Source organism: Floricoccus penangensis (assembly GCF_001832885.1).
In the GTDB taxonomy this organism is placed as follows: Bacteria; Bacillota; Bacilli; order Lactobacillales; family Streptococcaceae; genus Floricoccus; species Floricoccus penangensis.
Map to the genome: position 1 here is coordinate 57672 of NZ_MKIQ01000026.1, position 89704 is coordinate 147375.

Annotated in this window: 82 protein-coding genes, 1 other RNA gene and 2 riboswitches (1 of these 85 running past the window's edge); of the genes, 58 read left to right on the forward strand and 25 right to left on the reverse strand. The window is 33.9% G+C overall.

The genetic code is table 11. From position 1 onward, the window contains the following. Positions 1-555 carry the beginning of an ABC transporter ATP-binding protein/permease gene (locus BG262_RS04170; RefSeq protein WP_070787625.1) on the reverse strand. The gene continues 1443 nt to the left of window position 1, outside the view, so only the first 555 of its 1998 coding nucleotides appear in the window; the start codon lies at positions 553-555; its stop codon lies beyond the left edge, outside the window. A 262-nt stretch (positions 556-817) separates the two neighbouring features. Here BG262_RS04170 and recA point away from each other — a divergent pair, with 262 nt between their 5' ends. From recA to BG262_RS04235, 13 genes are all read left to right on the forward strand, one after another. Continuing rightward, complete coding sequence (gene recA, locus BG262_RS04175; protein WP_070787626.1) at positions 818-1990, forward strand: recombinase RecA; 1173 nt, start codon at positions 818-820, stop codon at positions 1988-1990. A gap of 103 nt (positions 1991-2093) precedes the next feature. Continuing rightward, positions 2094-2492, forward strand: a complete 399-nt coding sequence (spx, locus tag BG262_RS04180) for a transcriptional regulator Spx (protein WP_070787627.1) — start codon at positions 2094-2096, stop codon at positions 2490-2492. Between the two features lie 310 nt (positions 2493-2802). Continuing rightward, a complete protein-coding gene (locus BG262_RS04185) occupies positions 2803-3576 on the forward strand; it encodes a TatD family hydrolase (RefSeq protein ID WP_070787628.1) in 774 nt (257 codons plus the stop codon). Positions 3577-3603: 27 nt separating this feature from the next. Continuing rightward, entirely contained in the window at positions 3604-4185 is a 582-nt protein-coding gene (locus BG262_RS04190) for an NUDIX hydrolase (RefSeq protein ID WP_233278817.1), read from the forward strand. After that, complete coding sequence (gene rnmV, locus BG262_RS04195; protein WP_099098653.1) at positions 4178-4750, forward strand: ribonuclease M5; 573 nt, start codon at positions 4178-4180, stop codon at positions 4748-4750. Before BG262_RS04190 ends, rnmV begins: the two co-directional genes overlap by 8 nt. Then, positions 4747-5631: a 16S rRNA (adenine(1518)-N(6)/adenine(1519)-N(6))-dimethyltransferase RsmA gene (gene rsmA / locus BG262_RS04200; RefSeq protein WP_070787630.1), complete on the forward strand. Its 885-nt coding sequence runs from the start codon at positions 4747-4749 to the stop codon at positions 5629-5631. Before rnmV ends, rsmA begins: the two co-directional genes overlap by 4 nt. Before the next feature lie 121 nt (positions 5632-5752). Then, the gene (locus BG262_RS10360) at positions 5753-6805 is read left to right on the forward strand and encodes a hypothetical protein (protein ID WP_083312893.1); all 1053 of its coding nucleotides are present in this window, start codon (positions 5753-5755) and stop codon (positions 6803-6805) included. An 83-nt stretch (positions 6806-6888) separates the two neighbouring features. Beyond that, a complete protein-coding gene (gene rsgA / locus BG262_RS04210; RefSeq protein ID WP_070787631.1) occupies positions 6889-7770 on the forward strand; it encodes a ribosome small subunit-dependent GTPase A in 882 nt (293 codons plus the stop codon). Positions 7771-7773: 3 nt separating this feature from the next. After that, positions 7774-8430 carry a ribulose-phosphate 3-epimerase gene (gene rpe / locus BG262_RS04215; RefSeq protein ID WP_070787632.1) on the forward strand — a complete coding sequence of 219 codons (657 nt, stop codon included), beginning with the start codon at positions 7774-7776 and terminating at the stop codon, positions 8428-8430. Between the two features lie 45 nt (positions 8431-8475). Further along, positions 8476-9612 (forward strand): metallophosphoesterase, encoded by a 1137-nt coding sequence (locus BG262_RS04220; protein WP_070787633.1) that lies wholly within the window; start codon positions 8476-8478, stop codon positions 9610-9612. Further along, the gene (locus BG262_RS04225) at positions 9602-11794 is read left to right on the forward strand and encodes an ATP-binding protein (protein ID WP_070787634.1); all 2193 of its coding nucleotides are present in this window, start codon (positions 9602-9604) and stop codon (positions 11792-11794) included. Before BG262_RS04220 ends, BG262_RS04225 begins: the two co-directional genes overlap by 11 nt. Next, positions 11791-12747, forward strand: coding sequence for a 3'-5' exoribonuclease YhaM family protein (locus BG262_RS04230; protein WP_070787635.1), 957 nt, complete (start codon positions 11791-11793; stop codon positions 12745-12747). The genes BG262_RS04225 and BG262_RS04230 overlap by 4 nt, the downstream gene beginning before the upstream one ends. An 8-nt stretch (positions 12748-12755) precedes the next feature. Further along, on the forward strand, positions 12756-13331 hold the full coding sequence (locus tag BG262_RS04235) for a DNA-3-methyladenine glycosylase I (protein ID WP_070787636.1): 576 nt from the start codon (positions 12756-12758) through the stop codon (positions 13329-13331). Positions 13332-13356: 25 nt separating this feature from the next. On the opposite strand, the gene BG262_RS04240 is transcribed toward BG262_RS04235, so the two are convergent. The 11 genes from BG262_RS04240 to BG262_RS04290 form a co-directional block, all read right to left on the reverse strand. After that, the gene (locus BG262_RS04240) at positions 13357-13881 is read right to left on the reverse strand and encodes a GNAT family N-acetyltransferase (RefSeq protein ID WP_070787637.1); all 525 of its coding nucleotides are present in this window, start codon (positions 13879-13881) and stop codon (positions 13357-13359) included. 97 nt (positions 13882-13978) lie between these two features. Continuing rightward, on the reverse strand, positions 13979-16375 hold the full coding sequence (locus BG262_RS04245; protein WP_070787638.1) for a glycogen/starch/alpha-glucan phosphorylase: 2397 nt from the start codon (positions 16373-16375) through the stop codon (positions 13979-13981). 14 nt (positions 16376-16389) lie between these two features. Further along, positions 16390-17823, reverse strand: a complete 1434-nt coding sequence (gene glgA, locus BG262_RS04250; RefSeq protein WP_070787639.1) for a glycogen synthase GlgA — start codon at positions 17821-17823, stop codon at positions 16390-16392. Next, positions 17820-18962 (reverse strand): glucose-1-phosphate adenylyltransferase subunit GlgD, encoded by a 1143-nt coding sequence (glgD, locus tag BG262_RS04255; RefSeq protein WP_070787640.1) that lies wholly within the window; start codon positions 18960-18962, stop codon positions 17820-17822. The genes glgA and glgD overlap by 4 nt, the downstream gene beginning before the upstream one ends. Next, the gene (locus BG262_RS04260) at positions 18952-20094 is read right to left on the reverse strand and encodes a glucose-1-phosphate adenylyltransferase (protein ID WP_070787699.1); all 1143 of its coding nucleotides are present in this window, start codon (positions 20092-20094) and stop codon (positions 18952-18954) included. The genes glgD and BG262_RS04260 overlap by 11 nt, the downstream gene beginning before the upstream one ends. Positions 20095-20119: 25 nt before the next feature. After that, positions 20120-21994, reverse strand: coding sequence for a 1,4-alpha-glucan branching protein GlgB (gene glgB / locus BG262_RS04265; RefSeq protein ID WP_070787700.1), 1875 nt, complete (start codon positions 21992-21994; stop codon positions 20120-20122). A 121-nt stretch (positions 21995-22115) separates the two neighbouring features. After that, positions 22116-23936, reverse strand: coding sequence for a glycoside hydrolase family 13 protein (locus BG262_RS04270; protein WP_070787641.1), 1821 nt, complete (start codon positions 23934-23936; stop codon positions 22116-22118). A gap of 187 nt (positions 23937-24123) precedes the next feature. Continuing rightward, positions 24124-24792: an amino acid ABC transporter permease gene (locus BG262_RS04275; protein WP_099098720.1), complete on the reverse strand. Its 669-nt coding sequence runs from the start codon at positions 24790-24792 to the stop codon at positions 24124-24126. Positions 24793-24816: 24 nt separating this feature from the next. Continuing rightward, on the reverse strand, positions 24817-25497 hold the full coding sequence (locus BG262_RS04280) for an amino acid ABC transporter permease (RefSeq protein ID WP_070787642.1): 681 nt from the start codon (positions 25495-25497) through the stop codon (positions 24817-24819). Between the two features lie 312 nt (positions 25498-25809). Next, positions 25810-26637: a transporter substrate-binding domain-containing protein gene (locus BG262_RS04285; protein WP_070787643.1), complete on the reverse strand. Its 828-nt coding sequence runs from the start codon at positions 26635-26637 to the stop codon at positions 25810-25812. A gap of 47 nt (positions 26638-26684) precedes the next feature. Then, positions 26685-27425: an amino acid ABC transporter ATP-binding protein gene (locus tag BG262_RS04290; RefSeq protein ID WP_070787644.1), complete on the reverse strand. Its 741-nt coding sequence runs from the start codon at positions 27423-27425 to the stop codon at positions 26685-26687. A gap of 200 nt (positions 27426-27625) precedes the next feature. Between BG262_RS04290 and yycF the strand changes: the two genes are divergently transcribed. From yycF to BG262_RS04385, 19 genes are all read left to right on the forward strand, one after another. Further along, complete coding sequence (gene yycF, locus BG262_RS04295; protein WP_070787645.1) at positions 27626-28354, forward strand: response regulator YycF; 729 nt, start codon at positions 27626-27628, stop codon at positions 28352-28354. Positions 28355-28368: 14 nt separating this feature from the next. Beyond that, positions 28369-29784, forward strand: coding sequence for an ATP-binding protein (locus BG262_RS04300; protein WP_070787646.1), 1416 nt, complete (start codon positions 28369-28371; stop codon positions 29782-29784). Positions 29785-29815: 31 nt separating this feature from the next. Then, on the forward strand, positions 29816-30619 hold the full coding sequence (locus BG262_RS04305; RefSeq protein ID WP_070787647.1) for an MBL fold metallo-hydrolase: 804 nt from the start codon (positions 29816-29818) through the stop codon (positions 30617-30619). Positions 30620-30691: 72 nt separating this feature from the next. Further along, a complete protein-coding gene (gene rnc / locus BG262_RS04310) occupies positions 30692-31420 on the forward strand; it encodes a ribonuclease III (RefSeq protein ID WP_070787702.1) in 729 nt (242 codons plus the stop codon). Beyond that, positions 31420-34965: a chromosome segregation protein SMC gene (gene smc / locus BG262_RS04315; RefSeq protein ID WP_070787648.1), complete on the forward strand. Its 3546-nt coding sequence runs from the start codon at positions 31420-31422 to the stop codon at positions 34963-34965. Before rnc ends, smc begins: the two co-directional genes overlap by 1 nt. Further along, a complete protein-coding gene (locus BG262_RS04320; RefSeq protein ID WP_070787649.1) occupies positions 34962-35759 on the forward strand; it encodes a Cof-type HAD-IIB family hydrolase in 798 nt (265 codons plus the stop codon). Before smc ends, BG262_RS04320 begins: the two co-directional genes overlap by 4 nt. 67 nt (positions 35760-35826) lie before the next feature. Next, on the forward strand, positions 35827-37209 hold the full coding sequence (gene ftsY, locus BG262_RS04325; protein WP_083312896.1) for a signal recognition particle-docking protein FtsY: 1383 nt from the start codon (positions 35827-35829) through the stop codon (positions 37207-37209). 173 nt (positions 37210-37382) lie between these two features. Continuing rightward, positions 37383-39155: an oleate hydratase gene (locus BG262_RS04330; RefSeq protein WP_070787650.1), complete on the forward strand. Its 1773-nt coding sequence runs from the start codon at positions 37383-37385 to the stop codon at positions 39153-39155. 238 nt (positions 39156-39393) lie between these two features. After that, a complete protein-coding gene (locus BG262_RS04335) occupies positions 39394-39990 on the forward strand; it encodes an ATP-dependent Clp protease proteolytic subunit (protein WP_070787651.1) in 597 nt (198 codons plus the stop codon). Between the two features lie 235 nt (positions 39991-40225). Beyond that, positions 40226-42895 (forward strand): cation-translocating P-type ATPase, encoded by a 2670-nt coding sequence (locus tag BG262_RS04340; protein WP_070787652.1) that lies wholly within the window; start codon positions 40226-40228, stop codon positions 42893-42895. A gap of 171 nt (positions 42896-43066) precedes the next feature. Continuing rightward, the gene (gene rpmB, locus BG262_RS04345) at positions 43067-43255 is read left to right on the forward strand and encodes a 50S ribosomal protein L28 (protein ID WP_070787653.1); all 189 of its coding nucleotides are present in this window, start codon (positions 43067-43069) and stop codon (positions 43253-43255) included. A 111-nt stretch (positions 43256-43366) separates the two neighbouring features. Then, on the forward strand, positions 43367-43729 hold the full coding sequence (locus BG262_RS04350; protein ID WP_070787654.1) for an Asp23/Gls24 family envelope stress response protein: 363 nt from the start codon (positions 43367-43369) through the stop codon (positions 43727-43729). 1 nt (position 43730) lies between these two features. Continuing rightward, positions 43731-45401, forward strand: a complete 1671-nt coding sequence (locus BG262_RS04355; RefSeq protein WP_070787655.1) for a DAK2 domain-containing protein — start codon at positions 43731-43733, stop codon at positions 45399-45401. Positions 45402-45470: 69 nt separating this feature from the next. Then, positions 45471-47486 (forward strand): ATP-dependent DNA helicase RecG, encoded by a 2016-nt coding sequence (gene recG, locus BG262_RS04360; protein WP_070787656.1) that lies wholly within the window; start codon positions 45471-45473, stop codon positions 47484-47486. A 1072-nt stretch (positions 47487-48558) separates the two neighbouring features. Next, entirely contained in the window at positions 48559-49023 is a 465-nt protein-coding gene (locus tag BG262_RS04365) for a CtsR family transcriptional regulator (protein ID WP_070787657.1), read from the forward strand. Next, on the forward strand, positions 49013-51481 hold the full coding sequence (locus tag BG262_RS04370; protein WP_070787658.1) for an ATP-dependent Clp protease ATP-binding subunit: 2469 nt from the start codon (positions 49013-49015) through the stop codon (positions 51479-51481). Before BG262_RS04365 ends, BG262_RS04370 begins: the two co-directional genes overlap by 11 nt. 88 nt (positions 51482-51569) lie before the next feature. Next, on the forward strand, positions 51570-52325 hold the full coding sequence (gene pnuC / locus BG262_RS04375) for a nicotinamide riboside transporter PnuC (protein WP_158006642.1): 756 nt from the start codon (positions 51570-51572) through the stop codon (positions 52323-52325). Between the two features lie 4 nt (positions 52326-52329). Beyond that, positions 52330-53475 carry a nicotinamide-nucleotide adenylyltransferase gene (locus BG262_RS04380; protein ID WP_070787660.1) on the forward strand — a complete coding sequence of 382 codons (1146 nt, stop codon included), beginning with the start codon at positions 52330-52332 and terminating at the stop codon, positions 53473-53475. A 76-nt stretch (positions 53476-53551) separates the two neighbouring features. Then, positions 53552-53767: a YdbC family protein gene (locus BG262_RS04385; RefSeq protein ID WP_070787661.1), complete on the forward strand. Its 216-nt coding sequence runs from the start codon at positions 53552-53554 to the stop codon at positions 53765-53767. Here the strand turns inward: BG262_RS04385 and BG262_RS10365 are convergent, their stop codons facing one another. The 9 genes from BG262_RS10365 to thiT form a co-directional block, all read right to left on the reverse strand. Continuing rightward, positions 53768-54118 (reverse strand): DUF3397 family protein, encoded by a 351-nt coding sequence (locus tag BG262_RS10365; protein WP_083312897.1) that lies wholly within the window; start codon positions 54116-54118, stop codon positions 53768-53770. A gap of 129 nt (positions 54119-54247) precedes the next feature. Next, on the reverse strand, positions 54248-54952 hold the full coding sequence (locus BG262_RS04390) for a CPBP family intramembrane glutamic endopeptidase (RefSeq protein WP_070787662.1): 705 nt from the start codon (positions 54950-54952) through the stop codon (positions 54248-54250). 12 nt (positions 54953-54964) lie between these two features. After that, on the reverse strand, positions 54965-55285 hold the full coding sequence (locus BG262_RS04395; protein WP_070787663.1) for a PadR family transcriptional regulator: 321 nt from the start codon (positions 55283-55285) through the stop codon (positions 54965-54967). A 6-nt stretch (positions 55286-55291) separates the two neighbouring features. Beyond that, the gene (locus BG262_RS04400; RefSeq protein WP_070787664.1) at positions 55292-55831 is read right to left on the reverse strand and encodes a DUF2812 domain-containing protein; all 540 of its coding nucleotides are present in this window, start codon (positions 55829-55831) and stop codon (positions 55292-55294) included. A gap of 7 nt (positions 55832-55838) precedes the next feature. Further along, on the reverse strand, positions 55839-56390 hold the full coding sequence (locus BG262_RS04405; RefSeq protein ID WP_070787665.1) for a DUF2812 domain-containing protein: 552 nt from the start codon (positions 56388-56390) through the stop codon (positions 55839-55841). A gap of 20 nt (positions 56391-56410) precedes the next feature. Further along, positions 56411-56935: a DUF2812 domain-containing protein gene (locus tag BG262_RS04410; RefSeq protein ID WP_070787666.1), complete on the reverse strand. Its 525-nt coding sequence runs from the start codon at positions 56933-56935 to the stop codon at positions 56411-56413. A 367-nt stretch (positions 56936-57302) separates the two neighbouring features. Beyond that, positions 57303-57773, reverse strand: a complete 471-nt coding sequence (locus tag BG262_RS04415) for an aminoacyl-tRNA deacylase (protein WP_070787667.1) — start codon at positions 57771-57773, stop codon at positions 57303-57305. Between the two features lie 12 nt (positions 57774-57785). Beyond that, entirely contained in the window at positions 57786-58670 is an 885-nt protein-coding gene (locus tag BG262_RS04420) for a DUF368 domain-containing protein (RefSeq protein ID WP_158006643.1), read from the reverse strand. 29 nt (positions 58671-58699) lie between these two features. Continuing rightward, a complete protein-coding gene (gene thiT / locus BG262_RS04425) occupies positions 58700-59239 on the reverse strand; it encodes an energy-coupled thiamine transporter ThiT (RefSeq protein ID WP_070787669.1) in 540 nt (179 codons plus the stop codon). Positions 59240-59282: 43 nt separating this feature from the next. Further along, positions 59283-59383, reverse strand: a riboswitch (TPP riboswitch). A gap of 24 nt (positions 59384-59407) precedes the next feature. On the opposite strand from thiT, the gene BG262_RS04430 reads away from it, so the two are divergent. The 9 genes from BG262_RS04430 (at position 59408) to ffs (ending at position 66252) form a co-directional block, all read left to right on the forward strand. Then, positions 59408-59656 carry a hypothetical protein gene (locus BG262_RS04430; RefSeq protein WP_070787670.1) on the forward strand — a complete coding sequence of 83 codons (249 nt, stop codon included), beginning with the start codon at positions 59408-59410 and terminating at the stop codon, positions 59654-59656. A gap of 188 nt (positions 59657-59844) precedes the next feature. Then, positions 59845-60690 (forward strand): MetQ/NlpA family ABC transporter substrate-binding protein, encoded by an 846-nt coding sequence (locus BG262_RS04435; RefSeq protein WP_070787671.1) that lies wholly within the window; start codon positions 59845-59847, stop codon positions 60688-60690. A gap of 173 nt (positions 60691-60863) precedes the next feature. Continuing rightward, positions 60864-61712 (forward strand): MetQ/NlpA family ABC transporter substrate-binding protein, encoded by an 849-nt coding sequence (locus BG262_RS04440; RefSeq protein ID WP_070787672.1) that lies wholly within the window; start codon positions 60864-60866, stop codon positions 61710-61712. Between the two features lie 167 nt (positions 61713-61879). Beyond that, positions 61880-62716, forward strand: coding sequence for a MetQ/NlpA family ABC transporter substrate-binding protein (locus BG262_RS04445; protein WP_070787673.1), 837 nt, complete (start codon positions 61880-61882; stop codon positions 62714-62716). Between the two features lie 64 nt (positions 62717-62780). Beyond that, positions 62781-63797 (forward strand): methionine ABC transporter ATP-binding protein, encoded by a 1017-nt coding sequence (locus tag BG262_RS04450; RefSeq protein WP_070787674.1) that lies wholly within the window; start codon positions 62781-62783, stop codon positions 63795-63797. Next, the gene (locus BG262_RS04455; protein WP_070787675.1) at positions 63794-64477 is read left to right on the forward strand and encodes a methionine ABC transporter permease; all 684 of its coding nucleotides are present in this window, start codon (positions 63794-63796) and stop codon (positions 64475-64477) included. Before BG262_RS04450 ends, BG262_RS04455 begins: the two co-directional genes overlap by 4 nt. Before the next feature lie 412 nt (positions 64478-64889). Continuing rightward, positions 64890-65672 (forward strand): MBL fold metallo-hydrolase, encoded by a 783-nt coding sequence (locus tag BG262_RS04460; RefSeq protein WP_070787676.1) that lies wholly within the window; start codon positions 64890-64892, stop codon positions 65670-65672. After that, positions 65662-66144, forward strand: a complete 483-nt coding sequence (gene tadA / locus BG262_RS04465; protein WP_070787677.1) for a tRNA adenosine(34) deaminase TadA — start codon at positions 65662-65664, stop codon at positions 66142-66144. Before BG262_RS04460 ends, tadA begins: the two co-directional genes overlap by 11 nt. A gap of 10 nt (positions 66145-66154) precedes the next feature. Next, an RNA gene (gene ffs / locus BG262_RS04470) (signal recognition particle sRNA small type) lies at positions 66155-66252 on the forward strand. A 48-nt stretch (positions 66253-66300) separates the two neighbouring features. On the opposite strand, the gene BG262_RS04475 is transcribed toward ffs, so the two are convergent. After that, on the reverse strand, positions 66301-66753 hold the full coding sequence (locus BG262_RS04475) for a YueI family protein (RefSeq protein WP_070787704.1): 453 nt from the start codon (positions 66751-66753) through the stop codon (positions 66301-66303). A 77-nt stretch (positions 66754-66830) separates the two neighbouring features. Between BG262_RS04475 and BG262_RS04480 the strand changes: the two genes are divergently transcribed. From BG262_RS04480 to rpsA, 6 genes are all read left to right on the forward strand, one after another. Continuing rightward, the gene (locus BG262_RS04480; RefSeq protein ID WP_070787678.1) at positions 66831-67391 is read left to right on the forward strand and encodes a GNAT family N-acetyltransferase; all 561 of its coding nucleotides are present in this window, start codon (positions 66831-66833) and stop codon (positions 67389-67391) included. Next, a complete protein-coding gene (locus BG262_RS04485; RefSeq protein WP_070787679.1) occupies positions 67384-68667 on the forward strand; it encodes a DRTGG domain-containing protein in 1284 nt (427 codons plus the stop codon). The genes BG262_RS04480 and BG262_RS04485 overlap by 8 nt, the downstream gene beginning before the upstream one ends. Positions 68668-68721: 54 nt before the next feature. Further along, the gene (locus BG262_RS04490; protein WP_070787680.1) at positions 68722-69660 is read left to right on the forward strand and encodes a DHH family phosphoesterase; all 939 of its coding nucleotides are present in this window, start codon (positions 68722-68724) and stop codon (positions 69658-69660) included. A gap of 77 nt (positions 69661-69737) precedes the next feature. Further along, positions 69738-70997 carry a UDP-N-acetylglucosamine 1-carboxyvinyltransferase gene (gene murA / locus BG262_RS04495; protein WP_070787681.1) on the forward strand — a complete coding sequence of 420 codons (1260 nt, stop codon included), beginning with the start codon at positions 69738-69740 and terminating at the stop codon, positions 70995-70997. Positions 70998-71115: 118 nt separating this feature from the next. After that, complete coding sequence (locus BG262_RS04500; protein ID WP_070787682.1) at positions 71116-71379, forward strand: type B 50S ribosomal protein L31; 264 nt, start codon at positions 71116-71118, stop codon at positions 71377-71379. Between the two features lie 279 nt (positions 71380-71658). Continuing rightward, positions 71659-72885 carry a 30S ribosomal protein S1 gene (gene rpsA / locus BG262_RS04505; RefSeq protein WP_070787683.1) on the forward strand — a complete coding sequence of 409 codons (1227 nt, stop codon included), beginning with the start codon at positions 71659-71661 and terminating at the stop codon, positions 72883-72885. A gap of 99 nt (positions 72886-72984) precedes the next feature. On the opposite strand, the gene BG262_RS04510 is transcribed toward rpsA, so the two are convergent. Continuing rightward, positions 72985-73419, reverse strand: coding sequence for a universal stress protein (locus tag BG262_RS04510; RefSeq protein WP_070787684.1), 435 nt, complete (start codon positions 73417-73419; stop codon positions 72985-72987). Positions 73420-73593: 174 nt separating this feature from the next. On the opposite strand from BG262_RS04510, the gene BG262_RS04515 reads away from it, so the two are divergent. The 4 genes from BG262_RS04515 (at position 73594) to thiI (ending at position 78655) form a co-directional block, all read left to right on the forward strand. Continuing rightward, positions 73594-73896 (forward strand): hypothetical protein, encoded by a 303-nt coding sequence (locus BG262_RS04515; protein ID WP_070787685.1) that lies wholly within the window; start codon positions 73594-73596, stop codon positions 73894-73896. 36 nt (positions 73897-73932) lie between these two features. Then, positions 73933-75990 carry a cation:proton antiporter gene (locus tag BG262_RS04520; RefSeq protein WP_070787686.1) on the forward strand — a complete coding sequence of 686 codons (2058 nt, stop codon included), beginning with the start codon at positions 73933-73935 and terminating at the stop codon, positions 75988-75990. 152 nt (positions 75991-76142) lie between these two features. Next, positions 76143-77285 (forward strand): cysteine desulfurase family protein, encoded by a 1143-nt coding sequence (locus BG262_RS04525; protein WP_070787687.1) that lies wholly within the window; start codon positions 76143-76145, stop codon positions 77283-77285. 155 nt (positions 77286-77440) lie between these two features. Beyond that, complete coding sequence (gene thiI / locus BG262_RS04530; RefSeq protein WP_070787688.1) at positions 77441-78655, forward strand: tRNA uracil 4-sulfurtransferase ThiI; 1215 nt, start codon at positions 77441-77443, stop codon at positions 78653-78655. A gap of 206 nt (positions 78656-78861) precedes the next feature. On the opposite strand, the gene BG262_RS04535 is transcribed toward thiI, so the two are convergent. Then, the gene (locus tag BG262_RS04535; RefSeq protein ID WP_070787689.1) at positions 78862-81243 is read right to left on the reverse strand and encodes a transglycosylase domain-containing protein; all 2382 of its coding nucleotides are present in this window, start codon (positions 81241-81243) and stop codon (positions 78862-78864) included. Positions 81244-81424: 181 nt separating this feature from the next. Here BG262_RS04535 and tyrS point away from each other — a divergent pair, with 181 nt between their 5' ends. Beyond that, a complete protein-coding gene (gene tyrS / locus BG262_RS04540; RefSeq protein WP_070787690.1) occupies positions 81425-82678 on the forward strand; it encodes a tyrosine--tRNA ligase in 1254 nt (417 codons plus the stop codon). 109 nt (positions 82679-82787) lie between these two features. Here tyrS and def read toward each other — a convergent pair whose 3' ends face one another. Next, positions 82788-83381 (reverse strand): peptide deformylase, encoded by a 594-nt coding sequence (gene def / locus BG262_RS04545; protein ID WP_070787705.1) that lies wholly within the window; start codon positions 83379-83381, stop codon positions 82788-82790. A 264-nt stretch (positions 83382-83645) separates the two neighbouring features. Here def and rpsO point away from each other — a divergent pair, with 264 nt between their 5' ends. The 6 genes from rpsO (at position 83646) to BG262_RS04575 (ending at position 89531) form a co-directional block, all read left to right on the forward strand. Continuing rightward, complete coding sequence (rpsO, locus tag BG262_RS04550; RefSeq protein ID WP_070787691.1) at positions 83646-83915, forward strand: 30S ribosomal protein S15; 270 nt, start codon at positions 83646-83648, stop codon at positions 83913-83915. A 147-nt stretch (positions 83916-84062) separates the two neighbouring features. Next, entirely contained in the window at positions 84063-84551 is a 489-nt protein-coding gene (locus BG262_RS04555) for a GNAT family N-acetyltransferase (protein WP_070787706.1), read from the forward strand. After that, entirely contained in the window at positions 84552-85487 is a 936-nt protein-coding gene (locus BG262_RS04560) for a class I SAM-dependent methyltransferase (RefSeq protein ID WP_070787692.1), read from the forward strand. It begins immediately after the preceding gene. Between the two features lie 62 nt (positions 85488-85549). Further along, positions 85550-86740 carry an acetate kinase gene (locus BG262_RS04565; protein WP_070787693.1) on the forward strand — a complete coding sequence of 397 codons (1191 nt, stop codon included), beginning with the start codon at positions 85550-85552 and terminating at the stop codon, positions 86738-86740. Positions 86741-86837: 97 nt separating this feature from the next. Further along, entirely contained in the window at positions 86838-88622 is a 1785-nt protein-coding gene (locus BG262_RS04570) for a glycerophosphoryl diester phosphodiesterase membrane domain-containing protein (protein WP_070787694.1), read from the forward strand. Between the two features lie 172 nt (positions 88623-88794). Next, positions 88795-88894: riboswitch (THF riboswitch) on the forward strand. A 64-nt stretch (positions 88895-88958) separates the two neighbouring features. Continuing rightward, on the forward strand, positions 88959-89531 hold the full coding sequence (locus BG262_RS04575) for a folate family ECF transporter S component (RefSeq protein WP_070787695.1): 573 nt from the start codon (positions 88959-88961) through the stop codon (positions 89529-89531). The last annotated feature ends 173 nt before the right edge of the window (positions 89532-89704 follow it).

The window sequence follows — 89704 nt, forward strand, 5'->3', positions numbered from 1 at the left end:
AATTTTAAGGACTTCTTTTGTATTTTGACTATCAAGTGCTCCAGTCGGCTCATCTGCGATGATGATTTCAGGGTCATTTGCTAATGCTCTAGCAATTGCAACACGTTGTTTTTGTCCACCAGAGAGTTGATTTGGGTTCTTCTTTCGGTGCTCAAAAAGTCCAACTTGCTTTAATAATTCTTCAGCTTTTTTAATCTGTTGATTATGATTCAAATCAGTCATTTTAAGACTCAAAAGGACGTTATCTAAAACTGATAAGTAATTTACGAGATTAAAACTTTGGAAGATAAAGCCAACTGTGCTTCGGCGGTAATCGTCCATAGCTTTTTCTGTTTTAGAACGTTGGTCTTCATTGTTTACGATGACTTCACCTTCAAACTCTTTATCAAGTCCACCAATGATATTCATCAAGGTAGATTTACCACCACCAGATTCACCTAGTATACTTGCAAATTCACCCCGTTCAAAAGAAAGATTTAATCCTTTTAGGACGGGAAACTCTTCTTTGCCAAGATAGTATGATTTGCGAATGTTTTTTAATTCTAATATTGGCATATCTTCTCCTTTATAAAATTTACATAATTCATTAATTAATACCTTGTTAATTATATACTTTTTGCGAAAAATCGCCTAAGACCTAAGCCCTATTTTGTAAAAATAGTAAGAAAAATAATAAAAAATAAAGTTATTTTTTCGTATATATATATAGATTAAGTGATAAAGATAGAAATACAAAATGAAAACCGCATTCTATTAAAATAAGAGTAAAAATGTTATAATTAAAGGGACTTCGAACAATAAGAAATGGAGACAAATATTGGCAAAAGTAAAGAAAAAAACAGAAGAAATAACTAAAAAATACGGTGAAGAAAGAGAAAAAGCATTAAATGATGCTATGAAAATCATCGAGAAAGATTTTGGTAAAGGTGCTTTGATGCGTCTTGGGGATAAGGCTGAACAAAAAGTACAAGTTATGAGTTCAGGTAGCTTAGCTCTTGACCTAGCTCTAGGTGCTGGTGGGTATCCTAAAGGAAGAATCATCGAAATCTATGGACCTGAATCATCAGGTAAGACAACAGTAGCTCTTCATGCTGTTGCTCAGGCTCAAAAAGAAGGTGGAATTGCAGCCTTTATTGATGCTGAACATGCATTAGATCCAGCTTATGCTCAAGCTCTAGGTGTAAATATTGACGAACTTCTACTATCACAACCAGATAGTGGAGAACAAGGTCTTGAAATAGCTGGTAAACTAATCGATAGTGGAGCCATTGATTTAGTAGTAATCGACTCAGTAGCTGCTCTTGTGCCTCGTGCTGAAATTGACGGGGATATAGGTGATAGCCACGTTGGTTTGCAGGCCCGCATGATGAGTCAAGCTATGCGTAAACTTTCAGCAAGTATCAATAAAACAAAAACAATTGCTATTTTTATTAACCAACTTCGTGAAAAAGTTGGGGTTATGTTCGGTAATCCAGAAACAACACCCGGTGGACGCGCACTTAAATTCTACGCATCAGTTCGTTTAGATGTCCGTGGAAATACTCAAATCAAGGGTACTGGCGATGATAAAGATCAAAATGTTGGTAAAGAAACTAAGATTAAAGTTGTAAAAAATAAGGTTGCACCACCATTTAAGGTAGCAGAAGTTGAAATAATGTATGGAGAAGGTATCTCGCAAACTGGTGAACTTCTTAAAATTGCTTCAGATCTTGATATCGTTCAAAAATCTGGTGCTTGGTACTCGTATAATGGTGAAAGAATCGGCCAAGGTTCAGAAAAAGCAAAACTTTATTTGAAAGAACATCCGGAAGTATTTGAAGAAATTGATCATGCAGTTCGTGTTTATTATGGATTAATTGCAGCTGATGAATCTGAGAAAGTAGAGTCTTCAAAAGATAAAAAAGATATAAAAGATATAAAAGATATAAAAGATACAGAACCTGAGAACATTGAATTAGAGCTTGAAGGCGAAATTGAAATTGAAGAGTAATAGAAAAATCTCAAACTACATTTTGAATAAACCCTTGTAATAAAGGTGTCAAATGGTATAATTACCACATGATAGTAGTTCCTTTTCGATAGGAGGATGTTCTATGCTTACAATTTATACTGCGCCATCATGCACAAGTTGCAAAAAGGCTAAAGACTGGTTTTTAAGACATCAAATTTCTTACAATGAAAGAAATATGATTAGTAGTCCTTTGACAGAAACTGAAGTAATAAGCATTTTAGCAATGACTGAAGATGGTGTTTATGGGGTGATTTCAACACGTAACCGTTTTGTTAAACAGTTAAATATTGATTTTGAGGAATTGAGCTTTAGTGAAATGGTAAGAATTATTTCGGAGAATCCACAGATATTACGTCGTCCGATTATTAAAGATGATCGAAGATTAAATATTGGATACAACGAAGAAGAAATTCGTACTTTTTTACCAAGAGCTGTACGCACAATTGAGAACAGAGATGCTCGTCTAAGGAGTGTCATCTAATAATCCGTAATTGAAAAGAAACAAGAAGAAGGTGCATGAAAATGCACCTTTTTTTTAACTATTTATAAATAATCTTAAATCTATTTGTTATTGTTGATTAAAATAGAAATACCTTCATTTTACTACGTTGTCGATTATACTAATAAGCAAGCTTATTAGTATAAATCGCAATGATGTATTAGTCTATTTTTAAGTGACTATAGAAGAGTGGGCATATTATATTTAAGGGAATAGGGTAAGGTTCATAAATGTGCTATAATTGAATTAATTATAGCTTAAAAGCATTGATTTTGATAAAGAGGTACTTATAATGATTTTTGATACACATACACACTTGAATGTAGAAGACTTTGCAGGAATTGAAGATGAAGAGCTTGCCTTAGCTAAAGAACATGATGTTACGGAAATGGCAATTGTCGGATTTGACTATCCAACAATTGAGCAATCTTTAGCCTTATCTGATAAATATGAAAATCTATATAGTATAATTGGTTGGCATCCGACAGAGGCAGGGGATTATAATCAAGAAGTAGAAGATTATCTACTAAAAAATATGTCTAATCCCAAAGTTATCGGTTGGGGAGAAATTGGTCTTGATTATCACTGGATGACTTCACCTAAGGAAGTGCAAGAAGCAGTTTTTAGACGTCAGATTGCATTATCAAAAGAAGTTGACCTGCCTTTTATTGTCCATACTCGCGATGCGCTTGAAGATACATATGAGATCATTAAGTCAGAAGGTGTCGGTCCTCGTGGTGGTATAATGCACAGTTTTTCAGGAAATTATGAGGAAGCAAAAGAATTCATGGATCTTGGAATGTATATTTCTTTTTCCGGAGTCGTTACTTTTAAGAAAACGATTGAACTTCAAGAAGCAGCTCAAAAACTTCCACTAGATAAAATACTAGTGGAAACTGATGCACCTTATCTTGCTCCTATGCCCTATCGTGGTAAACAAAATCATTCAGCCTACACAAAGTACGTCGTGGAGAAAATCGCTGATCTACGTGGAATGACTTATGAGGAAGTAGCCAAACAAACTCAAGAAAATGCTCATAAACTTTTCGGACTGGAGAAAAAGTAGATGGATAAAGGGAAAATGCTCTATGACTTGCAACGGCTAAATGCTATCGCAGATGCAGGACTTCACTACGGAAAAGATGTTTTTGATTTAGAAAGGTATGGCGAACTCAAAGAAGTTACAGCTGCCCTACTTGAAAATCTTGAATTAGTAGATAGATCTGAACTTGCTGAACTTAAGAAACCTTTGGGTAAATACCCGACACCATCTGTTGATGTGCGAGCTTTCGTCGTAAAAGATGATAAAATACTCCTCGTAAAAGATATGCGTGGCGGCGAGTGGGCACTCCCTGGTGGCTATGCTGAGGTCGGTACCTCTTTGGAGAAAAATGTATTGAAGGAACTATCTGAAGAAGCTGGAATGTCTGGGTCTATTAATCGTTTACTAGCAATTTTTGATACTAACAAGTATAATCCTCAGTTGACTCAGTACTATAAGGCAATTTTTTTAGTGGATGAATTGTCCTTTGATTTTAAGGAGAACAGTGAAACGGATGAATTTGGATATTTCTCTATGGAAGAATTGCCTAAACTATCCAATTTGCGTAATAGCCAGGAGCAATTGGAAATCTGTTTTGATTTGTATAAGAGTGGTGATATATTAATTGATTGAAGAAAATAAAGAAAAAATAAAGATATCTGAAGTTATAGTAGTTGAAGGTAAGGATGATACAAGTCGTCTTAAACAATTTTTTGAAGTTGATACTTTTGAGACTAAAGGTTCTGCTTTGACAGAAGAAGATATTGAAAAAATAGAAATGTTGGAAGAACTTCGTGGAGTAATTATCTTTACTGACCCTGACTTTTCAGGTGAAAAGATAAGAAAACGTATTGTTCAAGCAATTCCAAATGTAAAGCAAGCATTTTTAAAGCAAGATGAAGCAAGACCTAAATCAAAAACTAAAGGTCAGTCTTTGGGTGTTGAGCATGCAAGTTATGAGGACTTAAAAGAAGCTCTCAAAGATGCCAGACAAGGTAACTTAGAATTTCCTCAGATACCAACTAATGTTTTGAGTGAACTCGGCTTAATTATGTCAAGCGATGGCAAAAAACGTAGAGAGTACCTTGGTGAAAAATTGAGAATTGGTTATGTTAATGCCAAACAACTACCAAAGAGACTAGCGCTTTTTGCTATAACTGAAGAAGAAGTAAGAAATATTATGGAGAATTATAAATGAGTAACATTGCAGACTATCACAACACCAGAGCTATTTTAGAGCGCCATGGTTTCTCTTTCAAAAAAAGTTTAGGACAAAACTTCCTAACTGATCCCAATATTCTAGAAAAGATTACAGCAACTGCTGACTTATCTGATCAAGTTAATGTAATTGAAATTGGTCCTGGTATTGGGGCATTAACAGAGTTTTTAGCAAGAAATGCTGCTGAAGTCATGGCATTTGAAATAGATGACCGTCTGATTCCAATTTTGGATGAAACATTAGCAGATTATGATAATGTACAGGTCGTGAATGAAGACATATTGAAAACAGACCTACAAAGTCAGATTAAGAAATTCAAAAATCCTGAACTACCAATTAAGGTAGTAGCAAATCTTCCATACTACATTACAACTCCAATTCTTATGCATTTGATTGAAAGTAAAATTCCATTCGCTGAATTTGTAGTTATGATGCAAAAAGAAGTGGCAGATAGAATTAGTGCTGAACCAAATACTAAATCATACGGAAGTCTTTCAATTGCCGTTCAATATTTCATGGATGCATCAGTAGCATTTATTGTACCTCGTACTGTATTTGTTCCAGCACCAAATGTAGACAGTGCAATTCTTAAGATGGTAAGACGCGATCACCCCCTTGTTGAAGTTAGTGATGAAGATTTCTTCTTCAAAATGAGTAAAATGGCGTTCCTTCATCGTAGAAAAACGTTATGGAATAATTTATTAGCACAATTTGGTAAGGCAGATGAAACGAAAGTTAAATTAGCAAAAGCACTTGAAGAAGCAGAAATTTCTCCAACAATCCGTGGAGAAGCTCTTTCAATTCCAGAATTTGCAAAATTATCAGAAGCTCTTTATAGAAATATGGTTGAAGAGGTATAGAATAATTTAAAATACGACTATCCGGTCGTTTTTTTTTACATATAATAACATCATATTTCGACAATCCTATGATATAATTGATATATATTTAATTGTATAACAATATTAAAGGGGTATTGGAATGAAAAAATTATTAAAAATTTTTAGTTCTTGGAGTAAGAAAAAGAAATTCGCTGTTTTATTTGGTATATTTATTGTTTTAGGAGCATTTTTAAGTGGATTTAGCAAATCATTAATTGATTTTGAAGAAAGTAAAATCAGAGCAAATCAAGATGGGGTTTATTTTGTTGCGGGAAATGCTGATAAAAATGCAACTGTTCAATTTGATGGAGAAATTATAAGCCTAAATTTAGATAATGGTGGAAAATTTGAACAATTAATAACTCCCCAAAAATCACCAACTGAAAAAATTCAAGAAGTTAAAGTCATTGCAAAATATAAAGGTAAAGAGACTGAGAGAACATTAGAAGTTGATAACAGCAGTTATTTTGAATATCAAGAAAAGCTTAAAGAGGAAAAGAGGAAAGAGGCTCAGAGGCAAAAAGAGGCCGAAGATGATGCTATAAGCAAGTTAAAAGAGGTAGAAGCAAATCCAACTAGGAATAATCTAGAGATTGCTAAGTCTTTTGTTAGAAAGATACCTCAAGAAAATTCTGATATAACAGATAGATTAAATAAAGCGACTAAGGAAGTTGAAGATAGAGAAAAGGAATATAAGGCAAAGGTAGATGATGCCAACTCTAAATTATCACTTGCTGAAAAAAATCCTACTAAGGATACAATAGCTGCCGCTGATAGTGCAATAAATTCATTATCAGAAGATAGTAAGGAAAATTATTCAACAAGGCTTTCAAATGTGAAAGAAAAATATGCAAAGCAAGAAAAAGATAATGCAGATAAAGCAGCAAAAGAAAAAGCCCAAGCAGAGCAGGCAGCGAAGACTCAAGCAGAAGCAGATAAAAAAGTTCAGGCAGAAGCAGATAAGCATGCAGCCCAAGAACAAGCGGCTCAAGCACCACAAGCACTTGTTGATAATAATAATTCAGCAACGGTTTACATTACTCCTACTGGTAAAAGATATCATACACATCCACATGGAAATGGTAGCTTTTCTTCAACTACTATAGAAAATGCAGAGGCACAAGGATATACACCATGTGAAAAATGCTATTAATATTTAAAGCTACAGCCACTATTCTGTGGCTTTTTTCTTTCATCATTAATGAATGATAGCTCATAATCGTGTATAATATAGATATGAATAAAAAAGGAAGAATTATTAAATCACTTGCTGGTTTTTACTATATTGAAAACCAAGGTGAGATTGAAAGAACACGCGCGCGTGGAAATTTTAGAAAACGAGACATCAAACCTGTTGTAGGTGATTTTGCTGAATACACAGCTGATGAAGATAGTGAAGGTTATATTTTGAGCATTGAGGAAAGAAAAAATTTCCTTGTTCGTCCGCCGATTGCTAACATTGACCAAGCCGTAGTTGTAATGAGTGCAGTAGAGCCTGATTTTTCTCTGAACCTTTTAGATAGATTTTTGGTTCTTTTGGAGCACAAATACATCAAACCGCTTATTTATATCAGTAAGCTTGATTTACTGGAAGACACATCATATTTTGAGCAAGTTCAAAAAGACTATAAAAAAATTGGCTATTACATTTTTTTCAAACCAGAAGATTTACTTGAACATTTTAAGGACAAAGTAACGGTCTTTATGGGTCAAACGGGAGCTGGGAAGTCAACTCTTTTAAACAAGATTGCGCCAGGCCTTACCATCGAAACACAAGAAATTTCTGACAAGCTTGGGCGTGGTCGCCATACGACTCGTCATGTTGAACTTTTCCCTATCGCAGGAGGATGGATTGCTGATACACCAGGGTTCTCTTCGATTGATTACGAAGTAAAGGATGCACCAGACTTAAATGAGGCTTTCATTGATATCCTTCACTATAGTCATGACTGTAAGTTTAGAGAATGCACTCATACACACGAGCCAGGATGCGCTGTTAAACTTGCGGTCGAAGACGGGGATATCCTAGATAGTCGTTACCAAGATTATCTGCAACTGTTGTCAGAGGTTCAAAACAAGCGAGAAACATACGCTAAAAATAGAAGTAAGAAAGGTTAAAACATGAAAATTGCACCATCTATCTTAAGTGCCGATTTTGGCCATTTTGCCCGTGACGCAAAAGTAATTGAAGAATCAGGAGCTGAATACATTCATATTGATATAATGGATGGTCACTTTGTTGATAATTTGACTTTCGGAGCAGGTGTTGTTAAGGCTATTAGAAAATCGAGCAAATTAGTTCTAGACTGTCATTTGATGGTAGAAAACCCTGAAAAATATGTTGATGAATTCGCTGAAGCTGGAGCTGATATCATGTCAATTCATGTTGAGGCAACAAATCACATTCATGGTGCCTTGCAGAAAATTAAGAATTCTGGAATGAAGGCAAGTGTTGTTATTAACCCAGGAACTCCTGTGGATGCTATTAAACCAGTACTTTCTATGGTTGACCAAGTATTGGTAATGACAGTTAACCCAGGCTTTGGTGGTCAAAAATTCATACCAGAATGTCTGGATAAAGTAGCAGAATTAAGTGCCATAAAAAGTGCTAAGAAGTATTCTTATGATATTGAAGTTGATGGTGGAGTCGACGATAAGACTATTAAGGCATGTCGTAATGCTGGAGCAAATGTCTTTGTCGCAGGAAGCTATGTCTTCAATGGAGATGTTGCTGAGAGAGTAGAAAAATTAAAATCATCATTAGCGGTAGAACTTTAAGCAAATACCGTATATAGTTTTAAGAACTATATTTAGAAAGTTATTATGAAGTTTTTGCATGTTGCAGATTTGCATTTAGATAGAGAATTTGAAGGCTTGAAACAAAAAGTAGTCTATAAACCATATAAAATATTAGAAGAGATTACTGATTTTTCAATTGAAGAATCAGTAGATTTTCTTGTACTTGCAGGTGATAATTTTCATCAGTCTAAGCCTAGTATTAAGATGCAAAATTATTTCATACAGGAGTTGAAAAAGTTAGAGACAGCTGGGATTACAGTCTTCTTAATCTTTGGTAATCATGATTATTATCGCCAAAATACATATTGGTTTGATTTCCCAAAGAATGTTCAAGTCTTTTACAGTCAAGATATTGAAACTAAGTATTTTCAAACAGGTAATGGAGAGAAGATTGCAGTATCTGCTTTTTCTTATCTTGAACCTCATATCAGTCAAAATAAGATTAAGGAATACCCCAAACGAGATTATTCAGTTGATTATCATATCGGAATCTTTCATGGAGAACTTGGTGGTAGTTCATATGCACCAACGACCATAACTGATATAAATATCAAAAACTATGATTACTGGGCTTTGGGTCATATACATCTTCAATCTAATATAGCTGATAATATTATCTATCCAGGTACTCCAATAGGTAGAAATCGTAAAGAAATTACTAGTCAGGTAGCTCTTGTTGAACTAACAGATACAGGTATGAAGTTGGAGTTAGTAGACTTATCTCCAACTCATTGGAAAAATGAAACAATAGATTTATCTGGTTTATCCACACTTAGTCAAGTTATGTTTGAAATTCGTCAGCACCTTGAAGATGAAAGCAATTTTTATAGCCTATACTTTTCAAATTATCAAGATATTAAGGAACAATTGAAAGAAGCACTAACAAGCGGAGAACTTGTGGATAGTTTACGAGCCGAAGGCAAGGTGATAGTTAAAACAAGATTATTACCATTGGAAGATTCAAACTCAAAACATGAAAAAATTGATTTACCTTTAGATGCCCTTTCGCATCTTGATTTTTATAAGCTGGCAGAAAATTTACCAAGAAATATTGAAATTCAAAAGATTATTTCTGAGGATTTTTTAGATGAGTTAGAGTCAGATTTATCAAATTTTATAGATGAAAACTTCAATTTCCAAGGAGGTTCTCATGAAAATTAAGAGAATTGAAATCGAAGGATTCGGAAAACTCGTTAATCAAAGTTATGATTTTTCTCAGTTTACGGTTGTCTTAGGAAATAATGAGGCAGGTAAATCAACACTTTTAGCCTTCATCAAATATATGATTTTTGGTTTTGAAAACAGGACTAAATCTAACCGAGATTTCTATCCACAGAATAGTAAAATTTATGGTGGAAAACTTTTATTAGAGCTTGATGGGGAAGAGATTTGGCTTGAACGTATAAAAACGAAGAAATCTGGAAATCCAACATTCAAAGCAGGGTATTCTAGTGGTGCTGAAATATCTGAGGATGAATGGCTTGAGTTAATAAGTCCTATGTCAGTAAATCTATTTGACCAGATTTACTCTGTAACTCAGGAAAACTTACAAATAAATCGAGAAAAAGATTACGATGCTGAGAGCTTAGATGCTCAGTGGAGAATGGCTTTAACGACTGGTACAGTTGCTTTATATGATAAAGAGCAGGACCTTATCAAAGAAAAAAATAGTATTTATACTAGTCCTAAGGCAATGTCTAAGCCTTTAAACATACAGCTAGCTTCACTTGAAGAGATTAAAAGGAAGATAGCTGATAAAGAAGCAGAAGAAATTGAACTTGCTCCCTTGATTAAGGAAAGTGAAGAACGTGCCACAGAGATTACACGTATTCGTTCATTGATAAATCAATTAGAAAAAGATAGACAAGATTTAGAGCATAAGCTTAATTATGAAGAGAATTATTATCAATATTTAGATTTATCATCTGAACTTAAGCAGGCTGAACCAATTCCAGACCAAGCAGAATATGATGATCTCTTAGCTCAATATGAAATTTTTAATTCATTACAATCAGAAATTTCATATTTAGAAAAAAAAGTTGATTCTAATATTGAGCAACTTCACTTACTTGATAAGCCAAGAAACAACTTTTTATTAGAAGAAGATACTAGAGATAACTTAAGTCAAATACAGGATATTTATCCACAAGCATTAGAAGAAGAAAAATATATTAACCAAATTAGTAACAAAAGGGATAATTCATGGAAATTTTTCTTACTCGCCGTGATTATTTTAACTGCTTCAAGTTTAATAATGCTATCAGATGAATATCGCATATATGCTTATCTTGCCCTTGCATTGGAAGTCATTACTGCAGTTATCGTTTACATTTACTCAAAAACATCTAGCAATACACAGGATATAGCGGATACTAATGCTTTGAATGATTTCTTTAATCTTACTTCATATTTTCGTGAGTGGTATCAGCTACCTAATGATGTGAGGGGGCAATATCAGATTATTAAATCAATAGAAACAGAGCTTCAAAACCTCTATTTATCTTTTGAGCGTTATGATAATTTAGAAAATGAAGCAGATTTATCCCAACTATATGCAAACTTAGATGATTTACTTTTTAATTATCCACATGTGGATAATGTTCCAAATATGATTAGGATTTGGCAATCAACTGAACAAAAGATTGACTATCAAAAAAGACAATATAATGCCTTATCTAGGATTTTTGATTTATCAGAAGATGATGAAATTAATTTTGATGAAATTGCGATACAGGTTGAAGAGATTGAAAGTCAAATAGCTGTCCTCAATGAAAAGCTTAATTCTTTGATTGATGATAATAGTATAATTTCTGTCAGAATTGAACAGAAGAAAAGTGATGGCAGCTTGGGAGAATTGCAAATGAATTTGGAGCTGGGTCGAACGGAACTTTCTGAAACAATCAAAGAGTATATGATAAAGGCTACTCAAATTGATCTTATCAAGAATGCTACTGCCAGTCTTTCGACTCACAGTTTACCTGATATTTTACAGGTTGCTGAGGAATATTTATCACTTTTGACGGATGGCTACTGGAACCAGATTGATTTAGATAGTGATTTATTAATGCTTACCAATACTGACGGGGTAAGTCTTAGATTACTTGATTTATCTACTGGAACAAGGGACCAACTTCAACTAGCAGTCAGGTTAGCATTCATTAAAGCCAAGAATTTGAATTTCCCTATTTTCTTGGATGATAGCTCTTTGAGGTATGATAAGGATCGAAGGGGTAATTTGTTGAGTATTCTAAGGGATGTTGCAAGAGAAGACCAAGTCATTATTTTTACTAGTGACAGGGCATTTGATAGAGAAGAAAAAGAAAAGGAAGTAATAAGACTATGAGTCAATTAAAAGATTTAGCTGTAGGAGATCGTTTCGAGGGTTTTTATTTAATAAAATCAGCAGAAGTTAGAAAAACTCGTGCTGGTAAGGATTATATTGCAATGACTTTCCAAGACAGAACTGGTACAATTTCTGGAAATTTATGGGATGCTCAAGCCCATAATGTTGAAGAATTTATTGCAGGAAAAGTTGTTTACATGCGTGCTGTTAAGGAACTCTACAATGGTATGCCTCAAGTAAATCAAATTTTCTTACGTTTACCTGAAAATACTGAACCTAATAATCCAGCAGATTTTAAAGAAAAACCACCTGTTTCTGCAGATGAGTTAAGGGAATATGTGCAAAAGGTTATCTTTAAGATTGAAAATGGTATTTGGAATAGGATTGTTCGTCATATCTTTAAAAAATATGATAAAGAATTTTTCCAATTTCCAGCTGCTAAAGTTAATCATCATGCATTTGAAACTGGACTTGCCTTCCATACAGTGACAATGGTACAGCTTGCTGAAAGAATTACTGAAGTTTACCCAAGATTAAATGCAAGTTTAATGTATGCTGGTATTTTGCTTCATGACATGGCTAAAACAATTGAGTTAAGCGGACCGGTAAATACTTCATATACGCTTGCTGGTAATTTAATTGGACATATTGTTTTAATTGATGAGGAAGTATCAAAAGCAGTAGCTGAACTTGGTATTGATGAAAATGATGAAGATGTGATTTTATTACGTCATGTTTTGCTAAGCCATCATGGTCAGCTTGAATATGGTAGTCCTGTTCGTCCGCATATTATGGAAGCTGAAATTATTCATATGATTGATAACCTAGATGCTAGTATGATGATGATGATGACAGCATTAAATCAAGTAGGACCAGGAGAAATGACACCTCGCATTTTTGCACTTGATAATAGAAATTTTTATCGTCCAAACTTTGATAAAAAGAAAGACTAGTTAATTATATGAAGAAGAGATGTGCGTGGACTGGGAAAACTGAAAATATGATTGAATATCATGATAAGGTTTGGGGAGTTCCAGTCCATGATGATCAAGCACTTTTTGCAAAACTATCGCTTGATTTAATGCAAGCAGGCCTATCTTGGATGACCATTCTTAATAAGACTGAAAATTTTTATGCAGCGTTTGATGACTTTGATTATAAAAAGATTGCTAAGTATGATGATCTAAAACGTCAAGAATTACTTTCTGATGCAGGGATTGTTCGTAACCGTTTGAAAGTTGATGCAATAATTAATAATGCCAATCGTATTTCCGAAATTCAAGAAGAGTTTAGTTCATTTGATTCATATCTTTGGGGATTTGTGGATAATAAACCAATAATACGTTATCCACATGTGGATGGTTTCTTAGCTAATAATGAATTATCGGATAGAATATCAAAAGATTTGAAGAAACGCGGTTTTAAATTTGTAGGTACAACCATAATTTATGCCTTTCTACAGGCAGTAGGTATTATTGAAGATCATGAAGAAACTTGCTTTAGAAAAGAAGAATTGAATAACAATAAAAATGATTAAGCACATACTTAATCATTTTTATTGTTTAGAATTCTAGATAGAAGTAAATATCAGTTTTTCCTTCTTGTTGAGTAAATTTATAGTTCATATTATCTATTCCACCAATTTTAAAACCATTATTAAGGTAGAAGCGACATGCTGCCAGGTTATTATCTTGTCCGATAGTATTTATTCCTTTATATCCTCTATTTTTAATTTCTCCTACAGCAGAAGTGAGTAGTAAGGAAGCAATACCTTGTTTACGATATTCTTTGTTTACCTTTAAGTCCATTAAATACATGAATTTATTCCAAGTATCTTCAAAAATGGCGAATCCTATACATTTCTCTCCATCAAAGGCTGCAAGGGCAAAACCTCTATTATCAATATTTTCTAAAGAATAGTTTTCATCTGGGAATTTCATAGACCAAGATTTTTCGAAAATTTCTTCTTGATAAGACCATGTTTCGTCTTTAAATGTTGGAATCAGCTTGCCAAATATGTGAAAATCTTCATTGGGTAGCTGAAGACTTTCTTTATTTTCATTATTTATTCTAATAATTTTTATCATAATTTATCATATTGCTTAAAAACCCACTAGGATATCTAGTGGATTAATTTTCGTGTTTTAGGTTACTATGCCCATATCATTTTTGATTTTAAGATTTTTAATTGTGTTTAATATTCCAGATTTCTTCCGCATAAAGTCTAATAGTATCATCAGCACTAAATCTGCCAGAATTTGCAATATTGTTTAGAGCCATTTGAGACCATCTAATTTTATCGCGATAGATATCATTGATATATTTTTGAGCATTAACATATGATTCAAAATCTTCTAATAAGAAGTATTCATCATTATGGCGAATTAATGCATCATAGATTTCTTGACCTTCTGATTGTGAGTTTAGAATTGTACCGTCTATAAATGTATTAACAACACGATTAATAGTTGGATTTTCCTCATATAGTTTACGTGCATTATAGTCATGTTTTTCATAATGATCATAAACTTCATCAGTATTCATACCAAAGATTACGATGTTATCATCACCGACAGCATCTTTAATTTCAATGTTTGCTCCATCAAGTGTTGCAAGAGTGATAGCACCATTCATCATGAATTTCATGTTTGAAGTACCACTAGCTTCCTTACCTGCTGTAGATATTTGTTCAGAAACATCTGAGGCTGGAATAATTAACTCTGCAAGAGTTACATTATAGTTAGGTAGGAAAACAACTTTCAGTTTGTCTTGAAGACTTTCATCATTATTAACTAAGTTAGCAACTTCGTTAATTAGTTTAATTACAGACTTTGCAAAGCGATATCCAGGAGCGGCTTTCGCACCGAAGATAAATACTCGTGGAACCATGTCAATATCTGGATTATCTTTAATATCCCAATATAGTTTAATGATGTGTAAAAGATTTAATAATTGACGTTTATAGGCATGAAGTCTTTTAACTTGGACATCAAAGATAGCATCAGGATTGAGTTCAATACCTTGAGTTTCTTTAACGTATGCAGCAAGTTTTTTCTTATTTTCTTTTTTAACTTCGTAAAACTCGTTTAGTACTTTTTCATCAGTGATGAATTTTTCTAAGTTTTTAAGTTGGTGAATATCAGAGCGCCATTCTTTACCGATTAGCTTATCGATTTCATCCGACATAAGTGGATTAGAGATTTGTGACCAACGACGTACGATAATTCCATTTGTCTTATTATTGAATTTTTCTGGATAAATTTGGTAGAAGTCGTTAAGTACATCAGAGATGAGTAAGTCAGTATGGAGTTTAGCAACACCGTTTACTGAATGACCACCGATGATTGAAAGGTTAGCCATATGAATTTTTTCATTACGAATAATTCTTGTGTTTTCAATGATTTTGCCAGGGAACTTTCCTGAAACTTCTTCAACATAACGACTATCAATTTCATTTACGATTTGATAGATACGAGGAAGGATTTCTTTAAATAGATTGCAATCCCATTTTTCAAGTGCTTCCGCTAATATAGTATGATTTGTATAACTCATAACTTTAACTGTAGAATTCCAAGCATCTTCCCAGACAACACCATAATCATCCATTAGAATGCGCATGAATTCTGGTACCGCTAGTGCAGGGTGAGTATCATTGATATGCACTGCAACTAATTCATGGATATCTTTTAGGTCTTTCCCAGTTTTAAGATAGTTCTTAATGATAGTTTGAAGTCCTGCAGAAACCATGAAATACTCTTGAATTAGACGAAGGGACTTTCCTTCATAAGATGAATCATCTGGATAGAGGATATTTGTAATATCTTCTATTTTACGTCGATCTTCAATAGTACGGTATTTATCTTCTTCTGATTCAGGAATTTCTACATCCCATAAACGAAGGTTGTTCACCACACCGTTTTGGAAACCAATTTGTGCAATATCATAAGGTACAGCACGTAAAATTGTAGGATCTTCATAGAAAGGTTCGAAATTTCCTTCTTTATTTGGATAAAGGTATACTTTGCCATAGATTTTTACTTCTACTGCAGAGTGTGGTTTTTTTGTTTCCCAGACATTTCCGTCAGTTCCAAGCCAAGCATCAGGAAGTTCAATTTGGTAGCCATCAACAATCTTTTGTTTAAATAAACCGTATTTATAGCGAATACCATTACCAAAACCTGGTGCCCCAATTGTAGCAAGTGAATCCATGAAGGCAGCAGCAAGACGCCCTAGTCCACCATTACCTAAAGCCATATCTTTTTCAGCGTTTACTACATCTGAAAAGTCTACGTCAACATCCTTGAAAGCATCTTCAACTAAATCAAGTATTCCAAGATTTAGTAAATTAGTTTCAAGCATACGGCCTGGTAAAAACTCAATTGAGAAGTAGTAGGCAGTTTTTACATCTTCTTCAACTAAATCATGTCTTCTTTCAAGCCAAGGTGTTGAGATATACTTTTTAATTAAATGTGCAAGTGCTAAAAAGCGTTCCTCATCAGTAGATTCATTGATCTTAACAATAAAATCTCTATGCAATTGATCTTTGAAATCTCTGATAAACTGTTCTTTTGTAAGTTCCATGTTACTCCTTTGTTTTAATTTAGTTCCCAATATAAATTTAAATATTCAAGGCTAGCAGTATCCCAAGAGAAGTCTTGTTCCATTGCATTTTTTTGAAGTTTCTTCCAAGCCTCTTGGTCTCTATTATACAATAAATTGGCAGAAGCGAGCACGTCTTTTAGCCAATAACTATCAAAACTCTTGAAACCAAATCCTGTACCCTCACCAGTTAGTGGGTTGTAAGGGCTTACTGTATCTTTAAGGCCACCAATTTCATGAACAAGTGGTAAGTTTCCGTAACGCATAGCCATCATTTGTGATAGACCACATGGTTCAAATGCACTAGGCATTAAGAATAAATCACTTCCACCATATATTCTTTGTGCAAGTTCTAGGTTAAAGTTGATAATTGTAGCAACTTGATCAGGATAGTTTTCGGCAAACCAAGAGAAGCCTTCTTCAAATTCTTTGTATCCTGTTCCTAAAATGACAAATTGGATATCCCAATTCAAGATTTCTTTCATTTGTTCTAGGACTAAATGAAAACCTTTTTGATAAGTAAGTCGACTAACAATACCAACTAGCATTACGTCTTCACGAACAGGAAGTCCAACTTGTTTTTGAAGTTCCGATTTATTAATAGTTTTATCTTTAACTGTTTTTAAAGAATAATTTTTAAATAGGAATTCATCTTTTGCAGGATCGAAAATCTCAGTATCAATCCCATTTACAATTCCAGAAAGCTTACTACTCTGAGCACGAAGAATTGAATCGAGACCTTTACCAAATTCTGGTGTTTGAATTTCTTTAGCATATGTTGGAGAAACAGTTGTTATTTTATTAGCATAAATCAAGCCAGATTTAAGCCAATTGAAACAACCATCTTGCTGAAAAGTTCCATCATTATATTTATCCATACTTAGGTTGAAAAGTTCACCTAAAGTAGCTGGATCATATTGCCCTTGAAATTCAATGTTATGAATGGTTAATAGTGTATTTATATATGGATAGCCGTCAATCCAAGCATATTTTTCTCTTAGGAGAACGGGAATCATTGCTGTATGATAATCATTTACGTGAATAACATCTGGAATAAATTCAAGTTGCGGAAGAATTTCAAGAACAGCTTGCTGGAAGAAGGCAAATCTTTCTCCATCATCATAGAAACCATAAACACCATCACGATTGAAGTAGTATTCGTTATCAATGAAGTAGAAGTGTACGTTTTCAAAATATATATGTTTTACACCAGCATACATGTGTCTCCATCCAACATCGACATATGTATAAAATAGATCTTCAGCCTGGTCCTTAAAGTGTTGTGGTATTCCCTTGTAATAAGGTAATATAACTCTGGCATCAACATCCTTTTTTTTGTTGAGACTCTTAGGCAATGCACCTAGAACATCTCCAAGACCACCAGTTTTTATAAAAGGGGCAGCTTCTGCCCCAACTAACAATATTTTCATCCTTTAATATCCTCTGTAATTTTATCTGATTTTCCAATAATAACAGGTTTTTCAGGTGTACCTTTGATAGTGACATTATCAGCAATTTCTGCACTTTTATCAATAATTGCATATTCAATATTGACGTTTTTTCCAATTTTTACTTTAGGGAAGAGAATTGAATCTTTTACTACTGATTCGTCATCAACTAAACAATTCCTAGAGATAATTGAATGAAGAACACTTCCATTGATAATAGAGCCAGATGCAAATTGTGAGTTTTCAACACGAGAGTTTTCTGAGTAGTAAGTTGCTTCCTCATTTTTTACTTTTGTATAAACTTTTTGACTTCCAAAAAGGAGAGAATTGAATTTGTGAGGATCAAGCATATCCATATTAGCATCATAATATGTCTTCACATCATGGATATTAGCGAGATAACCAGTGTATTCATAAGCTAGAGCATCAGTTTCGGAAACTTGATTACTTAAAAGGTAACGAAGTTTACGAGGTTCAGCTTTAGCCTGTTCTTGTTCCATCAATTCAATTAACCAGTCAGTACTTACTACATAAGTTCCAGCTGACATGGTAGCATCACTATTCGTGTGTTTACTTGGATCAAATTGAGAAGCTCCAACTACAGTATCTGTGTCATCGATTTCTAATATTTGGTTAGCAGATGATAGTTTTTCATTAGCCATTCTTTTATAAACAACAGTCATTTTTCTTTTATTTGCTGTATGAACATGGATTACTTGACTAAGATTGATATTGCAAAGAATGTCGCAGGTTGAGAATATAGTGTAGTCGCTACCTGTTCTCTTTAAATAAGTTAATAGCTTTTCATAGTAATCATCATCTGCATAAACATCATTAAAGTCTTTATTATAAAAGCCGATAAAAAGGTGGCTAAGAAGGCTATTTAATCCCCATTCGCGACCATTTCTTATATGGTCAAGTACACTGTTAACCTTATCTTCATGGAATATAGCATACACGTTATGAATATCAGCATTAATGAGATTAGATAATTGAAAGTCAATTAATCTATATTTTCCATCAAAAGGAAGTGTAGCTAGTGGGCGATTAGCTGTTAATTCATCCATCTCATGATAACCAACAGCATTTCCTAAAATTGCGCAATATTTATCAATCTTCATCTTTTGGTACTCCTATGACTTCTTTATATCCAATAACTTGAATATCTTCTTCACCAATAATCTCAGTATCTGCTCCAATAACAGCATTAGAACCTATAATAGCTCGTTTAATTACAGCATTTTCATTTATAATAGCCCCTGGCATTATAAATGAATCCTCTACAACTGCACCCTCTTTAACTTGTACATTTGTTGATAATATTGAATGAGTAACCTTTCCTGAAACAACACAACCATCAACTACAAGTGAATCTTTAACTGATGCTTTTGAAGTGATGAAATTTGGTGGAGCAATTTCATTTTTTGAGTAAATTTTCCATTGACGATTTCTTGAATCTAATTCATTTTCAGGTGATATATATTCCATATTTGCTTCATGAAGGGAGTCAATTGTACCCACATCCTTCCAATACCCTTCAAATTCGTAGGCATAAACTCTTTCGCCAGAATCAAGGAAAGCCGGAATGACATTTTGTCCGAAGTCACTCATATCAACACCGTTTTTTGCACCGTTTATGAGAGTTTCGCGAAGCTCTCTCCAATTGAAGATATAGATCCCCATAGATGCTTTTGTTGATTTTGGATGCTCTGGTTTTTCATCGAATTCTACAATTCTATTAGAAGAATCAGTGTTCATAATACCAAAGCGACTCGCCTCTTTAAGAGGAACATCAATTACAGCAACAGTAAGACTCGCTAGATTGTCTTTATGAGAATTTAACATTTCGTCATAATCCATCTTATAAATATGATCTCCTGAGAGAATTAAGACATATTCAGGATTAATATGATCAATATAGTCCATATTTTGGTAAATGGCATGACTAGTTCCTTCAAACCATTTATTCCCTTCAGTTGCACTATATGGTTGAAGAATTGAGACGCCAGAATTTATTCCATCAAGCCCCCATGCTGACCCATTTCCAATATGTTCATTTAAAGCTAAAGGCTGATATTGAGTTATTACTCCAACATTTTTAATTCCAGAATTTGCACAGTTTGAGAGTGCAAAATCAATAATACGGTATCGCCCACCAAATGGAACAGCAGGTTTAGCTATAGATTGAGTTAATTTACCAAGTCTAGTTCCTTGTCCCCCGGCTAAAATCAATGCGAGCATATCTTTACTCATTTGCATTACCTTTTTCTTAGTTATACTAAGATTTACCTTTCTTCTTTTTATCCTTAATTTTCAATTTCCAAAGTGAAGCACCAAGTGGCGGTAGTGTGAATGACAATGTATTTTTATAATGTTTCCAGTTACCTTCTCTGGTTTTGGTATCCTGATTTAATTTATCAAGATTTCCACCAAATTCTTTAAGTTCTGAGTTGAAGATTTCAGTATAAAGACCAGCATCGGGAACTCCAACAGTGAAATTAACGCGCTCAACTGGTGTCATATTAAAGACACACAATAGATAATTTTCCTCGTCTTTACGGAGGAAAGAAAAGATACTTTGATCACTATTATCCGCATCAATAATTTCAATACCAGAATAATCGTGATCAATTTTCCATAGAGGACTATGACCTTTGTAAAACTCATTCAAGCTTTTAGAATAGTGTTGCATTTTATGATTAAGATCATCATTTAAGCTATCCCACTCTAAACCTTGATTGTATTTCCATTCTAGGAACTGGCCGAATTCACTACCCATGAATAATAATTTTTTTCCAGGGTGACACATCTGGTATGCATATAGATTCCTAAGACCTGAAAATTGTTGTTCGCGATTTCCCCACATTTTATGCATCATACTCTTTTTACCATGTACGACTTCATCATGTGAGAAGGGTAAAATGAAATTCTCACTCATGGCATACATGAAACTAAAAGTTAGTAATCCATAATTATATTTACGAAATATCGGATCCATTTCGTAGAATCTTAAGATGTCATTCATCCAACCCATGTTCCATTTATAATCAAATCCAAGAGTATCTTCTGAAATTGGACCTGTTACCTTAATTTTCGTCTCAGAATCTTCCGCTATCATCAGAACATTAGGATGTTTTTCTTTGACAACAGCATTAAGTTTTCTTAAGAAGTGATATCCATCTAAGTTAATATTTGTTCCTTCGTGATTTGGTTCCCACGGACCTTCATCATAATCAAGGTAGACCATATTACTAACAGCATCTACACGTATCCCGTCAATATGATAATATTCTAACCAAAAGAGAGCAGAAGAAATTAAGAATGATTGCACTTGTGGTTTGCCTAAATCAAAATTTAAGGCTCCCCAGCGATAGTTGTTTGCTCTAGTTTCGTTGTAATATTCAAATGTAGGCGTTCCGTCGTAGTATGCTAAACTATCATCGTTAATGCAGAAGTGTCCAGGAACCCAGTCAACAATAACCCCTATATTATTTAAATGGCATTCTTCAACAAAGTCTCTTAATTCTTCAGGCCTTCCATAGGTATTTTCTAAAGCGAAATATCCTATTAATTGATATCCCCAAGACATATCTAAGGGGTGAGCCATGAGCGGCATGAACTCTACATGCGTATAATTCATTTCAATTAGATAAGGAATAAGAGTTTCTTTTAATTCTTTAAAAGTGTAAGGTGTGCCATCGTTATGATTTTTCCAACTATAGGGATGGACTTCATAAATATTAATAGGTTCTTTAAAATAATTGCTTTTATTTCTCCTGTTAATCCACTTGTCATCCTTCCAATTTTTTTCAGGAATATCATAAATAACGGAAGCAGTACCTGGTCTTTTTTCTAAACCGATAGAAAATGGATCAATTTTCATAATGATTTCGCCGTTACTACGGGTAACCTGAAATTTGTATAAATCGCCAATATTAGGTAAGTCAGTTGTGATTTCCCATACTTGACTATCAATTTTAGTCATAGGTATAGAATTTTCAGCCCAGTTGGTAAAGTCACCAACCAAATCAACATTTTGGGCATTTGGAGCCCAGACTCGAAATGTATGTCCGTTCTTTGTTTTATGATGACCGAAGTAATCTTGTGCCTTAAAGTTTTCACCTGTCATGAAACTTTCGGATTGCTTATTCAGAGTAGTTCTCCCTTCTAAAGTAATATAATTCACATATTTTATGAAAACGTTTACTTTTTACTATTAGTATACACTTTTATTGTGTTGTAATCAATGTTTTTTTAAAAAAACAAGAGCGTCATTAAATAACGTTCTTGCTTAAAAGTATAGAAGATTGTGGTTCGATTTTCACACCAGAAAAAAGGCTTAGAATCCTATCTGGTATTGGTTTTGAGAAGTGAATTGATTGGTCGTTTAAAATATCAATACTATTAGAAGCATTGATGACATGCACAGATATTTTTTCGTTATTATAACGAATTATTCCAAAACTTTTATTTGTGTAAAAAGAAAGTAAAAGGCCATTAGAAAGTTCCTTATTTTCCTTGCGTATTCTAATCCATTTTTTGAAGTCATCATGGACTTTATCGTTAATATTTTCCCACGGGAAAAAAGAACGATTATCCGGATCAGGTCCACCACTAGTGAGTGCCTCATCTCCATAATATATACAAGGAACACCAGGGAGTGTCATCAACATTTGTAGTGCGAGATAAAGTTTATTTGTATCTTCTCCAAGCATTGTTAAAGCACGAGCAGTATCATGTGTACCGATATTGTTGAAATTATTTAAGAAAATATCAAATGGATAGTTTTCCTGTAGATTAGTAAGTTGATAATAAGCAGTTTGAGCTGAGATATCTTTGTTTAAGAAATCTAGAATTAGACTACGAAATGGGTAATTCATAACTGAGTGCATTGAATTACCTAGTATATATTTACGCTTTTCTTCATAAGCAATCTTACGACTTGCATCTTCCCACACTTCACCAATTAAAACTTTGTCATTATAGTTATTCAAGGTTTTGCGGATTCCAGCAATAAAAGAATCTGGAAGTTCATCAGCGACATCAAGACGCCAACCATCAACACCAAACTTGGTCCATTTATTAACAACTGAATCATCTGCTTGATAGATATAGTTTTGGAACACAGGATTATGTTTATCGATTTCAGGTAAGTCCATAATTCCCCACCAAGATTCATAATCATGAGGGTATTCTTTGAATTTAAACCAATCAATGTGTGGACTTTTAGGATCACGATATGCGCCAACATTTTCACCAAAACGACCATCGTAGTTGAAATAGGTAGAGTTTCTACCCACATGAGAAAACACTCCGTCAAGAACAATCTGCATATTATTTTTATGAAGTTCTTTTATCAGATCGGTAAAGTCTTTCTCTGTTCCCAGTAAGGGGTCAATTTCCATATAGTCCGCAGTATCATAACGATGGACACTCGAAGCACTAAAAATTGGATTTAGATAGAGGGCAGTAATTCCCAAATCTTTCAAGTAAGGAATTTTCTCCCTAATACCACGCAGTGTTCCACCATAGTAGGTCCAACGTGCGATATCTCCACTAGGCTCTTTTACGTAAAAAGGTCGGTCAGTCGTCTTGCCATAGAAGAGGACATTATCAATTGGGTTTTCAATTTTTTCATTATCTGATTTAGCGTAGGAGTCAGGGAATATTTGATAAAAAACAGCATCTCTATACCAATCAGGTCCTTTATCTTCGCCATCAAAAATTGTCAAAGTAAAAGGAGATGTTTCATTTTTATGTGGATAGCACTGTCCTTCGCCAGTATGAGGTCTTTTTGCACCATAAAAGAAGAGGTAGGTACAGTCATTCTTATGTTCTCTTATTTGGAAAAAGTAACTATATACCCCAATTTTATCGAAATCAGTAAGCTCAATTGTATGTAAGTATTTAGTCGTGTTCGATGGGTTCATTGGAAAATATTTTTCAAAACCGTCTTCGCTTCGCAAAACGAAATCAACATCAACTGGGCTATCTGTTTCAACAATTATATTAAATTTATTAGTAGAATTTATTTTGTTTGCCCCAAAAGGGACTTTGTATTCTTCATCCCAGGGATTGAAGTAAAGGTTTGCCATTTAGTTATCTCCGATAGTTTTTATGAAAATGAAAGTACTTTTCATTGCTACTATTATATATCATTTGAAGTGAGTTTTCTATATATTTAGAAAATTGAAAGCGTATTTATAGGGAATGTAGTCATATGTTATATAGGAGAAAGTGCAAAAAATGATCAATCTAATGATTGACCATTTGGGAAATTATCTATTCTAAAGAGCTGGCCCAACTTCTAGATAGTCGTCTAGAAAATTGACTAATAATAAAGTTGATTACAAAGTAGATTACTGCAATTGTACCGTAAAGCATAAATACTTGCCCAGCTTGATAGTATTTCCCCATTAAGATTTGGGAGCTACCAAATAATTCTTGTAATGCTATCGCAGAATATAAGAAACTTGTATCTTTAATTACTGTTACGAATTGAGAAATTATTGCTGGGAGCATTTTTCTAATTGCCTGAGGCAAAATGATCAAAGTTAAAATTTGAAATTCAGAGAAGCCTTGTGATTTTCCAGCCTCTGTTTGTCCTTCAGGAACCCCGTTTAGACCACCACGAATAATTTCAGCTAAGGCGGCAGAAGTAAAAACTGTAAAGCTTGTAACTCCTGCTGGAACTGATTTCATCTTAAAGATTAAAAAGATAACGAAGATCCAGAGTAGGTTTGGTACGTTACGAACTATTTCTATATAGATGCTAGCAATAAGTTTGAGAATTTTACTTCGACCATTTCTCATAACTGCTAAGATGGTACCGAAGAATGTACTGAAAATAATTGCTAGTAATGAAATCCAAAGTGTAAGTTTTAACCCTTCGAAAATAAATCTCATATTTGGTGCAGTGAATACTTGTTGTGCTTGTTCGATTAATGACATTTTTCCCCTTTCTATTGACTATTATCAAATACTGTAAGAGTTTTTATTCTTTTCTTCAATATGGCGTCCATAAGATGCAATTGGGAAACATAGAATAAAGTATAGTGCACCCGCTGCTACAAATGCTGGAATATAGCTTAGATTTCCAGATGACCAGCTTTTGGCGGTGAACATTAAATCTGCTCCACCAATAAGTGCAATTGTAGATGTATTTTTAATTAAGTTAACCACTTGGTTTGTAAGGGGTGGGATAATCATTCTTACTGCTTGAGGAAGGATGATTAACTGCATTGCTTCTGTATAGGTGAAACCTTGTGATTCAGCAGCTTCAAGCTGTCCACGAGGAACTGCTTGGATACCACTACGAATAACTTCTGAAATATAAGCGCCGTGGTAAAGACCGACACATAGTACAGCAGTCCAGAAGGCACTGAGCATTAGGTGTTGGTTTAAGATCGGGAATCCGTAATAAACTACTACGAATTGAATAAGCAAGGGAATATTTTGGTAAAGTTCAACATATACAAGTGAGATACCTCTTAGTACTTTATTTTTACTTGAGGACATAGTTCCAAATATTATTCCAAGTGTAAGAGCAAGTATTAATGCACAGACAGCAATTCCAAGAGTGAAGAGGAATGCTTTTCCAAATATTCCAAAGTCACTAAAGAGTGCTTGCCAGCGTTCAAGAGCATATGGGCTCATAGGAACTCCTTTCTAAATCATAGTCGCTTAAGAATAGACTAATACATCGTTGCGATTTATACTAATAAGCTTGCTTATTTAAGTATAATCGACATCGTAGCAACGCGCAGTGACTCATCTCGATGAACGCTAGTTCTATCATTGATTCGTCGCCATTAGAAACTAATTGCTTTAGCAATTTAAGTTTTATGGACATCGTAGCGTAGCGCAGTGCCTCGTCTTGCGACTTACACTAATAAGCTTGCTTATTTAAGTGTAATCGACAATGTAGTAAACGAAGGTATTTCTATTTTAATCAACTATACATGTGAGTTATTTTTGTGATGCATCTTTCAAATTATATTTTTCGTATAATTTATTCATTGTTCCATCACTTTTCCATTTTGCGATAAGTTGATTGATATAATCATCAAGTTCGGTATTAGATTTTTTTGTCGCAACTCCATATTTCTGAGGTGCAAAACCAATATCAAGAATTTCGGTTTGATCATCAACATATCCAGATAAAATTGATTTATCTACAGCGAATGCATCTGTTCTTCCAGATGTTAGTGAAAGTTTTAATGATGGGTAATCAGATAACTCTGTGTATTGAAATTTAATTCCGTTTTCATCAGCCAATTTTTCTAAATTTGTTTTTGTACTAGATGACTGGGCTACACCGATATTTTTTCCATCAAGATCTTTAATATTCTTGAAATTATTTTTCTTTTTAACCAAAAAACCTGCTTCATCAGTGAAATATGGCTCTGTAAAGTTATATGTGAGCTTTCTTTCATCAGTAATTGTAAAAGTTGCGGCTACGATATCTATTTGGTTATTATCAAGTAAGGGACCACGAGTTTGAGCTGTTACTGGCGTGAATACAGCTTCTACACCAAGATCTTTAGCAATCAACTCTGCAAGCTCAATCTCCATTCCAGAAAATTTTCCAGTCTCTGGATCCTTGAAACCAAAATTAGGTACGTCTTGCTTAACCCCAACTTGTAATTTCTTACTTGATTTAATTTTATCTAAACCAGATTTTTCACTACCATTGCTGGCACTGTTTGTAGATGTTTTATTTCCGCTACAAGCAGTAAGTGTAATAAGGGCAACTAGGCTAGTGAAAAAGATTAGTGATTTTTTTAAATTTTTCATTATCTCTCCTTCTATCTTTATGATTAATTTAAGTTTTTTGTCTTAAATTAATGAGAAATAATTTGTCCAAGGAATTGCTTGGCACGTTCATCAGTCGGATTATCAAAGAAACCAGCAACATCAGTAGTATCTTGTAGAATCTCTCCATCAGCCATAAAGATGATACGGTCAGCTACATTACGAGCGAACCCCATTTCGTGAGTAACTACAAGCATATTCATTCCTTGCTTAGCGAGGTTTTGCATAACTTCAAGTACGTCACCAATTGTTTCTGGATCAAGTGCAGAAGTAGGTTCATCAAATAAAAGTAGTTTAGGGTGCATAGCAAGTCCACGAGCAATTGCGACACGTTGTTTTTGACCACCTGAAAGCATTCCAGGGTAGCTATCTTTTTTATCCCACATATTTACATATTGTAGATACTCTTCAGCTGTTTTTTCAGCTTCAGCTTTAGATATTTTTAGAACCTTAGTGGGTGCTAATGTAACATTTTCTAGCACAGTTTTGTGAGGATATAAATTAAAGTGTTGGAAAACCATCCCAACGTGCTTTCTAAGTTCTGCCAAGTCTTGATTACTTGCATTATCAACGTGACGACCGTCAACTATTAGTTCGCCAGAGTTAATTTTTTCTAGGGCGTTTATAGTACGAATTAGTGTTGATTTACCACTACCAGAAGGGCCTAAGAGAACAACCACTTGTCCTTCTTCAATTTCAAGATTAATGTTTTTTAGCGCATGGAAATCTCCAAAATACTTTTCAACATTTTTAAATTCAATAAGTGCCATAAAAAGTCCTTTCTTCTTGTTAGATTTTCTAACATTGATTTATTCTAGCAAAATATTTTTTTTTAGTCAAAGTAAAATTATGATTTGAATAAATTTTCTGATAATTTTTAAGTTGGTATATATCATTTGTGCCCATGCTTTGTAATATAGGAGGAAAAATTGTATAATAAGTATAAATTATAAATATGATGAGGTCTTGCATGAAAAAAATTCTTGTGGTTGATGATGAAAAACCAATTAGCGATATTGTAAAATTTAATTTAACCAAAGAAGGTTATGAAGTTGTAACAGCCTTTGATGGGGAAGAAGCACTTGAGCTTTTTGAATCAGAAAATCCTGATTTGATTTTGCTTGATTTAATGTTGCCAAAAATTGATGGACTAGAAGTTGCGCGTGAAATTAGAAAAACAAGCGATACGCCAATAATAATGGTTAGTGCAAAAGATAGCGAATTTGATAAGGTTATTGGTCTTGAACTAGGGGCTGATGATTATGTTACTAAACCATTTTCAAATCGTGAATTACTTGCTCGTGTCAAGGCTAACTTAAGACGTGCAAAAGCAGTTCAAACGGCTACTCCAGAGGATGACTCTAAGCAAGAAATTGTAGTCGGAGATTTAAAAATTGTTCCAGAAAAATATGTTGCTTACAAAAGAGACGAACCACTTGAATTAACACATAGAGAATTTGAGTTGCTCCATTATTTAGCACAACATATTGGAGAAGTAATGACACGTGAACATTTACTTCAAACTGTTTGGGGCTATGATTATTTTGGTGATGTTCGTACAGTAGATGTAACGGTTAGACGTTTACGTGAAAAAATCGAAGATACTCCAAGCAGACCTGAATATGTCGCTACTCGTCGTGGTGTTGGATATTATTTAAGTGAATCAAAGGATCTTTCAAAAAACGATAAGGAAAGTTAATATAAGTGAAGAAGATGAAGTTTTACAATTCTATTGTATTTAAGGCAACTGCGTTAGTCTTGCTTCTGTTTACAATCTTTATCATTTTTAACTATGACTTGTTGTCGCAAAACTTGATACTTTATAGAAGTTTTTTGGTATTTGCGCTTATTTGTTTAGTAATTACAATATTTACTACGCAGAGAGTTTCGGGTACAATCTTTAAAATTTCAAAACAGGTTGAGGATTATACTAATAATAACTATTCTGAAAGAAAAAATATTGTTGGAAATAACGAAACGACCTTACTATATGACAATGTTATTAAACTTGGTGAAGAGATTGAAAAGACTCAAGATACTCTTGAAAGCCAACATAATCGATTAAACGGAATCTTGACTTATATGACTGACGGCGTTATTGCAACTGACCGTCGTGGTAAAGTCGTAATGGCAAATGCAGCAGCACTTAGTATGCTGGATGAAACAGAAAAAAATATACTTTCAAGGCGCATCGTAGATGTCCTTGGACTAGCACAGAAATATAGTTTTAGAGACCTTTTAACACAGTCTCCCGAGATTATTGTCGATCGTGAAAATGAAATGGGTGAATACGTAAGTATACAGCTTCACTTTGCCTTATTTAGAAGGGATAGTGGCTTTATTTCGGGACTTGTTGTCGTTCTTCATGACGTAACCGAACAGGAGACAGCTGAAAGAGAGCGTCGTCTTTTTGTGGCAAACGTTTCTCATGAACTTAGAACACCACTAACAAGTGTGAAAAGTTACCTTGAAGCTTTGGATGAAGGAGCTTGGAAGGATCCAGATATTGCTCCTAACTTTATAAGCGTATCATTAGAAGAGACAAATAGAATGATTCGGATGATAAGTGATTTACTAACCTTATCAAGAATGGATAGGGAAGATATGATTGCTGACAAAGAAGTAGTTAACTTCGTAGCATTCCTTCACTTCCAATTGAATCGATTCGATCAAATGTCTGCTACTACAGGTCTTGATAAGACGATAAAAATTATTAGGAAAATTCCTTTCAATCCAATTTGGATTGAAATTGATACGGACAAGATGGGTCAAGTTATTGATAATATCATGAACAATGCCATCAAATATTCTCCAGAAGGTGGGAATATTACAGTATCATTAGAGGAAACAAGTAATCAGCTTTTACTTAAAATATCAGATGAGGGTATGGGTATTCCTAAAAAAGATCTACCTAAGGTATTTGATCGCTTCTATCGTGTGGATAAAGCGAGAAATAGGGAACAAGGTGGTACAGGTCTTGGACTTGCTATTGTACGTGATGTTATTAAGTTGCATGATGGTTATATTTGGGCTTCAAGTGACGGTGAAAGTGGTACTACAATTACTATCATCCTACCTTATAACCCAACTCTAACTCAAGAAGTTGAAGAAGAAGACGACTGGGAATAATATTCCCAGTTTTTAAAGCGAGGAAATAAAATTGGAAGAATCAGCATTTAAGTATAGTGTTTTGGCATCAGGTAGTAGTGGAAATGTTTTTTATCTTGAAAGTCCACAGAAAAAGATTTTAGTTGATGCGGGCCTATCAGGTAAAAAAATTGAAAATTTACTTTCACAAGTAGACAGAAATATTGCTGATATTGATGCCTTACTTATTACTCACGAACATAAGGATCACGTGGCAGGACTTGGAGTTTTAGCAAGGAAGTATAAATTTGATTTATATGCAAACCAAGAAACATGGAATGCTATTGGAGAGTCGTGTGGGAAGATTGCACCAGAGCAAAAAAATGTTTTCGAGATGGGGAAAACATTAACTTTTGGTGATCTAGATATTGAAAGCTTTGGTGTTAGCCACGATGCAGCAGCTCCACAATTTTATAAATTCATGAAGGATGGCAAAAGCTTTGTTATGCTTACTGATACGGGATATGTAAGTGATAGAATGATTGGGACTATTGAAAATGCAGATGCATATCTAATGGAGAGTAATCATGATATTGAGATTCTTCGAATGGGTGGATATCCGTGGAGGATAAAGCAGCGTATCCTTAGTGATCACGGACATTTATCTAATGAAGATGGAGCGAAAGCAGCAATTGATGTTATAGGGGCGAAGACTAAAAAAATATTTTTAGGCCACCGCAGTCAACAAAATAATATTAAAGAATTAGCACATATGACTATGGTTAACACACTTATGCAAAATGATATTGATGCTCGCAATGAAGTAATGGTATTTGATACATCTCATATTGAAGCGAGTCCTTTGTTTAATATTTAATCCATACTTACGATTGAAGAATTCAATCGTTTTTTTTGCTATAATACTAACAAGGAGAAAAAAATGAATAAAATTAATGAATTAAATAATGAATTAACTGAACACTTCTCAGTAAATTTTTCTGATTTAAAATTACTTGAGCAAGCATTTACTCATTCGAGTTATGCAAATGAACAACGTCTCCCAAAAGCTTCAAACAACGAAAGGTTGGAGTTTCTTGGAGATGCGGTTTTGGAATTAACGATTTCTGAATTCCTATTTAAGAAATATCCAGACCGCCCAGAAGGGGAACTATCAAAAATGCGTTCAAATATCGTCAGAACCGAAAGTTTAGCTAATTTTGCGCGAGTTTGTAATTTTGATAAATATATTTTACTTGGACATGGTGAAGAAAAAAGCGGTGGAAGAAGTCGTGATACAAATTTAGAAAATCTATTTGAATCATTTTTAGGTGCACTTCTACTGGATAAAGATTTTCATTCTGCTGAAGACTTTATATACAAGGTAATTATTCCAACAGTTCAAAGTGGAGAATTTGAAAAAGTTGTTGATTTTAAGACAAGTCTACAAGAAGCGCTTCAAATTAATGGAGATGTAAATATTAGTTATGAAGTTGTTAACGAGAGTGGACCAGCACATCAGAGAATTTTTGATGTAGAGGTTTATCTTGATGAAGAAAAAATTGGTCGTGGTTCAGGGAAATCAAAGAAAGCTGCTGAACAGGCTGCAGCAAAAAATGCTCTTGATAGTAATGATAATCTTGTTGTAGAAACAAGCATTTTACAACAGGGAGAAAATTAATGTTTCTGAAAAAAATAGAAATGATTGGTTTTAAATCATTTGCTGACCGAACAAAAATCCAATTTGACCAAGGGATAACTGCAATTGTTGGTCCAAATGGTTCTGGAAAGTCAAATGTAACTGAAAGTTTGCGTTGGGCACTGGGTGAACAATCTGCTAAAAGTTTACGTGGTGCAAAAATGCCAGATATTATTTTTGCTGGTACCCAAAATCGTAAGGCGCTTAACTTTGCAGAAGTAATTGTTACATTTGATAATGAAGATAAGTATCTAAATTCGGAAAAAGAAGTCTCTATAACTAGAAGACTATATCGTAATGGTGATAGTGAGTTTCTAATAAACGGGAAAAAAGTTCGTTTAAAAGATGTTCATGATCTCTTTACTGATACAGGTCTTGGACGTGATTCATTCTCTATAATTTCTCAAGGGAAAATAGAATCAATCTTCAATAGTAAGCCAGAAGAACGCCGAGCTATCTTTGAAGAAGCAGCAGGTGTACTAAAATATAAAGGACGTAAGAAAGAGACTGAAAGTAAGTTAAATGGTACCCAAGAAAATATAGATCGTTTAGATGATATTCTATATGAATTGAATACACAGCTCGTACCATTAAAAGCTCAAAGAGATACTGCTCTTAAATATCAAGGTTTAGAAGAAGAAAGGGTTAAGTTAGAACTTTCAGTAGTTGTGGCTCAAATTATCAAGGAAAAAATTTCCTATGATGAGCGTGAAGAATCACTAGAGAAGATTAAAAAAGAACTATCTGAGATTGCTGAAAAGCAAAAGAAATTTGAGTTAACGAATTCTTCGATTAAAGATAAGAGACAAAAACTTGAGTTTCAAAAAGAAGAACTTCAAACTGAAGTTGTCAGCCTCACACGGCTAAAATCTGATTATCAAGGGAAAATAGAACTTTTTGATAGTCAAAAGAACGCTTCTGACAAGTCTAAGGCTGAAATCGAAGAACGTCTTAAAACTGCAGAAATAGATGAAATTGACTATCAAGAAAAGCTTAAGGAAGTCCAAATATCTATTGAGGAAAATCAGTTACAGAAGTCTGTTCTTGAAAAGGAGCTTGTTGCTTTAGAAATTGAACAAGGAAAATACTCTGACAGTCCAGAAGTGATTATGGAACAGTTGAGAACAGATTATGTTGACCTAGTAAATAAGGAAGCAGAAATCACTAACCAGATTACAAGGAATAAGGCAGAGATTGATAATATTCTACGAACTACAAGAGAACAAAATGAAAATTCTCAACAGTTAGAAGAAAAATTTGCAGAAAATCAAAGGCTTCTTGAACAAAGTAAGACTGAAGTTGAAAAGAGCAAACTTGATGTTGAGGGATTGCTAGATGAATATAAGAAGATTGCTTCTGCTCAGTCCTTAGTAAGTCAAGAGTTTCAAAAAGCTCAAAATGAAATGTTTGATCAGCTTGATATCTTGAAGAATCAAAGAGCTAAGCTAACTAGTTTGGAAAATATTCAGGCAAATCACAGTAATTATTATCAAGGTGTAAAAGCGGTCTTGCAAAACGCAGATAATATTGGAGGAATCGTTGGTCCAGTTGCTGATCTTATTAGTTTTGATTCTCAATATGCTACTGCCATGGAGATAGCGCTTGGAGCTGGTGCTCAAAACGTTATTGTTGAGGATGAAAACTCAGCTCGTAAGGCGATAGATTATCTTAAGAAAAGTCGTCAAGGACGTGCAACATTCTTACCACTTACAAGTATTCGTGAGCGTGAACTCTCGCAAAACAATATTAATAAGCTTCAAGGTATGAATGGGTTTATTGATGTAGCTTTGAACTTAGTCGAGTTTGAACCAAGAATATTCAAGGCCCTTTCAAGTCTATTAGGTACAACTGCAATTGTGGATACGACTGAAAATGCCAGTCAGATTGCAAAAGCATTAAACTATTCAGTTCGTATCGTAACACTTGATGGAACTCTCCTTATGCCAGGTGGTTCTTATTCGGGTGGTGCAGGCAAGCGAAATTCAACGACTTTTACAGTTGCAGAAATAGATAATCTTAAAAAATCTCTTCCGCAGATGGAAGAAGCTTTAAAGACTGCTGAATTAAAAGTTCAAGAATTACAAAATAAACGTGATTCACTAACGGCAGAGCTTGAAAATATTCGCCAAGCAGGAGAAATGGCAAGACTTGCTAGTCAAGAGAAGCAAATTAAGCTTGAACAGTTACAAAAAGAAGAAGAAGATTTTAAAATTCAACTTTCTTTCATCTCAACAAGTAAGGATTCTCTGGAACTTGAAAGTTTAACCAATAAAAATAAAGAATTAGAACAAGAATTATCAGCCATTGCTATAAAAAAAGTTAAGATAGATGGTGACTTAAGTCAAATTCGTGAAAATCAAGCAGATCTTAAGTTAATTCAAGATAAATTACAAAACGATATTCAAGAAACGCGCCTGAAACTTTCAGAAGTGAGCAGTGAACTTAGATTCTCAGCAACAGAATTAAGTCGTCTAGAAAGAGAACTTGAAGATACACTTGCAGAAATTAAAGGATTGACTCTAAGTCTAACTGAGCCAAGTGATTTGAGTCTTGAAGAAAGAGACAACTTATCAAATAAACTTGTGGAGGTTGAAGAACGACTTGAATCTTGTAATCGTAAGATTATTCAGATCAAATTTGAATCAGAGGATTTACAAGCTCAGCTTGATGATTTAGAGGATGAAAATGCCGAAAATATTAATTTACGTCAAGTCGTTGGTGACAAGAGGACAAGACTTGAAATGGAGCTTGAACAATCTAAGAATTATCTTTTAAGCAGACAAAGTCTTTTGACTGATAATTACCATATGAGTTTTGAAGAAGCAAAAGACAAGTCGACTGATATTGAAGATCTTAAGCAATCTGAGATGAAATTACGTGACTTAGAAAAAGCTATTCGTGCTTTAGGCGTCGTCAACCTAGATGCTATAATTCAGTATGAGGAAGTAAGCACGCGGTATGATTTCCTTAATACACAAAAAGAAGATTTACTCCAGTCTAAGGAAATGCTCCTTACAACAATTTCTGATATGGATGAAGAAGTTAAGGTGCGTTTCAAAACAACTTTCGAAGCCATTCGTGAAAGCTTTAAAATGACATTCACTCAGATGTTTGGTGGCGGGAATGCTGATTTAGAGCTTACAAGTGACGATTTACTTGAAGCTGGTGTTGAGATAGCTGTTCAACCACCTGGTAAGAAACTAGCAAGCCTGAACCTGATGAGTGGTGGAGAAAAAGCGCTGACAGCATTAGCTTTATTATTTGCTATATTGCGTGTCAGGACAGTACCATTCGTTGTACTCGATGAAGTAGAGGCAGCACTTGATGAAGCTAACGTTAAACGTTTCGGTGACTATATGACACGATTTGATGGAGCCAGTCAGTTTATCGTTGTAACCCACAGAAAGGGTACAATGGCCGCAGCAGACGTAATGTATGGGGTTACCATGCAAGAGTCAGGGATTTCAAAGATAGTTTCAGTAAAACTTAAAGATATAGATGAGAAAGTACTTGAGGAGGAAAAATGATAAAATTATTAGCCTTAGACCTAGATGGAACTCTTTTAAATAGTAAAAAGAAAGTTTCGGAGGGAAATAAAAAAGCCCTTGAAGCAGCTAAAGAAAAAGGAGTTAAAATTGTAATAACAACAGGTCGTCCTCTAATGTCAATTGAGCACCTTCTGTCCGAATTGAATCTGGTAGATTCAGATGAATATAGTATCACTTTCAACGGTGGTTTAGTTCAAAAGAATACTGGTGAAATTTTGACTAAGGATTCACTTTCGGTAGACGAACTTAAAGAAATCCATGATGTTACATCAAGTCTTAACTTACCATTGTCAATTGTAAGTGATGACACAGTCTATCAGGTTGATGGATATACGGATTATCAAAAAATAAATCCAATTCTAAAATACGTTGAGCTTCCAATTGACCAACTCCCTAAAGACAGGATTTATAATAAGGCAATTTGTTGTAAAGAAGTAGATTTCTTAGATGAAAAAATTAAGGAATTACCTGCTGATCTACTTGAAAAATTTGAAGCATTCAAATCAAGAGACATCATTCTTGAATTTATGCCTAAAGGTGTTGTAAAATCTACTGGTCTAAATAAATTGATAAATATTTTGGGAATTGATCAGTCAGAAGTAATGGCTATCGGTGATGAAGAAAACGATTTGTCAATGATTGATTGGGCAGGCTATGGTATGGCAATGGCAAATGCAGTCCCTGTGGTCAAGGAAAGAGCAAACCATGTCATTCCACTAACAAATGATGAAGATGGAATTGCATGGGCAATTGAAAATTATATCTTGAAATAAGATTCTTTTCCCTATGGGAAAAATAAGACTATATAAGAAATAAAAATAGATTTCGGAGAAAAGTGATATGGGTTTATTTGATAGATTATTTGGTAAGAAAAAGAAAGAAGAAAATCAGGAAGAGCTTCAAGCACAACTTCAAGCTGAAGAAATTGCAAAGGAAATTAGTGAGACAGAAAAATCTGGAGAAGCAGTTCAAGTAATTGAAAATGTGGAAGAAGAACCTAAAGATGGTGAACCTGAAATAAAGGTTGAGAAATCTGAGGGAGACATTCCTACAGTTAGAGTAGAAGATATTATTGAAAAAAGTGATATCGAGGAAGAAACGGCACCACAAGTAACTGAAAAGGTGGATGTTTCTCAACCTGTGGAAGACGATACTGCAGTTGAAGAAGAACCGACAGTTGAAGAGTCAGTGGTTGAAGAAGAAAATATAGAAGAACCAGTAGCTGAAGAGCCAAAGCTTGAAGTAGAAAATATAGAAGAACTAGCGATTGAAGAAGTAGTACCGGTAAAAACTGAAAAAGAAGTTGAAGAAAAGTACGAAAAATCACTCAAGAAAACAAGTCGTTCGTTTGGAGATCGTCTGAATGCTCTGATGGCCAACTTTCGTGGTGTTGATGAGGAATTCTTTGAAGATGTTGAAGAAGCACTTATTCTTAGCGATGTAGGCTATGAATTATCTCTTGAAATTGCAGAAGAATTGCGTGAGGAAGTGCGTCTCAAGAATCCAAGAAAACGTCAAGATGTAAAGAATGTAATTATTGAAAAGTTAGCTGACACACTTGATGACAATGGATTAAATCACTCTCTTAACTTACAGGATGATGGACTTTCGGTATTTATCTTTGTAGGAGTAAATGGTGTCGGTAAAACAACTACAATTGGTAAACTTGCAAATCGTTACCGTCTAGAAGGTAAAAAAGTACTCCTTGCTGCGGCAGATACTTTTAGAGCAGGAGCGACAGATCAATTAGTTGAATGGGGGCGCCGTAGCCAAGTTCCTGTAGTAGTTGGTCGTGAAGGTGGTGATCCTGCAAGTGTTGTCTTTGATGCTGTAAAAAAAGCAAAGGATGAGGATTATGATGTTCTTTTAATTGATACTGCAGGAAGACTACAAAATAAGGATCATTTGATGAAGGAACTTGAAAAAATTATTCGTATCATCAAACGTGAGCTACCTGATGCGCCACATGAGACTTTATTAGCAGTAGATGCTACAACAGGCCAAAATGCCACACAACAAGCAAAACAATTTTCAGAGGTTGCTCCTTTAACTGGTATTATTTTGACTAAGTTAGATGGAAGTGCTAAAGGTGGTATTGTCTTTGCTATTGAAAATACTTTAAAGATTCCAGTTAAATTAGTTGGTCTTGGGGAAGGACTAGATGATTTGGAAGATTTCTCACCGGAAAACTTCGTTGTTGGGGTATTTTCTTCATTAATATAAAAACTTATAATATAGTGAACAATCCTAAGTATATAAGATAAATCAGGATTGTTTTTTTATTTTCTGTTATTTAATGTGTAATTGAAATAAAAAATTGAAAAAAATATTTTATATTTACGGTTATAAGGACTATAATGAAGCCATATCTTACATATATATGGGAGGAAAAAATAATGTACAGATCAAATGGAAATTATGAAGCTTTTGCAAAACCTAAAAAACCTGAAAATGTTGACAATAAATCAGCATATCTTATTGGTTCAGGGTTAGCTTCACTTGCAGCAGCAGCATTTATGGTGCGTGATGGTCAAATGAAGGGAGAAAATATTCATATTCTAGAAGAACTTCCACTTGCTGGGGGAAGTTTAGATGGTATATATAATCCAGATAGAGGTTTCATTATCCGTGGCGGTCGTGAAATGGAAAATCACTTTGAATGTCTTTGGGACTTATTCCGTTCAGTTCCCTCATTAGAAGTTGAAGATGCATCTGTTCTTGATGAATTTTATTGGCTAAATAAGGAAGATCCTAACTATTCAAAATGTCGTGTGATTGAAAACCGAGGCCAACGAATCCCAACTGATGGTAAATTTACTCTTAGTGATAAATCTGCAGAAGAAATGGCGAAACTATTTTTTACCAAAGAAGAAGATTTAAATGATAAAAGAATTACTGATGTATTTTCAGAAGAATTTTTTGAATCAAATTTCTGGATTTATTGGAGTACAATGTTTGCATTTGAAAAGTGGCATTCAGCAATGGAAATGCGTCGTTACATAATGCGTTTTATTCACCACATTGATGGACTTCCAGACTTATCTGCGCTTAAATTTACAAAGTACAATCAATATGAATCATTAGTTTTACCTCTTGTATCATACTTGAAATCTCATAACGTTCACTTCCAATATGATACTGCCGTTAAGAATATTTTAGTTGAACACATTAATGATGAAATTATTGCATCAACATTGGTAGTTGAGCAAGAAGGTAAAGAAAAAAATATTGATTTAACTTCTGATGACCTAGTATTTGTCACAAATGGTAGTATCACAGAAAGTACTACATATGGTGATAATGATACACCTGCTCCCGTAACTCATGATTCCGGTGCTAGTTGGTCATTGTGGGAACATTTGGCTGCTCAAGATAGTAAATTTGGAAAACCAGCTAAATTTTTTAAAAATATTCCTGATGAAAGCTGGCATGTTTCAGCTACTGCAACAACTTTAGATGATAAAGTTGCTCCTTATATTGAAAAAATTAGCAAGCGTGACCCGTATGCTGGTAAGGTAGTTACAGGAGGTATCGTAACTGCCAAGGATTCAGGTTGGGTGCTCAGCTATACTTTAAACCGACAACCACACTTTAAAAAACAACCTCATGATCAACTTGTTGTTTGGATTTATGGATTGCTTTCAGATGAACCAGGTGATTTCATTAAGAAGAAAATAACTGAATGTTCAGGAAATGAGATTGCTCAAGAATGGTTGTACCACATGGGAGTTCCAGTTGAAGAAATTCCTGATCTTGCTAAAAATTCAATCAATACAGTACCAGTATATATGCCTTACATAACTTCATACTTTATGCCACGCTCAGAAGGTGATCGTCCACAAGTCGTTCCTGAAGGCTCTAAAAATTTAGCATTTATTGGAAATTTTGCTGAAACTGAAAGAGATACGGTATTTACAACTGAATACTCTGTACGTACTGCTATGGAAGCCGTTTATACTCTTTTAAATGTTGATCGTGGTGTACCAGAAGTATTTGCGTCAGCCTTTGATATTCGCACATTATTGAAATCAACATATCGCTTGATGGATGGACAAAAACTAGAAGATATTAAAGTACCTTTCCCAGCTAAAATATTTGAAAAACAATTATGGAAGAAGGTTAAAGGAACTTATTTAGAAGAACTACTAAGAGACAGTGGTTTGATATAAGATGAAAGAGCACAATGTTGCTCTTTTCTTTTAAAGTGGTTCTTAGGTCTTATAGATAAGCGGAAAATATTTCTGTATAATTAATAATGAATCAATTTTAAAAAACTTAGCTTTTATAAGGTTAGACAATATATTTGACCTTAACTGACCAATATTGTAAAATTAAATAGTAGCCTTAAATTGATAAGGTAATCAAAGTTAACTTTTTAGAATAAACAAGTATTTTAAAGGAGATAAAATGAATTTAGTTCCAACAGTCATTGAACAATCAAGCCGCGGAGAACGCGCATATGACATCTATTCTCGTCTTTTGAAAGACCGCATTATTATGCTTACTGGAGAAGTTGAAGATAATATGGCAAATACAGTAATTGCCCAATTACTTTTCTTAGATGCTCAAGATAGTACTAAAGATATCTATCTTTATGTAAATACACCTGGTGGATCTGTAAGTGCAGGTCTTGCAATTGTTGATACAATGAACTTCATCAAGTCTGATGTCCAAACAATTGTTATGGGTATGGCAGCAAGTATGGGTACAATCATTGCTTCAAGTGGTACTAAGGGTAAACGTTTCATGTTACCACATGCTGAATATATGATTCACCAACCGATGGGTGGTACTGGTGGAGGTACTCAACAAACTGATATGGCCATCGCTGCTGAACATTTACTTAAAACACGTAATACTTTAGAAAAGATTCTTGCTGAAAATTCTGGTCAAACTCTTAAGAAGATTAATAAGGATGCTGAACGTGATAACTGGATGAGTGCCCAAGAAACTCTTGAATATGGCTTCATTGATGAAATCATGGAAAACAACAAATTGAAATAAAACTTAGATCTTATTTGATCCCCAAGACCAAATGAGATGGAAAAGGTGTGATTCCCTGGGGAATTGCACCTTTTTGTATTCTTTAGAACCAAAAATTTAAAAATATAGTTTAGAAAGCTTCATTCAAGGAGATTTCCAACTCTAAGCTGTCAATAGGCCTGAATTTCTGAAGAAGAAAATGCAGATAAATTAATGAAATCTTGAATGAGATACCTACTGAAAAGGAGAGATAGATATGAAGAAATGGTATAGTGAAAACTTAGATAAAGTCGTTAGTCAACTGGATACAAATGCAGAGGTAGGACTAACAGAAAATCAAGTAAAAGACAGACAAGAAAAATATGGTAAAAATATTTTTGAAGTAGAGCAGAAGACAAGTTTATTTAAAAGAATTTTACATCAATTAAGTGATGTATCGACAATTGTTTTGCTGGTGGCGACAGCCTTATCATTTTTACTAGCAATCAAGGAAAATGAAGGATTTATTGAACCGATAGTTATCCTAGCAGTCGTTATATTAAACGTTGTCCTTGCAATTACACAAGAAGGAAAGGCAGAAAAAGCATTAGATGCCTTAGCTGATATGAATGCACCAAATTGCTTGGTCTTGAGAGACGGTATGCGTATAAGTATTGAAGCAACCGAATTGGTTCCAGGAGATATTATCATTTTAGAAACTGGTAGTGTTGTTCCAAGTGATGCTAGACTTGTAGAAGCAACAGGTCTTTCCTGTGATGAAGCTGCTTTGACAGGTGAGAGCGAGCCGGTTGAAAAAGATGCAAGTTTAATTATTGATGGTACGGTAGCCGTTGGTGACCAAAAAAATATGGTGTTTTCAAGTACAGTAGTGACAGCGGGTCATGGTAAGGCGGTTGTTACTGATACTGGAATGAATACTCAAATGGGACAAATCGCTGGCCACTTAAATAATAGTGAGAATTTAAAAACTCCCCTTCAATTAAGATTAAATTCTTTAGGTAGAGTTATTTCGTGGATTGCTATCGGCTCAGCCTTCTTCTTGTTAGCTATAGGTCTACGTGGTGGTTCTAGTTTTGATGAAATGATTATGGTTGCGATTTCCCTTGCTGTTGCTGCCGTTCCTGAAACACTATCGTTGATTGTAACTCTGTCATTGACAAACGGAGTTCAAAAAATGGTTAGTAAGAATGCGTTAATTCGTAAATTGCCAGCAGTTGAGACACTAGGGAATACATCTGTTATTTGTTCAGATAAAACAGGTACTCTTACTCAAAATAAAATGACAATTCAAGAACTTTGGTTTAATAAGAATCAATCTGTTCTTGCAAAGTCAGAATTTAATGTTGAGGAAGAGAAAATGTTAAAACAACTAGCTTTAGCTAGTAATGCAAGTATTGAAACAAAAGAAGATGGTCAAATACAGTATATTGGTGATGCCACGGAACTTGCAATCATCAGTTTATTGAATGACAAGGGATTTGACAAAAAAGATCTTGAAAGCCAATATGAAAAAGTAGCTGAAATTCCTTTTTCGTCCCAAAGAAAAAGAATGACTGTGGTATATAAAGAAGATGATGGCTACCTAGTAATTACCAAGGGAGCACTTGACCGTATACCTATTGTGCGTGATGAAAAACAATGGGAAAAGATTTCCGAAGTTCATGACTCATATGCAGATAAGGCGCTTCGTGTCATTGCACTTGCAGTGAAAAAGGTTAAAGAGATTCCAGAAATGGATAATCTTGAAGCATTGGAAACTGATATGGAGTTTGTTGGTTTAATTGGTCTAATTGATCCACCACGCCCAGAAGTTAAAGAAGCGATTGCTAAGGCTAAAAAAGCAGGAATCACAACGGTAATGATTACGGGAGACCACGCAGCCACAGCAGCTGCTATTGCAAAAGAGATTGGTATTTTAACTGAAGGTAAGAAAGTTTTAACTGGTTCAGCTTTAGCAGAAATTTCAGATGTCGAGTTAAACGATACTGTTAGAAATTACGCAGTGTATGCAAGGGTTTCGCCAGAGGATAAAATTCGGATTGTTGAGGCCTGGCAGGCTCAAGGTGAGGTTGTTGCTATGACAGGTGATGGAGTAAATGATGCTCCAGCTCTGAAAGCTGCAGATGTTGGTATAGCCATGGGGCAAACTGGTACGGAGGTAGCAAAAAATGCCTCAGATATGATTTTAACCGATGATAACTTCTCAACAATTGTTGAAGCAGTTGAGGTTGGACGTAATGTTTACGAGAATATAAAAAAGACAATCCTCTTCCTTCTAGTATGTAACTTAAGTGAGATATTTATTATGCTCTTTGCTCAAATTGCAGGTTGGGGAATCGTTTTAACACCAGTAATGCTTCTGCTTATTAACTTACTAGGTGATGGTATTCCAGGCCTACAACTTGCTAACGAGCAATCTGATGAAGATATAATGGCTAAGAAACCTATTAAACGTGATGCAAGTATTTTTACACCAAGTATGCTCAATATGATTCTAAGACAGACTTTAGTGTGTGCGATTGTATCATTGATTGCCTTTTATGTTGGAGATAGGATGACTGTCGGAGGTCTTGGTCCAGATTTAGTTTTAGGGGAAACTATGGCATTCTTGACGGTGGGATGGACATCTATTTTACATATTTTTAATGTGCGTAGTAAAGATTCGATAAAAAATACATCTATTTCTGCTAATAAACCTTTAGTTTATAGTGCCTTTGCAATGATAGCAGTGTTTGCCTTATTAGTTTTAACACCCATAAGAGGGATCTTTGGTATGACTAGCATTGCACCAATTCATTGGTTAATAATTGTAGTTCTTTCAATTATTCCAACCATCATTTGTGAGCTTGCAAAAATTTATGATAACAATCCTAATGCAATTCACAGAAAGACTTATAATTACATTAAGAAAATTAAAAATAGCTAAAAGTAGTCTGTTTAGGACTGCTTTTACTTATTTTAATGTTTCTAACTTATGGAACTGAAATATTTCTTTTGCAATTTTTTATCGCAAAGTACTTGCAATGGAGCAAATTTATGATAAAATAGGCTAGTATGTTATCTATGATTAACGAAAAAATAAATAGGAGATATAAAGATGGCTAAAGTATGTTACTTTACAGGTCGTAAGACTGTATCAGGAAACAACCGTTCACACGCTATGAATAAAACTAAACGTCAAGTAAAACCTAACTTACAAAAAGTTACAGTTCTTATTGATGGAAAACCTAAAAAAGTTTGGGCTTCAGCTCGTGCACTTAAATCAGGTAAAGTTGAACGTATCTAATTATTATTGATTAATCAATAGAATAAAAAGTCCGTCGTGTTTAGTCACGGCTTTTTTATTTTTTGAAATTATGGTACACTTATTACGATTAAATTCTAAGGAGCAGAAAAAATGGCTGTTACTATTAATACAAAAAACGGTTATGTTGAAATTGATAATGACGTGATTTCAACAGTCGTAGGTGCAAGTACAACTGAGATTTTCGGTGTAGTTGGTATGACAAGCCAACGAGCTGTTAAAGATAGCTTCAAAGTCATTTTACGTCAAGAAAATTACTCAAAAGGTGTAGTCGTTTCGAATGATGAAACTGGAGTTATTGTTGATGTATATGTTGTTGTAAGCTATGGAGTTAAGATAAATGAAGTTGCAAAAAACATTCAAGAACGAGTTAAATTTAATTTAGAAAATCAACTAGGTATAGTTGCAAGTACAGTAAATGTTTTTGTGCAGGATGTGAAGGTGGTATCTGAGTAAAATGTCAAATATAAATGCAAGCTTATTTCAAGAAATGATTCAGGCGGCCAGTAGTCGCTTAAATAGTCAAGCAGAATATGTGAATTCTCTAAATGTTTTCCCAGTTCCTGATGGTGATACTGGTACAAATATGGGAATGACAATTACAAATGGTGCTAAAGAAGTTGCTGACAGACCTGCTTCAACAGTAGGTGAAGTGGCTCAAATCCTTTCAAAAGGTTTACTTATGGGTGCCCGTGGTAATAGTGGGGTTATTTTAAGTCAATTATTCCGTGGATTTGGACAAAAAGTTGCAGATCTTGACGAATTAGATGGTCATGATTTAGCTGCCGCTCTTCAAAATGGTGTTGAAGTTGCCTATAAAGCTGTTATGAAACCTGTTGAAGGAACGATTCTGACAGTTGCCCGCGGTGCTGCAACTTATGCACTTAAAAAAGCAAATGAAACTGATGATGCAATTGAAGTATTACGTGCCACTCTTGAGGGTGCAAAAGTTGCTCTTGCAAAGACACCAGACATGCTTCCAGTTCTTAAAGAAGTTGGTGTAGTTGATTCAGGTGGTCAAGGACTTACTTATATTTATGAAGGTTTTTTAGCTGCCGCAACTGGCGAATATATTGAAAGCGAAGATTTTACTGCAACTCCAGCTGTTATGGATGAAATGGTGAATGCTGAACATCATAAAGCAGTAGCAGGCCATGTAGCAACAGAAGATATCAAATATGGATATTGTACTGAAATCATGGTTGCATTAGGGAAAGGCCCAACTGCTAAAAAGGAATTTGACTATGATGAATTCCGTTCATACTTAAATGAAATTGGTGATTCATTACTAGTAGTAAATGATGATGAAATTGTTAAAGTTCATGTTCATACTGAAGATCCAGGACTTGTTATGCAAGAAGGTCTACAATATGGTAGCCTTGTAAAAGTAAAAGTTGATAATATGCGTAATCAACATGATGCTGTTCTTGAAAAAGAGGCAAGTGCTGAAGAAGCTAAAAATCAACCAGCAAAAGAATTTGGTGTAATTGCTATTGCTGCAGGTGATGGTCTAGCTACTATATTTAAAGATTTAGGTGTTGACTATGTTATATCTGGTGGTCAAACAATGAACCCATCAACTGAAGATATTGTTAAGGCAATTGAAGAAGTTAATGCTAAAAACTTCATCATTTTACCAAATAACAAAAACATCTTCATGGCAGCTGAGACGGCAGCAGATGTTGTTGAAGTACCAACAGTAGTTATTGAAACTAAGACAGTGCCTCAAGGATTTACATCAATGTTGAGTTTTGATCCAAGTAAATCATTGGAAGAAAACAAAGAACGTATGACTTCTGCACTTGATGATGTAGTTAGTGGACAAGTTACTCATGCTGTTCGTGATACAACTATTGATGGACTTGAAATTCATGAAGGTGATATTCTTGGAATGGTTGATAACAAAATCGTTGCTTCAACTCCAAGTATGTACGATTCAATCATGGCATCATTTGATAAAATGATTGATATTGAAAGTGAAATTGTTTCAATCTATGTTGGTGAAGATGGTGACAGAGACTTTATTGAAGGACTTGCAGAAGACCTTGAAGAAGGGAATCCTGAAATTGAGGTTGAACTTCATGAAGGTGGTCAACCGGTATATCCATACCTCTTTAGTGTTGAATAAAATTAAAATTTCAAAGAGACTTTTGGTCTCTTTTTCTATACAATTTTTCAATTGTGTTATACTTAAATTATGAAACTTACAGACTCGATTCAATACTTGAAGGGTGTAGGCCCCAAGTCATTGGAAAAATATCAAAAATTAGGAATATATACAATTGAAGATTTAATCTGCTATTTTCCTTTCAGATATGACGACTTTGCTAGTCGTTCAATCTTTGAATTGATGGACGGAGAAAGAGCTACTATTGTTGGAGAAGTTGTCACGCCAGCGAATGTTCAATTTTACGGTTTTAAAAAGAATCGTTTATCTTTCAAAATTAAACAGGAAGAAGCAGTTATTTCTGTCTCATTTTTTAACCAACCTTATTTAGCTGATAAGGTGGAAGTTGGTAAAACTATTGCTATATATGGTAAGTGGGATGCAAAAAAGACTGCCATTATGGGGATGAAAATTTTGCCTCAAGTAGACAATGGTTTTCAACCTGTATATCATGTTATGCAGGGAGTTAAGCAAAATAACTTAGTTGCTCTAATTAAAACTGCAATTGATGCTGGAGCAATTGATTTATTGGAAGAAAGTCTCCCACATTACTTAATTGAAAAATATAGACTTGTTGGTAGACGTGAAGCGGTACTCGGGATGCATTTTCCACTTGACGAAGAAGCTCATAAACAAGCTATGAGACGATTGAAATTTGAAGAGTTATTCTATTTTCAATTGAAATTACAGGCTCTCAGATTTAAAGAAAAAAAATTAACGGCGGGCATCCAGATATCGTATGATGAAAAGCTCGTTGATGCAAAGATAAATCAACTACCTTTTGAGCTAACAAATGCTCAAAATATGGCACTGACTGAAATTTTGACAGATATGAGTTCAGTTAGTCACATGAATCGTCTTTTGCAGGGAGATGTAGGATCCGGTAAAACAGCAGTCGCTTCAATAGGAATGTACGCAGCTTATACTGGTGGATATCAGTCAGCTATGATGGTTCCAACTGAAATTTTAGCTAATCAACACCTTGAAAGCTTGCAAACTCTTTTCCCAGAATTAAATGTTGGACTTTTGACTAGTGGGATGAAGCCAGCTCTTAAACGTCAGACTTTGGAAGACCTTGAAAAAGGAACTATTGATATGATTGTAGGTACCCATGCCCTTATTCAAGATAGTGTAAGCTACAATAATCTTGGTTTGGTTATTACTGACGAACAGCACCGTTTTGGGGTTAATCAGAGGAAAGTTTTAAGGGAAAAGGGAATTAACCCAGATGTTTTGATGATGACGGCAACTCCCATACCACGTACCCTCGCTATCACAGCCTTTGGAGATATGGATGTGTCAATCATTGATGAGCTTCCAGCGGGGCGCATCCCAATAACGACTAGATGGGTTAGGCATGAGCAACTTGAACAAGTCCTTCCCTGGATTAAAGAGGAACTTGATAAGAAGGCGCAAGTTTATTTCATCTCTCCTTTGATTGAAGAGAGCGAAGCACTTGATTTGAAAAATGCTCAGGATCTTTATCAAGAGTTAACGGATTATTTTGGTCAGGATGTAAATGTTGCACTTTTGCATGGTCGCATGAAGCCTGATGAAAAAGATTCAATAATGGATGATTTTAAGAACAAAAATTATGATGTTCTAGTATCTACTACAGTTATTGAGGTTGGTGTCAATGTTCCTAATGCTACAATAATGGTTATTATGGATGCTGATCGCTTTGGACTTAGTCAGCTTCATCAGTTACGTGGTCGTGTCGGTCGTGGAAGCAAGAAATCTTATGCAATACTCGTCGCCAATCCTAAAACTGACCAGGGTAAACAGCGCATGAAAATTATGACTGAAACCAATAATGGTTTTGTTTTGGCGGAGGAAGACTTAAAGATGAGAGGATCTGGAGAAATTTTTGGTACTCGTCAATCCGGTCTTCCAGAATTTGCTGTAGCCGATTTGGTAAATGACTATAACATTGTAGAAGTAGCACGCAAAGAAGCACAAAAAGTTTTTGAAGATAAAAATTGGGATACAAATCCTGACTATCAAATTTTGCGAAATAATTTGTCAGAAATTGATGTATTTGATTAATGTAGCGTGATATTTAGTGAAATTAGAGAATGGTAAAGAATCAATAATTGATAACAAAAAGATGAGGTTATAAAGGGCAATCTATCAAACTATTATTAAATGATTGCTGAAATTTCAAAAATAGGACTTAGGACTGATGAATTAATTTAAGAAAAAATATATTATATATACATAGACAGGTGATACACCTTCTATAAACAAACCAACGGGTGTGAAGCTCGTAAACTTTTTTCATAAATCGTTGATTCTATTGGTGTAATTTCAAGAACCACAGAGCAAACTTGTTATCAAGTTAGCAACTAGTTTTTACTCAAATTACAAGTAGGATTAACAAAACTCCTTAAATAAAAAACTCCTAGAAAAACCGAGCCTCCACTCGGTTTTTCGCTTTTTATTATATTCTAATAGATAATATATTTTAGTAAGATTTATTGTGATTTACAGATAAGTCGATGTCGATTCTACTAATGCAAGTAAAACTTGCAAGTAGAAGTCGCACTCGGTTTTTCGTTGTTTATTTGCTTCCATTTAGATAATATATTTTAGTAAGATTTAATGTGATTTGCAGATAAGTCGATGTCCGTAAAACTAGAGCAAGCAAGCTTGCAAGATTTAAGGCACTATTTTCTTCCTTATTAAGTTAGTACAATCTGATAATATGAATTGTCTTACTTATTGAATTTTTATAGATAAGTCGATGTCGATTCTACTAATGCAAGTAAAACTTGCAAGTAGAAGTCGCGCTCGGTTTTTCGTTGTCTATTATACTCTAATAGATAATATATTTTAGCCAGACTTATTATGATTTACAGATAAGTCGATGTCGATGAGACTTAATCAACTAAAGTTGATAGTTTCAGTCGCACTCGGTTTTTCGCTGTTTATTTCTTCTTTTAGATAGTAAAGTGTATATGGAATATACATTTTACTCATTAGTTAGACTCTTCCTAAAGAAGACCATTTTATCTTCTATTAACAATTGTTTCTTTAGCTTTTTTTAAGAAATTTGGTTATAATATATATTAAGGTCAAAATAGGTCAATGATTTTTGACGTTAAGAAAGGAGGATAAAATGAGTGCGAAAAATACATCAGACATGATTGAGGAGTACCTCAAAAAGCTTTTGGAAGCCACTGCAGAGATTGAAATAAAACGTTCAGAGCTCGCAGAAACTTTTGATGTAGTACCTAGTCAGATTAATTATGTCATAAAAACTCGTTTTACCTTACCTCGAGGTTATGAAGTTGAAAGTAAACGTGGTGGCGGAGGATATATTAAAATTGTTAAAATTAAATATTCTAACAAGCATGTTCTTTTGCAAGAATTAAATGAAAAAATACCACTTTTATTGAGTGAAAAAGTGGCTAAAGATATAGTGCAATTTCTTTTTGAAGAAGAGTTGATTTCATATCGAGAAGGAAATTTTGTACTAGCAATGTTGAGTGATTCAAACTTTGATTCGAAGGATTCAGACGCCTTTAGATCAGCAATGTTAAAATCGTTTTTACGAAGATTGGATAGAGAAGATGAAATATAATAATAAATTAAAATTTACTCCTACTGTCGAGGCGATACTATCTGAAGCAGAGCAAATTGCATTAGAGTATAAAACGACGGTAATTGGAAGTGGGCATTTGTTAGCGGCTTTTGCCGACTTTTATGATAATCATGGTTCAGCAAGTATCCACAATCAAGGTCTTGAAAAAGAAGATATCGATATTGAACTTGAAACTGCTAGTTTAGGTTTGCCAGAGCTTTCTAAAAAAACTACAACAAGTTTTTCACCAAGACTTGAAGAACTGCTTGGACTTTCTCAGTATTTAGCAAATGAAAATGGAAAAAATGAGATTGGCACAGACCACCTATTTTATATTTTGGTCTCAGACTCAGACTCATATGCTCATAGGATTTTGACTACACTTGGTGTCAATGTTAACAAACTATTGAAGGAATTTCTTGAGAAGACTCGTTTAGATATTCGTCCCATTATCAATCGTAAAGCAGTAACGCCAGCCTCTAAGAGACAGGTCGCAGGTGCTGTTGATCCAAATAGTAAGACGCCGACTTTAGACAGTGTGGCGCGTGATATGACCAAACTTGCCCGTGATGGTAAGATGGATCCGATGATAGGACGCGATAAAGAAGTAGAACGTGTACTGCAAATTTTAAGTCGTCGTACGAAAAACAACCCAGTTCTTGTTGGAGAACCAGGTGTTGGTAAGACTGCTATTGCGGAAGGCCTTGCAATCAAACTTGTGACAAATGATGTTCCAGAAGATTTGCAGAACAAACGCTTAATGTCGCTTGAAATTTCGGCAGTTCTTGCTGGTACTAAGTTCCGCGGCGAATTCGAAGATCGTATGACAGCAATCATCGATGAGGTAAGTAGTTCAGATGATGTTATCTTGTTTATTGATGAAATTCATACAATTATGAGTTCAGGCGGAGGAATGGATGGAACACTTGATGCATCTAATATTCTAAAACCAGCTCTTGCTCGTGGCGATTTACAATTAATAGGTTCAACAACATTCGATGAATACCAGAAGAAAATCGAGAAAGACTCAGCATTAGAAAGACGCCTAGCGCGTGTTGTGGTTGAAGAACCTAGTGCTGATGATACGGTTGCAATTCTTTCAGGCCTTAAGTCTAAGTATGAAGAGTATCATAGTTTAAAAATAGAAGATTCAGCGATTGATGCAGCAGTCAAGAACAGTGTACGTTACATGCCCAATCGTAAATTACCAGATAAGGCAATTGATCTTTTAGATGAAGCGTCTGCTCGTGTTAAGATTAATAATTTAGAACATGACGATACTTATCAAAAATCTCAAGAAGAGTTGAAAGATATTGATGAAAAAATTGATTTAGCATTTCTGAGTCATGAGTTATTAGAAATTAAAGAATTAAGAGAGCAAAAGTCTTTAATTGAGAAAAAACTTGATAAGCATTTATCACGTAAGAAAAAGACTAACGATACAAAAGTTACAGAACTTGATATCATTGAAGTTGTTAGTGATCTTTCAGGTGTTCCTGTTAGTCAAATGACACAATCAGAAGCAAGCCGTTTAGTAAGACTAGAATCTGAATTACACGAACGTGTGATTGGACAAGATGAAGCTATCGGAGCTGTTAGTCGTGCAATTCGTCGTTCAAGAAGTGGTGTAAGTGACCCAAGACGTCCTATTGGTTCATTTATGTTCTTAGGACCTACTGGTGTTGGTAAAACTGAACTTGCAAAAGCCTTAAGTGCCTCAGTATTTGGTAGTGAAGACAATCTTATTCGCGTTGACATGAGTGAATACATGGAAAAATTCTCTACTAGTCGTTTGATTGGAGCTCCCCCAGGATATGTAGGTTTTGATGAAGGTGGACAGCTTACGGAAAAAGTTCGTCAAAAACCTTATTCAGTAGTTCTTCTTGATGAGATTGAAAAAGCCCATCCAGATGTCTTTAATATCCTTCTACAAATTCTTGATGACGGTTTTGTTACGGATAGCAAGGGTCGTAAAATTGATTTTAGAAATACTATCATTATTATGACTAGTAATATTGGGGCTACTGCTCTTAGGGATGAAAAGACTGTCGGTTTTGGTGCTAAAGATTCAGCTGCTGACTACAAGGCTATGAAGTCACGCATTTTAGAAGAATTGAAGAAAGCATATAGACCTGAATTCTTAAATCGTGTTGACGAAACTTTAGTCTTCCACAATTTAACAGAAGGTGAAGTTCAAGATATTGTTAAATTAATGGCTAAATCAGTAATTGAACGTTTGAAGGAACAAAATATTAACTTAAAAGTTACACCTACAGCAGCAAAACATATTGCCAAAATAGGGTTTGATCCTGAATATGGTGCCCGTCCACTACGCCGTGCAATTCAAAGAGAATTTGAAGATAAACTAAGCGAGAAATTATTGGTAGGTGAGATTAAAGAAGGAGATACAGTAACTATTGGTATTTCCAATGATAAGATTAATTTCAAGGTTAAATAATAAATGTATTGAAATGAGGAAGTAGTGCTCAAAGCACTAGCCTCATTTTTTTGATATAATTAAGAAAATGTTTAGTATAAGGAGTCACATGGATATTTTTCTTAGAGGAATGAAAGAGGTATTTAATCCAAAACGTATTTGGGAGGAACTTAAAAGCCTTGACCTAAATGAAAAGCTATTGCTATCTTTCATGATTTTCTCAGTTTTTTTAGCCTTTATTTTTGATAAAAATGGCTCAGGTGGATTGCTCGGATTTGTTACGGGAGTTTTCACGATTGTGAATTTAATTTTGATTGCGCGTGGAAAGTTGACTAACTATTTATGGGGAATAGGTTCCTGTGTTTCTTGGCTAGCAGTAGCAGTAAATAATATGCTTATTGGCGATATTGTTTCGCAAACATTTCACTTGCTTATGCAATTTATAGGGATTTATGCTTGGCAAAAGGTAATGGAGCATGCCTCTACTACAGAAATTGAACCAAAAAAATTATCAAGAAAAGCAGCAGTCTTATCATTTGTAGGAGCAATTGTTCTTTACTTTGCCATGGTTTATTTTTCAATTAAAGCGGGTGGTAATTTAGTTTGGTTGAGCTCAGCTATTCTCCCAGCGTCAATTATTGCACAATTTTTGATGACCTATGGCTATAGTTCTCAGTGGATTTTTTGGCTAACAGTTAATATAATAAATATAATTATATGGAGTATACGCTTAGCAGAAGGTGGATCATCAGCCTTGTCAATGCTTGTACTTAATTCAATGATGTTTATTAACTCACTCTACGGTATTTATGTTTGGTACGCGATTAGAGATAAAATGAAAAGGATATTAAATAAAAAAGGTTAGATTTATGACTACTAATAATATTTCAAAAGGAAAATTAAAAGGACAAAAAATCGGAATATATTTCGGAACTTTTGCTCCTCTTCATATTGGACACCAACAACAGATATATAAAACAGCTGCCTTAAACGAAGGTGTTCTACTCGTAGCCTCGGGTTATGATGGGGATCGTGGAGATAAGATTGGTCTTAATTTAGAAAAAAGATACCGTTATTTACGTCAGGCCTTCAATGATGAAGCAGACATTAAAGTAGCGAAACTTGATGAAAACGGAATGCCACCAATGCCAGATGGATGGGATGTGTGGACTGAACGCTTATTAAGTTTGATTTACGAAAACACAATTCAGAAGAATCTCCATGTTACTTTCTATGTTGGTGAAGAGGAATATGTAACAGAGCTTTCAAAACGTTTTCCAATAGATGATGGTAATACTTACTCAGTAGAGAGAGCAGATCGCCATGATATTTTAATATCTTCAACTATGATTCGTGAAAACCCACAAGCTCATTGGAATGATATTAACCGTGTATTTCGTCGTCACTTTTCAAAAGTTGTTACCTTAATGGGTGGAGCATCAACCGGTAAATCAACTCTCGTTCGTCGTTTGGCACGTTCTATAAGTGCACCATTTTCGGAAGAGTATGCTCGTTATTATGAAGAAGTTTCAAATATTGATGATGATGAATTGCGTTTGGATGACTATGCACGCCTAATTTTAGGACAATATGATGCAAACTCAAATGAAATTTGTTCACCATCTAATAACGGAATTGTCTTTTTGGACACGGATGCTATAGTGACACGAGTTTATGCAAAACTATATTTATCAAAAGAAGAACAAGAAGATTTAGAACCACTTTTCCAAAGAACTATTAGACAGGAAAAAATGGATTTAATCTTAGTTATTCCGCCAATTACTAAATATGTTAATGACGGCTTTAGAAACATGGTTTGGGAAGAAAGTCGCTATGAATTCCATGAAGAATTGATGCGTCAACTTGATGAATTCGGTCTTATGAACAAGGTTGTTGTGCTTGATGATAAGGGAGATGGAGGACGTGATGAATATGGCTATCTTGCTCGCTATCATCATGCAATCGATGCCGTTAAAGAGTATACAGGAGTCGAGATTCAGCGCTTAGAATATTAAAAAAACGCCATTGGCGTTTTTAAGATGAAAAATTTAAATTATAAATACGTATATAAATATAAGGAAGGTATTAATTATGGCAGAATTAAAATTTGAAATTGAAGAATCATTGATTGTATTATCTGAAAATGAAAAGGGGTGGACTAAGGAGCTAAATCGTGTATCGTGGAACGGTGCACCTGCTAAGTACGATATCCGTTCATGGAGTCCAGATCATACAAAAATGGGTAAAGGAATTACTTTTACAAATGAAGAATTCCAAGTTCTATTACAAGAACTTGGAAATAAGTAATTATTTGATGAATGAAATAATTACCATTGCATAGAAAAATGCAAGGGCGATAAAGAAAGTTAAACGCCAGAATAGCTTAATAAAAGATCCTAGATCAAATCGACGTAATCTAAATAGTTGATTAAATAAAATAATTAATCCAACTATTGATATGATGATTAGAAAATAAGGAAGCGCGCTCATCTGCGTAAACTTTAGGGAAAAGAAGCGAATTCCAAATATAATAAAGAAGGTCGCTAAATCAGGAACCCTAAATTTTGAAAAGCTTCTAATGTGAAAGAAACGAAAGAATAAACTTACCAGCAATATTACTATTATTGGGTAAATTAAGGCGAATATTTTTAAAATCATAAATTAATTATAGCACGATAATATTTATTTTGGGATAGGTATTATCGTAAATTTATTTTAATATAAACAAGGCTTCCATTACTATTTGTAAGGGAAGCCTTGTTTGATATGTAGGTTAAATTTAAAATATCATACGATGTTAAAGTAGATCAAAGTTAATATAACAGCTCCAATAGAGTTGTTTAAAGCATGTACAAGAATTGAATCTGCTAAGTTCCATCTTCTTTTATATGCAAGATATAATGTTAGCCCCATTAAGAAATAGATTGTGAAACTTATGATATTATCAAAACCATGTATTAGTGCAAATCCTATTGAGCTAATTATTATCGTCAGAGTTTTATATTTATTTTGAAAGAATAGTGAGGTAAAGATTCCGCGGAAAATTAACTCCTCCATGAAAGGTGCAAATACAACAAGTGAAAGAATAAAAACGATAAAATATTCTAAAGATATGTTGTTTATCATATCAAATAAAATTTTGTCGTTACTACTACTACTATTGTGAAAAATAATAGAATTTGCTAATGATAAAACCCTAAATATAACTCTGAATGCTACTAGATATAATATGTCCATCAGAATATCCTTTTTGGAAAATGAATGAAGGCTCATTCCAGAGATATTTTTATAATAATTAAGGAGTAATCGTATTATTAAGGATATGAATGCGATTATCATAAATGCGATTATCCAATTTATATAAGATGGATAGTTTTTGCTTGCTGTAGATGCGATTAGAACAGTAGTCATAGGTAATGATGCTATGATTACGAGTACAAAAATTTTTATTAAATCAAATAAATTTTCGGATAATGTTTTTTCTTTTTTCATTTTTTTTCCTTATTAATATTCTTCAGTTACTTTTAGTCCATTGTCTAATAATTCCTGCAGTCTTTTGATTTCATCTTGAACAACTGTTTTTCCTTGGTCAGTTATTAAGTATTCTTTTTTACGCGAATTATCGGCTTCTTCGAGTTCAACAATCCATTCTTTATCAACTAGAGTATTTAAGGCTCCATAAAGTGTTCCTGCAGCAAGTTTAACCCTACCGCCTGACATCTCTTCAGTATTTTGCATTATTCCGTAGCCATGCAAGGGCTCATAAAGAGACAGTAAGATATAGTAGACAGCCTCAGTTAATACTATTTTTTTTAATTTAGCCATTTTCCCTCACTCACTAACTATATTTTCATTTTTTAATATTTTCTTTTTTTCATCAAGTTTGAAGTAACACAGTACCCACATTAAAATATCAACAATTGATAATATAAAAAGTAATTTATAATATTTTGTGCCACGAAATAGTAATGAGTATAGAAAAAGTAGTATTGAAAAGACTAATAATATTATAGAAAGTCTTATCAACTTATTTAAATAGTCAATCCTAGATTGGTTATCTGAGAAAAGTTCAAATTCTTCTTCATTATCAGTGTTTTCTTTTGCTAAATATACCCAATTTAAATATTGGCCAACTTTTTGGACATCAAATGATTGCAGAAAGTCTAGATATTCTTTATTTTTCTTTTTACCACCATTTAAATAGTCCAATCGATATGTATATTCATTAGGTTTTCCTTTGTAAAACTTATAATAAAAAGAAAATTTAACCTTCTCAAGTTGCCAACCCTGTGCGGACATATCATTTAACCATTTTTCTTCTTTATCAAAATTCCAAAAAAGAAATGTTTTAAATATTTTTTTCTCTGTCATCCTAACCTCACTCACTGATTATCTGTTCTTTTTCAATCTCTTTTTTGCTTTTATGAATTTTATAAATTCTGCTTAGTTGCATTATAACTAAAATACTAATTGCCAAAAATCCAAATGAGAACAATAGTTTTCTTGTAATCGTCCATGCTGGAAATTCTTTAATAGCTGGAATAAAAGTAAATAACATGATGCACGAAAATGCTAAAAAGGATGACCAAAGATATTTTTCTACTCTGTTTAGATAGTTAGTCTTTGATACATTATCAGAGAATAAGTCGAAATCCCCATCTGAGGCCTCTTTCTCTAAATATAATTTTTCGCTATTTCGTCCTATATATCTTATATTCATTTCTTTTAAAAAATCAATATATTTTTTTGTCTCTTTTTGATTTCTATCAGTAAAATATATTTTATATTGATATCTATCAGGTTGACAATCAGATAAATAATATTTAGTAGAAGAAATTCTTTTTAAGCGCCATCCTTCTTTTGCTAAATTATTCAAATATTCTTCTTCTTTAACAAAATCATTTGATTTTATGTAAACAGTTTTTTCCATCTTATAACCTCATTAGTCAATTAATTACTTTTTTCGAGAACATTTTTCTTTTTGTTGATTTTTGATAATCCACTTAACCATATAATTATCAAGATTATAAGTGCTGTGGAAATATAAGGAGCTAGCATTAATTCTGTATTTGATGATACTAAAAGAAGATTTAATATAAAACAAGAAATAGTCATTGTACTAGATTTTAGAAGTTTATTTAAAAAATTAATACGGTACTGCTTATCTGGAAAAAGTTCAAATACTTGATCACTAGAATTTTCATTTTCCATAGATAGATATAACAAATTATATGTTTGACCAACTTTTTCGATTCCAAAGGATTGGATAGAATTTAAGTATTCTTGATTTTTTTCTTTACTATTATCTAAATAGTCAATTTTATAGATATATGTATTTGGCTGACAACTCTTAAATGTATATTTTGTTCTTTTGATTTCTGTAAGTTGCCAACCCTGTGCGGACATATCATTTAGCCATTTTTCTTCTTCATCAAACTGCCAGAAGAGAAAAAATTTTTTAACTTTTTTTTCCATCTTATTTCCTCACCTAATTATTTCCCTTTTTTATTTATATCGGTATCCGATACAGTTAATATATCATCTTCCGATATAACTGTCAACGATATATTAAAAAAGTAAAAAAAAAAAGAAATCTGTTGATGGCAAATTTCTTTCATATCACTTGAGTTGGTAGAGACTTAAGTGATTTTGGCATAAAGTTTTTTAATTAAAAATACACGAAGAGCTAGTTATTAATTAGTTTAAAGCACATGTATTTTAGTAAACCTCTTAATTATTATAGGTTTACTAAAATAATATCACTTTACAGAATTTTTGCAATACTTTTTATAAAAAGAACAAAAAATAAGCACCTCTCTAAGTATTGAGAAGTGCTTATAAATTACTCTATTAAATCAGCAAACTCAGCATTAACAAAATTTGCTAATTCCTGAGGATTTATCTGGATACTTTTCCCAACTTCACCCGCAGATACAATCATGAATTCTTTATCTTGAGCTATTGTATCAATGAAAATTGGGAATTTCTTAGTTTGCCAGATTCCAACAGGGTTATTGGCTCCGTGAATATAACCAGTTGTTTTTTGAAGATCTTTAAGTGGTATCATGGCAACTTTTTTATTGCCACTAGCAGTTGCTAACTTTTTATAGGATAGGTGTTGAGTGATTGGAATGATTCCTATTACTGGTCCAGTATTATTTCCGATGAGTGCTAAGGTTTTATAGATGTCATCTTCTAATACATTATCTGGTTTTTCACCTTCTAATGCATTTATTTCCATGCCTATGTGAGCAATATCTGCCTTATATAGAATTTGTTCAACTAAGGTTTTTTTATGTTTTTTCTTAGCCATAAATAATTCTTTCTATTTGTATTTCTCTTCTAATCCACTCATCCAAAGGCCTAATAGAACTCCCAGTCCAAAAAGGATAAGTGAGATGATAAATGTTCCAAACCCAGCTCCTGTGTAAGAAATAGATTCAGCAGATCTAGGATTTGGTATTAGAATAAGTAGTGTACTTGCTAATACAATACCAATGATAAAGTGGTAGACGCGTGAATAGTAGTGTTCTAAGAGATACTCCATAAGTTTTGAAAATAGTAATATTGCAAGTATTCCACCAATAGTAATTGGAAGGAAGACGCCTAGAAGATCAAAATTCTTAAATCCAGCAAGCATAGGGCCGTACAAACCCAATATTAGAAGGAAGTTTGAAGGACTTAGCCCAGGGACTAGCACTCCAAGTGCGATAAGAGCTCCTGCTAAGATAAATGTAGCAAAGTTTGCAGGTAGTGTGCCAAACATATAAGGCATGAAATATAAGAATAAACCACCAGCAATAAAGCTACCTATTAACCAGGTTAAATCTGCTCTCGTATGTTGGCCGCCTTGCTTACTAGATGCTTCACGCCAAAGTGAAGGAATACTACCAACGATTGCCCCAGCAAATCCCCATAGGACAATGACCTGATAATTTGCTAAGAGATATTCAAGTGGAGCTGATAAAATACCGATTCCAAGTATTCCACCAATTCCAACAGGTAGGAAGTATAGGAAATTTTCTTTAAAGTTTTCGCGAATATGGGCAAGGAAATGAAGCATTCTATCATATAAGCCTAAAATCGCTGCAAGTACGCCTCCCGAGACTCCGGGTAATATAAATCCAAGGGCAATGATTACACCCTTAAACATTCTAATAAACCAATCTTTCATTTTGTTATATTTCTCTCTTTCTTGATAATAAAAAATAACCGTGAGGTATATCACGGTTAATTATATCATGGTTGCAAGATTTTTGGAAACTGGTTAACAATAAATGATACAACTATACTTGCAATTAATGCAGTTAGAAGGGCACTAGTACCATTAATAACTAAAGAGTAAGATACAGCTCCCCAACCTTTCCATGCATATTGACTCCAGAAAATTACACCAGCGACAAAGTGCCAGAAGAATCTTGCGAAAGTTGCAAAGAAGCTAGCTACAACTATCCAAAATGTTGTATTTGATTTCAATTTTGATCTGAAGATACCTGCTGTTCCTCCGAATACAAATGCTACTATATACTCAATAATTACTTGAGAAAGTGATAGATAGTATACTTGTCCGGTTACAAAATGTAAGAGTCCCCAAAGAAGTCCAGCTAATAATCCAGGACATAAACCACGTCTTAGACCAAATAATACAATGATGGTTTGGCCTAGACTGATATCAATCCAGCCAATGTTAACTTTCAACGCTGAAAGTACCATAGCAAGAGCAGCACAGATAGAGGCTTCTACAAGAATTCTCAAATCTAGTTTACCTTTTTGCGACATAAAAAAATCCTCCTAAATTTCACAAGGAAGATGTATTATCTATAAATATATAGTAACACATCCCTACGACGGTATTAACCGTATCAGGTTCTGAGGGTGAATCTCAACCAGAAGAATCAACTTCCAGTACCCCTTGCGTATCTTTATTTTAACATAGAAGGGAGCAAAATGAAAGTAGCCGTAATTGACCTTGATCTTTCAAAATCTCAAAAAGATGAACTTTTGAGTAAATCACGATATGGCAGTTGGTCAATTTTTAATGTAAAAAAATATACTTCATTTGGCATTGTACACAGTGTCCTATATATACTAAAACTATTTGGAATGAAACAGGTCAACCTTTACCAGTATCAACTTACGATTCAAAGGAAGGTGTATTTTATTCTTATCCTACAATCTTATCAAGAGAAGGAGTAGTTTCAAAAGTTGATTTTCCACTGATGAATGATTTAAACTATAAAGAGGAATTAAAAAAATCTATTAAGCGAATTCGTGAAAATAAGTCTACTATATAATTTACATATGTTGTCATAAAAAATTTTGAATGTTGAAATAATCTTTTTGATGGTATGATAAGTTTAATAAATTTTAAGGAGCACTTATTCATGAAAAAAAGTAAAATATTTACAGCTATAGTTGCTGCTACTGCATTGCTAACTCTAGCTGCTTGTGGTAATGGAAAATCATCTTCAAAAACTCAGGACAAGGCAAAGAGCTACAAGGTTGGAGTTGTATCAGATAGTGAGAAAGAAATCTGGAAGAGTGTGGCAGCAGATCTAAAGGAAAAAGATGGAATAGATCTTGAAATAAAAGAATTCAGTGACTATAATACGCCAAATGCAGCTCTTGTTGATGGAAGTATTGATTTAAATGCCTTCCAGCATATTGCATTTTTAGATGAGTATAATTCGAGTCATAAACAAGATATCGTCTCAATAGGATTTACATATGTCTCTCCATTAGGACTATATTCTAAGAAAGTTAAGGATTATAAAGATATCAAGGACGGCGATGAAATTGCTATTCAAAATGATGTAGTTAATTGTGGCCGTGCTTTGCAATTACTTAATGCGATAAATATCATTACTTTAAAGAGTGATGCACCAGCTTCACCAACTGTAAATGATATTGAGAAGTATAATGTAAAGATTAAGATTACAGAAGTTGATGCCTCTCAAACAGCAACATCACTACCAGATGTAGCAGCAGCAACCGTTAATACCAACTATGCTCTTGATGCAGGATTAAAACCTACTAAAGACGCGATTTACCTTGATACTGAACGTTTAAAAGAAGTTAATGATATTTATAAAAATATCATAGCTGTAAAGCCTGAAAATAAAGATAATCCAGACTTTAAAAAGATTGTTGAAGCATATCAGACTGATAAGACTGCCGAATTAATAAAGAAAAATTCTGACGGAAATGATATACCAGCTTGGACTAAATAAATTAGTATGTTAAAAAAGGAGGATGCGAAAATTCTCCTTTTTGTTTTGTTTGCTAAATTTCATTATATGAATATTAAAAGTGCCTATAAAAAAACTTTTGGCCTAGACAAAAAGTTACATGATAAGATGAGTGAGTAGTCAAAACTACAGAGAAAATTATTGGAGATATAATCATGAAAAAAAGTAAATTATTTACAGGAATTATTGCAGCTGCAACAATATTAACTTTGGTTGCATGTGGAAACAAGGCGAAAGCAGCAGCTTCGAATAAAGAAGGTGAAAAAGAACGTACATACACAATTGGTGTTGTTTCAGATACTGCCAAACTAACTTGGGATGAAGTTGCAAAGGTTGTTGAAAAAGATGGTATAAAAATTAAATTAAAGCAATTTAGTGATTACAATACACCTAATGATGCACTAGCAGATGGAAGTATTGATTTGAATGCTTTCCAACATATTGCATTTATGGAAAACTATAATAAAGAAAAGAAACAGGATTTGGTTTCTATTGGTTATACATTTGTTTCTCCCTTAGGCTTATATTCAAATAAAATTAAGGATTATAAAGATATTAAAAATGGAGATAAAATTGCCATTCCAAATGATGTGACAAATGGTGGACGTGCATTGCAATTATTAGATGCTATTCAAGTTATTAAATTAAAGGATGACGCACCTAAATCACCGTCAATCAAGGATATTGATAAATATATTAAAGATGTGAAGATTGAAGAACTAGATGCTTCTCAAACAGCAGCTACACTTCCAGATGTTACGGCTGCTGTTATAAATACAAATTATGCAGTTGATAGTGGCTTAAAGCCTAAAAAAGATGCTATATATCTTGATACTGATAATCTTTCTAAGGTAGGAGATATCTACAAAAATATTATTGCAGTTAAGGCAGAAAATAAAGACAATCCAGATTTTGCAAAAATTGTAAAAGCATACCAAACTGATAAAACAATCGAAATTTCAGATAAAGAGTCTGATGGTAATGATATACCTGCTTGGAAATAACAGGATTCTAAGTATTCAGAGATAGAAGATACGGATTAGTTGTTCGTATTTTTCTTTTGCCATAAAAAAAATTTAACCCCCTATAAATTATTTTTGCTGCCATATTGTAAATGCCGTGGTATTATATTCTTACATCGAAAAAAAGAGATATTAAGGAGATTTAATAAATGAAAAAGGGTAAATTAATAACAGGTCTATTTGCAGCAGTAGCCGTTCTATCGCTTGCAGCATGTGGGAGCAAAGATTCAAAAAAAGCCGATGGTGACAAAAAAACCTACACTGTTGGTGTAGTATCGGATTCGGCAAAAGAAGTTTGGGAACAAGTTGTAAAAGATGTTAAAGATGAAGGTATTGATTTAAAAATTAAACAATTTAGTGATTACAATACTCCAAATGATGCTTTAGCAGATGGAAGTATTGATTTAAATGCCTTCCAACATATTGCATTCTTAGAAAACTATAATAAAGAAAAAGGTAAAGATTTAACACAAATTGGATTTACACTAATCTCACCACTAGGTCTATACTCTGATAAATTGAAAGATTATAAAGATATCAAGGATGGAGACAAAATTGCCATTCCAAATGATGTGACAAATGGAGGACGTGCTCTTCAATTACTTAACTCTATTGATGTAATTAAGTTGAAATCAGATGCACCAGAGTCGCCAACGGTAAAAGATATTGATACTTATACAAAAAAAGTTGAAATTAAAGAACTAGATGCTTCTCAAATTCCAGCAGCATTACCAGACGTTGCAGCAGCTGTGATTAATACTAACTACGCTGTTGATGCTGGTCTTAAACCTAAAACAGATGCATTGTATTTAGATACTGATAACTTGGATAAAGTTGGAGATATCTACAAAAACGTTATCGCTGTAGATAGTAAAAATAAAGATAAAGAAGACTTCAAGAAAATTGTAAAAGCTTATCAAACTGATAAAATAGCAGAATTGATTTCTAAAACTTCAGGTGGAAATGATATTCCAGCTTGGAAATAATATAGTGTAAAGGAGTCTGAGCTCTCAGGCTCCTTTGGCTTTTAAATAATAAAGGTGATGGATAATGATTGATTTAAAAAATATAGTTGTAAAGTTTAAGCAAAAGGATAAGGAATTAGTTGCTGTTGACGACGTTTCAGTAAGAGTTGATAAAGGTGATATCTACGGGATCGTAGGATACTCTGGAGCAGGTAAATCAACTTTGGTTCGTGTTATAAACTTACTTCAAGTTCCAACAAGTGGAGAAGTAATTGTTGATGGAAAAAATTTAGAAAAACTTAGTAATAAGGAACTTAGAGAAGAACGAAAAAAAATAGGTATGATTTTTCAACATTTTAATTTGATGGAGAGTAGAACAATTTATCAAAATGTTGAGTTTCCTTTAAAAGGAAGTGGACTAACAAAGGAAGAAGAAAGAGTTAAAATTGAACGCCTTCTTGATTTGGTAGGGATTCTAGATAAAAAAGACTACTATCCATCTCAACTTTCTGGAGGTCAAAAACAGCGTGTAGCTATCGCTCGTGCATTAGCAAATGATCCGAAAATTTTACTATGTGATGAAGCAACTAGTGCTTTGGACCCTAAGACAACACTCTCAATTCTCGAATTACTTAGAGAAGTTAATGAAGCCCTAGGCATTACAATTGTTATAATCACGCACGAAATGCAGGTAGTAAAAGAAATTTGTAACAAGGTTGCCGTAATGGAAAAGGGGCGAGTTCTTGAAGATGGTTATGTAATTGATATTTTCAATGAGCCAAGAGAACTTTTGACACAAGATTTTATTAGAACAGCGACACATATTGAGCAAGCTGAAAAGAAAATTCTTACTTACAATAAGGATGCAGATATATTTGAACTTAAGTTTGCTGGAAATAATACTGTAAACCCCGTGATTATAGAATTATTTAAGAGATTTGGTATAACAGCTACAATTCTTTACGGAAATATTGAATACTTACAAGATACACCGTTTGGGACTTTATTAGTGAGCTTTGATAAACAGCCAGACTTAGCCGAAGTATCAGATTATCTTCTAAGTCAAAATGTTAAGATTGAAAAACTAGGAGGCAACAAATGATAGAAAAATATTTCCCGTATGCAAGCCAACTTCCTGATGAGTTTGTACAAGCCACTCTTGAAACAGTATATATGGTTGTTATTTCAGCCCTTATTGCAGGTGTTCTTGGTTTATTCTTAGGTATTGTTCTTATTCTTACAGGTAAAGATGGATTAAAAGAAAATAAACATGTTTATAATTTTTTGGATAAATTAGTTGATATTGGTCGTAGTATTCCCTTTATTATTTTATTAGCCGTTATTTTTCCATTTACTAGATTTGTAGTTGGAACAATCGTTGGGACCACTGCGGCTATACCACCATTAGTTGTGGCAACTGTCCCATTTTATGCTCGTCAGATTCAAAATGCATTATTGGAAGTCGATCCTGGAGTTATTGAAGCTGCGCGTGCTATGGGTGTTAGTGACCTCGGTATAGTCTTTCGTGTATACCTCAAAGAAGGTCTAGTTCCAATTATTCGAGCATCAAATTTCACAATGATTAGCTTGATAGGATTGACTACTATGGCCGGAGCAGTAGGTGGCGGTGGACTTGGACAGCTTGCAATATCTAAAGGATACCAAAGATATCACAATGATGTGACTTTTGCTGCCCTAATTATCCTATTAATCTTGGTATTTATTACTCAATTAATTGGAAATATTGCCATAAAATTGACAAGTAAAAATAAAAAAAGATAATTATATGTTGTGAAATATATTACAGTAAAAGCTTTAAATATTTCAATACTGTTTTTTAATTATTGAAAAAATAATTGTATTTGTATTACCAAAAAATTGAGAAAAGGTAAACAAAAATAAAAGCCGAAAACAATTGATATTTTAAGGTTTGTTTAAGGTTTAGACCATATACTAAGCGTAGCCCTTAAAAAGTCGTATATGCGACTTATCCTACTGATTTAATTATCAGTAAACTTTTCTTTTTCATAAAACTCCTTAAATACCCTCGGTTGCGACCGGGGGTATTTATTTTGTCTAGAAAATTATTAAATATAGGCATTTTCTTCCTACTATCTATATTATTTATTTTCTTTTAAATAAAGCAGAAAAAGTTTAAAATATAATTAAAGTAACATTAGAAAGCGAGAGTTTTATGAAATTAACTACTTTAGGATGCTGGGGAGGATATCCCTATAGAGATGCTGGAACTACAAGTTTTTTATTAACTAGCGAATCTGGTTTTAATTTATTAATTGATGCCGGAAGTCGTGCAGTAACTGAACTTGAACATGAACTTTCTCCCTTACAACTTGATGCTGTAATTATAAGCCATTATCATCAAGATCATATTGCTGATTTAGGAGTTTTACAGCAGTATCGCCAACTTTGGCCTAAAACTGATCCTGAGTGGGATTCTATGATTTTAGATATTTATGGGCACAATAGAGATGAAGTAAATTTTAAAAATTTAACATTAGCAAATGTTTCTAAAGGGTATGCTTATGATTATAAAAATGGACAAAAAGTTGGTCCGTTCGATATAACTTTTATTGAGACAGTACATCCCGTTATATGTTATGCCATGAGAATTGTTGAAAGAAAGACGGGGCAAACTCTAGTATTTACGGGAGATACAGGGTGGTTTGATGATTTGGTTCCATTTACTAAAGGAGCAGATATGTTCTTGGCAGATGTTTATTTATTTAAAGGTCAAGAAAAGCATTTTGCACATCTGACAAGCTTTGAAGCAGGTAAGATTGCTAGAGAAGCTGGTGTGAAAAAACTTGTCTTGACACACTTACCTCAACATGCACCAGCTCATATTAGTTCTGATAATTATTTAGAAAGCTTAAGAGAAGAAGCTCAGAATGAGGCTGGTACAATTCCAGTTGAGCTGGCTGAACCACATAAGAAATGGGATTTTAATGATTTCTGATATTCAAATTTTTACAGAAGATGAAAAAAAATATTTTATGCAAGAGGCACTAAAAGAGGCACAGAAGGCATATGAGAATGAGGAAGTTCCTATCGGAGCAGTGATTGTGAAAGATAAAGAAATTATTGCCCGAAGTTTTAACCAACGAGAGCTTCAACAAAGAGCAGTAGATCACGCTGAAGTTTGTGTTATTAATTTGGCAAATGAATATGTTGGAAATTGGAGACTGACAGATTGTGCGATGTTTGTAACTATTGAGCCTTGCGTAATGTGTGCAGGAGCTATTGGGCTTGCTCGTATTCCCCAGATTTATTTTGGTGCTACAAATGCTAAATTTGGTGCAGTTTCCTCGCTCTATCAAATTCTTGGAGATAGCAGGCTAAATCATCGTGTACAGGTTGAATCGGGGATCTTACAAGAGGAGTGTAGTAAAATAATGCAAATGTTTTTTAAGGCTAGACGAAAAAATTAGAGTATGTTATAATACTTTTTGGGGCAATATTTTGTTTATGAAGCGTGTCAGGACCTGACGGTAGCAGCACTAAGTAGGCAAGGTATGTGCCCTTTTTTGATTTTATTTGAAAATAAAAAAAAGCCAACTCATGTTAGCTTTTCTATTAATAGAGAGTTAGCCGAAGATTTTCTTCCACAAGCTTTCTTTTTTCTTTTTTATTGTTTCCCTTGTAGTAAGGATATCCTTGTACTGGTCATAAATATCACAATGATCAATGTTAACAGCTTTATCTGTATGTATTATTATTCCAAATACAGTAGATTCCAAAGGTTCAGCGACAATTGTGACTGCAGCATTATGGTCTTTTGCTTTTTTTACATAGACCATACTTATATCATCTGGTAATGTCCCATTGATTTTTACTGTGATATCGTCATACTTGCTTTGAATATCCTCAAGGATTTTATCAAACGATGAAAGAACCTCCTTCTTCATACAATCATCGTAGGTTATGATAAGAATGACTCTTTCGCGAAAGGTATTAAGATATTTTCTTTGTTCATCTGGGTTAAAGCGATGCTCGCCGTTTGCAGCCATATCAATTCTATTTTTTAAATTCGTTTCCATACCTGCATTATAACAAATATGGTAGAATAATACTAGAAACTGAGTTTTCTGTAGCATATAGAAGGGTACCAAATTATATGGACATACTAGTTAAACTTGCTGAGTATAACGCTATTGAAACACAAAGATTATTGTTGCGTCCTATTCAAATATCTGATGCAAATGATATGTTTAAATATTCCTCAGATGAAGAAAATTTAATATATATATTTCCACCGCATAGAACTATAGAAGAAACTAGATATTCCATTGCACATAATTTTATGGCACAACCATTAGGAAAATGGGCGATTGAATTCAAAGAAAATAGTCAAATGATTGGTACTATTGATTTCATAAAAGTTAATTTCAATGATAAGAAAGCAGAGATAGGATATGTTCTAAATAAAGTATATTGGGGTACAGGCTTTATGACAGAAGCAGTTAGGACATTGACTGATTTTTCTTTTAGAGAATTTGGACTTAAGAGTTTAGAAATAGTTGTTGATAAAAGAAATGTAGCTAGTTCTAAGGTTGCAGAAAACGTTGGGTTTAAAAAGATAAGGGAATATAAGTCGGCTAATAAATATACAAAAGAAATTGTTATTTTCACAAAATACAAAATAGAAAGATGGGAATATTTAAAGGAAAATGAGTAAACACCAAGAAATTATTGAATATATTGAAGACTTAGAGATTGGGAAAAAAGTCAGTGTTCGTGGATTGTCACAGAAACTCTCAGTAAGTGATGGAACTGCCTACCGAGCAATTAAGGAGGCTGAACGTAGAGGTTTGGTTGCAGTTGTTGACCGTGCAGGTACAATTCGTATCGCAACACGTGAACAAAGAATTATTGAACGATTAACATATGAAGAAATTGCTAAAATTTCAAATGCAGAGATTTTAGGTGGCCATGCTGGTATGGATCGTGAATTTAATAAATTCGCAATTGGTGCCATGACTGAAAAAAATATTAAAAAATATCTTTCTGTCGGTGGACTTTTGATTGTTGGAGATAGAACAGATATCCAACTTTTAGCCCTTGAAGAAGGAAATGCCGTACTTGTTACAGGTGGGGTACCTGTTGATAAGAAAGTATTGAAATTAGCAGATGAAGTTGAAATTCCAGTTATGCGTACAACTTTCGACACATTTACAGTTGCTAGTCGTATAAATCGCGCACTAAGTAATGAGCTAATTAAAAAAGATATAGTTACAGTTTCCGATGTTTATCAAACAAACGTACCTACTCTTAAAGAAGATAGTACAATTAAGGATTATAATGATTTGGTTAAAAAGACTAACGATAGTCGTTTTGCCGTAGTAAATCAGCATAAACTTGTTGTAGGTATTGTAAGCATGCGTGATGTGGCTGGTAAAACATTGAATACATCAATTGACAAGGTTATGACTCGCAATCCTGTTGTGGCTCCGCTTGATATGACAGTAGCTAGTGCTAGTCAAAAAATGATTTTTGATGGTTTTGAATTAATGCCAGTAGTAAACTCTGAAAAAATGTTTACTGGTGTTGTCAGTCGTGGAGATGTTCTGCGTAGCTTACAAGAATCACAAGAACAAAATCAATTTTCTCATACTATGAGTGATGATGTTGCAAATGCAATTCATGAGGTTCAAAGCTATTACACATTCACAGTTGATCCATTTATGATGAACTCTATGGGTAATATTTCAAATGGAGTGATGGTTGAAATTATTTCAAACATTGCTGGACGTGTGATGACAAAGACAAAGAATAAAAATATTTTAATTGACCAACTGAATATCTATTTTATGGATGCCGTAAGCATTGATGATGAGTTAGAAGTGTATCCAAAAGTAATTTCAGAAACAAGACGCGGTGCAGTTATTGACGTTGAGGTTTACTTAGATTATAAAATTATTAGTAAAGCTTTGATTACAGTACAAGTTCAATAGTATTTTTAGTAGCAGAAGAAAAAGTAGATAGTAGCAAAAAAGGGTGGTAGTTAAATGCAAGAAATGAAGACAGTTATAGATAAAATTAAAGAGTATGATACGATTATTATTCATCGTCACCAAAAACCAGATCCAGATGCTTTGGGAAGTCAAGTTGGACTTAAGGAATTAATTAAAGAAAATTTTCCTGATAAAAAAGTTTATGCGGTTGGTTATGATGAACCAAGTCTTACATATTTAACTACTATGGATCAAATTTCTGATGATACATACAAAGGTGCTCTTGTTATTGTTTGCGATACTGCAAATACTCCAAGAATTGACGATGCAAGATATAGTACTGGAGATTTTCTAATTAAGATTGATCACCATCCAAATGATGATGCTTATGGAGATTTTCTTTATGTTGATGATTCTGCGTCATCTGCAAGTGAAATTATCACGGAATTTGCTATGACTTTTGGCTTAAAACTTAATTCAGAAAGTGCACGTATGTTATACGCTGGTATTGTTGGTGATACTGGACGTTTCTTGTATCCAGCAACGACTTCAAGGACAATGTATTTAGCATCAATTTTGAGAGAACAAGATTTTGATTTTGCTAAACTTGGTCGCCAAATGGATAGTGTGGATTTGAATATTGCAAAACTTCAAGGGTATGTCTTTGAAAATATTGTAATTGATGAAAATGGAGCTGCCTATGTAACTCTTAGTCAAGAACTTCTGAAATCATACGGGGTTACAGAAAGTGAAGTAAGCTCTGTTGTTCCAACACCAGGTCGTGTAGCGAGTATTGAAGCTTGGGTTCTCTTTGTTGAACAACCTGAAGGATATTACAGAGTAAATCTAAGAAGTAAGACAACCGTTATTAATGAGATTGCTAAAAATCATCGTGGTGGAGGTCATATTTTTGCAAGCGGAGCAGTGAGCAAGAATATTGATGAAAACAAGGAAATTTACCAAGAATTACAAGCAGCTGTAGCTAATAAATAATTTATTGTGTAAAACGGTGAATATTTGTGTTAAAATAGCATCTGTTATAAAAAAATAATTTGTGAGATTGTATATAAATGAAAAAAATATTAATTAATGGCGGAAATCGAATAAAAGGTGAGGTTACAATATCAGGAGCAAAAAATAGCGTAGTGGCTCTAATTCCAGCTACGATTCTAGCAGATGATATTGTTGTTTTAGATGGTGTTCCTGATATTTCTGATGTTTCAAGTTTAATTGAAATAATGGAAATAATGGGAGCAAAGGTTAAGCGTGATGGTGAAACATTGACGATTGATCCTAGAACGGTTAAGAGTATGCCCCTTCCATATGGTAAGATTAATAGTCTTCGTGCTTCATATTATTTTAATGGAGCTTTACTTGGAAAGTTTGGTGAAGCTACTGTTGGTCTACCAGGAGGATGTGATCTTGGACCTCGCCCTATTGATCTTCATATAAAGGCATTTGAAGCACTTGGTGCAAAAATGACTTACAAAGAAAATGCAATGCACCTTACTACAGAAGGTGAAAAATTACAAGCAACAAATATCTTTATGGATATGGTTAGTGTTGGTGCGACAATAAATACAATGCTTGCAGCTGTAAAGGCTGAAGGTAGAACTATTATTGAGAATGCAGCAAGGGAACCAGAAATCATTGATGTTGCAACTCTTTTGAATAGTATGGGTGCTCAGATAAAAGGTGCTGGAACAGATGAAATCAGAATTGACGGAGTTTCAACACTTGGTGGGGCTAGGCATACAGTAATTCCTGACCGTATTGAAGCAGGTACCTACATTTCTCTTGCTGCTGCATTTGGCGATGGAGTAGTAGTTAATAATGTTATTTATGAACATCTCGAATCATTCATTTCTAAGTTAGAAGAAATGGGTGTTCGAATGACGATAAGAGAAGACTCAATTGAAATTCATAAATCTGAAGGTTTAAAAGCCGTTAACATTAAAACAGTTCCTTATCCTGGATTTGCAACAGACTTACAGCAACCTATCACTCCTCTTTTGTTAATGACCAATGGTCACGGGAAGATTATTGATACAATATATGAAAAGCGTGTGAATCATGTTGGCGAATTGATTAAAATGGGAGCTGATATGAAGGTTGATAATGATATAATTAGTTATCGTGCGCCTAACAGACTCCGTGGTGCTGAAGTTACAGCAACAGATCTTCGCGCAGGTGCGGCTTTGGTAAATGCAGGAATTATTGCTGAAGGGCAAACTAAAATTAATAATATTGAATTTATCTTAAGAGGTTATGATAATATTATTGAAAAAATGACTTCTCTTGGAGTAGATATAAAAATTATCGAAGAATAGAGCAAATTCTATTGCAAATTCTTTCTAATTTTGATAAACTATATTGTGCTTGACTACTGTGAGTGGTCTCACCAATCTCTGAATTGGCAAACAGTTCAGGGCAGAAAGGAAAATGACAATGAAAAAAGATATCCATCCTAATTATGGACCAGTAGTATTCATGGATACTACAACTGGTTACAAATTTTTGAGCGGTTCAACAAAATCTTCTAAAGAAACTGTTGAATGGGAAGACGGAAACACTTATCCACTAATTCGTGTTGAAATTTCTAGTGATTCACATCCATTCTACACAGGACGTCAAAAATTCACACAAGCAGACGGACGTGTCGATCGTTTCAACAAAAAATACGGTCTCAAAGACGCAAACGCTGCAGAATAATTTGTATTATTATGACAGACAAAGGGAACACCGAATGGTGTTTTTTTTGTAGTTTTAAATGTTAAAATTTAGAGCAAATATCAGTTCAGTGAAATGAATTACAAGTACATTATAAATAAAAGAATAATGAACACTATATTTTTTTATTAAATGTTTATTTGTGTTCTTTTTTTGCTTTTTTATTAATAAATACAATTTCTCTTTTATTTTTTCTCTTTATATGATAAAATCAATACAAGACTGTGTGTCAGTTAAGTCGTAGGAGGAAGAAATTTTATAATGAATGAATTTGAAGAACTATTAAACAGCGTCGGTGACGTAAAAGTTGGCGATATCGTAAAAGGTGAGATCCTTTCAGTTGACGGTGATCAAGCTTCTGTAGCTATCGTTGGAACTGGTGTTGAAGGCGTACTTACTTTACGTGAATTAACAAGTGAACGTGACGCTGATATAAATACTTTTGTAAAACCAGGTGATGAATTAGAACTTTTAGTTGTAAAACAAATCGTTGGTAAAGAGTCTGAAGGTGCAACTGTATTCTTACTTTCTAAGAAACGTTTAGATGCTCGTAAAGCATGGACTGCTCTTGAAGGTAAAGAAGGTGAAGTTGTAACCGTTAAAGTTCTAAGAAACGTTAAAGGTGGACTTTCAGTGGATTATCAAGGTGTACGTGGATTCATCCCAGCATCTATGATTGACACATATTTCGTTCGTGATACTGCAAAATTTGTAGGACAAGACGTTGAAGCTGAAATTATTGAAGTTAACGCTTCAGAAAACCGTTTCATCTTATCTCGTAAAGCAGTAGTTGAAAAATCAGCTGCAGCTGCTCGTAAAGAAGTTTTCGAAAAAATCGAAGAAGGTTCTGTAGTTGAAGGAACAGTTGCTCGTTTAACTGACTTCGGTGCATTTGTGGACCTTGGTGGTGTTGATGGACTTGTTCACGTTACTGAACTCGCTCATGGACGCGTAAGAAACCCTAAAGATGTTGTATCTGTTGGAGATAAAATCAACGTTAAAGTTCTTAAAGTTGATGAAGATGCTAACCGTATCTCATTATCACTTAAAGCTACAGCACCTGGACCTTGGACTGATATCGAAGAAAAAGCTGCTGTTGGAACAGTTCTTGATGGTACTGTAAAACGTTTAACTGATTTTGGTGCATTTGTTGAAATTTTCCCAGGTGTTGAAGGATTAGTTCACATCTCACAAATTTCACATACTCGTGTTGAAAATCCAAAAGACGTTCTTACTGCTGGACAAGAAGTTAAAGTTAAAGTTCTTGATGTTAAACCTGAAGAAGAACGCGTATCTCTTTCAATCAAAGCTTTAGAAGAAGCACCAGCTCGTGCTCCACGTGAAGATTCTGATAATGAAGGACGTAGCGAACGTAAACCACGTCGTAACAACAACAAACGTAAACCACAACGTGATTACGAATTACCAGAAACTCAAGAAGGATTCTCACTTGCTGATTTCTTAGGTGAAGATTTCAAACTTGACTAAAAAGTATTTATAAGAATGAAGATTGCGATCTTCATTTTTTTTATTTACTAAAAAATACATATAAAAAAACTGTTGAAGTCAACAGTTTTTTTATAAAAATTATCTTACAACTAGAACATCACAAGGAGCATTACGAATAATATATTCAGCAACACTACCGATGAGTAGACGTTCAATTGCAGTAAGACCAGTTGAACCAACCATAATTAAATCAACACCTTCTTCACGAGGAACAGTATCTGATAAAAGTACTTTTGGACTACCGAACTCAATTCTAGTTTTAGTATTTTCCACACCAGCATCATGAGCAATCTTTTCATATCTATCAACAAATTCTTTTGCAGATTTGAGAGTATCATCAGCAATAACGTTCTCAAAACCACTAATTCCTTGGAAGGCTCTTGAATCAATAATATTAACAATCACTAATTCAGCTTTATTTCTAATAGCAACTTGCACCGCTTTAGTAAAAGCTTTTTCAGCCTCATCACTACCATCAACACCAACCAGAATCTTCTTATACTCTTGTTCCATATTAGAACCTCCTTTTAACTATAATATTACCTTTAATTTATGTATAAGTAAAATATTATTAGTATTTTTAAAATTAAGTTATTAAAATGTATGTCTTGTATTTTTGGTGGTATAATAGTAGAATAACAGAATGAAATGTGGAATGTCCACCCTACATTATTTTTGGAGAAAAAAATGAGAAAAAATATTTCAGAAGAAGAATTCATGAAACGTTTGAATATGATGCGTGAAGTCTATCTTGAAAAACAAGAATTTAAAGAGAAATTAGCAAAACATCCTGAGTACAAGGAAAAATTCTATGAAAAATTTTCTTCTAATGAAGCAAAAAGAGCAAGAATGAAAAGAAAAATGGCTCAATTAGAATTTAAACGTTGCCAACGTATGATTGATAATAAATCTTGTACTGATATCGATGAAAAATTAGCAATGCAAAAAGCTCTTTTTAAACAAAAATATAAAGATTTAAACAATTTATAAATCCTAATAATTGATTAAATAATTAAGGAGAATTTAGTGGATCATCAACTAATATTTTTTATAATCGGTTTTTTATCTGCTTTAATAGCATCAAATATTATAAACCGAGTGTTTCCGAAAATCCCCTTACCTTTTATTCAAGTAGTATTAGGTATAATAATGGCAACCTTTGGAGCTGATCAAATATTAAAGTTTGATCCAGAGGTTTTTTTGGCATTTGGAATAGCACCCTTGCTTTTTAGGGAAGGCGAGGAAGCTAACGTTCCAAGTATTATGAAACACTGGCGAACAGTTGCAATTTTAGTTCTTCCAGTCGTGTTTATTACTGCCGTTGTCATGGGGTTTGCTGCCCATTCATTTTTCCCTACAATGCCTTTGGCTGCTTGTGTTGCGATTGGAGCAAGTTTAGGTCCAACTGATGCAGTTGCAGTCTCATCTTTAGCAAGTCGTTTTGACTTTCCGAAAAGGATAAAGAGTATTCTTTCTGGGGAAGGACTGCTTAACGATGCAAGTGGTATCATTGCCTTTCAGTTCGCGCTTCTTGCCTTAACAACAGGTAAATTTTCACTGGCAAATGCAAGTGTTCAGTTTGTAATATCTGCCCTAGGGGGAGCTCTTATCGGATACTTAGTATCATGGTTGAACAATACAATTCTTTCTTTAATGGAGGATGTTGCCGCTCAAGACGTAGTAGGTTACTTGCTTTTAGAACTTATGATGCCACTTTTAGCCTTTAGCCTATCAGAGTTGCTCCATGTATCTGGAATTATAGCAGTAGTAGTAGCTGGTGTTCTTCAAGCGGCGGGCTTTAAAAAAATTACATTATTTGATGCCCAAGTTAACCAAGTATCAAGTACCATTTGGGATACAATTGTATTCATGTTAAACGGTGTAGTCTTCATTTTTCTTGGAATTGAACTTGAAACAATAGCGCACCCTGTTTTGAAAAATGATTCATATGATAACTGGACACTCTTATTAATAGTGTTTGTACTTACGGTTGTTTTATTTGCTACTCGATTTGTTCTTTTAGCAATCTACTATAAGATTATAAGTATCAAAAGAAAGCAACCCTTTGAAAGATATAAAAGCGATTTAATGCTGTTAACTTTTGCAGGAGTTAAAGGTACAGTAAGTATCGCTACAATTATGTTAATTCCACATGCTGTCGCTCAAAAGTATAACATGATGATTTTTACAACGGCAGGAGTTACAATGTTAAGTTTCTTATCGGGAATCATAATTTTGCCTATGATTGCACCTAAAAAAGAAGGAAAAGCTAATTATTTTGGACAGATTGCGATACTAAACGATGTAGTGTTAGCCCTTCAAGATGATCTGGAAAAAACACGAGTAAAAGACGGTTATTATGCAACCATTGACAATTATACTCAAAGAATACAGAAGTTTATCTTGATGCAAGAAAGTGAAGAAGCAACTGAGGATTTCAATAATCTACAACTTATGATTTTACAAATCGAAGAAGATAGCTTAAACAGCGCCTATTCTAATGGTGATATCAGTATAAATACTTATCGCGTGTATCATCGTTACTTAAAAGAATTAGAGCGTTCAATTACTCACAGTTTGGTATCGTCATTGACTTTTGCAGTAACAATTCTTTTCAGAGCAGCACATATGGCCATTGTAGAATTCTTGCACCTTTTCCGTCGTAAAAAAGGTGTCACAAGAAAAACTCCGATTCTAACTGATGAGGATAAACAAGAACTTAAAGATTTATATCTTCAAAATACTGAGTTAGTCCTATCATCACTTTATAACTTGTATGACGTATACGATTCAAATTTGATTAATCTATTAGGATCTGATAGATTACGTTCTGCAGAGCTAGTTGCAGAGGGTGATTTTAAACGTCTCTTTGCCCACTATAGACCAAATAATATAGATGAAATGACGCGCGGTTATTATTTGGAGAGAAAATTAATTGCAGAATATGAAGCTCGAGGTGAGATTACCTCAGCTAAGGCGCGACAAATGCGTAAGAATGTTAATACTCTTGAAGATTACTCAATGAATGAGGAATATAGTAGCTTATTATATGATTTCCTTGAGTATCGTGGAGGAAGAAATTAATCAGTGCCAAGCACTGGTTTTTTTATACTTTTGTCAGAAAGTGTGTATAGAAAAAATTGACCAAAACACTATGAAAATGAACTATATTTTTGTTATACTTATGAGTGCTTGATTACAAGATTTAATATTATAAAAAAATAGAGGAGAAAGCTGTGATTTATTTTGATAATGCTGCAACAACTAAGCCTTATCCACAGGTTTTGAAAACCTATACAGACGTAGCTACAAGAATTTGGGGAAATCCAAGTAGTCTACATAGCTTAGGTAATACGGCCGATAAATTATTAGAACTAAGCCGTAAACAAATAGCTGAACTACTCAATGTTAATACAAATGAAATTTACTTTACTAGTGGTGGTACCGAGAGTGATAACTGGCTTTTAAAGGGAACAGCACTTGAAAAAGAAAAATTTGGTAAGCATATTATTGTCTCAGCTATTGAGCATCCAGCAATTAAAGAATCTGCTCATTGGCTTGAAAAACGTGGATTTAACGTTGATTATGCACCTGTTGATAAAAAAGGATTTATCAATGTTGATAAATTAGCTGACTTAATTGACGATGATACGACTGTTGTTTCTATAATGGCAGTAAATAATGAAGTCGGTAGTATACAACCGCTTAAAGAAATAGCTGAACTTTTATCAGATAAGCCAAATATTACCTTTCATGTTGATGCTGTTCAAGCGACAGGTAAGATTCCTGTAGAAAATTACTTATTTGACCGTGTAGATATGGCTAGTTTTTCAAGCCATAAGTTCCACGGGGTTCGAGGAGTAGGTCTTGCTTACATAAAGGAAGGTAAAAAAATTGAACCCTTACTTTCAGGAGGAGGGCAAGAAAATAATCTTCGTTCAACTACTGAGAATATTGCAGGTATTGCTGCAACTGCACGTGCCTTGCGATTGACTCTAGAAGATATGAGCGCAAAAAATCAACATTTGGCACGAATGAAAGAAGTAATTGTTAATCAGCTTAGAACATATGATGGCATTGAAATTTTTTCGGGGACTGAAAATTTTGTACCGAATATTATTACTTTCGGAATCAAAGGAGTTCGGGGTGAGGTTTTAGTTCATGCATTTGAAGAAAGAGAAATTTTTATTTCTACAACAAGTGCATGTAGTTCAAAAGCTGGATCTGCTGCCAGTACCTTGATTTCAATGAACGTTCGACCAGAAATTGCTACATCTGCTGTTCGTATTAGTTTGGATGAAGAAAATAGCATGGCTGAGGTAGAGCAGTTCTTGACAGTCCTTAACCATCTTTACGATAAATTCCAAAAGATTAGATAGGAAAGTACAATATGAGGAAGAAACCAAATTATAAGATTCTTGCTGTTTCACTGATATTGTTTCTTTTATCAATCAAGTGGAACCAATTATTCTTATTTGCTTCAGGATGTTTTCTGTTAGCATTTTTAAAACCAAGACAATAGAGGAAGAGATACGTGAAATATACAGAAATTATGGTTCGTTACGGCGAACTTTCAACAAAAGGGAAAAATCGTGGTAAGTTTATTGGTCGACTTGCTCGTAATATTAAGCAAGTTCTTGTTGATATGCCTGAGCTTTCAGTTGATGCTCAAAGAGATAGAACTCACATTATTTTAAATGGTGCTGATTACGAAGTTGTAGCAGAGCGTTTAACTAAAGTTTTTGGAATTCAAAATTTTTCACCTAGTATTAAGGTTGAGAAAAATATGGATGCTATCCGCACAGCTGTAGTTGAGCTTATGAATGATGTCTATACTGAGGGTATGACTTTTAAGATTACTGCTAAGCGAAGCGATCATGACTTTGAGCTTGATAGTACTGAACTTAACCAAGATCTTGGAGGTCTTGTTTTTGATAATATTGCCCATGCTAAGGTACAAATGAAGGCACCTGATTTAAATCTTCGTGTTGAAATTCGTCCAGATGCTGCTTATCTTTCTTATGAAACAATTAAAGGAGCTGGTGGACTACCTGTTGGGACTAGTGGTCGTGGTATGCTAATGCTTTCAGGTGGAATAGATTCTCCTGTTGCTGGCTATTTAGCTCTTAAGCGTGGAGTTGAAATTGAGGCAGTTCACTTTGCAAGTCCTCCTTACACAAGCCCAGGTGCTCTTCAAAAAGCGAAAGATTTAACTGAAAAGCTTACTTCTTTTGGTGGTAACATTAAGTTTATTGAAGTTCCATTTACAGAGATTCAGGAAGAAATTAAAAACAATGTACCACAAGCTTATTTGATGACGATTACTAGACGTTTTATGATGCGTATTACCGATGAAATTCGTAATCGCAGAGAGGCATCGATTATTATCAATGGTGAAAGTCTAGGACAAGTTGCAAGCCAAACTCTGGGTAGTATGGTTGTAATTAATGAGGTTACAAATACACCAATTATCCGTCCAGTTGTAACAATGGATAAATTAGAAATTATTGAAATTGCAGAAAAGATTGATACATTTGATATTTCTATCCAACCATATGAAGATTGTTGTACAATTTTTGCACCACCAAGTCCAAAGACAAATCCTAAATTAGAAAATGCTATTCAATATGAAAAACGTATGGATGTTGATGGATTAGTTGAACGTGCAGTAGAAGGAATTATGATTTCAACAATTGAAAAAGAAGGTAATAAAAACGAAGAAGATGCAGAGCTTGCGGATTTCTTATAAAATATTTATGTCTAAGTATACTTTCGAGTATGCTTTTTCTTTTGTAATACATTGGTAAAATGATATTTTTTACTAAAAACTTTGCTCAATAGCTTAATAGTTTAAGATTTATAGACGTTTAGTAAAATATATTTATGGCAAAATACCTATACAATGACTGAGAGAAGAGTCAATAAAAAACTCCAATTAATATTGGAGTTTTTGTATTATCTATTATTTCTATTGCTATACCCATTGAAGTTAACGATTTTACTCCACGCATCAGCATAGTTTGCATCGCTTCCACCAATTGCAAAACGATATTGAGTAATAGGTGCACCTTCGGATGTTGCCCAGTGACTTGTAGTTGTTTCACCACTTAGGGTTATTGTAATTGGTCCACCTTCAACCTTACCTGGTTTTTCACCTGTAGACGTTAAGACAGTACTCTTTGTTACACTTGGATCGAGTTCAAATTTCTGTCCATCTCCAAAGATACCAGCTTTAGAATTGTTAATAGCTGTAACAAGATTAGCCATATAGTTGGCTTGATTAACAACACCAGTTCCACTACCTAGAGGAGTATTATCATCATGACCAATCCATCCTCCTAGTGTCACAGTTGGACTTGAAAGTAAGAGCCAAGCATCTGTGTAATCTTCACTAGTACCGGTTTTACCTGTCCAATCAATAGATGATACTAAATTGGGATTTGCACTAGACAGATAGTCAATAAATTTAGTGGTTTCTTTCGAACGAATGGGACCACGTAATAATTCATTCATTATACTTGCAGTAGCTTTTGAGAATACTTTAGTCGGATTAGACTTCCATTCATATATAACTTTACCACTATCATCAGAAATCTTTTGAACCACATGTTGTTTTTGATATTCACCATGGTTTGCTAGAGTTTGATAACCGTTGGTTTGTTGGACTACTGATTGGTCAATTCCTCCCCCAATAGGTAAGCTTTCGATACTATAATCTTCGACTTTGTACCCCATTTTTTCCATATATGGTTGAGAAGGCTTATTTTCTTTAAGCATTGTCTGATATAGCCAGTAGGCAGGTATATTTGTAGAAGCATTTAAAGCTGCTTGAACCGTCTGCATTTGATTAGTACCAGGATCACCTACGTGCATTATTGGTTGACCGCTTGAATAGGTTGCAGGATAGTCGCTTAATCGGCTTGCACTTCCGATAATTCCTTGATCAATAGCAGGTGCATAAGCTAATATTGGTTTAATACTAGAGCCAGGACTTCTTTTAGTATCAAAAGCGTGGTTATTTTGGTTTTCCTGATAGTTACGTCCACCAATAAAGCCTAGTACTGCACCGGTTTTATTGTCCATTAGTACGTTGCCAACTTGAACCTGACCTGTTCCATCATCTAAGGAACCACCGAAATTTGCAACGGCAGTCTGCATAGCGTTATAAATTCCTTGGTCAACAGTCGATTGAACAGTATATCCACCTTGTTGTAATTTTTGTAAAGCTAGTTTGCGGTATTCTTCTTTAGTAGAGTCATTTTTTTGATCACTTTCAGAGACTTTGTCTTCTTTTATTAAGTAGTCGTAGATATGATCAACAGCTTCGTCAATAATAGTGTAGTAGAGATAGTCATGACTGATTGTATCAGGTGCACTTGAAGGAATAAAATCTTTCTTTAGATCGTATGCCTTATATTCGTCATACTCCTTCTTATTGATGTAACCACTACGGTACATATTGAAAAGGACAGTATCTTTACGTTCGAGACCATAGGATAAATTGTCTGGAGATTTGAGGCTTGCATCTGCAGCATAAGGACTGTAAGTAATTGGACTCTGTGGAAGACCGGCAATGAAGGCGGCTTGAGGCACATTTACTTCAGAAGCGTTCTTTCCAAAAATTCCTTTTGCTGCTTCCTGTACACCTGCTATATTTTGCCCTTTATTGTTACGACCAAAAGGTGAAACATTAAGATAATCAGTTAAAATTTGATCTTTAGAAAAATCTTTTTCAACAGCACGAGCATAAACAAATTCAGAAGCTTTACGTTGAAATGTAGGGCTATCTCCTAAAATTTGTTGTTTTATTAACTGTTGAGTTATAGTAGAACCACCACTTGAACTTCCAAGACCAACGACCTCTCCCAAGGTTGCACGAAGTATTGCTTTAGGGACAACACCATTATGATTATTGAAATTTTCGTCCTCAGTTGAAATAATAGCATTTTTGATATTTTGAGAAATATCCTTGCTATCAACTTTAGTCCTAATAAGATCAGACGATACTGGGGAAATTAAATTATTGTTATTGTATACTAGCGAAGAAGTACCATGGATATTATTGATTTTCTTACCAAGTTCCTCCTTGCTTGGTACTTTTACATCATCAACTAAACTAGCAAAATATCCAGCCCCTAATCCACCAGCAAATAAGATTACTAATAGCAGGACAACTAAGAGAGTATATATAACACCTCTAGTAGACATAAATGCAATGCTAAAGAAATCTTTAGTTTTTTGCCACCATTCTTCTCCATTGACATTGCCTTTATTTTTGGTCAAGTCTTTTCTTTGAGAAGATGTATTTTGATTTTTTTCATTATTCTTATCACTCATACCGCAATTATACCAAAAATGTTAGTAATCGGCTAACTAGTTAGAATAAAATAATCGAAAATTTATAACAAAAGTTGTAGATTTTTGCTATAATTAGAATATTAATTTTAAAAAATACTCTTGAGCTTTAAAATACATTGTATTTAATTAATAGAGTATAAAAAAACAAGGAGGTTATAGCATGGAAATTTTTGATGAATTAGTCGAACGTGGCTTAGTTTTTCAAACTACTGATGAAGACGCTTTAAGAAAAGCACTACAAGAAGGGAGTGTTTCTTTCTATACAGGCTATGACCCTACAGCTGATAGTCTTCATTTGGGACATTTAGTTCCAATTTTAAATATGCGTCGCTTGCAACTTGCGGGTCACCGTCCGATAGCTCTTGTAGGTGGAGCAACTGGTATGATCGGAGATCCTAGCTTCAAGGATACTGAACGTTCACTCCAAACGACTGAAACTGTTTTGGAATGGACGAAAGGAATTAAAAAACAACTAGAACGCTTTTTAGACTTTGAAGGTGATAATGCCGCAGTAATGGCAAATAATTACGATTGGTTTAGTAAAATTAACGTCTTAGAATTCCTACGGGATGTTGGTAAACACTTTACTATCAATAATATGATGAGTAAGGAGTCTGTTAAGAGTCGTATAGAGTCAGGGATTTCATATACTGAATTTGCATACCAACTATTACAGGGTTATGATTTTTACTTCTTAAACCAAGACCAAGGAGTTACTCTTCAGGTTGGTGGAAGTGACCAATGGGGTAATATGGTTGCCGGTACTGAATTAATTCGTAAAAAAACAGGTGAAACCGCTCATGTAATTACAGTGCCACTTATTACTGATTCAACAGGTAAGAAATTTGGTAAGTCAGAAGGTAACGCGGTTTGGCTTGACGCTGATAAGACGTCACCATATGAATTCTACCAGTTTTGGTTGAATGTAGCAGATGCTGATGTTGTTAAATTCTTGAAAATTTTTACTTTCCTAAGTCTTGAAGAAATTGAAGAAATTGGTAAAGAATTTGAAGCTGCTCCTCATGAAAGACTTGGACAAAAAGTTCTTGCTAGAGAAGTAGTAACATTAGTTCATGGTAAAGATGCTTATGAACAAGCAGTTAAAATTTCTGAGCAATTATTTTCAGGAAACATTAAAGAACTTTCAGTTTCAGAAATTAAACAAGGTTTGAAGGATGTACCAAATTATGCTGTTAAACCAGAAGATAATTTAAATATTGTTGATATTCTAGTAACTGCAAAAATTTCCCCTTCGAAACGACAAGCGCGTGAAGATATTCAAAACGGTGCTATCTATATTAACGGAGAGCGTCAAACTGATACAAATTATACTTTGACAAATGAAGATAAACTTGAAAATGAATTGACAGTTATTCGTCGTGGTAAGAAAAAATACTCAATTTTGACTTACTAAACATATTAAAAAATTGAAGTACTTATGCTTCAATTTTTTTTATTCATATAAATATAAATAAAAAAGACTGATAAATTATCAGTCAATAAATATTATATTTTTAGCAAGACTAATCAAGTAATAGCATACCTTCTGTAGTAGCAAATGGGTTTTTAGGGTTAATGCGGTCAAAGAACATAATGCCATTAATATGATCAATCTCATGTTGAACAACTATTGCATTATATCCCTTTAGTTTAATTTTTTTCTTATTTCCTTCTTTGTCAAAATATTCTATTGTTGCACGAGCATGACGGATAACATATCCAGGGATATCTCTATCTACTGATAGACATCCTTCCCCTTCAGCAAGAGCAGCATCTTGTACTGAATGAGAAACAACACGAGGATTATACATTACAGTTGCAAGGCTATAAGCTTCTTTAGGGGGGATGACAACTTCTTCCCCTTTTTCGTTTTCTTCAATTTCTTCTGCATTTGGTACTAGGACAGCGATGATTTTACGAGAAATATCTAGTTGAGGTGCTGCAATACCCACTCCAGCACGAAGTCCCATTTTTTCAGCAGTAACTTCATCTTGAGAATTTCTTAAAAAATTAAGCATTTTTTCTCCCAAAATGATATTTTCATCAGATAAAGGGAATTCAACATCAGCCGCAATTTCACGTAAAGTGGGATTTCCTTCCCTAATAATATCATCCATATCTATTAAATGACCAGCAGAGGTCAATTTTTTAATTGTTTGAGTTTCCAAAACGTTCTCCTTCTAATATTGTCAATCTTTATATCTATAATTTGACACTTTTTATCATAAAATACAAGCTAAATGCATAAATAAATGCTTGATTACTTGAAATTTCAATAATAATAGTTTATCATAATTAGGTAGTTTTCTACAAGAAGGCATCTTGGTAATACGCGTGCCAAACGTTAACTCGGATGTACTTAAAATTAAAGGAGAAATAACATGGCAATCTCAAAAGAGAAAAAAAATGAAATTATCGCAAAATACGCTCGTCACGAAGGTGATACTGGTTCACCAGAAGTACAAATCGCTGTACTAACTTGGGAAATCAACCACCTGAACGATCATATTAAATCACATAAAAAAGACCACGCTACATACCGTGGGTTAATGAAAAAAATCGGTCACCGTCGTAATCTTTTAGGTTACCTACGTGAAAAAGATGTTCAACGTTACCGTGAACTAATTTCTTCATTAGGACTACGTCGTTAATAAGCGTCGTTAAAACCACTTCGGTGGTTTTTTTGTTTTTATTATTTTAGACTTTTGAATAATTTAATTATAAATGCTTCCATGTTATAATGGAGCTAGAGATACTTGTCATAGATGGGAATAGTAATGGATAAAAATAAAATAGAAGTGATTATTAGAAATGTAGAAGCAAATGATATTGATGATGTAATGCGTGTTGAAATCGACAATTTTGGTAACGTAGCGACAACTCGTGAGGCTATGGAAGAAAGGGCTGAAAAAACGCCTGATACCTTTTACATTGCAGAAGTTGATGGTGAATTTGCTGGATATATGGAAGGTGCTGTAATCAAGGATAAACATTTAGCAGATGAATTATTTAGTCATGTTGAAGAAAACCCTGAAAATGGTGGCTATATTGCTATAACTAGCCTTTCAATTGATGAAAAATTCCAAGGAGCTGGAATTGGAGACGCCTTGATTCAAGCAATGAAAGATTTAGCTATGGAAACTAAAAGAAAAGGAATTACTCTGACTTGTCACGATTATCTTATCAAATATTATGAAAAAAAAGGTTTTACATATGACGGAGAGTCGAAATCAAACCTCGGTGGTGAAGAATGGTTTAACATGATTTGGAAAGTTGGTGAAAAATAGATGGATATTCAAAAAGTAGAAGAAGCTTTTAATTTAATTATTGAAAATACACAAACTCTTGAGCAAGAATTACATACGCATTTCTACGATGCTTTGATTGAGCAAAATGTTGCTTATGTGGAAGGTAAATCTTCAAACGAGACGGTTGAAAAAAATAATGAGAAACTTCATTCTTTAAATCTTAGTCAGCAAGAGTGGCAGAAAGCATTCCAATTTGTTCTAATAAAAGGAGGCCAATTTGCAAAATTACAGGCAAATCATCAATTTACTCCTGATAGTATTGCTTATATTATCAATTTTATAATTGATACATTAAAACCACAAAAAGACATATCGATAGTCGAACTTGGGTCGGGTACTGGTAACATGGCATCAACACTTTTATCAAATTCTGATAAGAATATATTTTATATAGGTATAGAAGTCGATGATCTTTTGATTGATTTAGCAGCAAGTATTGCTGATGTTATGAAACTTAAGGTTGAATTTATGCAACAGGATGCTGTTAAACCGCTTCTAATTGAACCTAGTGATGTAGTTATAAGTGACTTACCAATTGGTTTTTATCCCGATGATGAAGAAGCGTCAAATTTTCAAGTTGCAACGGATAAAGATGAACATACCTACGCTCACCATTTATTGATGGAACAGGCACTTAATTATCTAAAAGATGATGGTATTGCTATTTTCCTTGCTCCTGTAGATTTATTGACTAGTGGACAGGCAGATGAATTAAAGGGATGGATGAAAGATTCAGCACACTTATCAGCATTGATTGCCTTACCACAAAATCTATTTAAGAATTCTCCTAAGGCAATTTTTGTATTCGATAAAAAAATCACAAATAAACCTACTTTTGTATATAACTTATCAAGCCTAACTGAGACAGAAATAGTACAGCAATTTATGGCTGAATTCACAAAGAATGTGTTATAATTAATTCGAAAACGGTTACAAGTAAATTCGTTGAATGATTTTAAGAATTAGGAGATTTAAAAATGTCAAAAACAATTGCAATTAACGCTGGAAGTTCAAGTCTTAAATGGCAACTATATGAGATGCCTCAAGAAGAAGTATTAGCTCAAGGTCTTATCGAGCGTGTTGGACTTCCTCAATCTATTTCAACAGTTAAATGGGGAGATGAAAAAGATACTCAAACTCTTGATATTCCAAATCATGAAGAAGCAGTAAAAATCCTTTTAGATGACCTAATCCGTCTTGGAATTATTTCATCATATGATGAAATAACAGGAGTTGGTCACCGTGTTGTTGCTGGTGGTGAAATCTTCAAAAAATCAACTCTTATCGATGATAAAGTAATGGAAGAAATTGCTGAATTATCTGAGTTGGCTCCTCTTCATAACCCTGCTAACTTACAAGGAATTAAAGCATTTAAACACCTACTTCCAAACATTACTAGTGTAGCTGTATTTGATACTGCTTTCCACACTACAATGCCAGAAAAAGCTTATCGTTACCCAATGCCAAATAAATACTATACTGATTATTCAGTTCGTAAATATGGTGCTCACGGAACAAGCCATCAATATGTAAGCCAAAAAGCTGCTGAGATTCTTGGAAAAGATATCAAAGATCTTAAGATTATCACATGTCACCTTGGAAATGGTGGATCAATTACTGCTGTTGACGGTGGAAAATCAGTCGATACTTCAATGGGATTCACTCCACTTGCAGGAATTATGATGGGAACTCGTTCTGGCGATATCGATCCTTCAATTTTCCCATACATCATCTCTAAAGATGAAAACCTAGAGACTGCTCAAGACGTTGTTGATATGCTAAACAAACAATCAGGTCTTCTTGGAATCAGTGATATCTCAAGTGATATGCGTGATGTTGAAGAAGGAATTAAAGAAGGAAATGAAAAAGCTATTTTAGCTTATGAAATGTATCTTGACCGTGTTGAAAAATATATTGGTCAATACTTTGCAGTATTAAATGGAGCTGATGCAATTGTATTTACAGCTGGTGTTGGTGAAAATGCTGCTGATATTCGTGAAAGAGTCGCTAAAGACTTAAGCTGGTTTGGTCTAACAATTGATCCAGTTAAGAATGTTCGTGGATACGAAGGTGTTATTTCAACTGATGACGCAAAAGTTAAAGTTCTTGCAATCCCAACTGACGAAGAGTTAGTTATTGCACGTGATGTTCAAAGCTTCCAAGACTAATAAAATCCTTATTGAGAATTATAAATTAAAATAAACCGCTAGAAATTAGTGGTTTATTTTTATATAATCAAATTTACAAATTATAAGGGGTTAGAATATGAAATCAAGTTTAACTTTTATTAAATCAAACACCGATCAATTTTTTAAAAAATGGGATAGAACAATTTTTCTATCACTGTTTATAAGTTTTTATTTGGACATAGTAATTTTTTTAGCAAATTTTGGATTTCATAAAGTGATGGAATGGAATGATATTCCTTATATTTCCTACAATAATTTGGAAATATTCCTCACTAAACCATTTGCTTTATTAGGATTTATACTGATTTTTCTTTTTATAATCTTTTCGGTTTTTATTCAGTTTAGCTTTTTAATTAGAGGTATCAGTCAAATTGATAGTTCAACATTTCAAATTAGTAGAATTATCAAAGATACTTATAAATCTATACCACGTCTTTTTGGACCATCCGCTATATTCTTAACTATATATTTCATTCTGGTAATTCCTTTTGCTGGAACAATTTTCAAAACAAAGTTGTTAGATAAGGTAGTTATTCCTCAATTTATTTTAGATTTCCTATCAAACAATGGGTGGATAGCGTTAGGTATTGCAGTACTCTCGATTGCGATTGCTTATATTGGTTTGAGGTTGATGTTTGTACTACCTTTGATGATTATGAACGACATGAGTTTTACTCAGGCGATGAAGGAAAGTCTAGCTATTACTAAAAAAAAGTTTTGGTATTACACTCTTCGATTATTTATTGTGTCAGCGATTTCTACAATTGTTGCAGTAATTGTATATATACTAGTTTATATATTCCAGTATATTGAAGACGGACTTGTTAAACCAATTCCTCTGATTATGGGAATATTAAACCTATCTTTGGTACAATTAGTCAGTTTATTTGTTGTTTTGTGGGCTAATTATATTTTAATTCAGCTTCTCTTATCAAACGAAAAAGTTAAGCCTGATGCACTGATTAATCAAAAAGGTGTCAAGCAAACTCGTTTCCCAAGATGGCTTGTTATAACATTTGTTAGTTTTACAGTTTTCTTTTACGTTGTAGGGAATTGGATATTCTTAGTAGATACAGTTGAACATCCTGCTCTTAATATTTCACATCGTGGAGTTGATGCAGGATACGGTGTTCAAAATACTATCCCAGCCTTGGAGCATACTATTAAAACAGCTCATCCTGATTATGTTGAAATGGATATTCAAGAGACATCTGATAAGAAATTTGTAGTTATGCATGACGAAAACTTGCGAGTTCTTACGGGAGTTAATAAGCGTCCACAAGAATTAACGCTCGCAGAGTTGACGAAACTTGTTGCAAAAGAAAATGGCTCTTCAGCTCCAGTTGTAAGTTTTGATGATTACTTGAAAGCAGCAAATTCTCATAAACAAAAACTTTTAGTTGAAATTAAGACTACACGTTATGATTCCAAAGACTATGTATCAAATTTTGTTAAACAGTATGAAAAAGAGCTGATGGATAATGGTCATGAAATACACTCACTTGACTATAATGCTGTAAAAGAAGTTAAGAAAAACAGTAAACTCAAGACATACTTTATACTGCCTTATAATTTTATTTTTCCACGTACTGATGCAGATGGATATACGATGGAGCAAACAACTTTGAATGAGTCTTTTGTTGATGAGGCACATCTGAGAAAACAAAATGTTTATGCTTGGACTGTTAACGACGTTGATAGCATGAAAAAAATGGCACTTATTAACGTCGATGGTATAATAACTGATAATTCTTCGAATTTAAATGGTGTTATCAATGAGTTAAAAGAAAATCCTAAATTTGCAGATAAGATTTTAGACTATCTAGTTAGTGTTGATCTTGACAAAAGTTTGGGTAATTAATGCTGGAAACTTCATATGTTTACTTTAATCAATTTATTCTAAAAAGTTGAAGTTTTTAATATATGTTAAAATATAACAGTGATTGCTGTGATAAATACTATAAGTACTTATAGTATTTATTTTTATACTTAGATTCATTTTTTTATGCTATAATCAAAAAGTAATATTTTATTACAGAGTAGTTTTACAAGCGTCAAGTGTCCGTGGGATGGGATGTTGCCCCGGGACGAAGCCGATTTTATCGACGCGGTTTGTAGAATGCATTCGCTGTCAAGAAATTATATTGGAAATTCCAAGCAATTTTTAACAGCTCACCAAAATTTAGAGGAGAGCTCAATGAAAAAATTTACAGACAAATACCTGCCTAAAATAACAACTAGGCTTACGGTAACACTAGCAATGCTTATGGCGTTGAAATTTATTATTGGAAAATTATCAGTTTGGATAATTCCAGGTACTTTAAAAGTTGGTTTTAGCTTTGTTCCTAATGTACTTATTGGTGCTGTTGCAGGTCCAATAATTGCTCCAATCACTTTTGTTTTATCTGATATTATCAATATGGCAACTGGTGGCGGTGGTGGAAGTCATTTTATACTTGCCTTTACTCTTTTAGAAGCTGTTCAAGGTTTCTTTTATGGATTATTCTTTTACAAAAAAAGATTGGACGCAAAAAGTATAAAAGATTGGGCTTATACTAGCTTTGCTGTTATAGTGATCATGCTGATTGGAACATTTATCTTTACACCACTTTTAATTCAAATTTACTTTAAAATTCCAATCAAAGTACAATACTTTGCACAAGGTAGAATCTTTAAGATTTTTGAAATACCAGTTAGAATTATAATTATTATGCTGATTGTACCTGCTTTACAAAAGATACCTTCAGTAAAAAAATATATATTAAATTAAAAAAGCAAAGTACATCCCACTTTGCTTTTTTTGCGTATGAGGCTGTGCCTCGCGTCAAAAATGTATGATAAATGCTAATCATATATACAACTAGTATCTAAGACCGATAAAAATATTATAAATTATGGTATAATGTTAAAGAATGACTTTTAAAAAAAGAGGTGAATATGAAA

Coding starts and splice junctions, on each gene's coding strand:
- BG262_RS04385 (WP_070787661.1), top strand. CDS start 53,552: ATGGCAGAATTAAAATTTGAAATTGAAGAATCATTGATTGTATTATCT.
- BG262_RS04485 (WP_070787679.1), top strand. CDS start 67,384: ATGAGTAAACACCAAGAAATTATTGAATATATTGAAGACTTAGAGATT.
- BG262_RS04285 (WP_070787643.1), bottom strand. CDS start 26,637: ATGAAAAATTTAAAAAAATCACTAATCTTTTTCACTAGCCTAGTTGCC.
- BG262_RS04350 (WP_070787654.1), top strand. CDS start 43,367: ATGGCTGTTACTATTAATACAAAAAACGGTTATGTTGAAATTGATAAT.
- BG262_RS04415 (WP_070787667.1), bottom strand. CDS start 57,773: ATGGCTAAGAAAAAACATAAAAAAACCTTAGTTGAACAAATTCTATAT.
- tyrS (WP_070787690.1), top strand. CDS start 81,425: ATGGAAATTTTTGATGAATTAGTCGAACGTGGCTTAGTTTTTCAAACT.
- glgA (WP_070787639.1), bottom strand. CDS start 17,823: ATGAAAATATTGTTAGTTGGGGCAGAAGCTGCCCCTTTTATAAAAACT.
- BG262_RS04565 (WP_070787693.1), top strand. CDS start 85,550: ATGTCAAAAACAATTGCAATTAACGCTGGAAGTTCAAGTCTTAAATGG.
- rpsA (WP_070787683.1), top strand. CDS start 71,659: ATGAATGAATTTGAAGAACTATTAAACAGCGTCGGTGACGTAAAAGTT.
- rpe (WP_070787632.1), top strand. CDS start 7,774: ATGAAAATTGCACCATCTATCTTAAGTGCCGATTTTGGCCATTTTGCC.
- BG262_RS04225 (WP_070787634.1), top strand. CDS start 9,602: ATGAAAATTAAGAGAATTGAAATCGAAGGATTCGGAAAACTCGTTAAT.
- murA (WP_070787681.1), top strand. CDS start 69,738: ATGAAAAAAATATTAATTAATGGCGGAAATCGAATAAAAGGTGAGGTT.
- BG262_RS04570 (WP_070787694.1), top strand. CDS start 86,838: ATGAAATCAAGTTTAACTTTTATTAAATCAAACACCGATCAATTTTTT.
- BG262_RS04320 (WP_070787649.1), top strand. CDS start 34,962: ATGATAAAATTATTAGCCTTAGACCTAGATGGAACTCTTTTAAATAGT.
- BG262_RS04230 (WP_070787635.1), top strand. CDS start 11,791: ATGAGTCAATTAAAAGATTTAGCTGTAGGAGATCGTTTCGAGGGTTTT.
- BG262_RS04500 (WP_070787682.1), top strand. CDS start 71,116: ATGAAAAAAGATATCCATCCTAATTATGGACCAGTAGTATTCATGGAT.
- BG262_RS04400 (WP_070787664.1), bottom strand. CDS start 55,831: ATGACAGAGAAAAAAATATTTAAAACATTTCTTTTTTGGAATTTTGAT.
- BG262_RS04290 (WP_070787644.1), bottom strand. CDS start 27,425: ATGGCACTTATTGAATTTAAAAATGTTGAAAAGTATTTTGGAGATTTC.
- BG262_RS04515 (WP_070787685.1), top strand. CDS start 73,594: ATGAGAAAAAATATTTCAGAAGAAGAATTCATGAAACGTTTGAATATG.
- BG262_RS04270 (WP_070787641.1), bottom strand. CDS start 23,936: ATGGCAAACCTTTACTTCAATCCCTGGGATGAAGAATACAAAGTCCCT.
- BG262_RS04560 (WP_070787692.1), top strand. CDS start 84,552: ATGGATATTCAAAAAGTAGAAGAAGCTTTTAATTTAATTATTGAAAAT.
- BG262_RS04280 (WP_070787642.1), bottom strand. CDS start 25,497: ATGAGCCCATATGCTCTTGAACGCTGGCAAGCACTCTTTAGTGACTTT.
- tadA (WP_070787677.1), top strand. CDS start 65,662: ATGATTTCTGATATTCAAATTTTTACAGAAGATGAAAAAAAATATTTT.
- BG262_RS04300 (WP_070787646.1), top strand. CDS start 28,369: ATGAAGTTTTACAATTCTATTGTATTTAAGGCAACTGCGTTAGTCTTG.
- rpsO (WP_070787691.1), top strand. CDS start 83,646: ATGGCAATCTCAAAAGAGAAAAAAAATGAAATTATCGCAAAATACGCT.
- rsmA (WP_070787630.1), top strand. CDS start 4,747: ATGAGTAACATTGCAGACTATCACAACACCAGAGCTATTTTAGAGCGC.
- recG (WP_070787656.1), top strand. CDS start 45,471: ATGAAACTTACAGACTCGATTCAATACTTGAAGGGTGTAGGCCCCAAG.
- pnuC (WP_158006642.1), top strand. CDS start 51,570: ATGGATATTTTTCTTAGAGGAATGAAAGAGGTATTTAATCCAAAACGT.
- BG262_RS04445 (WP_070787673.1), top strand. CDS start 61,880: ATGAAAAAGGGTAAATTAATAACAGGTCTATTTGCAGCAGTAGCCGTT.
- BG262_RS04575 (WP_070787695.1), top strand. CDS start 88,959: ATGAAAAAATTTACAGACAAATACCTGCCTAAAATAACAACTAGGCTT.
- BG262_RS04235 (WP_070787636.1), top strand. CDS start 12,756: ATGAAGAAGAGATGTGCGTGGACTGGGAAAACTGAAAATATGATTGAA.
- BG262_RS04355 (WP_070787655.1), top strand. CDS start 43,731: ATGTCAAATATAAATGCAAGCTTATTTCAAGAAATGATTCAGGCGGCC.
- BG262_RS10365 (WP_083312897.1), bottom strand. CDS start 54,118: ATGATTTTAAAAATATTCGCCTTAATTTACCCAATAATAGTAATATTG.
- BG262_RS04440 (WP_070787672.1), top strand. CDS start 60,864: ATGAAAAAAAGTAAATTATTTACAGGAATTATTGCAGCTGCAACAATA.
- BG262_RS04185 (WP_070787628.1), top strand. CDS start 2,803: ATGATTTTTGATACACATACACACTTGAATGTAGAAGACTTTGCAGGA.
- BG262_RS04395 (WP_070787663.1), bottom strand. CDS start 55,285: ATGGCTAAATTAAAAAAAATAGTATTAACTGAGGCTGTCTACTATATC.
- BG262_RS04365 (WP_070787657.1), top strand. CDS start 48,559: ATGAGTGCGAAAAATACATCAGACATGATTGAGGAGTACCTCAAAAAG.
- BG262_RS10360 (WP_083312893.1), top strand. CDS start 5,753: ATGAAAAAATTATTAAAAATTTTTAGTTCTTGGAGTAAGAAAAAGAAA.
- yycF (WP_070787645.1), top strand. CDS start 27,626: ATGAAAAAAATTCTTGTGGTTGATGATGAAAAACCAATTAGCGATATT.
- BG262_RS04490 (WP_070787680.1), top strand. CDS start 68,722: ATGCAAGAAATGAAGACAGTTATAGATAAAATTAAAGAGTATGATACG.
- BG262_RS04535 (WP_070787689.1), bottom strand. CDS start 81,243: ATGAGTGATAAGAATAATGAAAAAAATCAAAATACATCTTCTCAAAGA.
- BG262_RS04455 (WP_070787675.1), top strand. CDS start 63,794: ATGATAGAAAAATATTTCCCGTATGCAAGCCAACTTCCTGATGAGTTT.
- BG262_RS04260 (WP_070787699.1), bottom strand. CDS start 20,094: ATGAGTAAAGATATGCTCGCATTGATTTTAGCCGGGGGACAAGGAACT.
- BG262_RS04475 (WP_070787704.1), bottom strand. CDS start 66,753: ATGGAAACGAATTTAAAAAATAGAATTGATATGGCTGCAAACGGCGAG.
- BG262_RS04480 (WP_070787678.1), top strand. CDS start 66,831: ATGGACATACTAGTTAAACTTGCTGAGTATAACGCTATTGAAACACAA.
- BG262_RS04460 (WP_070787676.1), top strand. CDS start 64,890: ATGAAATTAACTACTTTAGGATGCTGGGGAGGATATCCCTATAGAGAT.
- BG262_RS04410 (WP_070787666.1), bottom strand. CDS start 56,935: ATGGAAAAAAAAGTTAAAAAATTTTTTCTCTTCTGGCAGTTTGATGAA.
- thiT (WP_070787669.1), bottom strand. CDS start 59,239: ATGTCGCAAAAAGGTAAACTAGATTTGAGAATTCTTGTAGAAGCCTCT.
- BG262_RS04335 (WP_070787651.1), top strand. CDS start 39,394: ATGAATTTAGTTCCAACAGTCATTGAACAATCAAGCCGCGGAGAACGC.
- BG262_RS04390 (WP_070787662.1), bottom strand. CDS start 54,952: ATGAAAAAAGAAAAAACATTATCCGAAAATTTATTTGATTTAATAAAA.
- smc (WP_070787648.1), top strand. CDS start 31,420: ATGTTTCTGAAAAAAATAGAAATGATTGGTTTTAAATCATTTGCTGAC.
- BG262_RS04430 (WP_070787670.1), top strand. CDS start 59,408: ATGAAAGTAGCCGTAATTGACCTTGATCTTTCAAAATCTCAAAAAGAT.
- spx (WP_070787627.1), top strand. CDS start 2,094: ATGCTTACAATTTATACTGCGCCATCATGCACAAGTTGCAAAAAGGCT.
- rsgA (WP_070787631.1), top strand. CDS start 6,889: ATGAATAAAAAAGGAAGAATTATTAAATCACTTGCTGGTTTTTACTAT.
- BG262_RS04435 (WP_070787671.1), top strand. CDS start 59,845: ATGAAAAAAAGTAAAATATTTACAGCTATAGTTGCTGCTACTGCATTG.
- BG262_RS04340 (WP_070787652.1), top strand. CDS start 40,226: ATGAAGAAATGGTATAGTGAAAACTTAGATAAAGTCGTTAGTCAACTG.
- glgD (WP_070787640.1), bottom strand. CDS start 18,962: ATGAAGATTGATAAATATTGCGCAATTTTAGGAAATGCTGTTGGTTAT.
- def (WP_070787705.1), bottom strand. CDS start 83,381: ATGGATGATATTATTAGGGAAGGAAATCCCACTTTACGTGAAATTGCG.
- BG262_RS04370 (WP_070787658.1), top strand. CDS start 49,013: ATGAAATATAATAATAAATTAAAATTTACTCCTACTGTCGAGGCGATA.
- BG262_RS04240 (WP_070787637.1), bottom strand. CDS start 13,881: ATGATAAAAATTATTAGAATAAATAATGAAAATAAAGAAAGTCTTCAG.
- rpmB (WP_070787653.1), top strand. CDS start 43,067: ATGGCTAAAGTATGTTACTTTACAGGTCGTAAGACTGTATCAGGAAAC.
- BG262_RS04245 (WP_070787638.1), bottom strand. CDS start 16,375: ATGGAACTTACAAAAGAACAGTTTATCAGAGATTTCAAAGATCAATTG.
- BG262_RS04330 (WP_070787650.1), top strand. CDS start 37,383: ATGTACAGATCAAATGGAAATTATGAAGCTTTTGCAAAACCTAAAAAA.
- BG262_RS04275 (WP_099098720.1), bottom strand. CDS start 24,792: ATGTCATTAATCGAACAAGCACAACAAGTATTCACTGCACCAAATATG.
- BG262_RS04220 (WP_070787633.1), top strand. CDS start 8,476: ATGAAGTTTTTGCATGTTGCAGATTTGCATTTAGATAGAGAATTTGAA.
- ftsY (WP_083312896.1), top strand. CDS start 35,827: ATGGGTTTATTTGATAGATTATTTGGTAAGAAAAAGAAAGAAGAAAAT.
- BG262_RS04450 (WP_070787674.1), top strand. CDS start 62,781: ATGATTGATTTAAAAAATATAGTTGTAAAGTTTAAGCAAAAGGATAAG.
- BG262_RS04510 (WP_070787684.1), bottom strand. CDS start 73,419: ATGGAACAAGAGTATAAGAAGATTCTGGTTGGTGTTGATGGTAGTGAT.
- BG262_RS04405 (WP_070787665.1), bottom strand. CDS start 56,390: ATGGAAAAAACTGTTTACATAAAATCAAATGATTTTGTTAAAGAAGAA.
- BG262_RS04380 (WP_070787660.1), top strand. CDS start 52,330: ATGACTACTAATAATATTTCAAAAGGAAAATTAAAAGGACAAAAAATC.